Source organism: Vibrio sp. VPAP30 (assembly GCF_001188205.1).
GTDB classification, from domain to species: Bacteria; Pseudomonadota; Gammaproteobacteria; order Enterobacterales; family Vibrionaceae; genus Vibrio; species Vibrio bivalvicida.
Map to the genome: position 1 here is coordinate 634387 of NZ_LBLS01000043.1, position 85731 is coordinate 720117.

Genomic DNA, 85731 nt, shown 5'->3' on the forward strand with positions numbered 1-85731 from the left:
TGTCGGCTTATTTATGGCCGGATATACGGAAGAATCAGCAAAGCGTGAAACCTCTTTGCCATTGCTACCAGGTAGTATTGCTGAATTCAACCGCTTCGAATTTAGCCGACCTGCTTCAAAAGCGCTTTGTGATAATCCGATTAAAGTGTACTCACATATTTCGCCTTATATGGGAGGTCCGGAGAAAATTAAGAATACAAATGGTGCTGGCGATGCTGCATTGTCGGCTTTATTGCATGATATGGCTGCCAATAAATACCACAAAGAAAATGTCCCTAACTCTAGTAAGCATGCACATTCATACTTAACTTATTCTTCATTCTCACAAGTATGTAAATACTCAAACCGAGCAAGCTACGAAGTATTGGTGCAGCATTCGCCACGTTTATCTCGTGGACTTCCAGAGCGAGAAGACAGTTTGGAAGAAGCGTATTGGGAACGTTAAAACTCATTTTAAGAAAGCCTCATTTGATGGGGCTTTGTTATATTCATTGTAATAAAAAAGCGCCCAGCGGCGCTTTTTGAATAACTCAAACGAATTGATTAGATTAGGAAGTCATCTAAAGGCTTACCAGCATCTAATTGTTCTTGGATAACTGAAGGTGTACGACCTTGACCTGTCCAAGTTTTGGTTTCGCCAGAAGCATCAATATAATGATATTTAGCAGGACGAGGAGCACGCTTAGCTTTAGGCTTGTTACCTTTAGACTCACCTGCTAGCGCAGAAATTAGCGCTTCTACATCGATACCATCTTTAGCTATTTGGTCAGCGATAGCCGCTAATTTAGCTTCTTGCTCAGCTCTCGCTGCAAGTTCAGCTTCTTCAGCTTCTTTACGTTCTGCTACAACTGTAGCGAGTTTATCTAGTGCTTCCTCTAATTGCTCGAGAGTTAATTCGCGAGCAAAAGCGCGTAGACTACGAATGTTTAATAGTGTTTTTGTTAGTTCCGACATTTATTCATCTCTTCATATATAAGTTGCCGATGTGTGAACTATAAACCGCCAAGAATAATATTACAATCTTACTGACATAAATTTACCTAAAATAGTAATTTATCCGTATCATTCTGCACTATCTAATTTAAATTCAGTCAGGAAAATTAATCTCTACCGTGATTTGGCCTTGTTCAAATAATATTAGATAAGTTGTTTGGGGGTTTGGTTTCATATCGATGGCCGTGAATATATAAAACTAGGCTTTGGCTGTATATGTCGCTATGTATATAGCAATTAAATAGCAAGTGCTGCATCTCATACAATAATGTAATTTTCATGAAACTACTCATATATTTTGCAGCATATATCTCTTTTCTGCAGAGTTTATAAATGATTAATTCATCCACAGCAAAAGGTCTCAGCTAAAGCTATCAAACTGGATGACTATTCATTCGATTTGGAAGCTTAGTCGAAGATGGTTAGCAATAATTCTAACAATAAAAAGTGGAATATTATGTTGAAAGAGAGCGTGAGATAAGTACAATGGGCGGAACCTGATGCGAATTGTTGGTTAAATTATTGTTAAATTGATTTTTCAATAGTTTAAAGTTTCAACGTTCGCGGTAGAGGCGCGGAATAAAAAAGTAGTGTTTGTTGGGGTGATGCCAATGAGCAAACACAAAAGGTTATTCCGCCGAAGTGAACTTTCTCATCAAAGGGGTTTGCTGGGGTTACACTCGAAAGGGGTAACACTGCCATAGTCTATAATTTGTAAAACTATGGAGCGCTACTGTAGGGCTGGGTCTGGCATTCGCTAGCCTATCGCTAATTTCAACTTAATTGTTTGGAAATGAATTCCTTCAATTAGTCTGCAGTAGATCTCTAACCATTTATTACTGGTTTTTGAAGATCATGAATTTAATTGATTTTGCATCATCTCCTTTGTCTCTTTTGCCACCGCTTGTGGCACTGAGTTTAGCTATTATTACCCGTCGAGTTCTCGTTTCGTTGGGGGTTGGTATTGTATTGGGCGCTATTTTGCTAAACGATTACTCGTTTGGTAGTGCGCTAGGCTACGTTGGTTCGACTGTTTCAAGCGTATTTATTGAAGACGGTGGCATTAATACGTGGAATATGAGCATTGTTGGCTTCCTTATTCTACTCGGCATGATGACTGCGCTATTGACCCTTTCGGGTGGTACTCGTGCGTTTGCCGAATGGGCTCAGACCCGAGTGAAAAGTAAACGCGGCTCAAAGCTCCTCGCTGCATTTTTAGGTGTTTTTATCTTTGTTGATGATTACTTCAATAGCTTAGCTGTCGGTGCGATTTCTCGTCCTGTTACAGACCGCTTTTATGTGTCGCGAGCTAAGTTAGCCTATATTCTAGACTCTACAGCAGCACCCATGTGTGTGATTATGCCTGCATCCAGTTGGGGTGCATACATTATGACTATTATTGGAGGTATCTTGGTCTCTCATGGGATTACTGAGTATTCAGCCTTAGGTGCCTATGTCCGCCTTATTCCGATGAACTTCTATGCAATCTTTGCTCTGCTTATGGTGTTTGCTGTGGCATGGTTCGGCTTAGATATTGGTAAGATGCGCGATCATGAAATTGCAGCTTCACGTGGTCAAGGCTTTACTAAAGAGCAAGCAGAAGATTCAGACGAAGCACACGAAATCAACGAAGAGCTTGATATTGAAGAGAGCGATAAAGGTAAGGTTTCGGATCTGATTCTACCGATCGTTTTACTTATCGTTGCGACTGTAGCTTCAATGCTATATACAGGTGGACAAGCTCTAGAGGCTGACGGTATTGCCTTTAATTTGCTTGGCGCATTTGAGAATACCGATGTTGGTACGTCACTAATTTACGGTGGTCTAGTCGGTCTCGCTGTGGCGCTGTTTACCGTTGTTAAGCAAGGCATCGCTGTAACGGAGATTTCCCGTACGCTTTGGATTGGTGCGAAATCAATGTTCGGTGCGATTTTGATTTTGGTATTTGCTTGGACAATCGGTTCTGTTATCGGAGATATGAACACTGGTAAGTATCTATCGACGTTGGCTCAAGGCAATATTAACCCACATTGGCTGCCGGTAATTTTGTTCTTGTTGTCTGGTCTTATGGCTTTCTCTACAGGTACTTCATGGGGTACGTTTGGTATTATGCTGCCAATTGCTGGTGATATGGCGGGTGCCACTGATCTTGCGCTTATGCTACCTATGTTAAGTGCTGTTCTAGCGGGTTCAGTATTTGGTGATCACTGTTCACCAATCTCGGACACGACTATTCTCTCTTCTACAGGTGCGCGTTGTAATCATATTGACCACGTAGCAACTCAGCTGCCATACGCGCTTTCGGTTGCAGCAGTGTCGTGCATTGGCTTTATCACTCTAGGTATGACAGCGTCTATCGGGATGTCGTTTGCTGCAGCATCAGTGGCATTTATAGCGATTTGCGTGGTGTTGTCGGTTCTGTCGAAGTCAAAAATGGCTAGCTGCCAAAACACCTAATTGACTGAAGTGATAAATAACTAGATAGGGAGCTCAGGCTCCCTTTTTATTTGTCATAGACAATTATAAAAAAGTTTAAATAAATGGTTGAAAAATGTTTTCGCCTTAGTTAGTGTGGATATCAACAAAGCGAAGCAGAAGAGCTTATTAAGTATGCGTAAATTAGTCATGAACATTCATCACCATCATCACCCAGTCTAGTCTTTCGGGAGATGCACGCATACCCGGGAGACAGGAAACTCCCGGAGGCTAAAATCGCAAAATACAAGATTTAGAACCCTCGGGAGACCAGCTCTTCCGAGGGTTTTTCAGTATTTTAATCTTAAAAAGTTTATAAATTTCAAAATTTTGCACAGGGATATAGCAATGCAAACACAACGCCTAAGAATCGCAATCCAAAAGAAAGGTCGCCTAAGTAAGGAGTGTCAGACACTGCTTAAAAAGTGCGGCGTTAAATTCAACATCATGGGTGAGCGCCTTGTAGTTCACTCACTAAATATGCCAATTGACTTATTGCTCGTCCGAGATGACGATATTCCTGGTCTAATCATGGATGGTGTTGTTGACCTAGGCTTTATCGGTGAAAACGAACTTGAAGAAGTGCGCTTAGATCGTAAGGCATTAGGTGAACCAAGTGAATTCGTTCAATTGCGCCGACTAGACTTCGGTGGTTGCCGCCTGTCAATTGCTATCGACAAAGACGAAGTTTATAACGGTCCTCAAGATCTCGCGGGTAAACGAATTGCGACAACCTACCCACAATTGTTGAAAGCTTACATGGATGAGCAAGGTGTTCCATTCTCTACCTGTATGTTGACAGGTTCTGTAGAGGTTGCGCCACGTGCCGGTCTTGCTGATGCGATTGCAGACTTAGTTTCTACTGGTGCGACTTTGGAAGCAAATGGTCTCAAAGAAGCAGAGATCATCTTCCAATCAAAAGCGACCTTGATTCAACGTACTGGTGAGTTCGATGCTGACAAAGTTGCCTTGATCGAAAAACTTCTGACACGTATGCAAGGTGTACAGCAAGCGAAAGAGTCAAAATATATTATGTTGCACGCACCAACGGATAAACTGGAGCAAATCAAGTCTTTGCTACCGGGCGCTGAAGATCCAACGGTTCTCCCTCTTTCGGCTGATCAGCAAAAAGTCGCTGTTCACTTAGTGAGTACTGAAAACTTGTTCTGGGAAACAATGGAACAGCTAAAAGAGTTGGGCGCGAGCTCAATCCTAGTATTGCCAATTGAGAAAATGATGGAGTAATCGCAATGAGAACAGTCGTTTGGCAATCATTAAGTGAATCTCAGCAAGACTCTATTTTAGAGCGTCCGGCAATTACTGAAGGTGCGAATATAACCGCAGCGGTTTCGCAAGTGATCGCCAAAGTCCGCGCAGAGGGAGATGCTGCGTTGCTGGAGCTGACAGAAAAGTTTGATCGTGTTAAGCCTGAGTCGATTCGTGTCTCTGAGCAAGAGGTAGAGGCTGCATGTGAACGCTTGTCTTCCAACATGAAACAGGCACTTGAACAGGCCTATGAGAATATCTCTAAGTTCCATAAGGCGCAAAAACCTCAGCCTATTAAGGTTGAGACACAACCTGGTGTATTGTGTGAGCAAGTCACTCGTCCAATTCAAAAAGTGGGCTTGTACATTCCGGGTGGCAGTGCACCACTGCCATCGACAGTTTTGATGCTTGGGGTGCCAGCGAAAATTGCAGGTTGCCGCAAAGTAGTGCTCTGCTCGCCACCGCCAATCGCAGACGAGATCCTTTATGTCGCGAAGCTATGTGGCATTGATGAAGTCTACAATGTTGGTGGCGGTCAAGCGGTTGCGGCAATGGCGTATGGTACGGAAAGCGTTTCAAAAGTAGATAAGATTTTTGGGCCGGGTAATGCTTACGTGACAGAAGCAAAGCGTCAGGTAAGTAATGACTTCCGTGGTGCAGCAATTGATATGCCAGCAGGGCCTTCTGAAGTGTTGGTTCTGGCTGACGAAACCGCTGACCCAGATTTTATTGCTGCCGATTTGCTTAGCCAAGCGGAGCACGGACCAGATTCACAAGTCGTGCTTGTTACACCATCGCCGATTGTTGCCGATCAGGTCACCGATGCAGTCCAGCGTCAGCTTAAAGAACTAACGCGTGCAGATATTGCGGAGAAAGCTTTAGCATCAAGCTTAATCATTATCTCTGAATCGCTTACTCAAGCAGTGTCGATTTCGAACTATTACGGTCCTGAGCACCTTATTGTTCAGACAAAAAATCCACGTGAGCTTTTGCCACTGTTAGATAACGCTGGTTCTATCTTCCTTGGTGATTGGTCTCCTGAATCAGCAGGTGACTATGCTTCGGGAACAAACCACGTTCTTCCTACTTACGGCTACACCCGCACGTACTCAAGTCTTGGTTTAGCAGACTTCTCTAAACGAATGACGGTGCAAGAATTAACGGCAGATGGTTTAAAAGAGTTAGCGCCAACAGTTGTAACCATGGCGGAAGCGGAAGGTCTGGATGCGCACAAGCGTGCTGTGACTATTCGCGTAGAAAAACTGGCGGCTAAGTAAGAGGGCAATGAGATGGAAAAGCTAGCGCGTAAACAAGTCCAACAACTGACTCCTTATTTATCGGCTCGCCGAATTGGTGGTATGGGCGACGTTTGGCTGAACGCGAATGAATCGCCATTCAACAACGAATACAAAACTGACTTTGCTCGCTTAAACCGCTACAGCGAATGTCAGCCAAAAGAGCTAATTGAAGCGTATGCGGCTTATGCGGGTGTAAAACCAGCGCAAACACTGACCTCTCGAGGAGCTGATGAAGGTATCGAATTATTGATTCGCGCGTTCTGTGAGCCGGGTGAAGACGCGATTCTTTATTGCCCACCGACTTACGGAATGTATGCAATCAGCGCAGAAACCATTGGTGTAGAACGCAAGACTGTGCCGCTCACGTCAGACTGGCAACTTGATCTGGATGGTATCAAAGCCAACCTAGATAACGTCAAGCTAGTATTTGTTTGTTCGCCAAACAACCCAACGGGCAATCTAGTTAAGCGAGAAGATATTGTCTCTCTGCTTGAGATGACAAAAGATCGTGCCATTGTGGTGATGGACGAAGCGTATATTGATTTCTGCCCGGACGCGTCGACAGTCGATTTATTAGCGCAATATCCGAACCTAGCGATTTTACGTACGCTGTCTAAAGCTTTTGCGCTTGCTGGGCTACGCTGCGGCTTCACCCTTGCAAACGATGAGCTGATTAATGTACTTCTTAAGGTTATCGCCCCGTATCCAGTACCAGTACCAGTGGCAGAAATCGCTACTCAGGCGTTATCTGAAGCGGGACTAGCTAGAGCGAAGTTTCAAGTTCTCGACCTCAATGCAAACCGCGCGTATCTGCAAGTTGGTTTATCAATGATTGAAGGCTTAGAAATATTCGAAGGCTGGGGTAATTACCTATTGGTTAAATTCCCGCAGGGTGACGAACTATTTAAAGCAGCATGGGAGAGCGGCATTATTTTACGCAACTCTCCTATCGAAAACTGTGTACGCATCAGTATTGGTAGCCGAGACGAGTGCGAAAAGACACTCGGGTTTATTAGAAACTATTACAGCTAAATATCGTTGGCTCTAGCCTTTGCGAGAGCCACTAAATTTGAAATAAGGAAGTTCGAGTGAGCAAGCAACAAAAAATTCTATTTATCGACCGAGATGGCACCTTAATTGTTGAGCCGCCGGTGGACTTTCAAGTAGACCGATTAGATAAACTAAAGCTAGAGCCGTTTGTTATTCCAAGTCTACTTTCGCTTCAAGATGCGGGTTACCGACTAGTGATGGTGACTAACCAAGATGGCTTGGGGACAGACAGCTATCCACAAGCAGACTTTGATGCGCCACACAACATGATGATGGAGATCTTCGAATCTCAGGGTGTGAAATTCGATGATGTGCTGATTTGTCCACATTTTGATGAAGATAACTGCTCTTGCCGTAAGCCTAAATTGGGTTTGGTTAAAGAATACCTTCAAGGTGGCAAAGTCGATTTCCAAAACTCGGTTGTGATTGGTGATCGTCAAACGGATCTTCAACTAGCCGAAAACATGGCAATTCGTGGTATTCAATACAACCCAGAAACCATGAACTGGAAACAGATTCTTAAAGATCTAACCGTCAAAGCACGCGTTGCTGAAGTGATTCGAACCACTAAAGAAACGGACATTAGAGTTGCTGTTAATCTGGATGAGCAGGGAAGCAACCAAATCTCTACTGGTCTTGGTTTCTTCGACCACATGCTAGATCAAATCGCGACCCACGGCGGATTCCAGATGGTGTGCAAAGTGGAAGGTGACTTACACATTGATGATCACCACACGGTAGAAGATACCGCTCTTGCATTAGGCCAAGCGTTGAAAGAAGCTCTCGGTGACAAGCGTGGTATCGGTCGCTTTGGCTTTAGCCTGCCAATGGATGAGTGTTTAGCTCAGTGTGCGCTTGATCTGTCTGGCCGTCCGTACCTTAAGTTCGATGCGGAGTTTAGCCGTGAACAAGTCGGTGACCTATCCACAGAGATGGTGGTTCATTTCTTCCGCTCATTGACTGATACGCTAGCGTGTACGCTGCACCTATCTTCAGCTGGCGATAATGATCACCACATCATCGAGAGTCTATTTAAAGCGTTTGGTCGTACTTTACGCCAAGCAATCAAAGTAGAAGGCACTGAGCTACCAAGTAGTAAAGGCGTACTTTAAGGCTAACATTAGCAAGGAGAAAAACAGTGACAGAACAGAAAGTAGTCATTATTGATACTGGTTGTGCCAACGTTTCTTCGGTGAAGTTTGCCATTGAACGTTTAGGTTATGATGTAACGATTTCTAAAGACCCTCAAGTAGTGCTTGCAGCAGATAAGCTATTTCTACCAGGTGTAGGGACAGCAAGTGAAGCGATGAAGAATCTCGAAGAGCGTGATCTAATTAGCTTGGTAAAACAGGTAGAAAAGCCGCTGCTGGGGATCTGTTTAGGTATGCAGCTGTTGGGCAAAGTGTCTCAAGAAAAAGGGCAGAAAGCGGATGAGCTAGTTGAGTGCCTTGGACTTTGTGATGGTGAAGTGAAGCTACTTGAAACCGGTGACTTACCACTGCCTCACATGGGGTGGAACACTGTCTCAGCTAAAACAGGCAACCCACTATTCAAAGGGATTGAAGAAGGCGAGTACTTCTATTTCGTACATAGCTTTGCCATGCCTGTTGGCGAGTACACGATTGCAGAATGTGAATACGAAAATCCATTCACGGCTGCTGTGCAAAGCGGTAACTACTACGGTGTGCAATTCCACCCTGAGCGTTCTTCAAAAGCGGGCGCAAAGCTTATTCAAAACTTCTTAGAATTATAAAAGGGATTTAGTGTGATTATTCCAGCTCTTGATTTAATTGAAGGACAGGTGGTTCGCCTTTATCAAGGTGATTACGGACAAGTAACCGAGTACAAAGTCGACCCAGCAGAGCAGTTCAACTTGTATCACCAAGCCGGTGCTAATTGGTTGCATTTAGTGGATCTAACGGGCGCGAAAGACACGACAGCGCGCCAACTTGATTTGATTGCCAAGCTACTTGCGAGCACTCCAGCGAATATCCAAATCGGTGGTGGTGTACGAACAGAGCAAGACGTTGTCGATCTACTCGAAGCAGGTGCTCAGCGCGTTGTCGTTGGCTCGACAGCGGTAAAACAACCAGAATTGGTAAAAGGTTGGATGGAAAAATACGGCGCGGAAAAAATTGTTCTCGCGCTAGATATCAACATCGCTCAAGACGGCACTCGTAAGGTAGCGATCTCTGGTTGGCAAGAAGACTCAGGCGTGACTATCGAAGCTCTGATTAATGATTACCTAACCGTTGGCTTACAGCATGTGCTTTGTACTGATATTTCTCGTGACGGTACGCTAGAAGGCTCAAACGTTGAGCTGTATGTAGACCTATGTAAACAATACCCACAAGTGCAATTCCAATCATCAGGTGGCATTGGCTCATTAGCGGATATCGAAGCGCTGAAAGGTTCTGGTGTCGCTGGTGTAATTGTTGGCCGCGCACTACTTGATGGTAAGTTCACAGCAGAGGAGGCATTTGCATGTTGGCAAAGCGAATAATTCCATGTCTTGATGTTCGTGATGGACAAGTGGTGAAGGGCGTTCAGTTCCGCAACCACGAAATCATTGGCGATATTGTTCCTCTGGCGCAGCGTTACGCTGAAGAAGGTGCAGACGAGCTAGTGTTTTACGACATTACCGCTTCAAGCGATGGCCGTGTGGTTGATAAAAGTTGGGTTGCGCGTGTAGCAGAAGTGATCGATATTCCTTTCTGTGTCGCTGGTGGCATTAAATCAGCCGAAGACGCAGCGCGCATTCTTGAGTTCGGCGCTGACAAGGTGTCTATCAACTCTCCAGCGTTGGCAAACCCACAGTTAATCACTGACCTTGCGGATAAATTTGGCGTTCAGTGCATCGTCGTCGGCATCGATTCGTACTATGACAAAGAGACGGGCAAATATCAGGTTTATCAGTTTACGGGTGATGAAGAACGCACCAAAGCGACCCAATGGGAAACACGCGATTGGGTACAAGAAGTTCAGCAGCGTGGCGCAGGTGAAATTGTGTTGAACATGATGAACCAAGACGGTGTACGTAATGGTTACGATATCGAACAGCTTAATATGGTGCGAGAAGTGTGTAACGTGCCATTGATTGCATCGGGCGGTGCTGGTGCGATGGAGCACTTTGCAGAAGCTTACCAAAAGGCAAATGTGGATGGTGCGCTTGCCGCATCGGTGTTCCACAAGCAAGTCATCAATATTGGCGAATTAAAGCAGTATTTAAAACAACAAGGTATTGAGGTTCGACTATGAGTGTAAACACCGCCGAAGTAAGTTCTTTAGCTGAGCGTATCAACTGGGACAAGGTGGATGGCCTAGTACCTGCCATTGTGCAAGATTTCCAGTCGAGCCAAGTGCTGATGATGGGTTACATGAATCAAGACGCACTGGCGAAAACGGGTGAAACAGGTCAAGTCACCTTTTTTTCTCGTACTAAGCAGCGTTTGTGGACCAAAGGTGAAACCTCAGGCAACGTATTGCAATTGGTGAACATGCAGCTAGATTGCGATAACGACACGCTACTAGTGAAAGTGAATCCCATTGGTCCTACGTGTCACTTGGGCAACACCACTTGCTGGGATGTCGACCCACAAGAGGAGTCGCAAATGGTGTGGCTTCATCAACTTGAGCAGCTATTGGCTGCCCGCAAGAGTGCCGACCCTGATTCCTCTTATACTGCCAACCTTTATTCCCGTGGCACCAAGCGTATTTCGCAGAAAGTGGGCGAAGAAGGCGTTGAAGTCGCGCTTGCGGCGACGTCGGGTGATAAAGCGGAGTTAGTGTGCGAGTCAGCCGATTTGATCTACCACTTGCTAGTCCTTCTGCAAGACCAAGGTTTATCAATGAATGATGTGGTCAACAAGCTAAAAGAGCGTCACAAATAATATCTGACCTCCCAATAGCAAGCGCCCTCAAATGAGGGCGCTTTTTCTTGCCAACGTATATGTTGTTAAATTTCAAATAAGAAGTAATAACCGTAACCGACAACTAAAGCGGGTAATGCTGAGTAGATGGTTGCGACCAAAGCGGCTTTTGGTGCCAAGGCAATTGCAGGGAATAGAGCATCGCCATCGTTAGAGATTGCATTTGCGAGTTGCGCGGATAAGGGTGCTGCGCCGGAAATATATAGGCTAGTCACCAGTATTTGCGGGCCACAGCCCGGAAGTAAACCTACTGTTAATCCCATTAGAGGCATCCACGCTCCCCAGCCAGAAAACGTCGCGGCGAGGTCAATATGGCCAAAGAAAGTAATCAGCTCAAATGCCATAAATGCCAGTATCACCCATGCTGTAACGAAATTGGTATCTTGCGCAGCTTTCTGTATTGGATGAGAAGAAACTTGCTTTATGTCCTCAGCAACTGTTGATTCGTAATCTTTGATTTCTTTAGTTAGTGACCACAGTAACATACTAACAATGATCAGAATTGCGCCCGTCCATTCAATGGTCATTTCAGGTAGGTGGAGCAATTGATTTACATCGACCTGAAAAGAGCCAAGTGCGGCAATGATGGTTGCAGGTACAATTAGCCATTTCCAAAATGCACCTTGTAGATTGATTGCCTTTTGTTCAAGGCTGTTTGATCTTTCACTTGCGCAACTAAAACGATTCGCGACTGACTTTGCTTCAGGGCGCAGGAAATCATCACGATGTATTCCATTAACAACTCAGCCAGAAATACAGCCAACCATTACCCCAAGGCCAATGACTGCAAAACCGATATCAGGTTTACTTGCGAGTAGCAAAAATGCGGCATCACCCATTGTCGACGTTAAAACTGCGACAATTGCGCCGAAACCAACTCTACCGCTAACAAATTGAGTGGTGACAATAATCGCACCGCCACAACCGGGTAGAGCGCCAAGTAATGCTGCAAAGAATACTTGGTGGTTTCGAGAACTTTGGTACAAATTTACTATACGGTTTTCCTTGTTAAAGAAAACAGATAGGTAATGATAAATCGCAAGGGTAAAAGCGACATAGCTAGATACTGCCCAAAATGCATCAGACAGGGTGTTTATCGAAACGTCTCTTGTCGTGTCGTTTGTGATTAAAGCGATTAGTGCGAAAGGGAGCAACAAGCGCTTGTATGCTGGCCGAAACTGAGCAAGAGACAGCCACGAGGGCAGAGTTTGAGAAAATCGTAAAATGTCCATAGGCGGTCGAAACTGTGAATACGAATTATTATCAACTATATGCTAATGAGAATTGTTTGCAATAACTTTTTGCCTTACCTGCTAGGTGAACCATGGTATTAAGTGTGTCTTATTGTTGAGAAGCATGATGGGATTAGTGCTAAACTTAAATGAGGGTTAGGTTTGATAACGGTTATTGGTCATGGCTTATGATGAAATATTCTCTATCCAACCGATGACAAATCACCAAAATCCGGTAAAATGCCGGGTTTGTGAGTAATTACCCCGCGTGGGAAGAAATTTAGTCAGATAGGAAAAAAGATGATTCTAGTTGTAGGTCACAAGAACCCTGATAGTGATAGTATCTGTAGTGCACTAGTAGCGACTGAGCTGCTGAAAGCACGTGGCGTTGAAGCGATGCCTATTCGCCAAGGTGAAATTAACCGTGAAACTCAACACATTCTAGAAGTGGCTGGCGCAGAAGTTCCTGAGCTACGTACTTCAGTGGCGGGTGAGAAAATCTGGTTAGTAGATTACTCAGATCTAGCACAAGCACCAGATGATGTGGCTGACGCAGAAATTCTAGGTATCGTCGATCACCACCGCCTAGGTGACGTGATGACTGTAAACCCTATGGAAGCTTGGATCTGGCCTGTTGGCTGTACTAACACAGTACTGTTTAACATGTTTAAAATCGAAGGCCACGAAATCACGCCTAAGATCGCTAAGCTAATGATGTCAGCAATCCTATCTGACACTGTCGGCTTTGCTTCTCCAACCTGTACTCAAAAAGATAAAGATGCAGTAGAAGAGCTAGCGAAAATCGCTGACGTTTGCGATGTAGATGCATTCATTAAAGATCTACTTATCGCTAAAACAAATATCGAAGGCCTATCAGCGGCTGAGCTTGTGGAAAAAGACCTGAAAGGTTACCCATTCAACGGTCGTGACGTAGTTGTTGGTCAGGTTGAGCTTGCAACACTTGAGCAAGTTGACGGCATGATCGAAGCGCTAGAAGCTGATCTAGAAAGCCGCTGTGCTGAACAAGGTTTGGCGTTTGCAGCAGTAATGCTAACAGACATCACTACAGCTCAAACTCGTCTACTTTACAAAGGTGAGTGGGCTGAGAAACTTGTTAAGCATGAGAAAGACGGCATGCTAATGATGGAAAACACGCTAAGTCGTAAGAAGCAAGGTTGGCCTTGGCTTCAAGCTGAACTAGCTTAATTCTATCTCTCTAATGTATACCCTAACGCCCATGGTCACGCCATGGGCGTTTTCTTTGCGAGGAAGTGAATATGTCGCTATCAAATGAGCAACTAGAAACAGTGAATAAAATGCGCCCTGATGAGCGCTTTAACTACTGCATTAAAGAAATCGCCAAAAACCGTAAGGTTTGGATCTTGACTGATGAGCATGGCTGCGTAATGCTCAACACCGAAGAGGAAGATTGTGTGCCGGTTTGGCCCCACCAAGAGTTTGCTGAGCAGTGGGCAACCGGAGACTGGGAGCATTGTAAAGCAGAGCCAATTTCGACGGCAAAATGGTTTAGTCGTTGGACGAACGGTCTTGAAGATGACGAGCTATCAGTTGTTGTTTTTCCTAACGACAACGAAGAAGGTGTAGTGCTATACCCAGACGAATTTGAAGTTGAGCTGAAAAAGCGCGGCTAGGGCTGACGTTAATAGCCTATCAGCCGAAATAGTTCCCCTTGCTTTGCGATAGAGACGGCACGATTTAACGTGCCGTCTTTTTTGTATTTGGCTAATAGCTTTCTAATAATAGGCGTGACTTGCTTTTGACTCATCCCAGGTTTGAGCTCAGGCTCATAGAGTAGTTTTAAAAGAACGACATCAAGCGGAGAGAGCAGATCTTCGGGAGTTTCATCATTAAAAATCGATGGGAAAGCGCTCTCTGAGTCGTTCGGCAACCCCAATACTTGAGTGATCTCTTCAACGATACAGGCAAGCAACTTACCATGCTCCCTAGCTTGATCGACTGGTATGATGATGGCTGCGTGAGAAAGAGCGCCGTTACGACCGACTTGGTAACCTGCTTTGCAGATCGCCCCATATACTTTCGCAAGCGCTGGTTTACCTAGCTCTCGTTCGATATCCTCACGCCACTTAGATTCTTTAGTAAACACCCAGACGATATTCGCTTGTTCACGTGATGCCACTCTTTGAATTCGATGTCCAGTTATCTGCTCTAAGTGACGCAAATGTGCGTCTGTAAGCTCATCGTGAAGCGCTTTGTCCGGTACTTTGTGCTGGACCCATATTTTTATAGGCTCATTCCATTTTACTAATGGCTTACTTCCAGACGAGTACTCATTACGCAGCGCAACATTGATAAAAGCCTTCTCGACAAACTGGGTATCGAGCCAAGTTTGTTGTGTACTGTATGCCTGAGAATGGAATGAAGTGGCAAGCACTATAATTCCAAGCATTGCTTTCCTTAGCATGAGTAGTCCTATTTAAAGCAGGTCGCCTTATTGAAATGACTTTCTACTAATCTTTGTGTCACAGGATGAGTTGGGCAACTAAGCACTTCATGGGTTTCACCGCTCTCGACGAGTTCCCCTTCATGCATCACCATCACTTTATCGGTAATGTGTTTTACAATGCCGATATGCTGTGACACATAAATAAACGAGACGCCCATCTCTTCTTGAAGCTCTAAGAATAAGTTGATGATCTGTGAGCGCATTGCCATATCCAGCCCATTCAGCGCTTCATCGGCAACAATAACGGAAGGTTGGAGAATTAACGCTCGTGCGAGACAAACACGCTGCTTCTGACCCGTAGCGAGCATCTGCGGATAGAAATAGGCGTGCTCAGGAAGTAACCCCACTCTAAGAAGTGTTTCTTTTACTCGTTTCATACGCGCTTCGGGGGGCATACTCGTATTTCTTTTTAGTGGGCCTTCCAAGATTCGTCCAATTTGAATGCGAGGATTCAAAGAGGTATTTGGATCTTGGAAAATCATTCGAATAAGTTTGCAGCGCGTGGAATAGTCTTCATGTTTTAGCAGTTCACCATTGACTCGAATTTCACCTGATGTGGGCTCAACAACCCCCGAGAGCATTCGTGCTAAGGTTGACTTACCCGAACCGTTTTGGCCGATAAAGCCTATGGTCTGTCCTGCCTCAAGGCTAAAGCTGACCGGTTTTACTGCTTGTTGAACCTTTTTGCGAAACAGACTAGAGCGCGTAACGAAGGTTTTTGATAACTCATTGACTTCTAATAGGGCACTCATAGTTTTTTCTTCTCCATATTCAACGGGAAGTGGCAGGCAAATTTATGATTTTTAATTCGACGAGTCATCGGTATTTCAACGCATTGGCGCTGCGCATAGGGGCAACGTGGGCCAAGGCGGCAGCCAATGGGCAAATGCTGGAGCGGTGGAATAGAGCCCGGTAACGACTGGAGTTTCTCTTTATGCGGAATCCAGTCGTTAAAGTCGGGCATAGCTTTAAGCAGTGCTGCGGTATAAGGGTGTTTAGGTTTGTCTAAAATCTTACTGGTATCTGCAGACTCAACAGATTGGCCACAATACATGACAGTAATACGTGTCGCCCACTGAGTAATAGTGGTTAAGTCGTGCCCGATCAGCATGATGGATGTGTTGTGCAATTGGTTCATCCTACTGAGCAAGCGCAAAATCTGAGATTGAGTTATAGGGTCTAGATCATTGGTTGGCTCGTCAGCAATCAAGAGCTTTGGCTTAGCAGCGATGGCCATTGCAATCATGATTTTTTGGCACTCACCATCAGTGAGTTCATAGGGAAAACTCTCCATGATTTGTTGATGGTTTTTAATTCCAACCTTATGAAGTAGCGCAACCGCTTGTTTTTTTCGCCACTTAAACCGCTCCCACCACTTACCTTCAAAAGAGCGTGATGGAATGGCTTCAATCAACTGCTTACCCACTTCTTCTGAAGGGTCTAAACAGGTAGAGGGTTCTTGAAAAATCATAGCTATATCACGGGCTATGACGCGGCGCCGCTCTTTAGGAGTCAATTGGAGTAAGTCTACATTACCTAGTCTCATCCGGTCGGCGCTAACTTTCCAGTTATCTTTACAAACGCCAACGATCGCCTTAGCAACAAGGCTCTTGCCTGAACCAGACTCACCAACTAATCCTCGTATTTCGCCTTCGTTCATGGTCAGACTCATACGATCTACCGCTTTCATCATTCCTTGCGGTGTTTCAATCTCGATGGTGAGATGTCGAATATCTAATAACGGCATTATTCGATCCCCGCATTAAGCGCTTGGCGAATTCCTTCACCAACCAGATTAATGACAATAACGGTAAACATAATGGCGAGCCCTGGAAGGGTCACAGTCCAAGGGGCAAGGTAGATCAGCTCAACAGAATCGCCAAGTATGGCCCCCCATTCGGTGCTCGGTGCCTGCGCGCCTAACCCTAAGAAGCCTAGCGCGGTGATATCTAGAATAGCAATTGACCAAGCAAGGGTAACTTCAGTGGCAACAACTACCAAAATGTTGGGTAATATTGAGTTCCATAGTAGGTAGAACTGGTTTGCCCCATCTAAGCGAGCTGCCATGATGTAGTCTTTTTCAACTTCAGTATGTACCGCAATGTAGACGGAACGAACGAACCTTGGTATCAAGGCTAAGCAGATTGCGAGGAGTATATTGAATTCACCAAACCCTAAGAAAGCAACGAATATAATTGCTAATAGTAATGATGGAATAGACATAACGGTATCTAGCAAGTGATTCAAAACACTTGATAGCAGTCCTTTGGTCATGCCTGCTAGCACACCAATCAAACAACCGATCACTGTGGCGACGAGTGTAACCACAAAGGCTGCGCCAAATGTGAATCGCGAGCCTTCGATTAGTCGAGACAGTATGTCTCGGCCTAAGTCATCTGTACCAAGGAAATATTCTACTGTGCCAGTCGGGTTCCAAGAGGGAGGGATAAGTAACTCTCCACTTTGAGCCTGCGGATCGTGGGGGGTTAACCACGGCGAAACCAATGTAATCAGGCACAGAATCAGCAGGCACCACAGACCAAACATTGCCAAATTGTTTGCTCGGAAGCTACGCCAGAAACGTTCGAACTGGGTAGGGATACGCTCTTCTTGATAAACGTTATCGGTTAGCATACCACTCCTTCCTTACCAGTGGGTTGACCATTGCACCAATCAAATCTGACAAGATGTTGGCAGTAAGAACAAAGCTAGCAACCACGATAACCCCCGCTTGAATGGCAACGTAATCTTGATTGGATAGGGCATCGAGTAACCAGCGGCCAATGCCTGGCCAGTTAAATATTGACTCGGTGATAATGGCAAGTGTCAACATACTTGAAAGTTGCACGCCTATTTTTGGAATGATAGGTGGAATAGCGTTGCGCAGCACATGTTGGGTGACGATCTCGTGCGTCGACAAACCCTTGATGCGGGCGGCACGAATATAGTTCTGTCCCATAACTTCTGCTACCGAAGCTCGCATCAAGCCAATGACTTGAGTGGTCGGTGCTAGAGCAAGTACCAAGCATGGCAGGATTAAGTGTTCCAGAACGCTCTGAAGCGCGTGTGCTCGGTACTCGCCATTGGCAAAAAAAGCATCGATGATGGCAAATCCAGTGACATGCTCTATTTGATAAAGTAGGTCATAACGGCCAGCAACGGGTAGCACTTGAAAGTGTAGCGAGAACACCATGATCATTAATAGAGCGACCCAAAATAAGGGAGCGGAATAACCAGACATTGAAGTAAATGAAATGACAGTATCTATCCACTTACCTTGCTTCATACCGGCCAAGGTGCCAACGGGAATACCAACCAATAGCGAAATAATAAACGCAATGAAACACAATTCTAAAGTCGCAGGAAAGACAACACTTAACTCATCAATAATCGGCGTGCCTAGTTTAGTGACACCAAGGTTCAACTGCATGAGTTCACCAAGATAGAGCATCCAGCCGTTCCAAAAATCATGGATAGCCCAAGGTGAACTAGGCTCTAGTCTGAGAATGCTAAAACCCACCATAGTGAGTATCAATAGTGTGATTATGAAGAGATTAAAGCGTCTAACCGAATACAGTAGCATTACTTAACCCTCTCGACAGTATCAAATGGCTGAGCATTGAATGGACTCTCTTTGAAGCCCTTCAATGATGCGTGATGAGCTTGCAACTGCATGCCATGGTTTAGTGGAATCACAGGGAACTCTTCATTGAGAATATTCTGCGCTTGTTTGTACAGATTCTGTCGATAACGTGGCTTGTCGACCTCGAGTGCTAAATCGAGTAAGAAATCGAAGTCTGGGTTGCACCAACTCGATACATTTAGCCCTGCGCGTTTTGAGTCACAAGATAGGAGAGGGCGCAAAAAGTTATCTGGGTCACCTGTATTGGCAATCCAACCTGTCAAGTGAAGGTCAATATTGGCATTGTCGTTGAGCGTACTGCGCTCGAACCTGTCGTCGGCCATCAAATTGAGTTTTATGCCAACGTCGGCTAAGTTAGCCTGAATTAACTCTGCTGTTTTCCTTGGACTAGGATTATAAGCTCGTGGCTCAAGTGGCACCGACATAGTTAGCTCTAGCCCTTTGCTATAACCAGCGTCACGTAAAAGTGCGATGGCATAGTTTCGGTCATAGCGGATCTGTACGGCGTCTTTTTGATAGGCCCATGAGGAAGGGGGCAGAACAGAATATGCTTGGCTCCCTGTACCATAATAGACAGAATCTAAGATGTTTTGACGGTTGATAGCATAGTTAAGGGCTTTGCGCACCCGAGCATCATTTAGTGCAGGGTGTGAGGTGTTGACTGCAACGAAAGAAATGTTCATTGCTGGCTTAGCCGTTAACTCTACGTCGGCCGTTTGTTCAATAATGGGCAGTTGGCTTGACAGTGGTGAGTTAAGTACGTCACATTCGCTTCGCAGCAGTTTCGCTAGCGTACCTGTACCGCGTTGAGAAATGTCAAAAACAACTTGCTCCATTTTAGGTCTGACTTTCCAATAGCGATCGTTTCTTTTGAGACGAATAAGGTCATTGGCTTGGTACTCGGCAAGGTAAAAAGGCCCAGTTCCAACAGGGTGGCTATCTAGCATGCTTTTGTCATCACTGAGCGCGAGCTGATTTGCGTACTCTTTCGAATGGATTACGGCGTGGCTAGTGGCAATGTTAGACAAGAAACTATTGTCTGGTCGGCTCAAGGTGAACTTCACCTTGTACTTTGATAGGGCGGTCACGTCGACAATCAAGTTTTGAAAATCAATGCCAGTAAACCAAGGGTAAAGACCGCTGCCGACATAATGAAATGGGTTGGTGGTATCGACAATGCGATTAAAGCTAAACTCCACATCATCCGCGTTCATTGATCTAGAAGGCGTGAACCAAGCTGTGGTTTGAAACTGAATTCCTTTTCGCAGAGTAAAAATGTACTCAGTACCGGCTTTATTTACCATCCACTTTGTCGCAAGGCTTGGGATAGGTTGGTACGTTTTGCTATCGAGTGTCAGTAAAGTGTTGAACAATTGTGGGCTAAGTGTTTCGGTAGTAATACCACTATCAACGAGCTGAGGGTTAAAGGTCGTTGGACCTCCTTGACCACAGTAGACGAATCCTTTCTGGCGGATTTTGTCGTGATCAATCTCTTCACCACAACCTGCTAACAGGCTGAGGCTAAATAAACCTAATGTAAACTGAATGAATGCTTTCATAGAAAGAACAAGTGTCTGGGACAAAGCACAATAGAACGCATCATTATGCCTTAAGATCCTAATAATTTACCACTAAATACCCATGGTAACCAAAGCAAAACCACAATTTTCATCGGCTAATTGAGGTTGGTAAGGTCATACTTACGTACCATCCCCCTTAATTGGTGATAACTTAGCCCAAGTAGCTCTGCCGCTTTTCGCTGATTGAACTGACTTTGCTTTAATGCCTCATTAAGTATGAGTTGGTCTTGCTGTTCTTGCCACTGTTTGTAATCAATCGGAAACTGGAAGTATGGTACTTGAGGTGGTTGGGCTGATTCATCCTTCAGCTCGGGTGGGGTCCAAGAGGATTGAAATGGGTCGAATATTAACTGCTCAATTTGTTCTTGCTCTGCTCCATGCTGATAAACGGCTCGCTCAATAACATTCTTTAGTTCGCGGACATTGCCTGGCCAACGGTAATCGAGCAAACTTTGCTCCGCTTGGTTCGAAAATCCAACGAAATACTCAAAGCCCAATTCGCGGCACATCTTAATGGCATAATATTCAGCAAGTAATAGAATGTCTTCTTGCCGCTGGCGAAGCGGAGGTAAGTGAATAACGTCAAAGGCTAGTCTATCTAATAGATCGGCTCTGAAAGCCCCTTGACCTGCCATTTGAGGTAGATCTGCATTGGTTGCACAAACCAAGCGGACATTGGCATTAAGCAACTGATGACCACCAACCCGTTCATACTGGCCGTATTCAATGACTCGCAAAAGCTTTTCTTGAACCAGCAAAGGAGCCGTCGCCAATTCGTCCAAAAACAGAGTGCCATTTTCAGCGCGCTCGAAACGCCCTTTATGACGTCCTTTAGAGCCAGTAAATGAGCCTTGTTCATGACCAAAAAGCTCTGAGTCGATCAGCCCTTCACTTAACGTTGAGCAATTTAGCGAAATCAAAGGCTGATCCCAGCGCTTGGACAGATAATGCAGACGTTGAGCGATGAGTTCCTTACCCGTACCACGTTCACCGATAATTAGTACTGGTCGTTCAATTGCTGCCAGTTTAGAGACTTTGTCAAGTACCGAGAGAAAGGCAGGGGATTCGCCAATTAGATTTTGCTGCATAATAGCTCCGTGGTGAAATTTACCAACTGTAGGTCAAATTCAACACAGTTAAAAAAATATTTCAATGAGTTTTTTGATAACTGTTTGATTTATATAGATTGAAATGTTGGCACGTAACTTGGAACCATTGAGTAGATTGAAAAAACACAGATTCAATGGTTATGTTTGCCATAACTTGATGCAATAAAATAAGGAGCCTCGCAATGGGTATTTTCTCTCGATTCGCCGACATCGTTAATTCAAACATCAGTGCTCTATTGGATAAAGCAGAGGATCCTGAAAAAATGATCCGCTTAATCATTCAGGAAATGGAAGACACTTTAGTGGAAGTGCGCACCAATTCGGCAAAAGCAATTGCAGACAAAAAAGAGTTGGCACGTAAAGTAGATTCAATGGAAGCTGCGATCGATGAATGGCAGCAGAAGGCAACGCTGGCACTGACAAAGCAGCGTGAAGATCTTGCGCGATCAGCGCTGATAGAGAAGCAAAAACTGCAAGATATGCTGAAAGGCCTGCACACTGAACAAACCTTGGTTGAGGAGACCATCGACAAGCTAACTGGTGAAATCAGCAAGCTAGAAACAAAAATAACGGAAACTCGTGCAAAGCAACAGGCATTGGCAATTCGTAGCCAAACTGCTTCAAACCGCCGTGATGTTCAAAAGCACTTGCATACAGCGCGTACAAGCGAGGCTATGGCTAAGTTTGAGCAATACTCACGCAAGGTAGATGAAATGGAAGCGGAAGCGGATCTGTATGCTAAGACAGGTAACGCTAAGTCACTCGACCAAGAATTTGCAGAGCTTCAGGCGCAAGATGAAATTGAAAAAGAATTGGAGAAACTTAAACAGCAAATGGAAGATAAAAAGTAATTCCAGTTAGATTTTGATAAGTTAACTAGGTAGATAGCATGGACTTGGAAAAGCTATCTACCTTTCATTAAGGAGTTATTTATGTCGTCATTTTTTATTGCTGGTCCATTAATCGTATTTCTGATTTTCGTTGCTCCGTTGTGGCTATTCTTGCACTACCGCAGTAAGAAAAATGCAAGTACAGGGCTGTCGCATGAAGATCTTCAACGACTAGAATCTTTATCGGAGAAAGCGGCCAGTATGCAGAACCGAGTAGACACGCTAGAGCGTATTTTGGATGCGGAGTCACCGACTTGGAGACGTCGTTATGAATAGGCGAGAACTTTATCGAGATCCTGTGAATGGAAAGATAACGGGCGTGTGTGCAGGGTTAGCGAATTATTTTGCTTTAGAAGTGTGGCTAGTGCGTATTTTGGTGATTTCAGCCGCTCTGCTGGGTGGTAGCTTCTTGGTACTGTTAGCGTACATTGCCATGACACTGATGATTGAAAAGCAGCCCGCAAACTATGTCGAAGCGATCAAAACCGAGCAAGAGCACAAGCTAAAAAACAAACCTTGGCAGCAAGGCCAAACACCTGAAATGTTGCTCAATACCATCGAGCGAGATTTTCACAATCTAGAAACTCAAATTCGAGATATTGAAGCTTACGTGACTTCAGATGCGTTTAAAGTAGATAAAGAGTTCAAAACACTTTAACGGCTTCAAAGAGCTCGGCGGTTTTGAACCTTCACTTCACATTAATATACTGAGGGTTCAAAATTGCGACAATCTACTCATATAACGGGCAAATTATTAATTTTCATAATATTTTCTACCTGACGTATGGAAGAGGCGGTATCATTCATCTATCTTTGTAACTAATCGCTGCAAACGGATGATTGATTATGCGCAAATCCATACTGTTTCTTGCAACAGCTGCTGTGCTCAGTGGCTGTGGTAGGGAGCTTCCTCCTGTTCCTGACCCCGATTCTAGGCCAGCTAAACTGTTTACTGTTTCAATCGGCAATGCTCACTTTGAACGCTCTTTTCCCGCCACTTCTGAAGCTGGTGATAAAGCGGTACTTGCCTTTCGAGTACCAGGCCAATTGCAATCTATTGATGTCGTTGCTGGGCAAGCTGTCATTAAAGGGGATGTTTTAGCCTCATTAAACCCTGATGAATACACCTTATTGGCGAAGCAAGCGGAAGCACAATACCGCCTCGCTGATGTTCAATTCCAGCGGTATAAAAAGCTTCGTAAAGACAAAGTTGTCTCTGAACAAGACTTTGATGAAGCGAAAGCCAAACGAAACTCTGCTAGAGCGACGCTTGAACAGGCGCAAGCAAACTTACGCTACACCCGTTTAGTCGCGCCGTACGATGGTACGGTATCCATTGTCCCTGCTGAAGCATATGAGTATATCGCGGCCAAAGAAGGTGTAATGAATATTCAAACGACGCAGTTAATGAAGGTTATTTTTCAGCTTCCAGATCATCTCCTCAATCGATTTGCAAGTGGTCTAAATCTAACTGCGCACATGACGTTTGATGCGTTCCCTGAGAACCAATATGAATTGACATTCCAAGAAGTCGATACTGAAGCAGATCCGAAGACGGGCTCTTATAAAGTCACCATGGTGATGGAAAGACCCGAAGACATAGGTATTTTACCGGGTATGGCTGGCACTATCCACGTCGCAGTAGAGTCTACCGGAGCAACGCGGATTCCAACGTCGGCATTGATTGAGGAAGACGGTCAAACATATGTTTGGCGAGTAGATTCTCAAGGCATCGTTACTAAAGCCCTGGTCGATCTGAATGACAAGCGACAAGTGCAAAGTGGCCTAAATGAAGGTGACCAGATCGTAATCTCTGGTGTGAATGGTATCGAGCCGGGCATTAAGGTTCGAGAGTGGATTAAAGAGCGAGGTCTGTAAGATGAAGCAATGGTTAAATCTATGTGCGCTCTCTTCAGTTGCACTTTTATCGGGATGTGGAGGTGAACCTCAGTATGTTGATTTTGGCGCACCTAAAGTTAAGGTATTGGCGCTAGCTGATCGTGAGGTAAGCGCAGATCTACTTTATTTCCCTGCTGTCGCCAATGCCGCAGAACGTTCACATCTTAGCTTCCGTGTCTCTGGTGAGATCAACAAAATTTATGTCAAAGAAGGTGATCATCTTGCAAAGGGAGACCTAATCGCTGAGTTAGATCCCACTGACTACCAGCTTGATGTCGACAACGCATCGGCACGTTACAGTGTCGTAGATAGTCAATATAAACGTTCTAAACCACTAGTAGATAAAGGCTTACTAGCAAAATCTCAATTTGATGAAATAGCAGCTAACCGTCAGATAGCTTACGCAGAGCTTCAGTTAGCGAAACTTCGCTTGTCTTTTACTCAGTTAAAAGCGCCCGTTGATGGCATTATTTCTCGGGTAAGTGTAGATCAATACGAGAATATTCAAGTTGGTCAGCAAGTCGTCAACATCCATAGTGTCGACAGTGTCGAAGTGCTGATACAACTGCCTGATAGACTCCATGCGAATAAGCAAACACAAGTGGCTGCTAAGAGCATCAAAGCGATTGTCAGAGTTCCAAGTGGTAATGAGTACAACGCTAGAGTCAAAGAGTTTACCACTGAGCCAGATCCTGCAACTGGTACATTTACGGCGACTTTAACGCTTCCTATGCCTGAAGAGGAATACATTCTTGACGGTATGGCGGTAGAAGTGACTTCTAAAAGCAAAGAAATTGGTTTCGAGTTGAAAGGTCGCGTACAAGTGCCTATTGAGGCCATCTTCAATGGTGATGGCGACTCACTCGACAGACAAAGTAAGTATGTTTGGGTGGTCAATGAAGATAACTCTGTCGCGAAACAGAAAGTGGTGACAGGAAAGGCGACGAAAGATGCAGTTGAAATTCTTGATGGCTTGAGTCGTGAGCAATCAGTTGTGATAGCAGGTGTTTCTAGGTTAAGGGAAGGAATGCAGGTGCAAGTAGTTAAGCAGGAGGCGGGTAATGAGTGAACACAACAATAACTCGTCACAAAGCGATGATGATATAACGGGAATCGCGGCTTATTTTATCCGTAACCGAGTCATCAGTTGGATGATCTCACTGATTTTCTTAATTGGTGGTGTTAGTGCATTTTTCAGTTTAGGCCAGTTAGAAGATCCGGCATTTACCATTAAAGATGCTATGGTTGTCACTTCCTACCCTGGAGCAACACCGCAGCAAGTTGAAGAAGAGGTGACGTACCCGATAGAAAAAGCGATTCAACAGCTTACGTATGTCGATGAAGTAAACTCGACCTCTAGTCGAGGTTTGTCGCAGATCACTGTCTCGATGAAGAACAACTATGGCCCTGATGACTTACCTCAAATTTGGGATGAGTTGCGTCGTAAGGTTAATGATCTTAAAGGGCAACTCCCACCTGGTGTGAATGACCCGACAGTGATTGATGATTTTGGTGACGTTTACGGTATCTTACTAGCGGTAACTGGCGATGGATACAGCTACAAAGAGTTACTCGATTATGTTGACTATTTGCGTCGAGAACTGGAACTGATTGACGGTGTCAGCAAGGTTTCTGTATCGGGTGAGCAGCAAGAGCAGGTCTTTATCGAGATTTCGATGAAGCGTTTGAGTACTCTCGGAATAGCGCCGAACACTGTATTTAACTTGTTATCAACTCAGAACGTTGTCTCTGATGCTGGCGCAATTCGAATCGGTGATGAATATATTCGAATCCATCCAACAGGTGAGTTTGAAAATGTGGACCAACTTGGTGATCTCATTATTACTGAAAGTGGTGCACAGGGCCTAATTTACCTTAAAGATGTTGCCGATATAAAACGGGGTTATGTTGAAGTTCCTAGTAACATCATTACCTTTAATGGCGATTTAGCGCTTAATTTAGGGGTCTCTTTTGCTCAAGGGGTGAACGTTGTTGAGGTAGGGGAACGCTTTGACCGACGTCTTGCCGAGCTGAAGTATCAGCAGCCTGTCGGTGTTGGAATCTCTGAAATTTATAGCCAGCCCAAAGAAGTCGACAAGTCGGTGAGCGGATTCGTTGTCAGCCTAGGTCAGGCAGTGGCGATTGTGATCATCGTGCTGTTGTTCTTTATGGGGCTACGTTCAGGTCTGTTGATTGGGCTTATTCTACTTTTGACCGTGTTAGGTACATTCATTTTTATGAAGTACTTCGCTATTGATTTGCAACGCATCTCTTTAGGTGCGCTGGTGATCGCACTGGGTATGCTGGTGGACAATGCCATAGTGGTGGTCGAAGGGATATTGATCGGTACGCAAAAAGGGCGAACGCGAATGCAGGCCGCCACCGATATCGTAACTCAAACCAAGTGGCCATTGCTTGGTGCTACTGTTATTGCAGTGACGGCGTTTGCTCCAATTGGCTTGTCAGAGGATGCAACGGGTGAGTACTGTGGTACTTTGTTTACCGTACTGCTTATTTCGCTGATGTTGAGCTGGTTTACCGCTATCTCCCTAACTCCATTTTTTGCAGATATCTTCTTTAAAGGTCAGAAGTTCAAACAAGGAGAAGGCAGTGACCCATACAATGGAATGATCTTTGTGGTTTATAAAGGCTTCCTTGAATTTTGTATGAAGCGAGCGTGGTTAACCGTGATTGTGCTTATTGTTGGCTTGGCTGCGAGCATTGTTGGCTTTACTCAAGTTAAGCAGTCTTTCTTTCCATCTTCCACAACACCTATGTTCCTAACGGACATATGGCTACCTGAAGGGACTGATATACGCGCGACTAATACTAAGTTGAAAGCATTGGAATCTTGGCTTTCAGAGCAAGAAGGTGTTGAGCATGTCACGGCGACGGCGGGGCAGGGCTTGCAACGCTTTATGCTGACATATTCGCCAGAAAAGAGCTATTCAGCCTATGGTGAGATCACGACTCGTGTTGCCGACTATGAACAACTTGAAAGTTTGATGAAAAACTTTAGGTTGTACCTAGAAGACAAATTTCCAGAGATTAACTATAAGCTTAAGCAAATTGAGCTTGGTCCAGGTGGTGGTGCGAAGATAGAAGCTCGTATCATTGGTTCTGATCCAACGGTACTGCGTGGTATTGCTAAACAAGTTGAAGATATCATGCACGCTGATCCTGGTGCGACGAACATCCGTCACGATTGGCGAGAGCGTACTAAAGTGCTTGAACCACAATTTAATGAGAGCCAAGCGCGTCGTTACGGCATCAGTAAATCTGATGTAGACGAGTTCCTAGCGATGTCTTTTTCAGGTAAATCAATTGGTGTTTACCGAGATGGTACGACGTTAATGCCGATAGTAGCCCGTTTGCCTGAAGGTGAGCGTGTTGATATTCGTAATATTGAAGGTATGAAGATTTGGAGCCCAGCGCTTGGCGAGTATATTCCGTTGCAGCAAGTGACATTAGGCTACGATATTCGTTGGGAGGACTCAATCATAGTTCGCAAGAACCGAAAACGTATGCTGACCGTCATGGCTGATCCCGATTTGCTTGGGGAAGAGACTGCAGCGACACTCCAAACGCGTTTGATGCCACAAATCGAAGCGATTGAGTTGCCGCCAGGTTATTCGCTAGAGTGGGGCGGTGAATATGAGTCGTCAGGTGATGCTCAAAAGTCACTATTTACCACTATGCCAATGGGCTACCTATTTATGTTCTTGGTGACGGTATTCTTGTTTAACTCAGTCAAAGAGCCTTTGATTGTTTGGTTAACCGTACCTTTAGCGATAATTGGTGTGACCACAGGCTTACTGGCTTTGAATACACCGTTCGGCTTTATGGCCCTACTTGGTTTCTTGAGTTTATCAGGTATGTTGCTGAAAAACGGTATCGTTTTGTTGGATCAGATAGAGATCGAAATGCATTCGGGTAAAGATCCCTATGTTGCGGTGGTGGATGCTGCGTTAAGCCGTGTTCGCCCGGTTTGTATGGCTGCGATCACTACCATCTTGGGTATGATTCCTCTGCTCCCTGATATTTTCTTCAAACCGATGGCGGTGACTATCATGTTTGGTTTAGGTTTTGCAACAGTGCTGACACTTATTGTCGTGCCAGTGTTGTATCGTCTATTCCACAAAGTGAAAGTGCCAAATTAACTAGAAATATTAACGGAATGCCCCTGACTTTGTCGGGGGCGTTTTTTTAAAGGGGATAATGAATGAGTAAGGATACAACTTGCGCATGGGCTATGAATCATGAACTAGAGCGTGAGTATCACGATGCAGAATGGGGTGTGCCCGTCTATGACGACAAAGTGCTATTTGAGTTTATTACTTTAGAAGGCGCGCAAGCTGGGTTAAGTTGGATAACGATTCTAAAAAAACGTGAAGGTTACCGAGCGGCATTTGAAGACTACGATTTGTTTCGTCTATCTCAGTACGATGAATCAAACGTAGAGCCAATTATAGAGAATTTTGACGTGGTTAAACACAGAGGAAAGATTGCATCTGTCTATAGTAATGCGCGTGCGGCTCTCGCACTCATCGAAGAGTACGGCAGTTTATCTGAGGCATTGTGGCAGTTTGTCGAGGGTGAGCCTATTGTTAACCTCTGGACTCAAATGAGCGATGTCCCTACCTCGACACAGCAATCAAAAGCGATGAGTAAATTCCTCAAAAAGAAAGGGTTTAAGTTCGTTGGCGAAACCATCTGTTATGCATTTATGCAAGCTGTTGGAATGGTTGATGATCACTTAGTCGGCTGTCCGAAAAAGCGTGTATAGGTTTTGTTTGGCAGCACCTTGTATGCTGCCAATGTTGTATCGTTTAACGACTGTCATGGATTCTTTCAAGCGCTTGTACTCGTCTCAACTGAGTTGTGTCGAAGTTTTGCTCTCGTAACTGATTGATTTGAAATTGTTTATCTTGCTCTGAAAGAGATGGCGACGCAAGTAGGCTATCTCTACGCTGTAAATAGGAATCGAGTGATGATTGGAAAGAGGCACGTTGTTGATCGAGTGCGGTGAGCCGCTGTGCTGCTTTTTCGCCGATCAGCTCGACTCTGGCAAGGTATTTCTCTTGACTCTCAAGTCGTGATACAGACGCTAAATTAACAACGAGTTGGTTGTTGCTTTCGGCTTTGCGAATATGTTCAGGTAGCTCGATAAGCCTATCTTCTATCAAGACTTGCTTTTGCATATTGTTGATATCTTGCTGGGCGATACTCGCTTTGTCGATGGCCAATTGACGTAACAGGTTTTCATCTTCAAATAGCAGCTTGATTTGTTCTTGCGAGAAATACTGAGATTGTAAATCCATGATGCGTAGGTGAAGTTGCTCTAAATCTATGGCTGTGAGCGAGGTGACTTGCATGGGTTCAAGGTCAGCAAGCGCTTCTTTGTATTGCAAATAAGTTGTAAATAACGCCTCTTCATCAGTGAGATTGCTGCCCGTTGAAACGTGTTGACGGACCGTTTTCTTTATGTCATTGAGACTTTGCTCTCCCAAGCTGCTCAAAGAAAAATCGAAAAAGTGTTTTGCCGTGGTGGTATCAACCTCAATATCTACTTGAGATGGAGCGACTGGTAAACTGTCCGGCATACTAGCGGACTTATATAAGACCGTACCTAAACCAATAGAAATAACGAGAGTAGCGGTAATAAGAGCGGTCTTTTTCATCGGGTTTTCCTTATAGCCCCTGTTGTTTTAGGCGATTCGCGTGTTGTCGATACAGTGTGACAGGATCTGTCTCAAATAGATGGTGAATGCCTAGCAACCCATTTATTTCGTCGAGATGGTTCATCTTGTAATCATCACGAATGACTTTACCTAAATGGGTACTACACGCTCCGACTAAACCATCATTTGGTTCATCGAATGCCCAGCCCAGTACAACCATGGCGCCATCAGTAGGATCAAAAAGATTGGTAAAGGTGGAAGATCCTGTCCAAGAATAGTAATAGACACCATTATTAGCGAGAAGGTCGCCATCGCCACAGGTGCTGGCGGGAATTCCATATGGGTGATGTTGATTAAACGCAAGCGAACCTTCAGTGGTTAGCGCTTCGAGAGAGGCTAGTGGATCTTGATCAAGATCTGTCCCACCCGAAAGAAGGTTAATTAGTGTGGTGAGTCCTCCGGCTAGTTTTACCGCTAACCCTTCTAACCCCGAGCCTTCCGGTACCGTTCCTCTTACCAAGTCAGCAACTTTAGAACCCTTGTTAACGCCACCAATGCTGGTGACTGATGCAACAAGATCTGGCCTGACGGATGCGACATAACGTGCGGTGGGGCCGCCATGACTATGACCCATTAGGTTGACCTTAGACGCGCCTGTTGCAGCCAATAAGGTTTCTACTTGTTCTAGAAGTTGCTCCCCCCTTACTTCGGTACTGTTTGAAGCGGATACTTGCGCAACGTACACAGTGGCGCCATCACGCGTCAGTGAGTGGGGTATGCCATAAAAATAGTCGACACCAGCAAGGGTATCGAATCCAAACAGTCCATGAACAAGAACTATGGGATATTGAGTTTGAGTGTAGCCACTGGCATAGGCGATGTTGGTTAGCATAGGTTGTCCAAGTGCTAAAGCACAAGTAAGGACAAGTGAGTAGATCAGTTTCAATGTTAGCTCCTTCTGGTATGACCTCTGATGAGATATTTAAACGTAGGAGAAAAATCGAACTAAGCGAAATTAGATAAGTTAATGAAATGTTAAAATGTGATGTTGAATTAATAACCAACAGCTTTAATTAACGAAAGGTCTTAGAAAATCTTAATGACCAAATTGTTAATAATATCAATATATTAAAAAGCCTCGCGAGCGAGGCTAAATAGTAAACTTTTTTGAAGACATTAGGCCGTTGCTTCTTTTTCGAGAATCAGTGCGTTGTATCGTTCTAGCCCTGCTTCAAGATCGGCGATCAGGTCATCGACATCTTCAAGTCCAATATGTACGCGAATCAGGGTTCCCTCAAAGTTAGGATTAGCCACTGTACGCAGACTATTGAAGCTCTTAGGTTCATTGGCAAGAATCAGACTTTCAAACCCCCCCCAGGAATAGCCCATACTAAAATGCTTCATTCCATCTAATAGGGCTGTGGTTGCTCTTGGGTAACTGCTTTTCAAGACAAATGAAAATAGGCCATTTCCACCGGTAAAATCGCGTGTGAAAAACTCGTGACCAGGACAAGTTTCAAGGGCAGGGTGGCGAACATGATCGACTTCAGGTCTGTTTTGAAGCCACTGCGCGACTTTTAAGCTGTTTTCTGCGTGTTGACGCAGACGTACATCAAGAGTGCGAATTCCACGTAAGCCTAAGTAGGCGTCGTCAGGGGAAACACATTGGCCCATCAAGTAACTTTGTTCGCGTAATTGATCCCAGTGTTTTTCATTGGCAACTGCAGTACCGAGCATGACATCTGAGTGGCCCACAATATATTTCGTTGCTGCTTGAATAGAAATGTCGACGCCATGTTCAAAGGGCGAGAAATTTACACCTGCTGCCCAAGTGTTATCTAGCATCACGATGATATCGTGTTCGTGTGCAATACTAGACAGAGTTGGCACATCCTGAACTTCCATGGTGATAGACCCCGGAGATTCTAGGAACAGCACCTTAGTATTTGACTTAATAAGTTCGCGAATACCTTCACCCAGAGTTGGGTCGTAGTAGGTTGTTTCTACACCCATCTTCTTAAGGATCTTGTCGCAAAAATCTCGTGTTGGTTCATAACAGGTATCGACCATCAAAATGTGATCGCCTGTCTCGACAAACGACAGAATGGCATTAGAGATCGCTGCTGTACCGCAAGGATACAGAGCGCAACCTGTACCACCTTCTATTTCGGTCATTGCGTCTTGAAACGCAAAATGGGTGGTAGTACCGCGGCGACCGTAAAACAGAGTCTTATTTGCACGGTTAACCGTTGCATGATGTTTTTCAGCGACGGTGTTGAATACAACGGTAGATGCCCTCTGGACGGACGGGTTTACCACGCCATTAGTCCACTTTTTATCGCGACCAGCGGTGACCAATCTGGTCTGTTTACTTTCTGACATCGGAAGTCCTTATCGAATACTTTCTCTTATTTAAACCATGGCGTAGCTTGAATAGCAAGGGATTAAAGCAGTGGATTAAATAGATAGAAAACGCGTTCTAAAAAGCGAGAGAATAGCGTACGTTTTTCCCAGTCTTGAATATTAACTAAGTGAGACTGATCTATATAACTTTGCTGAAGCCAATACATCTCTTTGGTAAACGCTATGTCATCAATGGCTAGGGTAAGCTCAAAGTTAAGCCACAAACTACGCATATCCATATTTACCGTGCCGACGAGACAGAACTCCTCGTCAATTACAACCGACTTTGTATGTAGCAATCCGCCATAGAACTCATAAATGTTAACCCCGGCACTTAATAGCTCACTGTAAAATGCACGTGATGCCCACTGAACCATGAGTGAGTCATTTTTGTGTGGGATGATCAACTCCACTTTAATGCCACGTTGTGCGGTCATCTTGAGCGTTTCAAGTAAATCAGAGCTAGGGACAAAGTAAGGTGTCGTGATACGAACTGAGTGATTTGCCTGATTGATCGCCAGCGTTAATACCTGAGAAATGAGGTGTTCTGGCATACCTGGGCCGGATGGAACAACTTGAACAGGGTGTTGAGGTTCATTTGGATTGATGTTGCACTTGGGTAATGATGGGAATACCCGAGAACCTGTCTCTACTTCCCAGTCCCAGCAGTGAATCGCCGACAATACATTAACTGTTGGCCCGGTGATGCGTACCATCATGTCTATCCACTGACCGACGCCAGAGTCTCGTTTAAAGTATGCCGGGTCAACCAAGTTCATTGATCCTGTATATGCGATCTCTTCGTCGATGACGATGATTTTCCGATGTTGGCGCAGGTCGAGGCGACGAAGGAAGATACGCCACGGGCTAACTTCGAGTGCTTGAACGACTTCGATACCCGCACCGCGCATCATCTGTAACCACTCGCTGCGAAAGAAACGTGGGCTGCCAGCGGAGTCGAGCAAAACTTTAACATCTACACCTCGTTTTGTTGCTTGAATCAAGGCAGAAGCAACGGAATCGGCCAACCCGCCTGGGTGCCAAATGTAGAAAACCATACGAATACTGGCTTGAGCATTTTCAATGTCTTCGATAATGGAATGTAAAATATCGTCAGGAGAACTTTGTAAAGAAAGTGAGTTACCCGAAAGGGCAGGTAGACCAAGCCGGTTGTTACATAGCTCATCAATACGATAGATATGGCGGCCAAAACTTTCAGGTGAGTGAGCATGACAATCGTTGAGCTTCGAGAACCACTCGGAAAAAGGAGAGAGCATCTCTTTGGCGCGTTCGGCTCTTTTGCGACCAAGATTGAGTTCACCAAATAGGAAATAGCAGGCGACACCTAAGATTGGAATGATATAAATGATCATCAGCCAAGCTAGCGAGACGCTGACAGCACGTCGTTTTAGTACGACTCGAATTGTCACACCTGCAACTAAAATCCAATATAAGACGATCCCAGCCAGCGTAACAAAGTGATAAAACTTTTCCATTCAGTAACCTAGGTATTCCAATGCCATTCAATATTAGAACTCTGGGAGAGGGACGACAAGCGACAAATAGACAAAGAATGTAACGAGTAAGGAAAAGTCAGAAAAAGAATGATTGTGTTATGGAAATGTAAATTCTGGTGTATAGTAGATGTTAAAGGCTAAAAAAGCAGCATTTAAACATATTAATTACATTTGTGGTGGAAAAATAAACTAAATGGGCTTCCAATTTTAATCTTAAACTGCTTTACTTGCCATAACGTTAGCGTCACTGATAATTTTATTAAGTGTAAAAATAATTATACACCACTTTTTTAAGGCGCCTAACAGAAGCAAACACAACTTAAAAACGATTTAATGGAGTAACCGTGGCTACTAGTACAAGTACACAAGCCCGTGATACATGGGGATCTAAATTAGGCTTCGTGATGGCCGCAGCAGGTTCTGCTGTTGGTTTGGGCAACATATGGAAATTTCCTTACACGGCAGGTGAGAGCGGCGGCGGCGCGTTCGTTGCAATTTACCTTCTTTTCGTGATTTTTATCGGCTTTAGCGTCATGCTAACTGAATTCGCTATTGGTCGTAAGACAGGTCTATCCGCTGTTGGTGCGTTTAAAACGACAGATCGTCGTTGGACGTTTACAGGCGTTATGGGTGTGTTGAGTGGTCTACTTATCATGGGTTTCTACCCAGTGGTAGGTGGTTGGGCACTGGCATACATCTTTAAAGTTGGTGGTGGCCTGCTAAGTGCACCAGAAGCAATTGGTGACAGCTTTGGCGGTTTCATCTCTGATCCCGTTCAACCACTGATGTGGATGGGTATCTACCTGATGCTAAACATCGCCATCGTGATGAAAGGCGTATCTGGCGGTATCGAGAAAGCAGGTAAGATCCTAATGCCTTTATTATTCCTTATCCTGATTGTTGTATCAGTGAAAGGTCTAATGCTCCCTGGCGCTATGGCTGGTCTTGAATTCCTGTTTATGCCAGATTTCTCTAAAGTGGATAGTAACGTCGTTCTAGCGGCTCTAGGTCAGGCGTTCTTCTCGCTGAGCTTGGGTATGGGCTGTATGTTGACTTACGGTTCTTACTTGAAGAAGAAAGAAAACCTAGTTCAGACGACAGGTATGGTTACTGCAATGGACACTGGTGTTGCAATCCTAGCAGGTGTAGCAATGTTCCCAGCAATGTTTGCATTTGGTATGGAGCCAGCGGCTGGCCCTGGTCTAGTATTTGTTGTCGTACCTCAGCTATTTGCTGAAATGGGTGGCGTAATCGGTCTTCTGTTTGCACTGATGTTCTTCATTGGTCTAACGGTAGCGGCACTTACTTCTTCTGTATCACTACTTGAGGTTGTGGTTTCTTACCTAATTGATGAAAAAGGTATGAAGCGATCTACAGCCGTAATCAGCGCAAGCTCAGTAATGGCAACGCTATGTGTATTCGCCTCTCTGTCGCTAGGTGGTGTAGGGCCAACACTATTCGGCACTGGCGCATTTGATATCTTCGACCTCCTAACAGATAAGATCTTCCTAGCTGTTGGTGGTATGTTGGTATGTATCTTTGCAGGTTGGCGCCTATCACGCTCAGAGCTTGAAAAAGAGATCACTAACGATGGTGAAGTGTCTTTCCCACTGTTTGGTCTATGGTACAACCTAGTTAAGTACATTATTCCAGTAGCTATCGCAGTCGTTGCTTTCATGGGCATTAAGTCTGGCTTCGATAGCGGCAAGGGTGAAATCATGCTGCTAGGTATCGGTATCATCGCTGTGGCAGGAATCTTCTCTAAGAAGCTATAGATCTGACTCACGACTTCAATGAAACAAACCTCCCGCTTGGGAGGTTTTTTTTGCTAGTCCTACATGAGTGAGTGGCAGCAGTACAGGTAAGTCTGGAAATACCTGGTCTATCTTGTGTCAAAGTCTCTTTATCGCTTGATGAATGATACCCTACTGGTATTCACAAAGAGAATGGGTATACTCATGCCTCCGAAGTGGAGCCTGTCTAATGTTTGATATTTTACATACCCATCCTGACTTTATCGTTATTAATAAACATCCGAATGTGTCAGTACATAAAGATGATGGCGATACTATGCTACTCCAAGATGTTTCCAAACAGACTGGAGATTCACAGCTTTATCTTATTCACCGCTTAGACAAAATGACTTCGGGTATTTTGTTGCTGGGTAGAAACGTGGCGGCAGCCAGAGCTCTTTCAAACCAGTTTGCCGAACGGCGAGTGGAGAAGTTCTATCTCGCCATCGGCAGTAAAAAACCAAAAAAGAAGCAAGGGTTGGTATCGGGAGATATGGAACGCTCGCGTCGAGCATCTTGGAAGCTGCTTACCACTCAACATAACCCTGCGGTGACCCAGTTTTTTTCTGCAACTGCTTTGCCCGGTGAAAGACTTTTCTTATGTAAACCGCATACAGGGAAAACGCACCAAATTCGCGTCGCTCTGAAATCAGTAGGTTCGGGAATTGTCGGCGATCCTATATACAATAGTGGCAATACCTCAGATCGCGGTTACTTGCATGCGTTTGCCCTTCGCTTCGAATTCAATAGCCAAAGCTACGAATTTGTTTGCGATCCGCGTAAAAGTGTCTTACTCGGAGAGAAGTGGAATGATGAAATGACCAGTCAAGGCATTGAGGCTTGGCTAAAACCTTGGGAGCTATCATGGCCGAAGATCAACAAGTAATTCCTGCAGCAATGCAGACACAACAACTTCCAGTTTTTTTTGAGCAGTTGCAACTTCAATTGGAATCAGCTCCGAACGAAATTCGCCGTCTGTTTCATGGCCGTGGCCGTAGATTTGAAGGGTTGGATCAATTAACCTGTGATTGGATTCAAGGGCAGCTGATTGTCAGTGTATTTAAAGCGGTTGAAGAGTCTTTTATTGAACAACTAAAGCAAGGGTTGGTTACACTGTCACAAAGTGCGTTGTGGAACGAAAAACAAGGCCGTTCAATAGTTGTTCAATATCGTTACGCAGAGGGGGCTCCTTCGGAAGTCTTGCTGGGCGAGTTGGATAGCCGCCCTGTAGTAGAAGAGTCAGGTTTAAAGTACCAACTCGATATTGGCCGCAACCAAAACTTTGGTCTGTTTTTGGATATGCGCTATGGGCGTGATTGGGTAAAAGATAACGCTAAGCATAAAAATGTTCTAAACCTGTTTGCCTACACATGTGGATTTTCTGTTGCTGCGATAGAAGGTGGGGCAGATCAAGTGGTCAACGTCGATATGTCGCGCTCTTCACTGGCGAAAGGGCGAGAAAATCATAAGTTGAATAGCCACAACACTAATCAAGTTAAGTTCTTAGGCTACGATATTTTCCGCTCTTGGGGAAAAATCAAGAAGATGGGACGTTATGACTTAATTGTGATTGATCCGCCGTCATTCCAAAAAGGTAGCTTTGCACTAACTAAAGATTACAAGCGTATTCTCAGAAAGCTGCCGGAGTTGTTAGCGCAAGATGGACAAGTAATCGCGTGTGTTAACTCTCCTCAAGTGACAAGCCAGTTCTTAATAGAAGGTATGAAGGAAGAAGCGCCGCAGCTCAACTTCATTGAGCGGTTAGACAACCCTCCAGAGTTTGAAGACGTCGATACAGAAGCGTCGCTTAAAGTACTTCGATTTAAATAGCCGCATATTTTAACCCCGAAAAGCGCCATTCATGGCGCTTTTTTATTATTCGTAGCCTCTAAATAACAGAACTGAACGTGTTTTGTTTTGTTGTTTTATCAACCATCTTATTTGTAGATCTATTCAATAAGTGAATGTGATTTAAACTGGACACTAGGCAAGAAATGTCGCCTCATATGCTCGGTGGTTCATATTTTGTGTGTAATAATTTTACATATTTGTTTATTTTTATATAAATATACAGTTTATTGATCGGCTTATACTGTTTGTTTAGTTTAGTTATGAATTGTTTTTTGAACAGGTGTAATTGTTCGAGTTACAAATGTGCACCCCAAAATTTGTCTGGGTTATAAGTTTTTAATTTTAATTTCTAGATTAAAGTCAGAAGGAATAAGCATGTTTACTAAACTATTCGTTAACACCAAATTAGCCATTGAAAACTATAAGAGCGATGAGAACGGCGTAACTGCTATCGAGTACGGCCTTATTGCGGCAGGTATCTCAATTGTTATTGCTGCACTCGTTGGTGACATTGGTACACACCTTACTACCATATTTACTAGCATCAAAACAGAACTAGGCAAAGTTGCGAAGTAGTCATCGACGTTTTGGGAACACAGTGCCTAACAGGGTGGCTAATGTTATTGGCTACCCTCACTTTTCTATCCATCTGGTCAGATATTAGATACCGAAGAATCAGTAACCTCCTCTGTTTAGGAGTGCTACTTAGTTGCTCCATTATCGTTTTGAAACTGGGTGGAGTCTTCCAAATAGTCAACGTTATCTTGTTTTTGTCAATTGGATTAGTCATGAGCCACCTAGGTTGGCTTGGTGGCGGAGATAGTAAGCTATTTGCCGCCTATTCAGTTGCAATTATTCCAGCATACATTCCTATTACGCTATTTATAGTTGCTATTACCGGCGGTATTACCAGTGTTTTCTATCTGTTTAGAAATAAAGTAGCAGAGAGTAAATTCACGGGAATACCCTATGGGATCGCTATATCCCTAGGCGGGCTATTTGGAGTGCTGGCATCTATCTTGGAAAATTCAGTGTGAATAAAAAAGTATTATTAACTTTTGCAGGGCTAGCAATCTTATTGGGTTTGTATGGCTTAGCAGGGAGTTTATCAAAAACTCCAACGCAAGAGTTTCAACCGGAAGTGAAACAAGACAAGTTGATTACCGCTTGGCGATTGGTCAACTCTGTTGGTCAAGGTCAGCAGGTGAAGCGCTCGGATTTGGAATTACTTCGTGTAACCGAGTCTAAAGCCACGGTGTTAGGTGTTGCTGAAGATATGTTGATCAATTTTTCAAACGGTTTGGTCTACGCGGCAGACTTGAATGTTGGCGAGTTGATTTTTCAAGAGCACTTGGTTGCGCCAGATCAAGAGGGCTATGTTGATTTGGTGATCGCCAAAAACCGTGTTCCTTATGCAATAAAAGTGCGGCCTCAATCCATTGTTGGTGGTGTGATCACCCACGGGACCATGATTGATGTGTTATCTCTCTCTTTGCCAACGGAATTCTCAATAGAAACGGCAGAGACACAACCGACGCGTAAGCGCAATATGTTTGTTACCCCAGTGCTAACAGGTGTCAAAGTACTGCAAGTAAACAAGACGTTGATTGGTGAAACGCGTAGCGCTCCAGCGTCAACCGAAGTAAATCTGATTTTAGAGCTTACTCGTAAGCAAGTAGCGACCCTCACAGTGGCAAAAAGAATCTCTGAACTGGAAGTCCACAAATCCATTGGTGAATACAAGAAGTCAGATCTCCATGCAGATGCTGGTGATGTGCTATCCAACTTCAAATCTGTCGTTGAGTATCGCTCTAACGACGTAACCATTAACTGAGGCTTCAATGAAAAAGTTACTTATCTCTCTTTGTGCCTTATTGTTTTTAGTACCTTCTCTTTCAAACGCGCAAAGAATCACCTACCTCTCTGAAGGCGAGATGGAAATCATCTCGGTTGGCGAAGACATTGACTCTGTCTTTATTTCCAATCCAGAAGTGGCTGACTATCAAGTGATTGATAAACGCAAAGTTGCTTTGTTTGGCAAAGCCTTGGGTGAAACCGGATTTGCCGTATTTGGCATCAGTGGAAAAACCCTAACTAAACGTAAGGTAACGGTTAATACATCGCTCACGGAGCTAGAAAGCCAAGTTCAACTGCTGTATCCCAATGCGAACGTAAAGCTGACTCATATTGGTGACAATGTGGTTTTAACGGGCACTGTTGCGAATGAAAAAAACAAAGATGCTATCAATCAAATGGTGGGAGAGTTGTTAGAGAAAGAAAAGAAAGAGTACGCAATTAAATGGAACATCAATGATGACGACTATGAAATGGAGTTTATGAAGCGTTTCCACTTCACTGGTGTTGTCAACCAGATCGAAGTCGTCACCCAAAAGCAGGTCAATGTAAAGCTATCGATTGCTGAAGTGTCACACTCATTTCTTGAAGAATTTGGTGTTCAGTATGGTAGCCAAGGTCAAAACCCAGGTGTTTTCATTGATAAGCTAACCTCTTTCAGTGCCTCAGATATCATTTCAGTGATAACTGCGATGGGTAACGATACCGTTGGGCAAATTCTAGCGCAGCCAAACTTGTCAGTGATGTCCGGAGAGACGGCCAATTTCCTTGTAGGTGGAGAACTACCTGTAGTGACTGTGGTCGATGGGACCACTAATGTTGAATACAAAGAGTTTGGTATTCGCTTAGATTTGATGGCTAAGGTGCTGGATGATGACAATATCAAGCTCTCACTAATCCCAGAAGTGAGTTCATTGGATACCCAATACCGCAACGAGTCATACAATCTTCCGGCATTAAAAACTCGACGGGCAAGAACGACGGTTCAGCTCGCTGATGGCAAGAGCTTTGTGTTAGGTGGCCTGTTGAGTACCGAAGACAAGGAGTCGTTACGCCAAATCCCATTTATTGGCGAAATTCCTGTATTAGGTGCGCTATTTCGCTCTTCAGGGACGGAAAGAACGCGCACTGAGCTTGTTATTGTTGCGACGGTCAATCTTGTTCAACCCGTTGAACCTAGCTCAATCCAACTGCCTACGATGCAGAAAACTACTAGTCTTGAGCGCTTTTTGAACATTGAGCCAAACATATCGGATTCAGATCAAAGTAAATGGGCAAATGAAATCTACGCGACAGGAGGCTTCAAGCTATGAGAAACGTCAATCTTAACTCTATTTGGCAATCCGTCGGCTTATCTATGCTGCTTGTTTTGAGTGGTTGCGCTGAAAACGTTTCGATGCGTGAAGGCCAAGCGATTCACACTGTGCCGATGACTTATACATGGTCTGCTTCCTTTGAACCTGCTGGTATAGACAAAGCTAAGCAAGAAGTGCAGAAGCTAATCGATCACAACTGGCAAATTGTTGCGAGTAAGGGAATTAATCTGCAATGGTCAACAAGGCTAGGTAAACAGTTTGTAATCTCAATTCGTCAAGGTTTGCTTGAGCGTGGGGTTGAGTCAAATCAAATATCCCTTCACCAAGAACAGTTAGATAGTGGCAAAGATGTAGCGGTTGAATTTCACTACACCAAGGTGATCACTGAATTATGCACTCCAAGTAAGGTAGGTAAGTTTGGTACAAACGCCGAAGGTTGTTTTGCGGAAAATGCACGATGGCAATCGATGGTGAATCCAGAAAATACCCTTTCATCTCAGCCTTTAGCTAAGTAAGGCCCACATTTATGTTTGATTTAGTAGATAAGCTACAAAGTAAACCGCTGCAAAACACTGTTAAAAAAGAGACCATTACCTCTGTTTTGTTCCATCAAACACAAGAGTGTGTCGATCTGGTTGATGAAGCTTTTCGCTTCGAGAATATCAATGTTCCAACTATGCTCGTCAATAGTGATGACAAGATTAAACAGCATGTGCGTGAATCTTTCGTTGAGATCGTGATTGTTGAGCTAAACCTGAGCGAAAACATCACAAAGGACATGGAGCGAATTAGTCATCTTTTACCTAACAGTGCTTCTGTAATAGTCGTAGGTAGCGAAGATGCAATCTCTACAATTCGAAACTTGAAAGAGATGGGTTTTTACTATGTATTCTGGCCTATCACTAAGCAAGAACTGATAGAGTTTGTCCGCAATGTTAATAATAACCGTCAACGAAATTCTGGTTTAGGTAAAGATCGCAGCGCTAAAAAAGTGGGTGTTTGGGGGACCAAGGGGGGCGTCGGTGCCACCATGTTGACCGCAGAATTAGCCTTCGAGCTATCCGACATTAAAAAGTCGAGTGCTCTGGTGGTCGATCATGATTTTCGTGGTGGTAACTTAGATATTTTCTTGGGGCTTAAGCGATTTGATAAGAAACTCGTCTCTAGAGCTTCATTAGCATCGAGCGTTGATACTACCTATGCAGCAAGCATGGTGAAAAAGGTCGACAACATGCTAGCGGTATTGTCGCTTGAGTCAGATGAACTCAATGAACTCGAACTGAAAGAGTACCTCCGCACTTTAACGGCGCAATTATCAGGTAACTACAATTTTATTCTCGAAGATCTATCACGAGGGAGTAATTCTAAACAAGACCTCGATTACATCTCAACTTCCTGTGACGTCATTGTTCTACTGATGGAGCCAACAGTCTCAAGTGTTCGTGAAGCTAAACGCACGATGAAGAGTTTGGAAGCCGCAGACTCTAGTGTGCGTTGTTTGTTTGTTTGTTTTGAACTACACCATTGAAGAAAAAGCGGCGACGATAAATGCGGCAAACATTAAAGCGTTTCTAGGGCGTGCCCCTGACATCATACTGCCGAACGAGCCGAGAATGAGTAAGTTAGTTTTAGAGCAAAAGCATATCTATAAACATGATTATCCAGTCAGTCAAAATCTGCACAAACTCACAGCAATGTTGCTTGGTCAGTCAGATGAAGGTGAAAAAAACAGTTGGCTACGTCGTATTCTTAAGCGAGGCAAGTAATGGACGTTAACATCAATAAGTCAGCTTATATAGAGATTCGTAAACAGATTTTCGAAGCGCTAGATGCAGAAGTGGTGCAAAGTGTGTCTAAAGACGCATTGACGCTTCAGCTTTCTAACGCTGTCGATATGTTGATCGACAAGCTAGGGTTTTCGGTTGCCAGTGTTATCCGTCGTGAATATGTCAAAGGGCTTGTCGATGAATTGCACGGACTTGGGCCTTTGCAACCTCTAATGGAAGATGAGTCGATCAGTGACATCATGATCAATGGTTGTGACCACATCTTTATTGAGCGACATGGTTTGGTAGAACAAGCGAATATTTCCTTTATCGATGAAGGGCAGTTACAGCAAATCGCTAAACGTATTGCTAGCCGAGTTGGTAGACGTGTTGATGAATCTTCGCCAACTTGTGATGCTCGTTTACCTGATGGAAGCCGCGTTAATATCGTTATTCCCCCCATAGCAATCGACGGTACTTCCATCTCTATTCGTAAGTTTAAGAAACAAACAATAGAGCTTTCTGAACTGGTCGAGTTTGGTGCCATGAGCACTGAGATGGCGCGTATTTTAATGATTGCAGCACGTTGTAGGCTCAACATCCTCATCTCTGGCGGTACAGGTTCCGGTAAGACAACTATGCTTAATGCGTTGTCACAATATGTCTCGGAAAAAGAGCGAATTGTCACTATCGAAGATGCTGCGGAACTGAAACTGTTGCAGCCTCATGTAGTACGATTGGAAACTCGAATGGCTGGTATTGAAGGTTCTGGTGCGATTAGTCAGCGTGACTTGGTGATTAACTCACTGCGTATGCGTCCTGATCGAATCATTGTTGGTGAATGTCGTGGTGCAGAAGCGTTTGAAATGCTTCAAGCAATGAATACAGGGCACGATGGTTCTATGTCTACTCTGCATGCCAACACTCCACGAGATGCGCTGGCAAGGGTAGAATCCATGGTAATGATGGCGACCAACAGTTTGCCATTAGAGGCGGTTCGCAGAGCAATTGTGAGCGCAGTCGATCTTGTGGTGCAAATTAGTCGCTTGCACGACGGTAGCCGTAAAGTGATGAGCATCACTGAAGTAGTTGGGATTGAAGGTTCGAATGTTGTACTTGAAGAACTATTCCGCTTTCAACCTGCGTCAGTGGCGAACGAAGACGGAAAAATTCACGGTAAGTTTGTTACCGCTGGCCTTATGCAACGTTCAGTTTTAGTCGAAAAAGCCAAGTACTTTGGGTTGGAACAACAGCTAACGGATGCTTTTAATGTTGGTGCCCCTGTATGATTTACTGGTTAGCCTTAATTCTAGGTGGTGTGGCTTTGCTAGTGGTGTTTTGGCCAACAAATAGCGAACAAAAAAACGACTACTTGGAAGAAGCAAACCGCTCTTTAAGGGCTTGCTCTATTGATGAGGCTCAGCAAGCCGTTGACCTTAAAGCGCTTTCTGACAAAACTTTTGTCGACAAACTAAAAGCACGAAGCAAAAACGTGAAACGTCAGTTAGGCAAAATGCCAGAGGTGAAACTGCTTGTGTACAGCCTTGTTTTAGTCACCGTTGCTATGATACTGAATAACAAGTATTTGCAGGCAAACTTGGTCTCAGTTGCTTCAAGTGTCTTGGTTCTCGGTTGGATGCTTGGGTATTTATGGTTGCAAAAGCGTCAGCGTCAAGCGTTTGAAAGTGCCTTTCCTGACGCACTGAACATGCTATCGAGTGCGGTGAGCTCAGGTGAAAGTATTATGCATGCCATCATCTATGTAGGTCGAACGCTACAAGGTGAAGTTGGTAGTGAGTTTAAGCACATGGGAGAAAGGCTTCAGCTCGGCGAAACACCGGACAACGTGTTTCGTAAATCTTGCGATCGCTTTCCTTATCCTTCTTTCTATTTTTTCGTTATCACGTTGCGCGCCAATATGCAGCGTGGAGGGCAATTGAAAGATGTCATTGCACGTTTAAACCGATTGATGTTCGATGCTCGGGCGATAGAGAAAAAAAAGTATGCCCTGACCGCGGAAGCACGCATGTCGGCAAAGATTGTCGCGGTTATCCCTTTTTCTGTGTTGTTAATGTTGCAGTTTGTCAGCCCTGATAATTTCGAATTTTTGCTATTTGATCCTGAAGGTAAACCTATTCTGTATTACTTGATTAGCAGTGAGTTTATTGGGCTGTTTATCATTTGGAGTTTGATGAGAGGAGCCCAAAGATAATGTCAGCTCATTTGCTCATCTTTGTAACTCTTATCCTTATCACTCTAGGTATCGCGATTGTCAGCTATCAGGTATGGAGTACGGCTAAGCGACGGAAGATGTTAAAAATCTATGCCTTGATTGGTGACGACCAAGAAAAGCAAACCGATACGGATAGCCACCTAGTGCAGGCACTTGAAAAGCTAACTTCTTCATTTTCTTCACAGGAAGGTGAGATTAAGGAGAAATTAGAGGAGGCAGGTCTACACAATCAAAATTTTGCTAAGTACTACATGCACTTTAAGTATGGCGTATCAGTTCTAGGTATTGTTCTTATCTACTTGTTAGCCAATATGTATTCAATAGCATCGTCGAAAATGGTCGCGGCAATGGCTGTTTGGTTCGTCACCTGTATTATTTTTCCTGACTCGTTACTCGCGGCAAGAAAGAGGGCGCGCCAACAACGTATTTCTGGACAGTTACCCTATTTACTCGATCTGATGGCAATTTGTGTTCAAACCGGAATGACGCTCGAGGCGACCATTAAATATCTATCTCTAGAACTAAGAGCATTTGATAAAGAGCTTGCCTCGTTGCTCGCTAAATTGGATGACCGCGCACAAATTGTCAGCCTTGAAAGGGCGCTAGACGAGCTGTATGAAAAATTACCGACATCAGAAATTCGCAGCTTTGTCATGACATTAAAGCAAAGCCTGCAATATGGCTCGTCTATTTATCAAGTGTTAACCACACTTGCATCTGACATCCGTGACGTCAATATGCTCGCAGCTGAAGAGCGTATCGGTAAGCTCGCCGCAAAAATGTCTCTGCCGCTGATTGTTTTTATCATGATGCCGATTGTGGTGATCATCTTAGCACCTGCCGTAATGAGGTTTATGGACCATGTATAAATTGATGCTGTTAGCTACTTTATTGTTGAGCGGTTGTGCGACCATCCAGCCCTCTAGCCCTAATTCGGTGATTAATGCTAATAAAGAGCAGATGTATATCGAGGCAAACAATCAGGAAAAGCTGATTGAATTTTATAAGCAAGCGCTACGCGAACGTGAAAGTATTGAAACCCGTATAAAACTAGCTCGTACATATTTGGATACGGAAGACCATGAGTCTGCCATTTTTGTTATCAGTCAACTTACCGAAAAATCAAAAGGATTTGATGTTTATCTTATATTGGCTAAAGCGCATTTCCATTTAGGCAATATCGAACAGTCAGTGGAGAATGTTTCGACGGCTCTGTCGCTAAACCCAAAGAGTGGTGAAGCTCACAACCTTGCGGGAGTATTAGCCGCGGTGGAAGGGAAACTTGAGGTGGCGGAACGACACTTCGTTGACGCGAGAAGGCTGTTTTATGTCGATGATGTGGTTAAAAATAATCTCGCGACCTTGTATTTAGTTCAGGGTCAATATAAACGCAGTTACAACTTACTACTTTCTGCTTATCAGTCTAATCCAAAAGATAGCAAAACTGAGGCTAACTTGGTCATTGTGTTGGTGAAATTAGGTGATATTGAGCAAGCTCAACAGTTGCTCGAAGACAAATATGAGCGTGAACAGGCGCAGAAAATCATTAGTTCAATCCGTGCTGACGGTTTTAACAGCGCGTACTTTGAGTCTTAAGCCATGATAAATCGACGTAAACAACATGGCGTTGCCTCTATCGAATTTGGACTCGGCTTTATGGCTTTTTTCTTAATGATTATGCTTTGGGCTGAAATGGGCTATCTGGCCTATGTTTCTTCTGCTAATGATCTCGCGATAGCGGAAGCTTCACGTCGTGCCAAGACGACAAATACGATGGCGAGCCGTAGCTCACAGCAAACGCAGTTTATGACGGAGTTCAAACGAATCATTCGTGAGCAGGCGGGTGTGTTAGGCAATATCATTGACCCTGACAAGTACAGACTTACAGTACATTACTTTGCTTCGATTGAAGAGCTAGGTCGCTATGGTGGATCGAACGATGACACATGTACCCAGAATGAAAATCACAGCGAAGTGGAGTGCGGAAACCCGACAGATAGCGCGCTTGCGATATACAGAGTCAATTATGACTACACGCCAATGCTCGCTATTTTTATGCGGGGGAGCAGTAGCCTGACAAGAGAAGTTGTTGTAATTCAGGAGTTCGAGCGTGATCAATTCAAAATCTAGCCAGCGTGGGGTGTTCTCTATTGAGTTTGCATTGCTGGGGGTTGTGTTCTCCACCATATTGATCTTTACCGCTGATATCATCGTTAAGCTCTCGGTGCAAGGCAAGTTAGATCGGCTTTCTTATTCCTTGGTCAATGTGATCAAAGAGCGTACTCAATTCTATGGCAAAGACAATTTCGATATCGATAACAAGATGGTCACTGATATCTACCAGATTGCTACAGGTTCTATGCAAAGAACCACGGGCAATTATCAGGCAAACAACGTTGGTGGAGAGTTTGAGTTGCTTAAATTTGACCTCAACGGTAAGCCTTCTGTGACTCTAATTTCGAAAGGAAAGGGATGCTCACTTGGACAAACTATCTCTCAGCAAGAAGGGCTCTCAATGGTGACCTCATGGGGACGTCGAGCAACCTTATACCGGGTGACATTATGTTATGAAACCGACAATTGGGCGGGACCTTTGTTTGACGAAGAATTTACCACCATACAATCATCCTCTTTGATGATGGGGCGGTAATCATGCGCAGTTCTAGAACAAAACAAAGCGGGCACGCTGCGTTATTATTTGCTTTGATCATTCCAGGGATGTGGGGATTTTTCACACTCGCCATTGATGGTTCACGTGCACTGCAAACCAAAGCTCGTTTAGGCGATGCAACTGAAGCAGCAGCGTTGGCTCTGGCTGCTAAGAATAGCCCAAACACAAGTGAAAACAAAAGTTTAGCTAAAGACTATATTAGCGCGTATATCCCTGATTCGGATATCTCCATTACCAAGATAGGGAGAAGTGAATGTCATGTTTCCAACAACCTCGACTGTGATGGCGCCAACCGATACTCACAGTATTCGTTAGAAGTGTCCATTAACCAAGATGCTTGGTTACCCACACAGGAGTTTGTCGGTTTTGGTGACAGCTATGATGTGGCGCACGCTGCTACAGCGCGTAAGTACCAAGGTGACAGCATTGATATTTCATTTGTGATGGACTATTCGGGGTCCATGCGCGAATCATGGAAGGGTAAACCTAAGTATATACGTGTAAGAGATATCATTAATGATGTGCTTGATGAACTTGAAACATACCAAGGAATACAAGAAATCAATAACAAGGTTTCACTGGTACCTTATGCCGAGTTTACTGCGCGGCCCAAGAATAACTTGTCTTGTGGGTGGAGAAGTAAGAGTCCACTTCCTTATGTTGATGAACTCTACTATAAAAAGCGAGGCCGAAATTACAAACTCGATGCGTACAAAACGGTACAGCGTTGGCGTGATAGCCGAGCATCTGACAAAGATATGGTGTGTGCTCACGAATTGTATAGAAATTTTGGGATGAGCTATAAGAATGTCTCATTTGTCGATAAGTTCGATCAACTAAGATCCGAGATGAAAAAGTTTCGTCCGGGCGGTGCAACCGCTTCTTACCAAGGGATTATCAAGTCAGCACAGTATTTTGACCAGTTATCAGATCCTAACCCGCGTCAGCTTATGGTTATTTTATCTGATGGCGATGATAAAAACGGCAATCATGGCCCTATGAGTCGTCGTGAACCAGTCCCAACCAAAGCACTCATTAAGCAGGGCCTTTGTGAAGATATACGTGCAGAGTTAAATAGCCGCAAAACTTCTGATAATCGACCTGTGACATTCCAAATTGCTTTAATCGGATTTGGCTATAACGTTGGAAAAAACCCCTTAACTCAATGTGTTGGTGAAGAAAATGTCTACGATGCTGCTAATCCTGATGAACTCTTAGACATCATCCTCAACCTAATTTCAGAAGAAATCGGACACTTAAAATGATTTTTAAATTCAACAAGCTCTTTATTGTTTCGGCTCTAGTTGGGAGTTCTACAGTATTAGCCAATGACGCCAATATTGTCTTTGAGCAAGTATGTGGAACTCAGTCGGGCGCGACTTATATTCAGGTTGAGTCTGGTACGCCTGTTTCTGTTATTCCTAATGCAGGAATTATGTATCAGGTGCAAACTGAAGCAACAGACCTAGATACTAGCCATTTTGTCGACCGCTTCGCTAGTCAGTTTGAGCTAGAGCGAGATTGTGCCGAGTATCTAGTAAATAATGGCCAGTTTGTTTCAGGTCAGTCTGGGGATGTGTTAGCGAGTGTTTATTTTGACTTTGACCGCGCGAACCTAACGCCGGTGTCGAAGAAAGTCCTTGATCGTATTATTCAAATCGCAGGGTCATCAAACAATGAGTTTGTTTTGACCGGACATACTGATAGTACAGGACCACAGGAGTATAACTTTCAGTTGGGTCTAAAGCGTGCAGGCAGCGTAGACGCTTATTTAAAAGAGCAAGGGCTAGATAATACTCAGATTGATTCGAAAGGCGAAACAAAGCCTAAGGCGAGTAATGGCACTTCACAAGGGCGTGAAAAAAATCGCCGTGTCGAAGTCACTTTATAGGTAGTAAATGAGGCGCTAAGGCGCCTCATTTAATGTCTGAAAGCCTGAATAGATACGGGTAAAGGTTGTAAACCAGCATGCGGCACCAAAGACGAATGCAATCAAGGCAAAATGTTGTGGAAATAAGCAGAACAAAATAAAGCAGCCAATTGTCTCTGTTCCTTCGGTGAGTCCACTCATGTAATAGAGTGACTTATTTTTATAGACAGGGTTGTCGATGCCGCGTTTTCCTGCCATTACAGCAAAAGCTAAAAAACTCGTTCCCGTTCCGATAAAAGAAAAAATCAGAAATGCCCCGGCAATGGCATTTTGCTCTGGATTAGCGAGCACAAAACCAAATGGGATCAGCGAGTAAAATAGAAAATCTAAGCTGATATCGAGAAAGCCCCCCGCATCCGAAATACCTTGAACACGTGCCAATGCGCCATCAAGGCCATCGCATATCCGATTGAGAACTATAAAAGCCAGCGCTAAGGTGTATTGCTCTACGATCAAAGCGGGAAAGGCAAGGCAGCCTAAGGCAAAGCCAAACAGTGTTGTCTGGTTGGCAGTGACCCCTAGCTTATCAAATAGCTTGGCAGACTGAGCTAAAGGCCAACGAATAACTTTGATACTGAAACGATCAAGCATGTTTTGTCTCCCACGGCCAAGTTATACAGCGGCTATCTGATGGAATGTCTTCGTCATCATGAGTGACCATCAATGCTGGAATATTGGCCTGTTTTAATTGCTCGACAACCCAAGCGCGGAATTGCTCTCTCAGTTCCTTATCTAGCTTGCTGTAAGGCTCATCTAATAAAGCGACTTTGGGTTTCGCTAGTAGCATGCGTGTTAAGGCAATACGAGCGCGTTGACCGCCAGAGATCTGGTCTGGATAGGACTCTGCGAGTTTTGATAGTGAGATGTTTTTTAATGCTTGCATCGCTCTTGATTTTCTTTGTGCTCCTTTCATCGAGTCGGGCAATGCAAACGCAAGGTTTTCCCCCACAGTTAGATGCGGAAAGAGCAAATCATCTTGAAATAGAATACCAACTTGACGTTTGTGTGCGGGCAGTCTATCAAGGCGTTGCTCGCTCAATGTGATAGAGCCTGAGTAATCAAATTCTGATGACAAGTGACCAGCAATCGCATCAAGCAAGGTTGATTTACCACAGCCACTTGGGCCCATCAAAGTGACAATTTCTCCTGGCTCGACGGTCAGGTTGAAATCAGAGAAAAGGGGGTCACCATTCGTTTTACGGATGGCGAGGTTTTCGAGACAAAGACTCATTTGGTAGTAAACCTTTAATAGTCAGTCGGCGATACTTAACGTGTAGTCGGCTAAGTAGAATCGCAAATGAGAAAAACAGCAGTGGTAAGATCGCTTGCCAAATAGCATAAATGGCAGTGACGCGACGATCAAAGCCGCTGGATAAAGCGACAGCTTCAGTAGTGATTGTGCTGATACGTCCCGCTCCCAACACGAGAGTCGGAAGGTATTGAGCGAGACTCACACTAATGCCTATAGCCCAAGCAAACGCGATGGCAGGTAATAGCAATGGCAGTTTAACTTTCATCCAAGCCTGTAACGGAGACTTACCTAAGCTAAGGGCAACGCGCGTAAGCCCGTCGTCAAAGCTGCGCCATGGTCCATCAAGTGATAGATAGACGAATGGGAAAGCGAAAAAAACGTGAGCCCAGCATACCCAAAACAAATACGCTTCGCTGTTTAAGTACAAAGTCACGATTTGCACACCAAACAGAACTGACAATTGTGGGATGAGCATAGGGATTGCGATGATATACCCCGGTACCTGCCAACGGTAACGTAGACGATATTCATGAGCGATCAACGCTAACACCAAACTCACAGTCGCACAGACAAGCGCGATGACTAGACTCTGTTCTAGAGTGGCTAAAATACCTTGCCATTCATATTGCCAAAATCGAAGGCTAAACTTGGATGGCAGGAGATCTGGGAACCGCCAGCGTTGAGCGAAACTCCAAATAATCAATAGCGGAATTATCGCTAAGGTTAATCCTGCGACTACAGAGAAAAGGCTTTTTCCCGGTAAATTGACTCCCTTTCTACCCGAATATTGCCAAGCCTTAAAACCTTTGGTGACTGTCCATTCGACCAAGCGAGCAAAAACAATCAGTAATGTGGCTATTGTGAATAAAACGACGGCACCAGCTGCTGCGCGAGGAAGCAGTGATAAGTCTGGGTCATTGAACCATTGCCAGACCAATACAGCAAATGTTGGCGGATTGGTAGGGCCAACAATTAAGGCAACGTCAACCACAGATAAGCTGTAAGCCATAACCGCGAGCATAGGGAAGCGCAGCTTAGCAAACCATTGAGGGAAAAGACATTTCCACCAAGTTTGAGCCGAGCTATAGCCCATGGCGTGACTGACTTTTTCAGTCTGTTCAACATTTAACTGCTGAAGAATGGGGATACTCATCAGAAGTAAGAAGGGAACTTCTTTGATGGCCAACATTACAATTAAGCCCATTGCATAAGGGTCTTTGACTAATAGCGCCAAGTCATCGACCGTTTGTCCGTTAGGGTTGTAACCAAACATATCATATAGGATACGCGCGCCCATTCCCGTCGGCGCAAACAAGAAAGCAAAACCAATAGCAAATGCAACGTGAGGCATCGCGAGTAGCGGAGATAAGCTCAACTCAACCTTACGCCAAAATGCAGTCCTCCATGCAGATTGCAAAATGGCAAAAGTGATCAAACAGGCTAGGTAGCTACTCAAAATCGCGCTATATACCGTTAACCCGATTGACTGCCAAACACCAGCCCATTCAAAAACAGCAGAAAAGCCATCAATGGAAAACTGATTTAAGCCAATCGGGGGGATGTACCCGAGCGCAGAGACCAACACACCAAGCAAGCCTGGTAGGGTAGGCACTATACAAACGACAATAATGACTAAATAGAGCGCTCTTAACATGGAGTAACTCTAGTTTCCATACCGTTTTAGCCACTCTTTTTCCAAAGCAGCTTGCCAGCTAGGGTGAGGCTCGGCAATTGACTTAAATTGCTGGGTATTCTTAGCTGAACCAGTTAAGAATTGGCTACTTAGTACGGAAGGATCACCCCATACATTCAAATCTCCTTTACGAGATTGCGCTTCAGGGCTGAGTAGGAAATTAATCGCAATTTGAGCTCCAGCGCTTGCATTGGCATTCCAAGGAATCGCTAAGAAGTGGATGTTAGAAAGAGCACCAGCCTCCATTGCATAAGCCTTTGTTGTGTCTGCTAGGTTGCCACTTACTTGTGCGGAAAATACGGCATTTGGATTGAATGTAATGGCGAGATCGATTTGGCCATCATCAAGCAACTGAACCGTTTCTGCCGTGCCCGCTGGGAACTGTTTGCCACCACGCCAAGCCACTCTATGTAATTCATCTAAGTATGACCAAAGAGGCTGTGTCACGATAGCAAAACTCTCATCAGAAACTGGCTGCTGTAGCGAAGCATCATTATTTGTCAGTTCGATCAATAGTGCTTTAAGAAAACTCGTGCCATGAAATTCTGGCGGGCGAGGGTAAGTGATTCGGTTGGGGTACGCTTTGGCGTAACTTTGTAGTTCTGCGAATGATTGTGGTGGATTATTTAGCGCTTTTTCATCATGAATAAAGACCAGTTGACCTACGCCCCAAGGAGCTTCTAGGCCCTCTGTCGGTTCAGAGAAATCTACGTCGACAGGAAGTGATTTATCGACATACTGCCAGCTAGGTAAACCCTCGGCAAATGGACCAAATAGAAGTTGGTTGTCTTTCATAGATTTGAAGTTCTCACCATTAATCCAAACCATGTCGACACTACCACCACTGTTTTTTCCTGCTGCTTTTTCTGCAATCAAGCGTGATGTTGTTTCTGCAATATCGGTGACTTTTACATGTTTTAATGTCACACCGTATTGTGATTGAAGCTCATTGCCGGCCCATTGAATATAGCGGTTAATTTCTTGGCTACCGCCCCAAGCATGGAAGTAAACGGTTTGCCCTTTTGCTTTCTCGACTGTCTCTTGCCATTGGTCTGCTGCAACGGAAGAAAGTGAAAAAACAAGCGAAGAAATAAGCGTGATCAGCCTTGTCATAATGTTCCCTGTTAGTTGAATAATTGTATCGGCCAATAATTAGAGACCGAGCTAACGCAATTATTCATTCATTATGACTGAAAAAATCAGGATTATTAACAATTTGGCTGAATTGTTGACGAGATGTATGAAAAGAGTCTGATAGAAATCAAAAAGCAGCCAAGTTGGCTGCTTTCTGAACTGCTTTTGGCGATAAATGTTAGTTTTTCCAATCGTTCAATTTAAACGTTAGTGTATGTACATCGTTTTTAAGCACCATTGAGTCTTGTGTTAGAGTCATATCGCTCCAGTCAGATAGAGTTTGGCCGAATGCTTGCTCAATATCCATAATGTCACCAACACACATTTTCATGGTCATACCCATTTTTTCGATGCGGAACTGATTATCTTTTAATTCTGCTTGGCCAAAGAAGTTGTTGCATCCAGCATTACCGTTGGCAGTCATTTTCTCGCCAATTTCTAGACGTGGTGGGTTTTGGCGACCTTCTAGCATGATATCTTCGCCGTCAATGCTAACCAGTTCCCAGTTATGGTGTTGTAAATCTTGAGCTGTAATTGGTTTCACATCGTCTCCATTGCTTGCACATGCCGTTACAACAAGAGGTAGAGTAATTGCTGCAAGTAACATTTTTGGACTAAGCTTCATAATAGATCAACTCCGATAATAAATAGATAAGTCAGCTTTATGACTTTGATGAGAGCAGTATAGTGAATTGCAGGCAGGATTTGTCAAAATAAGGTCATAGTTTGGTATCAATCACATATTGAAACTCATTGATAAACATACAATTACAATTCACGTAGAGTGAAATTTATGCGTTAATTAAAGTGAGAGGAATCGCTTGGAGCAGTTAGAGTTTTTTATCGTCCCAAGTCCCTGCGTCGGCATATGTACAGTAGATGAGAAAGGCTATTGTCAGGGCTGTATGCGCAAAAGGGAAGAGCGTTTTAATTGGCTTAATATGACACCTGCTCAACAGTTACATGTGATAAAGCTCTGTCGACAACGATACTTACGCAAAATTCGAAAAGGGCAATCTAAGCCCACGGAAGAGATACTTACCCACACCCAGCAACAAGATCTATTTTAAAATCAAATCCTTACGTGGCCAATTGTTTAGGCTACATCTTAAATGTCGTGTACTGTATTTTAAGGTATAGTATGGATATACGAAATGACAATACTAACCCTTGCCTAGGTCTATGCGAATCTAGCAACAATGGTATTTGTATCGGCTGCGGACGTAGCCGGGAAGAAAGGTATCTGTGGCATCAACTGACCGAAATAAAACAAAGAGAGATTCTTGAGCGCTTGCCCAATGAACCTCTCTGTTTGAAATCTGACAACTAGCTCACTTACTTCAAGCCCCAACGATCGTTAACCCAACCGCCAGCGTGCTCATCAAAATGGTTTCCTGAGAATCGGTGGTTCACTTCATTGCGTTTTTCATTTTGAGGTTTTTCATCGAGCAAATGTTGTATATAGCTCGCCATCGGATCACCACCTTTCAGCCGATCTTGCCGAGTCGCTACCTCTTTAATCAATTGAAGACGGTATGAGTTGCTAGCACGTTTCATGCGGTGATCCTCCTTAGTTGTGACATTAATATGAAAACTTAGAAGCCGACAAGAAAACCGTCAATACATTATGGTTAATTATTGGTCAATTTTGTCAGTGTAGAATCTGTTTTAATTAAAGCTATCAGAGTGATGAGGATCTATCGTATTGAAATATAGGGGAAGATTAGAAACTTGAGCAACTGTAAGCTGCAATAAAAAATTCATCAATAATTAAGATAGTAAAGACTCCAATTCTGTAGCCTTTACTCAATCTTTAACAGGTGCTGCCTATCGATTACTTGCTTAGAGTCTGGCAGCGTTGGTTAGTGATTAACTCATCTGCCATTAGCTGCCCGCGGCTATTGCGCATCTTAATACGGTAGCTGACTCCGACCTCTAGGTTATTCTTGGTATCTGGTGTGTTGCAATAAGTTTGAATGCTCTGCTTCAACACTTGAGATGTAGGTCTAGCCCCTTTTGCATCGTCATTGTAAACCATCATAATCTCAATCGTGGTTCCTTTTGCGTTGGCGCGCATGATAGATAATGGACCAGACTCAAGCGGTAACTCTGTTGATAGCAAGTTAGCACGGCTTTGTGCGAGTAACTCAAGCTGTTTCTGCTTTTCTGATGATGCAGAAGAACACCCCACAATTAAGGTGCCTAAGGCCACTAGAGTAAATATCTTTAGCGAGTTAAGCATGATTAGAATACTTTTTTGAATGGTTTTACGACAACGCTTTGATATACACCTGCTGCAATGTATGGGTCTGAGTCTGCCCACTCTTGCGCTTGCTGTAGAGATTCGAATTCAGCAATGACAGTCGAACCTGTAAAACCAGCTTCACCAGGGTTATCAGAGTCTATTGCAGGCATAGGACCAGCAGTCAGCAAGCGACCTTCATCTTGGAGTACTTGCAAACGTTCTAGATGAGCCGGACGAGCGCTAAGGCGTTTTTCCAAAGAGTTCTCTACATCTTGTGAGAAAATGACGTACCACATGAGCCGATATCCTTATATAATTAGCTTAATTTCAGACGATTACTCTACCTTAACTAGCGTATTTTTAAAGCTTTGATGTATAGATAATTCTATACCTATGCTGATTACTTGATCGGACGAGGCTTTCCGTCGCCATCAATAGCAACGTAATTGAATGTGGCGTCACACACCATAAAGCGATCTTCTAGGCCATGCTCTTTCACGGGCTTTACCCATACTTCTAGGTCAATACTCATTGAAGTACGGCCAATCTTAGTACACTCACCATAACAACAGACGACATCACCAACGCGGACAGGCTTTTTAAAAGTGATGCTCGATACAGAAACCGTAACAATGCGGCCAGATGAGATTTCTTTGGCGAGAATCCCGCCAGCTAGATCGAGTTGTGACATGATCCAACCACCAAAAATATCGCCATTGGCGTTGGTATCTGCTGGCATAGCGAGGGTTCTAAGAAGCATCTGCCCTTTAGGTGCGGTGTGTTCTGTGCTCATTGTGACATCCAATACAAACGAAGCAGCGACCAAGTCGGTCGCCGCAAAAGTAGGATTGTAACAAACTTATCAACTTATTCGCTAGAGTTTGCCTGCCTATCGTCTTTAGGCATATGCTTATAAATATACACACCAGTGAGTAGAGTAAATCCAAATGTTGCGGCAAGCAGGCCAAACACCTTGAAGTTAACCCAAACATCAAGAGGCAGTTTGAACGCGATATAGACGTTTAACCCCGCACAGAATGCAAAGAATGCTACCCATGCCCATGTGACTTTGGCCCATATGTGCTCGGGGAGGGTGATTTCTTTGCCCAACATGCTCTTAATCGCTGATTTACCGAGGATATGGCTGCCTGCCAAGCCAATGGAAAAAATCATATAAACGATGGTGACTTTCCATTTTATGAAGTTGTCATCGTGAAGGAAAATTGTCATGCCACCAAAGATGGCTACCATCAGAAAAGTGATGACTTGCATCTTCTCTACTTTTTTGAGCATGACATAGGTGACGATTATTTGAATTGCGGTGGCTGCTATAAGAGCGCCCGTCGCAACGTAGATGTCCTGCATTTTGTATAGAACAAAGAAGATAATCAGCGGGATAAAGTCGAGCAGTTGTTTCATTGAGTTATTCTACATCTGTGTAATTGCTCTCAGTCTAACCAATTCAATGCCAATCACAAAGTGCTTAGTAGCATGCGAGCCGAAGTCTGTACCCGTAAATTTGTCAATTAACGTTGAATCTGTCGCTTAAAATCTTCCAAATAGCCTTCACTGCGTAAACTATCGACGGCAAATTGCAATTCTTCATCGCTCATCGAAAAGCAACATGACTTTCCAGTCATACCATTTAAGTATTCGTGATATTCCAACTCAGTAAAATGCCCGATTCGGTCGACAAGAAGGCTCTTGATGCCTTGATGAATAAGTCGATAGTATGTGTGACGTTGAACTTCCATAACGTGCTCCTGACATCTGTAAAACGGAGTGTTGCCGCTTGTGTATACCGTGTAAGGATTAAGCATATTCAATGCCAGTAGAATGAGACTCTGACCACTTAGGTGGTAGGTGCTTAATAATGTGTAAAAAATAGCGAATTGAGAGCAAGTGTATTTGGATAATCTAGCAAAAAACAGCAAAATGAGAGTCAAATTGGGAATAGGATTGCCAATCTATTGACTGGCAATCATCACGAAGAGCGGGTCTTATTTCAGCTAACAGCCGGAGCTGTATGCTGCCGAGCTTTGTTGACTTGGTGAGGCTTTGGCGCTTTGATTTGACTGAGCGAAATGTTCGTCGTTGGGAATGTTAGTTTGAATTCGGAGTATTGCTCAACTCGAGATTGGCAGTGGATTGACCCTCCAAATGCGTTCATCACACGTTGGCAATAGCCCAAACCTAAACCGCTGCTGCCGTTTTTGTTATAGCTAAAGAAGTCGTCAAAAATGCGTGTTTGTAGGCTTTCTGGTATTCCAGGCCCGGTATCACGAAAAAGAACAGAGTTCTCGTATTGGCCATTCTCAATGCGAATTGTGATTTGGCTTTTCGGGTAAGAATCGAAATAGTAGGTGGCATTGCGTAAAAGGTTGAACAGAACAAAACTGAGTAAGGTGGCATTAATTTCAGCCACAAAGTCTTGGTCTAGTTCTAAATGAATCCTTTGACGCGTGGTTTCATTGTCAAAGCCATATTGGTCAACCGCTGCACAAATTACCGATGATATCAAAGATGGAATAACAGGCTCTTGATCGAGCGAAGCGTCTTCCAGCTCACGCATTATAATATCAATCAGTTGATGGCTTTGAGCGATGGCATGGGCTCCTTTTTTAACATGTGACACTAGCTGTTCAGATGGCTGCCTTCCGCCAATAGCTTGTTCTAGCATTTCAAACTCAAGCAGAAGCTGCGAGAACGGATTGCGCATTTCATGTGCAATAGAACTTGCTAAAGCTTGTGATTGTCTCACTTCTTTTTTGTAATTGACATGCACTTGTATTTTTCTTAGCACTCGTTCAGTTGCTGCCAGCTCCTCGTAGGAAAAGTGCCTTCCTGTGGGTTTTGAACTTGATACTAGAATATGTGAAAGCTTATTTTTCCTCTCATAGAGGGGCAGTACTAGAGCAGACTGAGTTTTACTCATAGTGTTGTGTACCGCAGTAAGCGCCATATCACTAGATTGAAGTAACTCTTCTTCAATTTCATCAATTACTAACGGGGTGCGATAGCTCTCAAAATAGGAGCGGTACTGGTTCACTTCTCGATAATCGTCAAGTAGGCGCAGTTTACCTTTAGGCACACCTATATAGTTCGCTAACTTCTCCATCGCTTGGGTTGGAGATATTTGAAATTCTTCTTCTAAAAGAGCAATTCTTTCTACTGGATTTATTGATTCGCCATAGCAAAACAGACTTACTCCTTTTTGGATCACTTTAAAAAGCTTGTGCCATGTCATGCCAATGAGCAGGACAAGCAATAAAACATCAAACAGATCCACCTTTGATATTGGTACTACTAAAGAAATGATAACAGCGTATAAAAGCGCAGTTATTGCCGCACTAGCAAAGACAAAACAAATATATCGTGGGCTAACGAATCGAGATGTGAGCAACGCGTAGCCCATGAGTAACATCTCACTGAGAGAGAGTGTAGGTGGGAGCCAAGTCAGTGAAAAGTTATCAAAAAAGAAAGTCATACCAACTTGAATGGTGGCGGTAGAGCACATGAAAATGGTGATACCCAGAATCATGTAATTAATTCTCGTTTGTCTTATTCGATTGTGATTATTTCTTAATGAAAGCAGATTGAAAAAAGTCAGAAATACTAAGGTAGTGAAGCCAAGAAAAAAGTATTTTGTATAGGGGCCAAATTCTAATTGGAATTTGCTTGGACCCGAAACTTCAATTCCCTGAACTGTACCACCAGGGATCAAGTTGCTGAACACTCCGAATAGGGCAATGGCGATGACCAATACGCTCTGCCATCGAGCGACATTTTTATCTGTATAGTGTTTATGCAATTTGACGATGAAACAATAGGCAGAAACAAACGCAAGCAGCGTCGCGAGATTCGCAATGACGGCCATCTTAATGGCTATAGCATCACCAAATTTTACAAGGAGATCGGTGTGGAAATAGCTATTGCTGAGAGCCCAAATGAACACCCCTAATGTATAACAAATATAAAAGAGATAGTGTTTTAGACCGAGGCTCCCGTGACGTTTTGCTAGAGCAGTACAAAAGTACCCAGCCCATATAAGGACGAGTAAAGAGGTCGAGAGTAATACGAGCGCCTTTGGGTATAATAGTTGATTCAATAGATAACTGAACATGTTGTTCTGAGTTCACCAAGTGTTGACGTTGTTAATGTTGAGCCGACACGGTTTTTATCTTATATAGCTTAGTTAGCACCGTGCATACGATTAGATCGCAAGAAGTAGGCTGAATTTGGTGCTAATTTGAATTATCGAGACTCAAAGTTTTGCGATCTTATTTACCTGATGCAAATGTAAGAGCAACTATTTTCTTATTTCGATCTGACTTGTGTCTCGTTTTCGAAGGACGAATGATCGGTACTATGATTTAGTACCGAATAATGAGTAAAGTTATTGATGGTTTTGGGAAGAGGATGGGTAATTCCCATATAATCAAATGTTTATCTACGAAAGCGGTATGGAAAATTGATACCATTACCGCTTTGAGAGTTTTGTTACGTCATTAAACTACAGCTCAATGTATGCCCATAGGCAGAGCCGATTTCAACATTTGATCGAGTGCTTCTTTTGTCGTTGGTTTAGACAGTCGTCCGTCCATAAGTTCGCTAATCAAGTTTAGTTCTCGTTCACCAGATTCTCCTGACAGAGCGATAATTGGAATTGTTGGATAGGTTCGCTTAATGATGCTCGCTGCCTCAAAACCATTCATGACTGGCATCTGGATATCCATAAATACAAGATCAATGGGGTTGCTTCGAATAATCTCAATTGCCACTTTGCCATTATTTGCCAGTACGACGCCATAGCCTAACTGTTCAAGGTAAAGTTTAACTAAGGTGCGCTGAATTTCTTTATCATCAACGACCAATATCATATGAGAAGGTGCGACGCCAAAATTAAGTTCGCCATTAGATACAGCAACAGCAGGAGTAGAGGCTTTTGTTTCTTGTTTAGGCACCGGGCTGGTTTTTATAGCCTGAGAAACGGTAGCGTTGGTTGCCGGGAAGGTGAGTTTAAACTCGGTAAAGCTTCCAACTTCTGAGTGACAACTGATCGAGCCACCAAATGACGTCAATACGCGTTGGCAGTATCCGAGGCCTAAGCCACTACCACCACTCTTATTGTGGCTAAAGAAGTCATCAAAAATACGCCTCAGCAAATTTTGAGGAATGCCTGGTCCGGTATCTCGAAACAGTAAGTAGTTTTCGTACTGACCGCGCTCAGTCCTTATTTCAATCTGACTATTCGGATAAGAGTCAAAGTAGTAAATGGCATTGCGTAGCAAGTTAAATAAGACAAAATTGAACAGAGTATCATTAATTTTGGCTACGAAATCATGGTCAAGATTCAACGAGATACGTTTAAGGTTATCATCATTGTCGAAGCCGTATTGATTAATCGCACTATTGATTGCGTCATGAATTAATGTTGCTTCTGCTGGTTCTTGATCAAGTGAAGAGTTGTTAACTTCTCGCAGGATGATATCAATCAGTTGTCGCCCGCGCTTTATCGCTTGCTTACCTTTATCAACATGTTGCATTAGGCTGTTGGCATCGTTCGGAGATAGAAGCTTGTGGTTAAGCGATTCGAACTCAAACTGCACCTGTGCAAGTGGATTTCTCATCTCGTGAGCGATGGAATTGGCAAGTGCTTGCGACTGTCTTACTTTCTGTTCGTAATTGATATGAACTTGAACTTTCTGTATGACGCGTTCTAGTGCCTTGAGTTCTTCAAAAGAAAAATTGACACCTCCCGGCTTGTGACTAGAAACCAGTACATGGGATAGCTTGTTCTTGCCTTCGTAGATGGGCAGAACCAGTGCTGACTCCATTTGATTCATACTACTGTGGATGGTTGATAGTTCTTTGTTGCGGTTTTTTTCGATCGCATCTTCAATTTCATCGATCACCAACGGTGTGGAGTGATTCTCGAAGTAAGAGCGATACATACTGGCACCTTGGTAATCATCAAGTAACTTTAGTTTATCGCTAGGTACACCCAAATAAGTCGCGAGTGATTCTATGGCTTTACTTGGGGATTTTTGAAACTCGTCTTCTAATTGAGCGATTTTCTCTGTCGGAGAAACAGGTGAACCGTACAACGCGTAGGTTAGGCAGGTGCGGACCAAACGTGATACATAAGGCCATGAGAGACCGATGGCCAATATTGCGACTATACCTGTTGCTGTACTGGCATAGCTCAAGTCTTTGAACAGAGAAACGATAAATGTATAGGTGGCGGCGGTAATGAGTAGTGAACACCCCACAAGGCAGAGATAGCGAAAACTGTAAAAGCGAGAAGCGAGAATCGCGTATCCCATAAAGAGCATTTCACTAATTGAAAGTGCTGGTGGGAGCCAAGTCAGAGAGAAGTTATTGAAGAAATATGTAAAACCTAATTGGATAACCGCAGTAGACGCCATAAAAATGGTCATCCCGAGTATCATATAGTTAACTCTTGTGCGTCGTACACGGCTACTACCGCGTTTAATAGAGAGCAGGTTAAAGAACGTTAGTGCGAATAGCAGCGTTAAGCCAATAAAGAATGGTCGAGTGTACTCACCAAACTCTAACATGAAGTTACTTGGGCCTTTAATGATTACGCTTTTAACAGTCAGATCGGGAACGATATTTACCACGGTACAAAAGGTCAAGGTTAAACCAGCAAATAGAAACTGCCAAAAACTTGGTTGACTACTTGTGTAATGTTTTCTCAGTTTGGCTGAGAAATAGTAAGCTGAACTAAATGCAAGCAGTGCAGAAAGGTTGGCAATGATTGCCATCATAGTACCTACATCTGGGCCCCATTCAACTAACCATCCGCTATGAAAGTAAGCATTACTCAAAATCCAAACAAACAGCCCAAGCGTATAGGTTACATAGTAGAGATATTGTCTTAAGCTGCCTACACCATGCTTTCTAGTGAGAGCGGTGCAAAAATACCCCGCCCATATAAAGACAAGTAAAGCAGTCATAATCAGGGCGATGGCTTTTGGATAGAGTAGCTGTTCTGAAATATAACTAAGCATATTGTAGCTCTTGTCCTTGGTGTCTATGCTGCTTTAATTGCGTGATGGTACTAACTTTATAATGTCGATAACTGCATTCGGCTAAAGCTTGACTTAGTGGTTTAATAAACCAAAGTCCTTTATATGTAGCGAACCCTGAATCTGATACGTGGCAAAAACTCATCTTTAGATACGCACCGTTATTTAAACTTTGGTAATACTGAATCATCAATGGTTGCTCAATGACGACAAAGGCAACCTGAAAGTGGTGTTTGTCCAGTTGAGCCATTAGCCTTTTTTGTGACAAATAGAGGAAAAAAATCTTCTGATTCTGGTTACCACTGACAGTTAGCCTGACGATTTCGCAGCACTTTTCTTGGGCCCTAATATTTTGCCATAGTGTGTTTTCAAATTCCGCTGATGAAGTATCTCTGATCTCGACATCTGAACACAAGAGATCTAGGTTCACTAATTGATCTTGCATCTCTGCTTGGTTGATCAAAGTCCAGCAAGAAGTTTGAAAAAACGGTGAAAAGTAAAGCCAATCAAGTGCGTTTTGATGTCGATTAATTTTCGCACTAGATACAATGATGGGGAAGGCTAGATCAGGGGCTAACTGAGCTAGAATGAAGTGAGTTCCCTGAGAAGATACTTCAATTTCATAGAGCATTTCAAACCATTGTTGTTCCCAAACAAACGTTGCTAGATTGATTAACATTACTGCGTCAGGGAGTTCCATTGCATACTGACTGTGAAACGTGTAATAGAGCTCTGTGTGTTTCTCTATATCCTTGATGATGCTATCGGCGAAGTTCTCTTCATTCTGAGTAAATGTTGGAACTGACTCAAGTTTTAAACTACAGGTTTGATTGTAGTATTTTTTCGTAATCTTCCAGACATTGAATGCACACCATGCCTGCGCCCAGTTATCAAAAAGTGTTAAAGCCCTTTGTTCAAAATCATGCCACTGCTTAGGTTCATCTTTCAGCGGATAATTGACGTTAACAAAGTAGTAAGGTGATTGCAGCTTTGTCGCGATATTTTTATACCGGAGCGAGTTATCTTGCTCGCAGATCTGCGTGACTCTTTCGTTGAGTATATGTTTAAAAAAGTGATTGCTGTCCACTCCGAAAAGTATTTCGATTTGCTCAAATAGCGCACGCGCATGTTGACTCGTCCCTCGTTCCAAAAGGGAAGATTGATAATTATTAGCCATAGACATTGTTGTAATATTGTTATTTTGAACAATTAGTATTCATATGTATGCCTATTTGTGCAATTGAATTAGTATGTTTATGCTAATTACTACGTTATTAATATTAATATTGGTGATGTAGAGCACGTTGTGTATGGATTAGGTGATTGTTTTTTCATCATTAATGTATTGAATTGCGCTAACAACAGAGCCATTAGTTATTGGGATGACGTGGTTTTCGTAAGATTTGTGTTTTATTACCTACATCAGTACTTTAGCTATCAACTGATTCTGATTTGAAATTATTATCTAACAATCTTGTTAATAATAAACTAATCCTCTGCGCTATTGGCGTTCATCATCCCTTTAATTGTTGGAAATTCTGCCTATTTAGCCATCTATCTCGTTGTTTTGTCGACTAAATTGTGCTCATTGAAGAAAAAAGTTGGCGAAAATCATGAGCTTGGCATACACTTTCCAAGGTAAAGCCGATATGTTGTTGATTGGCTTGGTGAAATGCTTTGGTGCTGCCTTGGGGCGGCGATGTTTAACACAGCTTTGAGGAAAGTTTTATGGCGCTCACAAAGGCCGATTTGGCTGAGAACCTGTTTGAAAAGCTCGGATACAGTAAACGGGATGCCAAGGAAACGGTTGAGGCGTTTTTCGAAGAGATTCGTAAGGCACTGGAAAGTGGCGAACAGGTAAAACTGTCTGGATTTGGTAATTTTGATCTTCGTGATAAGAATGAACGTCCAGGTCGAAACCCCAAGACAGGTGAAGACATTCCAATCAGTGCTCGTCGCGTAGTGACCTTCCGCCCTGGGCAAAAATTAAAAGCCCGAGTTGAAAACATAAAGATGGACTAACTCTTAGTTAACTATGAGGCGCGTCCTGCGTAGGGGCTAGTTAGATTCCTAGAAAGCTCCTGATGAAAAAACACCCCAGCAAAGGCTAGGGTGTTTTTGTCTTTGCCATTTGAAAGTCGATTTTAGTCGCGTTTCCATAGAGCATGGCAGAACTTGTGTTCAGGATCGCGGCTAATTAATAGGCGCGCGAACACATCATCAAGCACATCATTTTCTTCGTTGACTAAGCCAACACGAACTTCAGCATATACTTCTTTGTCTACGTCAAAACCGACATGTTCAACCCAGTCGTCACCAGTTTCAACCAACTCAGCAGCGCCGCGCTCTTCAAACTGCGCGGTGAATAGAATGACATCTGCTGGCTCTAGGTTGTCTGGCGCCATTTCCAAGAAAATATCGTAAGCCGTGTCGATGGCATCGTCGTATGAGATTAGACCTGTCATGGCTACGCGCGACTCATGTATTTACGTTCAGTCGTGTTAATCACGATTCGGTCACCAGTAGCAATGTATTCTGGAACTTGCACGGTGAGGCCCGTTGCGAAGCGCGCAGGCTTAGTACGTGCTGATGCTGAAGCCCCTTTAATTGAAGGATCTGTCTCTTCAATGACTAATTCAACAGCCGCAGGAAGCTCTAGGCCAACGGCGTTACCGTCAACGAGGATTATATGTAGACCTTGGATGTCTTCTGTTACAAATAGTAGTTCGTCTTCAATTTCGTCTTGTTTGAAGGTGTATTGAGTGTAATCTTCGTTATCCATGAAGATGTATTCGTCACCATCAACGTAAGAGAAAGAAGAAGCACGTTTGAACATGTCTACAGTTTCTACGACGTCGTCTGATTTGTAGCGTTCATCAACGCGAGCACCTGTAGTTAGGTCCGTACAACGCAGTTTGTATATTTTAGCGCCGCCGCGACCACCAGGAGTGGTTACTTCGATGTCTTTAATTAATAGCGTTTTACCATTAGATTCGATAGCAAAACCTTTTTTAAGCTCACTTGCCTTTGGCATGAACAATTTCCTTCGTGTGAATAGGTATTACCGCGATTATATACCGAGTCACTAGCTGAAGGAATATCTTGATTCATCCTGCGCGGTGAGCGAACATTAGAGAATTGAGTTCGTTTATTTTGTGTTACCAATCAAATGCATCTTTCCACGATCAACCCTAAAACACCGTTTCAACCTAATTATCAACCAGCCATCGATGAATTGGTGAGCTTCCTCAGAAATGGGTTAGGGGAAAATCTACACAGCATTTATCTCTATGGCAGTGTTGCACGTAAAACTGCAAAGCCTGGGGGGTCTAATTTGGACGTGATTGTGGTTACAGTTGAGCCGTTTAGCAATCTAAGAACCACTCTATTTAATTCAATCAAATGGCGCTTTCAAAAGTCTTATCCATTTATCACTGAAATATCTTTTAAAACTGCGTTAGTTTCAGAGGTAGCGAGTTTGGAGAGTATTTTCTCTTGGGGCTTTCAGCTACGGCATTGCTCAGTGTGCATTTTCGGTGAAGATTTGTCTGAGTGTTTTGGTGATTACGAACCAAGTTGGGAGATCGCCAAGCACTGGAATATGGATGTGGAAGATTGGGTAGCGGTTTACCGCAATCGTATTGTCCGTTGTGATAAGCCTGAAGATCAGATTAAAGCGCAGAAGATCATCGCGAAGAAGTTGCTCCGAGCGAGCTACTCTCTCGTCATGTACAAAGATAAAAAGTGGTTTGATGACCCACAAGAGTGCGGAAAAGCTTTTTTGTGTTATCACCCTGAAAAGCAGGTAGAAATAGACCGATTAGGGATACTGCTTTCAGGGCGACTTATCGCCAAACGTTCTGTGATTGGTATTCTTGATGGTTTTGGTGAGTGGCTATCTCACCAATATAAAAAGACCGAATTTAAGATTGGATAAAGCGTCGGCTAGGCGGTAGTGAAACAAGGTGGCTCTCACTACCGCGGTATTCTTTAAATCTAGTATGCGGGCGTTACTTAAAAGAGCTTGTTTCTATTGTCGAGGCGTCAAATACATTGACATAACGCGTATACATCTTAGTACTGAGTTTAGAGCCGGTTTGTGTGCCAGATGACATGCTCAGCTCACCAGTTTGTTTGTCGTGCGTTAGATAACGATCGAGGTGGGCGCTCTTTAAGTTGTCTGGTTTTGTCTCTTCCTCCCAACTCCATTTTTGTGTGAGGCTTAAGCTACACGACCGAGCTTGGCTTAGATCATCACTGTCTAAGCAATATTCGGTGTTGTATGCGCTAATATACTGACCATCTCGACTGTAAATGAATGCCTGATGGTTATCATATTCATCACACTCTTCACTGGATAAACGTTGTTGATTATCGATAGCAATGCATCTGTTTTTGAAACCACCAAGCTGCAGGTTAACTGGCCTGCCTCCGGTGAAGACAGGGTGGTCCCAATCAACCACAAAACTAATGTTCTTGTTGACGCGATTGACTTGGTGATCACTGTCTTTAGCGTAGTAAGTGCGCACTCCAAAAAACGGTGTCACGTTCGTCATATACCTAAAGCCAGTTATGTCGACAGAGGAATCAATATCAAATTTGGTTTTGCCTGTAGCATCAGGGGCTGCGGAGTAAATGACTTCCATTTTTGGTAGAAAGCTTGCGTGTCCCATTTTGTGGATACGACTTTCATCAACAGGTAGTGTGATTCCTGCGGTATAGCCATGGATTGTAGTTACCATAACCGATTCAGCGGTTGGGTACTGCTCCCTTGCCCATTCGAAACCTACATGCTGAGAGCCGTTTGAATGGCGATCGACCCGATAGTCATTGGTTTCGAAAGACAACCACTTTGATTCCGTCCAGTTTGCCGAAGCTTCAAGCTTGCCTTTGGCGCCGTCGCTACTCGCTTCACCTCCCGCAACAACACCGAAAGAAAAAGTTGAAATCTCACGGTTGGTATAGTTTTTGTTTAAATTGTTTTTAGGCACAGTGCGCAGAATGCGAGCTTTGTCATTTGAAGCATTAAAATTAAAGTCATAATTTTGCGCGAGTGCCGTGGTGACCATCTCATGCTCGTCCCCCCCTTCAGGCCAAGGTATGCCGCGTGTATGAAGTAGAATTTTGCCGAAGTCGCGGTTTAGTTTAATGCCCGCTCCGGTCGTAGAGTCATCAATCGCAACTCGAACGATTTTTGCGTCTGGCGTAGCGCTCCCTTGGCTCCCGTATGGTAGTGAGCGTTGCAGCGTCACTTGGTAAATCAAAGAGATATGGGCATTGTCACACATGCCAGTACTCTTTACGGGCCCTTGGTAAGTATTCCAAGTAGGATTACATGCTGCGTCACTGATTGTGCGTTTAGCCTCGATATAAAAAGCGACCCTAGGTATGCTGTTGTCTATTTCTGCTAGAGGTGAGACGCTTTTCTTTACCCGTCGTGGCTTGGACTTGTATTCAAGACGCTCCAGGTTACTGTCATCAGGCCCTTCTAATTGGCTAAACAGTAGTTTTCCTTTGTGCTCACTAATGATAATCATATCCCCAAGAGTCAACAAACCTAAGCTTTGACGGAGCTTGTCCTGAGCAATATGTTTATCAGATTCATGTTCAATATTACTAAAGTCGATCAAGTAGCGTCTGTTTTCGGTTAACACCTGAGTTTTTACTTGGGAGAGTGTCGGTGGCTCGCTGTTAGCGTCGGCTAGATAGGCGGCATTGATGTAGTTGACTGCACTTGAATCTTGCAGAGTACTGAGCATATTGATAGCTGCTCCAGCGGGCTCGTCAAATCCAGATGCCCAAACGTTAGCACTCAACACTCCTGAAACTGCGAGTAGAAGCAGATTAGATTTTCCTTTCATACTATTTCTCTTGTTATTTGATGATACAAACTTGATCTTCGGCAACATGGACACCAGTGAAATCTATAACGGGGGCAGTCAGATTAGTGTTACTCGCTCCGGTTGGTTGGAATTAACCAGCACATATTCTTCCTATGGTGACGACATGCCTTTAATCAGTCGAAAATTAGTTTAAATAGGGTTAAGGGTGGGTTAAGAAATGCAAATAAATAAAAATGTTTTACTTTCAAATGATTGGCTTTGAACGAGAGTCACGCAGCATTGGCAATTAACTGATAGATAAGGGCTCGTGGCTCTTATAGAGCGATAAAAAGGATCTGCCTCGATGCGATGAAAGGGGGGGGGGGCTTGGCCACTAATGACAAAGGGCGGACATGCTATATTTATATGGAATATGTACCGTTTATTCCATAGGAGATATTATGAAATTGCCGTTGATCCTTGTGGTTCTCTATTTAGTTTCTGCACATACTTTAGCCGGTCCTAGTACCATTAAATTAACCAATGGAGAATGGCCTCCTTACCTTTCTAACTCTTTGCCAAACGGCGGTCCGTCATCGCAAGTTATTGTTGAGGCGTACAAACTACAAGGTATAGATGTGAGTTGGGGGTGGTACCCGTGGCAAAGGTCTTATATCTTAGCAGAAGAAGGCCAATATGACGGAACAGTGATTTGGTCGGAAAATAAAAAGCGTCAAGCAGCATTTATCTATACCCTTCCTGTATTAGAAGAACGTCGCGTACTGTTTCATTTAGTCGGCAAGACAGTAGATTGGCATACTATGAGTGACCTCGGTGAATATGAGATAGGGGGTACAATTGGTTATGAGTATTCGCAAGAATTCCAAGATGCTGAGCAACAAGGTGTGATAAAAGTTCAACGTGTACGGAGTGAGGTGAATAATTTTAAAAAACTGGTGGCTAATAGAATAGACTTGGTTATTGCGACGGAAAGTGTTGGCTATACATTAATCCATAATGAACTTCCCTACGACCAAGCACAAAAGATTACCCATGCCAGCAAGCCTGTTGACGTGCAAAAATGGAGTGTTCTTATCTCTAACAAGAGCCCTCATCAAGCGTACTTTGTCGAGCAATTTAATCTAGGTTTCGAGAAATTAGTTGCCTCTGGTCGTTACGCCGAGATTATGCAAGACGCTAAATAGTCTGCTAACCGTTAGAATAAACCTAGTTGTGGTTCGCTAAGAGTGGCAAAATCTACGCCAATAAATGGCAGGATCGCTTCCGCGACAGGTTTAAGTTGTTTGTCTATGTAGTGTTGATAGTCGATGGCACTCTTTTGGTACTCTTTCGGCTCTGGCCCTGCAATGGTAATCACATACTCGATTCGGCCTTTGTTTTGGTACTGTAACGGTCGGCCTAATTGGCCATTGATCTCATCCGCTATTCTTGCCGCGCGTACTTGAGGTGGGATGTTTTTCTGATACTCATGCAGTTTTCTTCTTAAGCGTTTTTGATAAATCAATTTGTCATCGAATTGGCCCGCTTTTGTCTGCTCTACAAACCTACGAACATAATCATTTGGATTTTTACCATGAAACACCATCGAATAAAGTGTCTGCTGAAACTCTTGTGCAAGAGGGGTCCAGTCTGTACGTGCACTTTCTAACCCTTTAAAAATGAGTCGTTCATCCTCTCCGTCCCCGATAAGTCCTGCATAGCGTTTTTTCGAACCAATTTCTTGTCCCCGAATCGTCGGCATTAAGAACTTTTTATAGTGTGTTTCGTATTCTAGCTCCAAAATTGAGTTGAGGTTGTACTCGGTACGCAGATGGTTCGTCCACCAATCGTTGATATAGTCGACTAGTTGGTGGCCAATTTCATCGGCTTTCTTTTGGGTGAATTGGCCATTGAGCGAGACGAAAGTGGAATCAGTATCTCCATAGATGACTTGATAACCTTTCTCCTCAATCAACACCTTGGTTTGCTTCATGATCTCGTGACCCCGCATGGTAATACTTGAAGCTAACCGGGTATCAAAGAAGCGGCACCCTGACGAACCAAGCAAGCCATAGAAAGAGTTCATGATAATTTTTATTGCTTGAGAGAAAGCTTTTTCGCTATTCTTTTTGGCGATATCGCGAGCTGCCCATAGATTTTCGATCATTTCAGGAAGGAAATGGCGGGAGCGGTGAAATTGGCCGCCCCGGAATCCTGGAACCGCTTGCTCTTCCTGATTACCAACCTCTAACTGTAAACCCTCAATTAACCCCATAGGGTCGATTAGAAAACTACGAATGATTGAAGGGTAGAGGCTTTTAAAGTCGAGAACTAAAACAGAATCGTAGAGGTTTGGGATGGAATCCATCACATACCCACCAGGACTTGCAACCCAATTCTCAGAATGCAGATTAGGAGCGACATAACCTGCACGATGCAACTGAGGTAGATACAGATTAGTAAAGGCAGCGACTGAGCCTCCAACGCGGTCGAGCTCAACGCCCGTCAGCTTCGAGCGCTCAATGGCAAACTCAAGTAAATGAGTGTGAGCAAAAATCTTGTTAACCAATACACAATCTTGCAGGTTATATTTTGCAAGTGAGGGCTTGTCATGGCGAAACATCTGATTGATTTCGTCCATGCGATCGTGCACGTTGTGTATCTGCTTACCTTCGCCGAGTAATTCTTGCGAAACTGACTCAAGTGACCAACTTCGAAAGTGGTAGGTCGCCGTCTTAAGGGTATCAATCCCATCCATTACAACTCGGCCGGGGATCGAGATAAAGGCTTGTTGAGTTGTGTTTGATGTGCGGAAAAAGCTCGATTGCTTACCTCGACCAAGTATAAGTTTGACCTGATTCCTCTCGGCACGCTTATGTAGGAGCCTGAAATCAAAGTCGATGACGTTCCAACCAATAATAACATCAGGGTCGAACTGGTTAAACCAACCAACAAGGGCCAGCAGCAACTCTTTTTCGTTGTTTACCCACTGTATATGAGTGTCAGCCTTCTCTGATTGTCCAATCATAATCACTCGACTATCCATTGGACTATCTAGCCCAATAGAATAGAGAACACCTTTTTCTGAACACTCAATGTCTAATGACACCACTTTAAGTTCGGGGGTGTAATTACCTTGGCGGCATCTCACCTGCTTAAGTCGTCGGTGGGGTGTATTACTCTGTACTGCACCTGCAAACTCTATACTACCTTTAATAAAGCGTTCCATTAAAAAGCGATCAGCAAGGCGAATATCGTGTTCTAAGACTTCAATGTCGTGCTGCTTTAGCTGCTCGCTGAGTGATTGAGCTTGCTTAATAGAACTGCAGTAACATGCAGCCACAGGTCGTAAGTCAAAGTCTTTCAGTGGTAAGATTTTCCATTCGACTTGTAAATTTTGGGTCTGTGCTTTGGCACTTTCTAACTGGTCTTGAAACACAAAAAAGACAGGCTTTTCGCCTTCAATCAGAAGTTGAGTAGGACCATGTGGTGTTGATAACCAAAGATCAATCTGAGTATTGCCTTTAATATCGCGGGCTTGCCGCGTAAGTACGAATCCGTTTTGAATAGCCATGGTGATAATTATCAACGAAATGACGCGGTGAACTTCCGCAGAAATAGAGTACCACAAGCTTAGAATGTTAAATAGCAAGCAGCTATTTTACCACTTTTGGAATCGACGAAGTGCTATGAAAATGACCAATAATATACTCTAAGCAATTGATTATTAGATTAATAACAATTTAAATACCAGTTATGAAAATAAGTACTTGCTAAACTTTGCGTTTCAGCACATATTCAGAGTAAGCGAAATGAGTAATTTGAGTTAAACTAGGCAGCTGTACTGTAATCCACACTAGTGGGTTCAGAGCCAAGTTAATGTTGTGTGGAGATACAAGTTTGATAAATGTTTTCCTTGTAGATGATCACGAGCTGGTTCGCACAGGGATACGACGTATTATTGAAGACGTCCGTGGAATGAACGTAGCAGGGGAAGCTGAAAGCGGTGAAGAAGCAGTAAAATGGTGTCGTAGTAACCATGCTGATGTCATTTTAATGGATATGAATATGCCGGGTATTGGTGGCCTAGAGGCAACCAAGAAGATCCTGCGTTTTAATCCTGATGTCAAAATCATCGTTTTAACTGTTCATACGGAAAATCCGTTTCCAACTAAAGTGATGCAGGCAGGTGCCGCGGGTTACCTGACTAAAGGCGCGGGGCCAGATGAAATGGTCAACGCGATTCGTATGGTGAATAGTGGTCAACGCTACATCTCACCAGAAATTGCTCAACAGATGGCACTTAGCCAATTTTCTCCGGCTTCGGAAAACCCATTTGCTGATCTGTCTGAGCGCGAGCTGCAAATCATGATGATGATTACCAAAGGAGAAAAGGTTACTGACATTTCTGAGCAGTTGAACCTGAGTCCTAAAACGGTAAACAGCTACCGCTATCGTTTGTTTAATAAACTAGACATTAGTGGTGATGTTGAATTGACTCACCTAGCGATTCGACATGGAATGATCGACACCGAGACATTATAAGGCGCCATTACCATCAATGTTTTTCAGATCCAGTACATGGTAGTGGTATGACCCAATTTGACTCGGCTTCTTTCCTTAAAACAGTAACCAATCAGCCTGGCGTTTATCGTATGTATAACGCCGAGGCTGTGGTTATCTATGTTGGTAAAGCCAAAGATCTCAAAAAGCGCCTTTCAAGCTATTTTAGAATCAAAGTAGATAGCGAAAAAACGCGTGCCCTCGTAAGTAATATTGCCAAAATTGATGTCACGGTTACACACACCGAGACTGAAGCCCTGATCCTAGAGCATAACTACATCAAACAGTACCTGCCTAAGTACAATGTACTTTTGCGGGATGATAAGTCCTACCCCTATATCTTTGTGAGTGGACACAAACATCCTCGGCTTTCGATGCACCGTGGCGCTAAAAAACGCAAAGGCGAGTACTTCGGCCCTTACCCTGATTCTGGTGCGGTAAGAGAAACGCTCCATCTGTTGCAAAAGATTTTTCCAGTCAGACAATGTGAAGACACTGTCTACAGCAATCGGACGCGGCCTTGCTTGATGCATCAGATTGGTCGCTGCGCAGCACCTTGTGTTAGCAGTGTGATATCTGATCAAGATTACGAAGAACTAGTCGATTTAGTACGTTTGTTTCTACAGGGCAAAGATCAACAAGTCCTGAGTTCATTAGTTGAAAAAATGGAGCTGGCAAGTCAATCATTGCGCTTTGAAGATGCAGCCAAATTCAGGGATCAAATCCAAGCAATACGCCGCGTGCAAGAGCAGCAATTTGTTTCCGAAGACTCTATGGACGATATGGATGTGCTCGGCTTTGCCCAAGAAAATGGGATTGCCTGTATTCATATCTTAATGATTCGCCAAGGTAAGGTTTTGGGGAGCCGAAGCCATTTCCCTAAGATTCCAAACAGCACCACTCAGCAAGAAGTTTTTTATAGTTTCTTAAGCCAATACTACTTAAGCCATAATGAGGCGAGGACTATTCCGACTCGAATTATACTCAACACAGGCTTAATGGATGATTCTGACTCGCTGGCTGAAGCGCTCTCAGGTATTGCGGGACGTAAGGTCCATTTTCATGTTAACCCGGTTGGTACACGTGGCAGATACTTGAAGCTTTCTAACACCAACGCGCTCACTGCAATCACCACCAAGATCAATCATAAGATGACGATCTCTCAACGTTTTAAAGAGTTGCGAGAGTTGCTTGGAATGGAAAGTATAACACGTATGGAGTGTTTCGATATTTCCCATACCATGGGTGAGAGTACCATAGCATCGTGCGTGGTGTTCAACCATGAGGGCCCCGTTAAGCAAGAGTATCGTCGTTATAATATTTCCGGTATTACGGGGGGAGATGACTACGCTGCGATGGGGCAAGCACTAGAGCGTCGTTACTCGAAGCAACTCGAAGTAGAAAAGATTCCAGATATCGTATTTATCGACGGTGGTAAAGGCCAGCTAAATCGTGCGCATGAGATTATTTCTCAATATTGGGGAGACTGGCCAAAGCGACCACATTTGATCGGTATCGCAAAGGGCGTGACTCGTAAACCAGGACTGGAAACTTTGATTACCGTTGAAGGGGATGAGTTTAACCTACCTAGCGACGCCCCAGCTCTGCATCTTATGCAGCATATTCGGGATGAAAGCCACAATCATGCGATTGCTGGTCACCGAGCTAAGCGCGGAAAAACCCGTAGAACCAGTGTCTTAGAAGGCATTGAAGGCGTCGGGCCAAAGCGTCGCCAAGCCTTACTTAAATACATGGGTGGTTTGCAAGAACTTAAACGAGCAAGTGTAGAAGAAATCGCCAAAGTGCCGGGTATTAGTGTTTCTTTGGCAGAAAACATATATCAAGCATTGAAACAATAATAAAAATCCCGCACCATAAGGCGCTGTTTGAAGCACCAAATAGAGCCATACGCAAACAAAAAGAGCCTTAAATAAATATGCGTTTAAATATCCCGAACATATTGTCTTTGTTGCGACTTTTCTTGATACCAGTATTTGTCGTTGTGTTTTACCTCCCTTATAGCTGGTCTCCTTTTGCCGCCGCAATGGTGTTTTGGGTTGCTGGGTTTACAGATTGGTTAGACGGCATGCTGGCTCGAAAACTGGGCCAAACCTCTCGTTTTGGTGCATTTATCGATCCTGTAGCGGATAAAGTACTGGTTGCGACTGCGCTAATTTTAATTACAGAGCATTACCACAGCATTTGGATCACTATTCCGGCAGTGACAATGATCGCTCGTGAAATCATCATTTCAGCATTACGTGAGTGGATGGCGGAAATTGGTAAACGAGCGAGTGTGGCGGTTTCTTGGGTGGGCAAGGTTAAAACGCTCAGTCAGATGTTTGCTTTATGGGTTCTTATTTGGCGGTACGATGATTGGATGATTTGGGTTGGTTATGCGGCATTGTACATTGCGACCTTCCTGACTTACTGGTCGATGGCGCAGTATCTCATGGCAGCAAAAGATGATTTGCTCAATGAAGAACACCACTGATTTCGAAAGCGGGCAATAGCCCGCTTTTTTGTATCTGGTATCTGTGTAAATTCAGTTAACTCAGTGGATTTACTCAATTATTTGCTAACAAACTCACTAATTTGGGTCGTTTTGCACGATTAATAGACAAACGATTTAAAAAATCAAAATTAGTGTTGACTCGTTAGTTCGAATGGGTAGAATGCTTTCCGTACCCAAGAGGAATCGAGTTAAATACTCTTCATCTTGGCGACACAGAGGCGCGTTGGCAGAGTGGCTATGCAGCGGATTGCAAATCCGTGGACCTCGGTTCGACTCCGGGACGCGCCTCCATTTGCGACACTAGCTCAGTTGGTAGAGCGCAACCTTGCCAAGGTTGAGGTCACGAGTTCGAACCTCGTGTGTCGCTCCAAATTATTTTGATAACGATGCGTTAATATCGATATCGCAGATGGTGTCTCCATCACAAATTTAGATTTGTGTGCCCTGGTGGTGGAATTGGTAGACACAAGGGATTTAAAATCCCTCGGCGTTCGCGCTGTGCCGGTTCAAGTCCGGCCCGGGGCACCATCTAATCTTAAGCTTTATGCGACACTAGCTCAGTTGGTAGAGCGCAACCTTGCCAAGGTTGAGGTCACGAGTTCGAACCTCGTGTGTCGCTCCAAGTTTAAAACCCTAGCAGAAATGCTAGGGTTTTTTGCTATATACACTTTACCCATCTTATCTCTGCTACAACTCTCAAGTCCTGATTGATTTTTGAACATTCATTGTGTGAATTTATTTATAAATCGAATAAAATAAACGTTCGATTATATGAAGTTGCTCTAAGAGTTGTAGGATGAGTTCGAATGGGTAGACCAAACTGGTTAGTTGACAATACTTTCTGTTTAGGATTGTCGAGTAGTTCTACTTCGCATTATTCATATGCTTCGTTTGCTAAAGATATCTGCTACCTGTTTTTTTCTAATGGGTCGTTGATTAGTGCAAATAGTGAGCACTAATCTTGACTAAGATGATCCCTAAGCTTGTTGCGAGATTTTCTATTAATCAGATGTTGGTTATCTCGCATCTGTTGTTGGTCGTTATTTTGGTTGCTGGCTTTAGCTATGCGCGTTACCAAAGCGAGTGGCACCGTCACATTGATTATTCTGCTTCGATAGCAAAGCTCACTTTAGCGCCACATATTCCTTTCATATCGAGTTCCGTTGCTGGGATCAATTATGCAAACCTCACCACGCCAAGCACTAAACAGATGCTGGCTTCTCTTGACGATCTTGAGTTCTTGGAGATTGCAGGACAGTCTGATTACTCCAATCAAGAGGTTCAAATACGGTACTTTAAACGTTTTGATTATTTATGGCGTGCAGATGTAAAGCAGGAAGAAATAGCGGAGCATGAGAAAAAACTTAATACATTGACAGCTCAGATTGAAGCTAATGGCACTAAAAACTTAACCAAGTACAGAAAGTTAGTGTTTATTGAGAACAAAGTTAAACGCGAGCATGCAGCGTTACTCGAAAGCCTCTACGTCTCTAACAATGTATTCATACCTTGGAGTAAGCCGGAAGTCACAACAGATTCCTACTACCTTGATGAGGAGTTATGTACCCTTAATGTGGTCTTACCTTTGACCAATAAAAACGGTGGTGAGATTTGGGCAGTATTTGACGCGAGTGAACTGACTCAGCTACAGCGTTCGTTACTTGAAGAGATTATCGCGGAAGCTATCGTCGCACTCGCCATTTCTCTGATTCTGATTGGCTGGGTTTCTCATTGGATAGTGTCACCTCTTAAATCTCTTGCAGAACATATGAGATTGGGACAAGCGAACAGCGATCTTAACCATTTAACAGAGCTAGAGCGAAGTGATGAAATAGGCCAGCTCGCTAGAGCCTATCAAGGCTTGCTGATAAAACTCGATAATCAACTTAACATCTTGCGCACCAAATCGGATACTGACCCTCTTACAGGGCTCGGTTCACGTCATAAATATTCTCGTACCGCCGTGCCTTTCCTTAAGCGCCATTTAGCTAAGGGCCATTATGTGGGTTTGATAGTTTGCGATGTCGATAATTTTAAAGCGTTTAATGATATATACGGCCATACAGAAGGTGACAACGCATTGTCTAGAGTCGGCAGTAAGATCAAGCAATTGGCGCGTGATAGCGATCTTGCATTCCGCTATGGAGGCGAAGAGTTTGTTATTTTCTGCGCTCGACCTGACTTGAGTCAACTCGCGAATTTCACAGAGCGCTTGAGGCACGAGATCGCAGGATTGGACTTGGTTCATGAAGGGAATCAACCTTTTGGAATTGTTACGGCATCTGTAGGTGGTGCCGTTGCCCAGCAGCGAGATTTGTATGAGAGATTCAATACCCATCAGGAGCTACAAGAAGCAATGTTCAATATGGCAGACAAAGCTCTATACGAGTGTAAGCAAAGCGGCCGTAACAAAGTCATTTGGGCGAGTAGTTCTGAGTAAAAAGTTAATGAGCACCTGAGTGTGCTCACTCTGCTTAGCCTTCTTTTGCTAAGCGATATATCTTCCCGCTATCAGTACTAAATAGAATTTCTCCATTGGGTAATGCTTCGATATCGCGGATACGTTCACCTAGGTGTTCTAGAATTCTCTGCTCACCGACGATTTGGTTACCTTCTATAGTTAGTACATTGATATGAGTGAGTTTAAGCGCACCAGCAAGCAGTTTTCCAGATAACCCAGGGTGTTTGTCTCCACGATAGAGTATTAGAGAACTAGGTGCTATAGAGGGGATGTATACTTTCTTTGGAGAGCTGATACCTTCTTTTTCAGTTGACTCTCCGACTGCGATTGGTCCCCAGTATTCTTTACCGTGCGATGTAACAGGCCAACCGTAGTTCGCACCTTTCTCTATCAAGTTCACTTCGTCGCCACCCCGTGGACCATGCTCAATAGACCATAGGCTTCTCTGCTTACTATCAAAAAACAGTCCTTGCGGATTTCGATGGCCATAGCTCCATATTTCATCCAACTTACCTTCTTCTGCAATAAATGGGTTGTCTTGAGCAGCCTCACCATTGACTTGAACACGAAGAATGCTTCCTGCATGAGTCGTGAGGTCTTGCCCGTTGTCTCTTTCGCCTCGATCGCCGATGCTGAAGTACAAATACTGTGAGTCAAAAGTGATCCGGCTTCCAAAGTGACGGCCACCATCAGAACCGGATTGGGTGACCAGCAAATCTTGCCAACTTGGTCGCTCACCTTCGTTGTAGGTTGCGCTCGCTAGCGTTGTTTCTATCGCTTTACCAACAGATTTTGAATAGGTGATATAGATTTGAGTGGGGTCAAAAGGGGAGACTGCTATATCAAGGAGCCCTCCCTGACCAGATACATGTACGTCCGGAACTTTACCAATGTCTTGGTAGGTGTTGTTTTCAAGGTTTAGCACACCAACGGTGCCGTTTTTTTCACTTACGAGCACCTTACTGTCGCCGAGATAGCTAAGTCCCCAAGGTACATTGAGGCCTGCCACCAGAGGTTCTGCGTACCAATTGTTGGCGAAAACACTAGATGTCGAGAATATCCCTAAGCCAAGTAACGTTAAAAAGTTTTTCATACAAGATCCATTTGAAATTAGCTTACCAAGCAATAGTAGCACTTGGATTAATTCATTACTGTCATAAATGTTTTACCTAACTTTTTCTTGATATGATTAATAAATGCGCTATTATGACGATGTGTCAAAAATGACGGATCGTCATTAATGGTGTTTATAACGTAATTGGTATTCGTGTTACAATAGTAAGGTTAGGGAGTAAACGACTGAGACGGATTAGATAATCATGTTTGGTTTTGGCTGTAGTAAGAGTGATAAAAAAGAAGGTTCCAGCTGCTCATTTGGTTTGACTAAAAAGCAGCAGGCGATTGCAGATAGAGAGGTAGAACTTACTCTATTAGCCAAGTCGCTTGTTCAAGAGCAAGGGTGGAGTAACTTGACGATGGACAAGTTAACTTCAGCGAGTGCGTATTCTAAAGGCACGATTTACAATCATTTTTGCAGTAAAGAAGACGTGATTATGGCGCTGTGCATACATTCACTGAAAAGTGAGGCTGTTTTGTTTGCGCGTGCTGGTGAATTTGAAGGCAACACCCGTGAAAAGGTGATTGCGCTCCACGTTGGTTATCGTATTTACGCTCGTATGGAGCCAGTACTGTCAACGTGTGCGATTATGGCAAAGAGCCCTTGGGTACTTGAGAAAGCCTCCCCAGAAAGGGTAAAAGAGCTAAATACTCTCGAAGAACAAGTGATTGAACATGCTGATCAACTTGTGCTTAATGGAGTAGAGCAGGGAGACTTGAAGTTCTCTCCTGGTATCGGCTCTGATGCTATCGTATTTGCAAACTGGTCAATTGCCTTTGGTTCAAATGCATTGACACAGAATGCTTCAAATAGCCATTGTATCAATCGTTTGCAAGATCCCTATACCGTACTCAATAATGCCAACATGTTATTGGATGGTTTGGCTTGGAAGCCTTTATCGACAGAGTGGGATTATCGAAAAACTTGGCGCAGAGTAGAGCAAGAGTTGTTCGCCCAAGAGATAGATTATCTAGAGTCTGTAGGTCGATAGGCTACAAGCATTTCATCATAAAAGCCCGTAAGGGCTTTTAAAATCACCATTTTTGACGAATCGTCACATAAAGCACTGATACTCAGAATCTAATTAACAGGTTCAGGGGTTGTTACTTAAGTACCAGCATTTGCTGGTTTTTAACTAACCGCTTTTGACGAAACGTCACAAATGGAGAGTGTGATGACTGCTCAACTTAATAATTCAAAACAGCCTTCTACTTGGCTGACCATGCCGACTCGCTTTAGCTGGTGGGTGTTACTCATAACGCTGGCGATAGTCACTGTTTCAACAATGGGAGGAAAAAATCTCTATTTTAGAGGTGATTATAATATCTTCTTCGATGGGCAAAATGCTCAATTAAGGGCGTTTGATGAGATTCAAACGATATTTGCAAAGTCAGACAATCTTGCCATCGTAATTGCCCCTGCGACTGGTAATGTGTTTGAACCAGAGACATTAACTTTAGTTCAACAACTTACTCAAGATGCATGGCAAGTCCCGTACTCAAGCCGCGTCGATTCTATCGCAAATTATCAACACACCGAAGCATACGAAGATGATCTGATCGTCGAAGATCTGCTACTGGAAGATTACCCTTTAACACCAGAGCGGATTGAAAAGGTTAAGCGTATTGCACTGTCAGAGCCGGTTATCAAAGACTCTCTGATTTCGCAAAAAGGCGATGTCACAGTGGTTAACGTCACTGTCCAAATGCCTGAAATTGACGAAACGGCGGAAGTGATTGAAATCGTAACTCACATCGATCAGTTGCTCGCCAAATATCAATCTCAATATCCGCAAGTAGAATTTCATAAAGCCGGTATCATCGCTATGAACCACGCCTTTATGACCTCTGCCCAAGAAGACAGTTCAACGCTAGTGCCCACTATGCTACTGGTCATTCTTGTGTTTCTAACTCTGATGCTGCGTTCGTTCTTAAGTGTGGTGGCGACGTTAGTCATCATCATAGGTTCTGTTGCTGCGACTATGGGGATCTCTGGCTGGGCTGGAATGTTCCTAAGTACCGCAACTGTAAATATACCTACCTTAGTGATGACGCTAGCGGTTGCTGACTGTGTGCATGTAATAGCGACCATGAGGCAAAACCTTAAGAAAGGTTACAGCAAGCCTTACGCGATAGACCAAAGCGTTGCCATCAACTTTATGCCAATCGTGATTACCTCTGTCACGACGGCTATTGGCTTCTTGATGATGAACATGTCTGACTCACCAGTATTGCGCGATTTCGGCAACTTGGCCGCGCTTGGAGTCATGATTGCCTGTTTCTTATCGGTAACTATGCTGCCAGCCATGTTGAAACTGCTGCCTATCAAAGTCAAAGCTGTCGATGAGAAAACAGCCGCGTCGCAAGACTTCATGGACAAGCTTGGTGACAAGGTGGTTCGTTATCGTAAGGCGCTATTGCCGATTTCTGCGTTAGTCATCGCCGTTTCTGCAAGTTTACTACCGCTGAATAAAGTGAATGATGAGTCCGTTAAGTACTTCGATTCGCGTAGTGATTTCCGCCAAGCGGCTGACTTTATGGAAGAGCGCATCAGTGGAATGACAAACATCAGTATTGCGGTCAAAACTGGCGAATCACAAGGTATTGCCGATCCTACATTCCTAAAAACAATGGGAGACTTTACCAATTGGCTGCGCTTGCAACCTGAGACTGACCATGTCGCTACCTTGTCAGACGTTTATAAGCGCCTTAATAAGAACATGCATGCTGATGACGACAGCTACTATAAGCTGCCACTGGATAGAGAGTTAGCCGCTCAGTACCTGCTACTTTATGAGATGTCATTGCCTTACGGCTTAGACCTCAACAACCAGATCAACGTCGACAAGTCGTCTATCAAGCTGGTTGTGACGGTTGATAACTTGGGCAGTGTCGAGCTTGTGGAACTGGAAGAACGCATCTATAGCTGGTTTGCCACTTACGCCCCTCAGTATCAGGTAGTCGCGTCTAGCCCGTCACTTATGTTTGCCCATATCGGTGAAACGAATATGGCTAGTATGCTGTCGACACTACCTATCACTTTAATCTTGATTTCCGCGCTGATGGTGTTTGCTCTACGTTCAACTCGCTTGGGATTGATCAGTATTGTGCCAAACATGGCGCCAGCTATTATCGGATTTGGATTATGGGCGCTACTATCAGGTGAAATTAACCTTGGATTATCGGTTGTCGTAACTCTGACTCTAGGCATTGTCGTCGATGATTCGGTTCACTTCTTATCTAAATATCAACGTGCACGTAAACAAGGGCAATCTGCTGAACAAGCGGTGCGCTATGCCTTCCACACTGTCGGGCGCGCATTATGGATCACCACTGTTGTGTTAGTCGCTGGTTTCTCTGTTCTAGCAATGTCGAGCTTTAGACTTAACGCCGATATGGGTCAGCTGAGCGCCATGGTGATCTTTATTGCCCTTGTGGTCGACTTTATCTTCTTACCTGCGTTGCTGATGCGTTTTGATACCGCTAGCTACGTTGAAGAAACAGAAAATAAACCAGAACAAACTCGTTCCACCCCAATCACACAAACCCAAAGCTAAAAGGATTTCATTATGAATACTCAAACAAAATCAATGATCAAGGCAGTCGCCCTTTCAGCCATGGTTGTGTTTGCTAGCCAAGTCGTGGCTTCACCAGAGCGTGGGTTAGAAATTGCTACTGAACGTAAAGCTCGCGATGAAGGTTGGGGTGACTCGGTTGCCACAATGAAGATGATTCTAAAGAACGCTCAGGGTGAAAGCAGTACTCGTGAAATGCGCTTAAAGTCGTTCGAAATCGATGGTGATGGTGATAAAGGTCTCACTATCTTCGATTTGCCGCGAGATGTGAAGGGGACTGCTTTTCTTAACCATTCACACAGTATTGAGGCTGATGATCAATGGCTGTATTTACCTGCGTTGAAGCGTGTTAAACGTATCTCTTCACGCAATAAGTCCGGGCCTTTTATGGGCAGCGAATTCGCCTATGAGGATTTAAGCTCTTTTGAACTGGAGAAGTACACCTTCAACTATTTGGGCGATAAAGAGGTCAATGGCACACCAACTTATCTGCTTGAGCAGATCCCAACAGATAAGAACTCTGGTTATACCAAGCAACTTGTTTGGTTGGATAAGGAGCATTATCGCCCGCTGAAGGTTGAGTTCTATGATCGCAAAGGCGCACTGCTAAAAACCTTGCAGTTTGACGCATACAAACAGTACCTCAGTCAGTACTGGCGCGCACATTCTATGGCAATGGTGAATCACCAAACAGGTAAAAGCACCACGCTGACCACGAGCAATCTCGATTTTCAAACTGGATTGAGAGAAAAGGATTTTGAAAAGAATGTTCTTAAGCGTGTGAAGTAAGAGGCGATATGAAGGATCTATTAAGCAAAGCTGGCAGACTTTCTGCCAGCGCCATGTTGACCTTGCTTTCGTTACAATGTCACGCTTTCGAGTTCGCAGGACAAGCTAATGTAGAGCATAGGCAGTTTTTCTCAGACGGTGAGCAGGGGCAGGGAAAAGGTCAGAGTTCTCTGGTTCTGCAACCTGAATTTTACTGGCAGTTGGGAGAGAACGCCGATTTTACCTTTACACCTTTTTATCGTGTAGACAGCTTAGATGATGAAAGAACGCATGGTGATATTCGTGAAGCTCTCTATCTAAACTATTGGGATGACTATGAAATCAGGGTAGGCATTGGCAAGGTATTTTGGGGAGTGACTGAATCTACTCATTTAGTTGATGTTGTTAATCAAACCGACGCTATTGAAGCGGTTGATGGCGAAGATAAGTTCGGCCAACCTATGATTCATTTTACCTCGATCAAAGAGTGGGGAACCATAGACGCCATGGTTTTACCTTACTTTAGAGAGCGCACGTTTTCGGGTAAGGATGGCCGCTTACGTCCTACGTTGCCGGTATCTAAAGACGCTATCTATGAATCCTCACGGGAAGAAAAGCATGTCGATTTTGCGCTTAGATATTCCCAGATGTACGGTGATTGGGATGTAGGATTGAGCTATTTCCAAGGTACTAATCGTGATCCCTATTTTCGTTTGGCTGGTGGTGAAGTGAAGCCATACTATGCACAGGCGAAACAGGTTGGTCTCGATGTACAAGGCATTGTGGGCGATTGGCTGTGGAAACTTGAAACTATCTACCGAGACAGTTTCGATCACCATACTGGGCTCGTGTCTGGCTTTGAATACACGATTGTTGGCGTGTTTGATACGGTTTGGGATTTAGGTTTGATTGCTGAGTATCTCTACGATAGCCGCGGCAATAATGCTCAATCCATTGGACAAAACGACATCTTTGCAGGAACGCGTTTGGCGCTCAATGACGAAGACAGCACTGAGATTCTTTTGGGCGTCACCCAAGATCTCGATAACAGTGATGTCTACAGCGCGAAGTTGGAAGCTTCAAGTCGACTTACCAATCACTTATCTTGGACTCTCGATGCCTGGTTGTTTGAGAACGAAACTCCAAACGATTTGCTATATTTCGCTCGTAAAGATGATTTTATTGAAGTGTCACTGGAATACTATTTTTGACATGAATGTAATCAAAGATGTTTCTAGATGATTTAAACTAGGGAGCAAATAAGCTCCCTTTTTTAGCGATACTCATTGTTCATAAAACCACCATACTGTTAGTGACTTTTGCTGTTTTGGCATAAGTGATTGATAACCTGAGAATAAAATAAAACATGCAATTTTGGAGGTGTAAGTCTGCATGTTTTATTAGTGGTTATTAATGATACATTTGTTACCTGAATGTATTGAATTTTGGAAATAAGTCTCATTACCGAGTGGTGGGTCATATTTTTCGAAATTTTGGTAGTTGCTGAATGAGGTACCGCTCTTGGTTGGACAATTTAAATTAACCGCAGAAACCTATGTCGTTATTGGCTTAGATGGTCGCATCAAAATCGTAGATTCAAAGGATGAACTACTGCCGGGTGAAGTGATTGTTGAGACGTTGGAAAATGAAATCCAACCAGAGCAAATTTATGTTCTAGATGAACTTGGGCACCTTCAGTCTGAACAGATAGCAGCTAAGCAAGTTGCGCAGTTACTGGAAGCATTCGAAAACGGTCTTGATCCTAATGAGTTGGGAGAAGAGTTCGCGACGGCAGCAGGCGGTGCAGGCGGTTCAAGCCTAACAGAGTCAGGTACTATTGAAAGAATAGGGGCTGAAGTTCTTGCTAGCACTTATTTTGAGACAGCTGGCTTTAGTTCAGAGCAAAGTACCACGTTGTTTAACCTTTTCCGTTATTCGCAAACCGATATTGCGCAGATTAAAGCGATAATTGCGGGGGATGACTCTGGGGTAGTTAAAGAGGATACTATTCTTCAAACAAGTGGCCAGTTATCCATCAGTGATTCCAACCCTGGTGAAGCATTTTTTCAGCCACAGACAAACGTGAAAGATGGCAATTGGGGCAGCTTTTCAGTTGATGCTAATGGCCATTGGAGTTATGAACTCAACAATACTCATTCTGATGTTCAGGCCTTAAATACAGACAGCGAGCCAGTTACCCGTATTTTAACCGTCACCTCAGTTGATGGGACAACTCATCAAGTAGAAATCACCATTACGGGCACCAATGACGCCGCGCAAATCAGCGGCGACGATAAAGGTGCCGTGACGGAAGGTGATGGCAACGAGATCCTTGAAGATACGGGCACGCTGACGTCTGTCGATGTGGATGGTAACAACGCTAACGACACCTTTAAAACTGACGTGACGGCGGTGAATCACCCAACGGAAGGTGCGCCACTGGGCAGCCTGACTATCACCGAAGGCGGTAAGTGGACGTACAACGTTGACAACAGCAAAGTGGAATACTTAGGTGAAGGTCAGACTCGCGTTGAGACCTTCACAGTTCAGTCTGAAGACGGCACGCCACACACGGTCGAAATCACCATTACGGGCACCAATGACGCCGCGCAGATCAGCGGCGATGACAAAGGTGCCGTGACGGAAGGTGACGGCAATGTGGTCCTTGAAG

Annotated in this window: 82 protein-coding genes, 4 tRNA genes, 1 pseudogene, 1 riboswitch and 1 other annotated feature (1 of these 89 only partly in view); of the genes and pseudogenes, 55 read left to right on the top strand and 32 right to left on the bottom strand. The window is 43.9% G+C overall.

Features of this window, described 5'->3' with window-relative positions:
* Nucleotides 1-445 carry the 3' end of an inosine/guanosine kinase gene (locus tag ZX61_RS23055; protein ID WP_049846915.1) on the top strand. It extends 860 nt beyond the left edge of the window, so 445 of the gene's 1305 nt are visible here — the last part of the coding sequence; its start codon lies beyond the left edge, outside the window; its stop codon occupies nt 443-445.
* Between the two features lie 98 nt (nt 446-543).
* On the opposite strand, the gene ZX61_RS23060 is transcribed toward ZX61_RS23055, so the two are convergent.
* Nucleotides 544-954 (bottom strand): H-NS family histone-like protein, encoded by a 411-nt coding sequence (locus ZX61_RS23060; RefSeq protein WP_049846916.1) that lies wholly within the window; start codon nt 952-954, stop codon nt 544-546.
* A gap of 598 nt (nt 955-1552) precedes the next feature.
* Nucleotides 1553-1734, top strand: a riboswitch (Lysine riboswitch).
* A 114-nt stretch (nt 1735-1848) separates the two neighbouring features.
* On the opposite strand from ZX61_RS23060, the gene ZX61_RS23065 reads away from it, so the two are divergent.
* The 9 genes from ZX61_RS23065 (at nt 1849) to hisIE (ending at nt 10972) form a co-directional block, all read left to right on the top strand.
* Entirely contained in the window at nt 1849-3450 is a 1602-nt protein-coding gene (locus ZX61_RS23065) for a Na+/H+ antiporter NhaC family protein (protein ID WP_049846917.1), read from the top strand.
* 176 nt (nt 3451-3626) lie between these two features.
* Nucleotides 3627-3763 (top strand) — a sequence feature (His leader region).
* 53 nt (nt 3764-3816) lie between these two features.
* A complete protein-coding gene (gene hisG / locus ZX61_RS23070) occupies nt 3817-4713 on the top strand; it encodes an ATP phosphoribosyltransferase (protein WP_049846918.1) in 897 nt (298 codons plus the stop codon).
* A 5-nt stretch (nt 4714-4718) separates the two neighbouring features.
* Nucleotides 4719-6011: a histidinol dehydrogenase gene (gene hisD / locus ZX61_RS23075; RefSeq protein WP_049846919.1), complete on the top strand. Its 1293-nt coding sequence runs from the start codon at nt 4719-4721 to the stop codon at nt 6009-6011.
* 12 nt (nt 6012-6023) lie between these two features.
* Nucleotides 6024-7064, top strand: a complete 1041-nt coding sequence (hisC, locus tag ZX61_RS23080; RefSeq protein ID WP_049846920.1) for a histidinol-phosphate transaminase — start codon at nt 6024-6026, stop codon at nt 7062-7064.
* Nucleotides 7065-7120: 56 nt separating this feature from the next.
* A complete protein-coding gene (gene hisB, locus ZX61_RS23085) occupies nt 7121-8194 on the top strand; it encodes a bifunctional histidinol-phosphatase/imidazoleglycerol-phosphate dehydratase HisB (RefSeq protein WP_049846921.1) in 1074 nt (357 codons plus the stop codon).
* A gap of 26 nt (nt 8195-8220) precedes the next feature.
* Nucleotides 8221-8835 carry an imidazole glycerol phosphate synthase subunit HisH gene (gene hisH / locus ZX61_RS23090; RefSeq protein ID WP_045974408.1) on the top strand — a complete coding sequence of 205 codons (615 nt, stop codon included), beginning with the start codon at nt 8221-8223 and terminating at the stop codon, nt 8833-8835.
* 12 nt (nt 8836-8847) lie between these two features.
* Nucleotides 8848-9585, top strand: coding sequence for a 1-(5-phosphoribosyl)-5-[(5-phosphoribosylamino)methylideneamino]imidazole-4-carboxamide isomerase (gene hisA, locus ZX61_RS23095; protein ID WP_004743847.1), 738 nt, complete (start codon nt 8848-8850; stop codon nt 9583-9585).
* A complete protein-coding gene (hisF, locus tag ZX61_RS23100; protein ID WP_049846922.1) occupies nt 9567-10340 on the top strand; it encodes an imidazole glycerol phosphate synthase subunit HisF in 774 nt (257 codons plus the stop codon). The genes hisA and hisF overlap by 19 nt, the downstream gene beginning before the upstream one ends.
* The gene (gene hisIE / locus ZX61_RS23105; RefSeq protein WP_004743970.1) at nt 10337-10972 is read left to right on the top strand and encodes a bifunctional phosphoribosyl-AMP cyclohydrolase/phosphoribosyl-ATP diphosphatase HisIE; all 636 of its coding nucleotides are present in this window, start codon (nt 10337-10339) and stop codon (nt 10970-10972) included. The genes hisF and hisIE overlap by 4 nt, the downstream gene beginning before the upstream one ends.
* A gap of 65 nt (nt 10973-11037) precedes the next feature.
* Here hisIE and ZX61_RS23110 read toward each other — a convergent pair.
* Nucleotides 11038-12243, bottom strand: a pseudogene (locus tag ZX61_RS23110) (putative manganese transporter).
* 300 nt (nt 12244-12543) lie between these two features.
* Here ZX61_RS23110 and ZX61_RS23115 point away from each other — a divergent pair.
* Entirely contained in the window at nt 12544-13449 is a 906-nt protein-coding gene (locus ZX61_RS23115; RefSeq protein ID WP_049846923.1) for a manganese-dependent inorganic pyrophosphatase, read from the top strand.
* 71 nt (nt 13450-13520) lie between these two features.
* Complete coding sequence (locus ZX61_RS23120; protein WP_049846924.1) at nt 13521-13895, top strand: DUF2750 domain-containing protein; 375 nt, start codon at nt 13521-13523, stop codon at nt 13893-13895.
* An 8-nt stretch (nt 13896-13903) separates the two neighbouring features.
* Here the strand turns inward: ZX61_RS23120 and ZX61_RS23125 are convergent, their stop codons facing one another.
* From ZX61_RS23125 to pspF, 7 genes are all read right to left on the bottom strand, one after another.
* The gene (locus tag ZX61_RS23125) at nt 13904-14686 is read right to left on the bottom strand and encodes a DUF2927 domain-containing protein (RefSeq protein ID WP_049846925.1); all 783 of its coding nucleotides are present in this window, start codon (nt 14684-14686) and stop codon (nt 13904-13906) included.
* A gap of 8 nt (nt 14687-14694) precedes the next feature.
* The gene (locus tag ZX61_RS23130) at nt 14695-15480 is read right to left on the bottom strand and encodes a peptide ABC transporter ATP-binding protein (RefSeq protein ID WP_049846926.1); all 786 of its coding nucleotides are present in this window, start codon (nt 15478-15480) and stop codon (nt 14695-14697) included.
* The gene (locus ZX61_RS23135; protein ID WP_049846927.1) at nt 15477-16475 is read right to left on the bottom strand and encodes a peptide ABC transporter ATP-binding protein; all 999 of its coding nucleotides are present in this window, start codon (nt 16473-16475) and stop codon (nt 15477-15479) included. The genes ZX61_RS23130 and ZX61_RS23135 overlap by 4 nt, the downstream gene beginning before the upstream one ends.
* On the bottom strand, nt 16475-17362 hold the full coding sequence (gene sapC / locus ZX61_RS23140; protein WP_049846928.1) for a putrescine export ABC transporter permease SapC: 888 nt from the start codon (nt 17360-17362) through the stop codon (nt 16475-16477). Before sapC ends, ZX61_RS23135 begins: the two co-directional genes overlap by 1 nt.
* Entirely contained in the window at nt 17349-18311 is a 963-nt protein-coding gene (locus tag ZX61_RS23145) for an ABC transporter permease (RefSeq protein ID WP_049846929.1), read from the bottom strand. Before ZX61_RS23145 ends, sapC begins: the two co-directional genes overlap by 14 nt.
* Nucleotides 18311-19930: an ABC transporter substrate-binding protein SapA gene (gene sapA, locus ZX61_RS23150; protein WP_049846930.1), complete on the bottom strand. Its 1620-nt coding sequence runs from the start codon at nt 19928-19930 to the stop codon at nt 18311-18313. Before sapA ends, ZX61_RS23145 begins: the two co-directional genes overlap by 1 nt.
* Nucleotides 19931-20046: 116 nt before the next feature.
* On the bottom strand, nt 20047-21039 hold the full coding sequence (pspF, locus tag ZX61_RS23155) for a phage shock protein operon transcriptional activator (protein ID WP_049846931.1): 993 nt from the start codon (nt 21037-21039) through the stop codon (nt 20047-20049).
* Between the two features lie 203 nt (nt 21040-21242).
* Between pspF and pspA the strand changes: the two genes are divergently transcribed.
* From pspA to ZX61_RS23190, 7 genes are all read left to right on the top strand, one after another.
* On the top strand, nt 21243-21911 hold the full coding sequence (gene pspA / locus ZX61_RS23160) for a phage shock protein PspA (protein WP_049846932.1): 669 nt from the start codon (nt 21243-21245) through the stop codon (nt 21909-21911).
* An 81-nt stretch (nt 21912-21992) separates the two neighbouring features.
* Nucleotides 21993-22226 carry an envelope stress response membrane protein PspB gene (pspB, locus tag ZX61_RS23165; protein WP_049846933.1) on the top strand — a complete coding sequence of 78 codons (234 nt, stop codon included), beginning with the start codon at nt 21993-21995 and terminating at the stop codon, nt 22224-22226.
* On the top strand, nt 22189-22608 hold the full coding sequence (gene pspC / locus ZX61_RS23170; protein ID WP_200904267.1) for an envelope stress response membrane protein PspC: 420 nt from the start codon (nt 22189-22191) through the stop codon (nt 22606-22608). The genes pspB and pspC overlap by 38 nt, the downstream gene beginning before the upstream one ends.
* 188 nt (nt 22609-22796) lie before the next feature.
* On the top strand, nt 22797-23828 hold the full coding sequence (locus ZX61_RS23175) for an efflux RND transporter periplasmic adaptor subunit (RefSeq protein ID WP_049846935.1): 1032 nt from the start codon (nt 22797-22799) through the stop codon (nt 23826-23828).
* Between the two features lies 1 nt (nt 23829).
* Entirely contained in the window at nt 23830-24918 is a 1089-nt protein-coding gene (locus tag ZX61_RS23180) for an efflux RND transporter periplasmic adaptor subunit (protein ID WP_049846936.1), read from the top strand.
* Nucleotides 24911-28009: an efflux RND transporter permease subunit gene (locus ZX61_RS23185; RefSeq protein ID WP_049846937.1), complete on the top strand. Its 3099-nt coding sequence runs from the start codon at nt 24911-24913 to the stop codon at nt 28007-28009. Before ZX61_RS23180 ends, ZX61_RS23185 begins: the two co-directional genes overlap by 8 nt.
* A gap of 62 nt (nt 28010-28071) precedes the next feature.
* A complete protein-coding gene (locus ZX61_RS23190; protein ID WP_049846938.1) occupies nt 28072-28635 on the top strand; it encodes a DNA-3-methyladenine glycosylase I in 564 nt (187 codons plus the stop codon).
* Between the two features lie 43 nt (nt 28636-28678).
* Here the strand turns inward: ZX61_RS23190 and ZX61_RS23195 are convergent, their stop codons facing one another.
* From ZX61_RS23195 to cls, 4 genes are all read right to left on the bottom strand, one after another.
* The gene (locus ZX61_RS23195) at nt 28679-29530 is read right to left on the bottom strand and encodes a lipase secretion chaperone (protein ID WP_049846939.1); all 852 of its coding nucleotides are present in this window, start codon (nt 29528-29530) and stop codon (nt 28679-28681) included.
* 10 nt (nt 29531-29540) lie between these two features.
* Entirely contained in the window at nt 29541-30476 is a 936-nt protein-coding gene (locus ZX61_RS23200; RefSeq protein ID WP_049846940.1) for an esterase/lipase family protein, read from the bottom strand.
* Between the two features lie 230 nt (nt 30477-30706).
* Nucleotides 30707-31912 carry a cystathionine beta-lyase gene (locus ZX61_RS23205; protein ID WP_049846941.1) on the bottom strand — a complete coding sequence of 402 codons (1206 nt, stop codon included), beginning with the start codon at nt 31910-31912 and terminating at the stop codon, nt 30707-30709.
* A gap of 62 nt (nt 31913-31974) precedes the next feature.
* Entirely contained in the window at nt 31975-33429 is a 1455-nt protein-coding gene (gene cls, locus ZX61_RS23210; protein ID WP_049846942.1) for a cardiolipin synthase, read from the bottom strand.
* Nucleotides 33430-33794: 365 nt separating this feature from the next.
* Between cls and ZX61_RS23215 the strand changes: the two genes are divergently transcribed.
* From ZX61_RS23215 to ZX61_RS23295, 18 genes are all read left to right on the top strand, one after another.
* Nucleotides 33795-35225, top strand: a complete 1431-nt coding sequence (locus tag ZX61_RS23215; RefSeq protein ID WP_049846943.1) for a sodium-dependent transporter — start codon at nt 33795-33797, stop codon at nt 35223-35225.
* A gap of 208 nt (nt 35226-35433) precedes the next feature.
* Entirely contained in the window at nt 35434-36129 is a 696-nt protein-coding gene (locus ZX61_RS23220; protein WP_049846944.1) for a TIGR01621 family pseudouridine synthase, read from the top strand.
* An 11-nt stretch (nt 36130-36140) separates the two neighbouring features.
* A complete protein-coding gene (locus ZX61_RS23225) occupies nt 36141-37073 on the top strand; it encodes a class I SAM-dependent methyltransferase (protein WP_049847010.1) in 933 nt (310 codons plus the stop codon).
* 396 nt (nt 37074-37469) lie between these two features.
* Nucleotides 37470-37670 (top strand): Flp family type IVb pilin, encoded by a 201-nt coding sequence (locus ZX61_RS23230; protein WP_049846945.1) that lies wholly within the window; start codon nt 37470-37472, stop codon nt 37668-37670.
* Between the two features lie 41 nt (nt 37671-37711).
* Nucleotides 37712-38131, top strand: a complete 420-nt coding sequence (locus ZX61_RS23235; protein WP_082173540.1) for an A24 family peptidase — start codon at nt 37712-37714, stop codon at nt 38129-38131.
* A complete protein-coding gene (gene cpaB / locus ZX61_RS23240) occupies nt 38128-38928 on the top strand; it encodes a Flp pilus assembly protein CpaB (RefSeq protein WP_049846947.1) in 801 nt (266 codons plus the stop codon). Before ZX61_RS23235 ends, cpaB begins: the two co-directional genes overlap by 4 nt.
* Before the next feature lie 7 nt (nt 38929-38935).
* Nucleotides 38936-40261 (top strand): type II and III secretion system protein family protein, encoded by a 1326-nt coding sequence (locus tag ZX61_RS23245; protein WP_049846948.1) that lies wholly within the window; start codon nt 38936-38938, stop codon nt 40259-40261.
* Nucleotides 40258-40779: a hypothetical protein gene (locus ZX61_RS23250; protein WP_049846949.1), complete on the top strand. Its 522-nt coding sequence runs from the start codon at nt 40258-40260 to the stop codon at nt 40777-40779. Before ZX61_RS23245 ends, ZX61_RS23250 begins: the two co-directional genes overlap by 4 nt.
* A gap of 11 nt (nt 40780-40790) precedes the next feature.
* Nucleotides 40791-41792 (top strand): AAA family ATPase, encoded by a 1002-nt coding sequence (locus ZX61_RS23255; protein WP_235431374.1) that lies wholly within the window; start codon nt 40791-40793, stop codon nt 41790-41792.
* Between the two features lie 85 nt (nt 41793-41877).
* A complete protein-coding gene (locus ZX61_RS24625) occupies nt 41878-42030 on the top strand; it encodes a hypothetical protein (protein WP_235431375.1) in 153 nt (50 codons plus the stop codon).
* The gene (locus ZX61_RS23260) at nt 42030-43319 is read left to right on the top strand and encodes a CpaF family protein (RefSeq protein ID WP_049846950.1); all 1290 of its coding nucleotides are present in this window, start codon (nt 42030-42032) and stop codon (nt 43317-43319) included. The genes ZX61_RS24625 and ZX61_RS23260 overlap by 1 nt, the downstream gene beginning before the upstream one ends.
* On the top strand, nt 43316-44242 hold the full coding sequence (locus ZX61_RS23265) for a type II secretion system F family protein (RefSeq protein WP_049846951.1): 927 nt from the start codon (nt 43316-43318) through the stop codon (nt 44240-44242). The genes ZX61_RS23260 and ZX61_RS23265 overlap by 4 nt, the downstream gene beginning before the upstream one ends.
* Nucleotides 44242-45132 carry a type II secretion system F family protein gene (locus tag ZX61_RS23270; RefSeq protein WP_049846952.1) on the top strand — a complete coding sequence of 297 codons (891 nt, stop codon included), beginning with the start codon at nt 44242-44244 and terminating at the stop codon, nt 45130-45132. Before ZX61_RS23265 ends, ZX61_RS23270 begins: the two co-directional genes overlap by 1 nt.
* Nucleotides 45125-45859, top strand: coding sequence for a tetratricopeptide repeat protein (locus ZX61_RS23275; RefSeq protein WP_049846953.1), 735 nt, complete (start codon nt 45125-45127; stop codon nt 45857-45859). Before ZX61_RS23270 ends, ZX61_RS23275 begins: the two co-directional genes overlap by 8 nt.
* Before the next feature lie 3 nt (nt 45860-45862).
* Nucleotides 45863-46393, top strand: coding sequence for a TadE/TadG family type IV pilus assembly protein (locus tag ZX61_RS23280; RefSeq protein WP_049846954.1), 531 nt, complete (start codon nt 45863-45865; stop codon nt 46391-46393).
* Nucleotides 46374-46913, top strand: coding sequence for a tight adherence pilus pseudopilin TadF (tadF, locus tag ZX61_RS23285; protein WP_049846955.1), 540 nt, complete (start codon nt 46374-46376; stop codon nt 46911-46913). Before ZX61_RS23280 ends, tadF begins: the two co-directional genes overlap by 20 nt.
* Before the next feature lie 2 nt (nt 46914-46915).
* Nucleotides 46916-48199 (top strand): TadE/TadG family type IV pilus assembly protein, encoded by a 1284-nt coding sequence (locus ZX61_RS23290; protein ID WP_049846956.1) that lies wholly within the window; start codon nt 46916-46918, stop codon nt 48197-48199.
* Nucleotides 48196-48825, top strand: a complete 630-nt coding sequence (locus ZX61_RS23295; protein ID WP_049846957.1) for an OmpA family protein — start codon at nt 48196-48198, stop codon at nt 48823-48825. The genes ZX61_RS23290 and ZX61_RS23295 overlap by 4 nt, the downstream gene beginning before the upstream one ends.
* Nucleotides 48826-48840: 15 nt before the next feature.
* Here ZX61_RS23295 and ZX61_RS23300 read toward each other — a convergent pair whose 3' ends face one another.
* The 5 genes from ZX61_RS23300 to ZX61_RS23320 all read right to left on the bottom strand — a co-directional run bounded on the left by ZX61_RS23300 (nt 48841) and on the right by ZX61_RS23320 (nt 53568).
* Nucleotides 48841-49455, bottom strand: a complete 615-nt coding sequence (locus ZX61_RS23300; RefSeq protein WP_049846958.1) for a CDP-alcohol phosphatidyltransferase family protein — start codon at nt 49453-49455, stop codon at nt 48841-48843.
* Nucleotides 49448-50095, bottom strand: coding sequence for an ATP-binding cassette domain-containing protein (locus tag ZX61_RS23305; RefSeq protein ID WP_049846959.1), 648 nt, complete (start codon nt 50093-50095; stop codon nt 49448-49450). Before ZX61_RS23305 ends, ZX61_RS23300 begins: the two co-directional genes overlap by 8 nt.
* Nucleotides 50061-51770: an ABC transporter permease gene (locus ZX61_RS23310; RefSeq protein ID WP_049846960.1), complete on the bottom strand. Its 1710-nt coding sequence runs from the start codon at nt 51768-51770 to the stop codon at nt 50061-50063. The genes ZX61_RS23305 and ZX61_RS23310 overlap by 35 nt, the downstream gene beginning before the upstream one ends.
* A 9-nt stretch (nt 51771-51779) precedes the next feature.
* Nucleotides 51780-52922: an ABC transporter substrate-binding protein gene (locus ZX61_RS23315; protein ID WP_049846961.1), complete on the bottom strand. Its 1143-nt coding sequence runs from the start codon at nt 52920-52922 to the stop codon at nt 51780-51782.
* 199 nt (nt 52923-53121) lie between these two features.
* Nucleotides 53122-53568: an META domain-containing protein gene (locus tag ZX61_RS23320; RefSeq protein ID WP_049846962.1), complete on the bottom strand. Its 447-nt coding sequence runs from the start codon at nt 53566-53568 to the stop codon at nt 53122-53124.
* Between the two features lie 196 nt (nt 53569-53764).
* Between ZX61_RS23320 and ZX61_RS23890 the strand changes: the two genes are divergently transcribed.
* Nucleotides 53765-54013 carry a DUF1289 domain-containing protein gene (locus tag ZX61_RS23890; RefSeq protein ID WP_082173542.1) on the top strand — a complete coding sequence of 83 codons (249 nt, stop codon included), beginning with the start codon at nt 53765-53767 and terminating at the stop codon, nt 54011-54013.
* Nucleotides 54014-54084: 71 nt separating this feature from the next.
* A complete protein-coding gene (locus ZX61_RS24740) occupies nt 54085-54273 on the top strand; it encodes a DUF1289 domain-containing protein (protein WP_082173543.1) in 189 nt (62 codons plus the stop codon).
* Nucleotides 54274-54278: 5 nt separating this feature from the next.
* On the opposite strand, the gene ZX61_RS23325 is transcribed toward ZX61_RS24740, so the two are convergent.
* From ZX61_RS23325 to ZX61_RS23365, 9 genes are all read right to left on the bottom strand, one after another.
* Complete coding sequence (locus tag ZX61_RS23325) at nt 54279-54500, bottom strand: hypothetical protein (RefSeq protein ID WP_049846963.1); 222 nt, start codon at nt 54498-54500, stop codon at nt 54279-54281.
* A 277-nt stretch (nt 54501-54777) separates the two neighbouring features.
* The gene (locus ZX61_RS23330; RefSeq protein WP_049846964.1) at nt 54778-55185 is read right to left on the bottom strand and encodes a GspS/AspS pilotin family protein; all 408 of its coding nucleotides are present in this window, start codon (nt 55183-55185) and stop codon (nt 54778-54780) included.
* Between the two features lie 2 nt (nt 55186-55187).
* On the bottom strand, nt 55188-55484 hold the full coding sequence (locus ZX61_RS23335; protein ID WP_049846965.1) for a YciI family protein: 297 nt from the start codon (nt 55482-55484) through the stop codon (nt 55188-55190).
* 104 nt (nt 55485-55588) lie between these two features.
* A complete protein-coding gene (gene yciA, locus ZX61_RS23340) occupies nt 55589-55981 on the bottom strand; it encodes an acyl-CoA thioester hydrolase YciA (RefSeq protein ID WP_049846966.1) in 393 nt (130 codons plus the stop codon).
* A gap of 74 nt (nt 55982-56055) precedes the next feature.
* The gene (locus ZX61_RS23345; RefSeq protein WP_049846967.1) at nt 56056-56607 is read right to left on the bottom strand and encodes a septation protein A; all 552 of its coding nucleotides are present in this window, start codon (nt 56605-56607) and stop codon (nt 56056-56058) included.
* Between the two features lie 107 nt (nt 56608-56714).
* Nucleotides 56715-56942, bottom strand: coding sequence for a hypothetical protein (locus ZX61_RS23350; protein WP_049846968.1), 228 nt, complete (start codon nt 56940-56942; stop codon nt 56715-56717).
* 251 nt (nt 56943-57193) lie between these two features.
* The gene (locus ZX61_RS23355; RefSeq protein WP_235431376.1) at nt 57194-59065 is read right to left on the bottom strand and encodes a sensor histidine kinase; all 1872 of its coding nucleotides are present in this window, start codon (nt 59063-59065) and stop codon (nt 57194-57196) included.
* Nucleotides 59066-59708: 643 nt separating this feature from the next.
* Nucleotides 59709-62222, bottom strand: coding sequence for a response regulator (locus ZX61_RS23360; protein ID WP_049846970.1), 2514 nt, complete (start codon nt 62220-62222; stop codon nt 59709-59711).
* Complete coding sequence (locus ZX61_RS23365; RefSeq protein ID WP_049847011.1) at nt 62215-63417, bottom strand: acyl-homoserine-lactone synthase; 1203 nt, start codon at nt 63415-63417, stop codon at nt 62215-62217. Before ZX61_RS23365 ends, ZX61_RS23360 begins: the two co-directional genes overlap by 8 nt.
* Before the next feature lie 551 nt (nt 63418-63968).
* Here ZX61_RS23365 and ihfA point away from each other — a divergent pair.
* The gene (gene ihfA / locus ZX61_RS23370) at nt 63969-64262 is read left to right on the top strand and encodes an integration host factor subunit alpha (protein ID WP_049846971.1); all 294 of its coding nucleotides are present in this window, start codon (nt 63969-63971) and stop codon (nt 64260-64262) included.
* A gap of 122 nt (nt 64263-64384) precedes the next feature.
* On the opposite strand, the gene ZX61_RS23375 is transcribed toward ihfA, so the two are convergent.
* Nucleotides 64385-64705 carry an HI1450 family dsDNA-mimic protein gene (locus tag ZX61_RS23375; protein WP_049846972.1) on the bottom strand — a complete coding sequence of 107 codons (321 nt, stop codon included), beginning with the start codon at nt 64703-64705 and terminating at the stop codon, nt 64385-64387.
* Nucleotides 64706-64707: 2 nt separating this feature from the next.
* Entirely contained in the window at nt 64708-65274 is a 567-nt protein-coding gene (gene yeiP, locus ZX61_RS23380; RefSeq protein WP_049846973.1) for an elongation factor P-like protein YeiP, read from the bottom strand.
* A gap of 135 nt (nt 65275-65409) precedes the next feature.
* Here yeiP and ZX61_RS23385 point away from each other — a divergent pair, with 135 nt between their 5' ends.
* Entirely contained in the window at nt 65410-66177 is a 768-nt protein-coding gene (locus tag ZX61_RS23385) for a nucleotidyltransferase domain-containing protein (protein WP_049846974.1), read from the top strand.
* Nucleotides 66178-66250: 73 nt separating this feature from the next.
* Here the strand turns inward: ZX61_RS23385 and ZX61_RS23390 are convergent, their stop codons facing one another.
* The gene (locus ZX61_RS23390) at nt 66251-68101 is read right to left on the bottom strand and encodes a leukocidin family pore-forming toxin (RefSeq protein WP_049846975.1); all 1851 of its coding nucleotides are present in this window, start codon (nt 68099-68101) and stop codon (nt 66251-66253) included.
* A 422-nt stretch (nt 68102-68523) separates the two neighbouring features.
* Between ZX61_RS23390 and ZX61_RS23395 the strand changes: the two genes are divergently transcribed.
* Nucleotides 68524-69267, top strand: coding sequence for a substrate-binding periplasmic protein (locus tag ZX61_RS23395; RefSeq protein WP_049846976.1), 744 nt, complete (start codon nt 68524-68526; stop codon nt 69265-69267).
* A gap of 11 nt (nt 69268-69278) precedes the next feature.
* Here the strand turns inward: ZX61_RS23395 and ZX61_RS23400 are convergent, their stop codons facing one another.
* A complete protein-coding gene (locus tag ZX61_RS23400) occupies nt 69279-71636 on the bottom strand; it encodes a DNA polymerase II (RefSeq protein WP_049846977.1) in 2358 nt (785 codons plus the stop codon).
* Between the two features lie 326 nt (nt 71637-71962).
* Here ZX61_RS23400 and uvrY point away from each other — a divergent pair, with 326 nt between their 5' ends.
* The 8 genes from uvrY (at nt 71963) to ZX61_RS23440 (ending at nt 77580) form a co-directional block, all read left to right on the top strand.
* Nucleotides 71963-72607 carry a UvrY/SirA/GacA family response regulator transcription factor gene (uvrY, locus tag ZX61_RS23405; RefSeq protein WP_004746682.1) on the top strand — a complete coding sequence of 215 codons (645 nt, stop codon included), beginning with the start codon at nt 71963-71965 and terminating at the stop codon, nt 72605-72607.
* 47 nt (nt 72608-72654) lie between these two features.
* Nucleotides 72655-74484 (top strand): excinuclease ABC subunit UvrC, encoded by a 1830-nt coding sequence (gene uvrC, locus ZX61_RS23410; RefSeq protein ID WP_049846978.1) that lies wholly within the window; start codon nt 72655-72657, stop codon nt 74482-74484.
* Nucleotides 74485-74561: 77 nt separating this feature from the next.
* A complete protein-coding gene (pgsA, locus tag ZX61_RS23415) occupies nt 74562-75119 on the top strand; it encodes a CDP-diacylglycerol--glycerol-3-phosphate 3-phosphatidyltransferase (protein ID WP_049846979.1) in 558 nt (185 codons plus the stop codon).
* 238 nt (nt 75120-75357) lie between these two features.
* Nucleotides 75358-75431: transfer RNA gene (locus ZX61_RS23420), tRNA-Cys, on the top strand.
* Between the two features lie 3 nt (nt 75432-75434).
* A tRNA-Gly gene (locus tag ZX61_RS23425) sits at nt 75435-75510 on the top strand.
* A gap of 71 nt (nt 75511-75581) precedes the next feature.
* Nucleotides 75582-75668 (top strand) — tRNA-Leu (locus ZX61_RS23430).
* Nucleotides 75669-75686: 18 nt separating this feature from the next.
* Nucleotides 75687-75762: transfer RNA gene (locus ZX61_RS23435), tRNA-Gly, on the top strand.
* Between the two features lie 348 nt (nt 75763-76110).
* Nucleotides 76111-77580, top strand: coding sequence for a sensor domain-containing diguanylate cyclase (locus tag ZX61_RS23440; protein ID WP_049846980.1), 1470 nt, complete (start codon nt 76111-76113; stop codon nt 77578-77580).
* 34 nt (nt 77581-77614) lie between these two features.
* On the opposite strand, the gene ZX61_RS23445 is transcribed toward ZX61_RS23440, so the two are convergent.
* Complete coding sequence (locus ZX61_RS23445; protein ID WP_049846981.1) at nt 77615-78694, bottom strand: PQQ-dependent sugar dehydrogenase; 1080 nt, start codon at nt 78692-78694, stop codon at nt 77615-77617.
* Nucleotides 78695-78920: 226 nt separating this feature from the next.
* On the opposite strand from ZX61_RS23445, the gene ZX61_RS23450 reads away from it, so the two are divergent.
* The 5 genes from ZX61_RS23450 to ZX61_RS23470 all read left to right on the top strand — a co-directional run.
* The gene (locus tag ZX61_RS23450) at nt 78921-79709 is read left to right on the top strand and encodes a TetR/AcrR family transcriptional regulator (RefSeq protein ID WP_049846982.1); all 789 of its coding nucleotides are present in this window, start codon (nt 78921-78923) and stop codon (nt 79707-79709) included.
* Between the two features lie 183 nt (nt 79710-79892).
* Complete coding sequence (locus tag ZX61_RS23455; protein ID WP_049846983.1) at nt 79893-82274, top strand: efflux RND transporter permease subunit; 2382 nt, start codon at nt 79893-79895, stop codon at nt 82272-82274.
* A 60-nt stretch (nt 82275-82334) separates the two neighbouring features.
* A complete protein-coding gene (locus ZX61_RS23460) occupies nt 82335-83081 on the top strand; it encodes an outer membrane lipoprotein-sorting protein (RefSeq protein WP_408058703.1) in 747 nt (248 codons plus the stop codon).
* Between the two features lie 8 nt (nt 83082-83089).
* Nucleotides 83090-84271, top strand: coding sequence for a hypothetical protein (locus ZX61_RS23465; RefSeq protein WP_049846985.1), 1182 nt, complete (start codon nt 83090-83092; stop codon nt 84269-84271).
* Between the two features lie 310 nt (nt 84272-84581).
* On the top strand, nt 84582-85731 hold a 1150-nt coding region (locus ZX61_RS23470; RefSeq protein ID WP_049846986.1), incomplete at its 3' end, for a VCBS domain-containing protein.

Coding starts and splice junctions, on each gene's coding strand:
- ZX61_RS23060 (WP_049846916.1), bottom strand. CDS start 954: ATGTCGGAACTAACAAAAACACTATTAAACATTCGTAGTCTACGCGCT.
- ZX61_RS23065 (WP_049846917.1), top strand. CDS start 1,849: ATGAATTTAATTGATTTTGCATCATCTCCTTTGTCTCTTTTGCCACCG.
- hisG (WP_049846918.1), top strand. CDS start 3,817: ATGCAAACACAACGCCTAAGAATCGCAATCCAAAAGAAAGGTCGCCTA.
- hisD (WP_049846919.1), top strand. CDS start 4,719: ATGAGAACAGTCGTTTGGCAATCATTAAGTGAATCTCAGCAAGACTCT.
- hisC (WP_049846920.1), top strand. CDS start 6,024: ATGGAAAAGCTAGCGCGTAAACAAGTCCAACAACTGACTCCTTATTTA.
- hisF (WP_049846922.1), top strand. CDS start 9,567: ATGTTGGCAAAGCGAATAATTCCATGTCTTGATGTTCGTGATGGACAA.
- hisIE (WP_004743970.1), top strand. CDS start 10,337: ATGAGTGTAAACACCGCCGAAGTAAGTTCTTTAGCTGAGCGTATCAAC.
- ZX61_RS23115 (WP_049846923.1), top strand. CDS start 12,544: ATGATTCTAGTTGTAGGTCACAAGAACCCTGATAGTGATAGTATCTGT.
- ZX61_RS23120 (WP_049846924.1), top strand. CDS start 13,521: ATGTCGCTATCAAATGAGCAACTAGAAACAGTGAATAAAATGCGCCCT.
- ZX61_RS23125 (WP_049846925.1), bottom strand. CDS start 14,686: ATGCTAAGGAAAGCAATGCTTGGAATTATAGTGCTTGCCACTTCATTC.
- ZX61_RS23130 (WP_049846926.1), bottom strand. CDS start 15,480: ATGAGTGCCCTATTAGAAGTCAATGAGTTATCAAAAACCTTCGTTACG.
- ZX61_RS23135 (WP_049846927.1), bottom strand. CDS start 16,475: ATGCCGTTATTAGATATTCGACATCTCACCATCGAGATTGAAACACCG.
- sapC (WP_049846928.1), bottom strand. CDS start 17,362: ATGCTAACCGATAACGTTTATCAAGAAGAGCGTATCCCTACCCAGTTC.
- ZX61_RS23145 (WP_049846929.1), bottom strand. CDS start 18,311: ATGCTACTGTATTCGGTTAGACGCTTTAATCTCTTCATAATCACACTA.
- sapA (WP_049846930.1), bottom strand. CDS start 19,930: ATGAAAGCATTCATTCAGTTTACATTAGGTTTATTTAGCCTCAGCCTG.
- pspF (WP_049846931.1), bottom strand. CDS start 21,039: ATGCAGCAAAATCTAATTGGCGAATCCCCTGCCTTTCTCTCGGTACTT.
- pspA (WP_049846932.1), top strand. CDS start 21,243: ATGGGTATTTTCTCTCGATTCGCCGACATCGTTAATTCAAACATCAGT.
- pspB (WP_049846933.1), top strand. CDS start 21,993: ATGTCGTCATTTTTTATTGCTGGTCCATTAATCGTATTTCTGATTTTC.
- pspC (WP_200904267.1), top strand. CDS start 22,189: ATGCGGAGTCACCGACTTGGAGACGTCGTTATGAATAGGCGAGAACTT.
- ZX61_RS23175 (WP_049846935.1), top strand. CDS start 22,797: ATGCGCAAATCCATACTGTTTCTTGCAACAGCTGCTGTGCTCAGTGGC.
- ZX61_RS23180 (WP_049846936.1), top strand. CDS start 23,830: ATGAAGCAATGGTTAAATCTATGTGCGCTCTCTTCAGTTGCACTTTTA.
- ZX61_RS23185 (WP_049846937.1), top strand. CDS start 24,911: ATGAGTGAACACAACAATAACTCGTCACAAAGCGATGATGATATAACG.
- ZX61_RS23190 (WP_049846938.1), top strand. CDS start 28,072: ATGAGTAAGGATACAACTTGCGCATGGGCTATGAATCATGAACTAGAG.
- ZX61_RS23195 (WP_049846939.1), bottom strand. CDS start 29,530: ATGAAAAAGACCGCTCTTATTACCGCTACTCTCGTTATTTCTATTGGT.
- ZX61_RS23205 (WP_049846941.1), bottom strand. CDS start 31,912: ATGTCAGAAAGTAAACAGACCAGATTGGTCACCGCTGGTCGCGATAAA.
- cls (WP_049846942.1), bottom strand. CDS start 33,429: ATGGAAAAGTTTTATCACTTTGTTACGCTGGCTGGGATCGTCTTATAT.
- ZX61_RS23220 (WP_049846944.1), top strand. CDS start 35,434: ATGTTTGATATTTTACATACCCATCCTGACTTTATCGTTATTAATAAA.
- ZX61_RS23225 (WP_049847010.1), top strand. CDS start 36,141: ATGCAGACACAACAACTTCCAGTTTTTTTTGAGCAGTTGCAACTTCAA.
- ZX61_RS23230 (WP_049846945.1), top strand. CDS start 37,470: ATGTTTACTAAACTATTCGTTAACACCAAATTAGCCATTGAAAACTAT.
- ZX61_RS23235 (WP_082173540.1), top strand. CDS start 37,712: ATGTTATTGGCTACCCTCACTTTTCTATCCATCTGGTCAGATATTAGA.
- ZX61_RS23245 (WP_049846948.1), top strand. CDS start 38,936: ATGAAAAAGTTACTTATCTCTCTTTGTGCCTTATTGTTTTTAGTACCT.
- ZX61_RS23250 (WP_049846949.1), top strand. CDS start 40,258: ATGAGAAACGTCAATCTTAACTCTATTTGGCAATCCGTCGGCTTATCT.
- ZX61_RS23255 (WP_235431374.1), top strand. CDS start 40,791: ATGTTTGATTTAGTAGATAAGCTACAAAGTAAACCGCTGCAAAACACT.
- ZX61_RS24625 (WP_235431375.1), top strand. CDS start 41,878: ATGAGTAAGTTAGTTTTAGAGCAAAAGCATATCTATAAACATGATTAT.
- ZX61_RS23260 (WP_049846950.1), top strand. CDS start 42,030: ATGGACGTTAACATCAATAAGTCAGCTTATATAGAGATTCGTAAACAG.
- ZX61_RS23265 (WP_049846951.1), top strand. CDS start 43,316: ATGATTTACTGGTTAGCCTTAATTCTAGGTGGTGTGGCTTTGCTAGTG.
- ZX61_RS23270 (WP_049846952.1), top strand. CDS start 44,242: ATGTCAGCTCATTTGCTCATCTTTGTAACTCTTATCCTTATCACTCTA.
- ZX61_RS23275 (WP_049846953.1), top strand. CDS start 45,125: ATGTATAAATTGATGCTGTTAGCTACTTTATTGTTGAGCGGTTGTGCG.
- ZX61_RS23280 (WP_049846954.1), top strand. CDS start 45,863: ATGATAAATCGACGTAAACAACATGGCGTTGCCTCTATCGAATTTGGA.
- ZX61_RS23290 (WP_049846956.1), top strand. CDS start 46,916: ATGCGCAGTTCTAGAACAAAACAAAGCGGGCACGCTGCGTTATTATTT.
- ZX61_RS23295 (WP_049846957.1), top strand. CDS start 48,196: ATGATTTTTAAATTCAACAAGCTCTTTATTGTTTCGGCTCTAGTTGGG.
- ZX61_RS23300 (WP_049846958.1), bottom strand. CDS start 49,455: ATGCTTGATCGTTTCAGTATCAAAGTTATTCGTTGGCCTTTAGCTCAG.
- ZX61_RS23305 (WP_049846959.1), bottom strand. CDS start 50,095: ATGAGTCTTTGTCTCGAAAACCTCGCCATCCGTAAAACGAATGGTGAC.
- ZX61_RS23310 (WP_049846960.1), bottom strand. CDS start 51,770: ATGTTAAGAGCGCTCTATTTAGTCATTATTGTCGTTTGTATAGTGCCT.
- ZX61_RS23315 (WP_049846961.1), bottom strand. CDS start 52,922: ATGACAAGGCTGATCACGCTTATTTCTTCGCTTGTTTTTTCACTTTCT.
- ZX61_RS23320 (WP_049846962.1), bottom strand. CDS start 53,568: ATGAAGCTTAGTCCAAAAATGTTACTTGCAGCAATTACTCTACCTCTT.
- ZX61_RS24740 (WP_082173543.1), top strand. CDS start 54,085: ATGGATATACGAAATGACAATACTAACCCTTGCCTAGGTCTATGCGAA.
- ZX61_RS23325 (WP_049846963.1), bottom strand. CDS start 54,500: ATGAAACGTGCTAGCAACTCATACCGTCTTCAATTGATTAAAGAGGTA.
- ZX61_RS23330 (WP_049846964.1), bottom strand. CDS start 55,185: ATGCTTAACTCGCTAAAGATATTTACTCTAGTGGCCTTAGGCACCTTA.
- ZX61_RS23335 (WP_049846965.1), bottom strand. CDS start 55,484: ATGTGGTACGTCATTTTCTCACAAGATGTAGAGAACTCTTTGGAAAAA.
- yciA (WP_049846966.1), bottom strand. CDS start 55,981: ATGAGCACAGAACACACCGCACCTAAAGGGCAGATGCTTCTTAGAACC.
- ZX61_RS23345 (WP_049846967.1), bottom strand. CDS start 56,607: ATGAAACAACTGCTCGACTTTATCCCGCTGATTATCTTCTTTGTTCTA.
- ZX61_RS23350 (WP_049846968.1), bottom strand. CDS start 56,942: ATGGAAGTTCAACGTCACACATACTATCGACTTATTCATCAAGGCATC.
- ZX61_RS23355 (WP_235431376.1), bottom strand. CDS start 59,065: ATGGCCGTCATTGCGAATCTCGCGACGCTGCTTGCGTTTGTTTCTGCC.
- ZX61_RS23360 (WP_049846970.1), bottom strand. CDS start 62,222: ATGCTTAGTTATATTTCAGAACAGCTACTCTATCCAAAAGCCATCGCC.
- ZX61_RS23365 (WP_049847011.1), bottom strand. CDS start 63,417: ATGGCTAATAATTATCAATCTTCCCTTTTGGAACGAGGGACGAGTCAA.
- ihfA (WP_049846971.1), top strand. CDS start 63,969: ATGGCGCTCACAAAGGCCGATTTGGCTGAGAACCTGTTTGAAAAGCTC.
- ZX61_RS23375 (WP_049846972.1), bottom strand. CDS start 64,705: ATGACAGGTCTAATCTCATACGACGATGCCATCGACACGGCTTACGAT.
- yeiP (WP_049846973.1), bottom strand. CDS start 65,274: ATGCCAAAGGCAAGTGAGCTTAAAAAAGGTTTTGCTATCGAATCTAAT.
- ZX61_RS23385 (WP_049846974.1), top strand. CDS start 65,410: ATGCATCTTTCCACGATCAACCCTAAAACACCGTTTCAACCTAATTAT.
- ZX61_RS23390 (WP_049846975.1), bottom strand. CDS start 68,101: ATGAAAGGAAAATCTAATCTGCTTCTACTCGCAGTTTCAGGAGTGTTG.
- ZX61_RS23395 (WP_049846976.1), top strand. CDS start 68,524: ATGAAATTGCCGTTGATCCTTGTGGTTCTCTATTTAGTTTCTGCACAT.
- ZX61_RS23400 (WP_049846977.1), bottom strand. CDS start 71,636: ATGGCTATTCAAAACGGATTCGTACTTACGCGGCAAGCCCGCGATATT.
- uvrC (WP_049846978.1), top strand. CDS start 72,655: ATGACCCAATTTGACTCGGCTTCTTTCCTTAAAACAGTAACCAATCAG.
- pgsA (WP_049846979.1), top strand. CDS start 74,562: ATGCGTTTAAATATCCCGAACATATTGTCTTTGTTGCGACTTTTCTTG.
- ZX61_RS23440 (WP_049846980.1), top strand. CDS start 76,111: ATGATCCCTAAGCTTGTTGCGAGATTTTCTATTAATCAGATGTTGGTT.
- ZX61_RS23445 (WP_049846981.1), bottom strand. CDS start 78,694: ATGAAAAACTTTTTAACGTTACTTGGCTTAGGGATATTCTCGACATCT.
- ZX61_RS23450 (WP_049846982.1), top strand. CDS start 78,921: ATGTTTGGTTTTGGCTGTAGTAAGAGTGATAAAAAAGAAGGTTCCAGC.
- ZX61_RS23455 (WP_049846983.1), top strand. CDS start 79,893: ATGACTGCTCAACTTAATAATTCAAAACAGCCTTCTACTTGGCTGACC.
- ZX61_RS23460 (WP_408058703.1), top strand. CDS start 82,335: ATGGTTGTGTTTGCTAGCCAAGTCGTGGCTTCACCAGAGCGTGGGTTA.
- ZX61_RS23465 (WP_049846985.1), top strand. CDS start 83,090: ATGAAGGATCTATTAAGCAAAGCTGGCAGACTTTCTGCCAGCGCCATG.